At 51.2% G+C, this 113,054-nt stretch carries 120 protein-coding genes and 2 tRNA genes (1 of these 122 running past the window's edge); 60 read left to right on the top strand and 62 right to left on the bottom strand.

Annotated elements, in window-relative coordinates; all coding sequences use genetic code 11:
* From ydfG to ydfZ, 3 genes are all read left to right on the top strand, one after another.
* Positions 1–505: the 3' portion of a bifunctional NADP-dependent 3-hydroxy acid dehydrogenase/3-hydroxypropionate dehydrogenase YdfG gene (ydfG, locus tag ACLJRE_RS06415; RefSeq protein ID WP_000636564.1), read on the top strand. Its footprint begins 242 nt before the window's first position; 505 of the gene's 747 nt are visible here — the last part of the coding sequence; its start codon lies beyond the left edge, outside the window; the stop codon is at positions 503–505.
* Between the two features lie 129 nt (positions 506–634).
* Entirely contained in the window at positions 635–1,321 is a 687-nt protein-coding gene (locus ACLJRE_RS06410) for a GntR family transcriptional regulator (protein WP_000215562.1), read from the top strand.
* A gap of 180 nt (positions 1,322–1,501) precedes the next feature.
* On the top strand, positions 1,502–1,705 hold the full coding sequence (ydfZ, locus tag ACLJRE_RS06405) for a putative selenium delivery protein YdfZ (RefSeq protein WP_000989267.1): 204 nt from the start codon (positions 1,502–1,504) through the stop codon (positions 1,703–1,705).
* A 66-nt stretch (positions 1,706–1,771) separates the two neighbouring features.
* Here the strand turns inward: ydfZ and ACLJRE_RS06400 are convergent, their stop codons facing one another.
* The 5 genes from ACLJRE_RS06400 to ACLJRE_RS06380 all read right to left on the bottom strand — a co-directional run bounded on the left by ACLJRE_RS06400 (position 1,772) and on the right by ACLJRE_RS06380 (position 7,507).
* Positions 1,772–3,238, bottom strand: coding sequence for a mannitol dehydrogenase family protein (locus ACLJRE_RS06400; RefSeq protein WP_023212738.1), 1,467 nt, complete (start codon positions 3,236–3,238; stop codon positions 1,772–1,774).
* A 143-nt stretch (positions 3,239–3,381) separates the two neighbouring features.
* Positions 3,382–4,761, bottom strand: coding sequence for an MFS transporter (locus ACLJRE_RS06395; protein WP_000192118.1), 1,380 nt, complete (start codon positions 4,759–4,761; stop codon positions 3,382–3,384).
* 53 nt (positions 4,762–4,814) lie between these two features.
* Positions 4,815–5,834: a Zn-dependent oxidoreductase gene (locus ACLJRE_RS06390; protein ID WP_001628970.1), complete on the bottom strand. Its 1,020-nt coding sequence runs from the start codon at positions 5,832–5,834 to the stop codon at positions 4,815–4,817.
* Positions 5,835–5,844: 10 nt separating this feature from the next.
* A complete protein-coding gene (gene rspA / locus ACLJRE_RS06385) occupies positions 5,845–7,059 on the bottom strand; it encodes a starvation-sensing protein RspA (RefSeq protein WP_000706264.1) in 1,215 nt (404 codons plus the stop codon).
* A 121-nt stretch (positions 7,060–7,180) separates the two neighbouring features.
* A complete protein-coding gene (locus ACLJRE_RS06380; RefSeq protein WP_000921382.1) occupies positions 7,181–7,507 on the bottom strand; it encodes a YnfA family protein in 327 nt (108 codons plus the stop codon).
* Positions 7,508–7,659: 152 nt separating this feature from the next.
* Between ACLJRE_RS06380 and ACLJRE_RS06375 the strand changes: the two genes are divergently transcribed.
* Together ACLJRE_RS06375 and speG are read left to right on the top strand one after the other, a co-directional pair.
* A complete protein-coding gene (locus tag ACLJRE_RS06375) occupies positions 7,660–8,001 on the top strand; it encodes a DUF1283 family protein (protein WP_006623066.1) in 342 nt (113 codons plus the stop codon).
* 35 nt (positions 8,002–8,036) lie between these two features.
* Positions 8,037–8,597, top strand: coding sequence for a spermidine N1-acetyltransferase (gene speG, locus ACLJRE_RS06370; RefSeq protein WP_000199997.1), 561 nt, complete (start codon positions 8,037–8,039; stop codon positions 8,595–8,597).
* A 40-nt stretch (positions 8,598–8,637) separates the two neighbouring features.
* Here the strand turns inward: speG and ACLJRE_RS06365 are convergent, their stop codons facing one another.
* Positions 8,638–9,348, bottom strand: coding sequence for a YnfC family lipoprotein (locus tag ACLJRE_RS06365; protein ID WP_023212735.1), 711 nt, complete (start codon positions 9,346–9,348; stop codon positions 8,638–8,640).
* A gap of 103 nt (positions 9,349–9,451) precedes the next feature.
* On the opposite strand from ACLJRE_RS06365, the gene ACLJRE_RS06360 reads away from it, so the two are divergent.
* The 11 genes from ACLJRE_RS06360 (at position 9,452) to clcB (ending at position 22,209) form a co-directional block, all read left to right on the top strand.
* The gene (locus ACLJRE_RS06360; RefSeq protein ID WP_000975516.1) at positions 9,452–9,760 is read left to right on the top strand and encodes a DUF1161 domain-containing protein; all 309 of its coding nucleotides are present in this window, start codon (positions 9,452–9,454) and stop codon (positions 9,758–9,760) included.
* Between the two features lie 156 nt (positions 9,761–9,916).
* On the top strand, positions 9,917–12,355 hold the full coding sequence (ynfE, locus tag ACLJRE_RS06355) for a selenate/tellurate reductase subunit YnfE (RefSeq protein ID WP_023212734.1): 2,439 nt from the start codon (positions 9,917–9,919) through the stop codon (positions 12,353–12,355).
* 98 nt (positions 12,356–12,453) lie between these two features.
* On the top strand, positions 12,454–14,889 hold the full coding sequence (gene ynfF, locus ACLJRE_RS06350) for a selenate/tellurate reductase subunit YnfF (protein WP_001530143.1): 2,436 nt from the start codon (positions 12,454–12,456) through the stop codon (positions 14,887–14,889).
* Between the two features lie 10 nt (positions 14,890–14,899).
* Positions 14,900–15,517, top strand: coding sequence for a dimethylsulfoxide reductase iron-sulfur subunit DmsB (gene dmsB / locus ACLJRE_RS06345; RefSeq protein WP_000213072.1), 618 nt, complete (start codon positions 14,900–14,902; stop codon positions 15,515–15,517).
* A gap of 1 nt (position 15,518) precedes the next feature.
* Positions 15,519–16,376, top strand: a complete 858-nt coding sequence (locus tag ACLJRE_RS06340; RefSeq protein ID WP_000534706.1) for a dimethyl sulfoxide reductase anchor subunit family protein — start codon at positions 15,519–15,521, stop codon at positions 16,374–16,376.
* 42 nt (positions 16,377–16,418) lie between these two features.
* Positions 16,419–17,033 (top strand): Tat proofreading chaperone DmsD, encoded by a 615-nt coding sequence (gene dmsD / locus ACLJRE_RS06335; RefSeq protein WP_000206565.1) that lies wholly within the window; start codon positions 16,419–16,421, stop codon positions 17,031–17,033.
* A gap of 304 nt (positions 17,034–17,337) precedes the next feature.
* A complete protein-coding gene (gene osmY / locus ACLJRE_RS06330) occupies positions 17,338–18,048 on the top strand; it encodes an osmoprotectant ABC transporter permease OsmY (RefSeq protein ID WP_000557304.1) in 711 nt (236 codons plus the stop codon).
* 28 nt (positions 18,049–18,076) lie between these two features.
* Positions 18,077–18,979 carry an osmoprotectant ABC transporter substrate-binding protein OsmX gene (gene osmX, locus ACLJRE_RS06325; protein WP_001211193.1) on the top strand — a complete coding sequence of 301 codons (903 nt, stop codon included), beginning with the start codon at positions 18,077–18,079 and terminating at the stop codon, positions 18,977–18,979.
* Between the two features lie 9 nt (positions 18,980–18,988).
* Positions 18,989–19,636 (top strand): osmoprotectant ABC transporter permease OsmW, encoded by a 648-nt coding sequence (gene osmW / locus ACLJRE_RS06320; RefSeq protein WP_000379677.1) that lies wholly within the window; start codon positions 18,989–18,991, stop codon positions 19,634–19,636.
* Positions 19,636–20,784, top strand: a complete 1,149-nt coding sequence (gene osmV / locus ACLJRE_RS06315; RefSeq protein ID WP_000593093.1) for an osmoprotectant ABC transporter ATP-binding protein OsmV — start codon at positions 19,636–19,638, stop codon at positions 20,782–20,784. The genes osmW and osmV overlap by 1 nt, the downstream gene beginning before the upstream one ends.
* 135 nt (positions 20,785–20,919) lie before the next feature.
* Positions 20,920–22,209 carry a voltage-gated ClC-type chloride channel ClcB gene (gene clcB / locus ACLJRE_RS06310; protein WP_000554918.1) on the top strand — a complete coding sequence of 430 codons (1,290 nt, stop codon included), beginning with the start codon at positions 20,920–20,922 and terminating at the stop codon, positions 22,207–22,209.
* Here the strand turns inward: clcB and bioD are convergent.
* The 3 genes from bioD to ACLJRE_RS06295 all read right to left on the bottom strand — a co-directional run bounded on the left by bioD (position 22,165) and on the right by ACLJRE_RS06295 (position 25,233).
* Positions 22,165–22,860, bottom strand: a complete 696-nt coding sequence (gene bioD, locus ACLJRE_RS06305) for a dethiobiotin synthase (protein WP_000919206.1) — start codon at positions 22,858–22,860, stop codon at positions 22,165–22,167. The two genes, clcB and bioD, sit on opposite strands and share 45 nt — an antisense overlap.
* A gap of 125 nt (positions 22,861–22,985) precedes the next feature.
* Positions 22,986–24,206, bottom strand: a complete 1,221-nt coding sequence (gene mlc, locus ACLJRE_RS06300; protein ID WP_000225094.1) for a sugar metabolism global transcriptional regulator Mlc — start codon at positions 24,204–24,206, stop codon at positions 22,986–22,988.
* Positions 24,207–24,333: 127 nt separating this feature from the next.
* A complete protein-coding gene (locus tag ACLJRE_RS06295; RefSeq protein WP_023212211.1) occupies positions 24,334–25,233 on the bottom strand; it encodes a LysR family transcriptional regulator in 900 nt (299 codons plus the stop codon).
* Between the two features lie 119 nt (positions 25,234–25,352).
* On the opposite strand from ACLJRE_RS06295, the gene ACLJRE_RS06290 reads away from it, so the two are divergent.
* Entirely contained in the window at positions 25,353–26,606 is a 1,254-nt protein-coding gene (locus ACLJRE_RS06290; RefSeq protein WP_000091786.1) for an MFS transporter, read from the top strand.
* A gap of 66 nt (positions 26,607–26,672) precedes the next feature.
* On the opposite strand, the gene ACLJRE_RS06285 is transcribed toward ACLJRE_RS06290, so the two are convergent.
* On the bottom strand, positions 26,673–26,765 hold the full coding sequence (locus tag ACLJRE_RS06285; protein WP_001068154.1) for a KPN_01571 family protein: 93 nt from the start codon (positions 26,763–26,765) through the stop codon (positions 26,673–26,675).
* A gap of 235 nt (positions 26,766–27,000) precedes the next feature.
* On the opposite strand from ACLJRE_RS06285, the gene asr reads away from it, so the two are divergent.
* The gene (asr, locus tag ACLJRE_RS06280) at positions 27,001–27,249 is read left to right on the top strand and encodes an acid resistance repetitive basic protein Asr (RefSeq protein ID WP_023208193.1); all 249 of its coding nucleotides are present in this window, start codon (positions 27,001–27,003) and stop codon (positions 27,247–27,249) included.
* Between the two features lie 268 nt (positions 27,250–27,517).
* On the top strand, positions 27,518–28,339 hold the full coding sequence (locus tag ACLJRE_RS06275) for a trypsin-like serine peptidase (RefSeq protein WP_000549638.1): 822 nt from the start codon (positions 27,518–27,520) through the stop codon (positions 28,337–28,339).
* A gap of 39 nt (positions 28,340–28,378) precedes the next feature.
* Here the strand turns inward: ACLJRE_RS06275 and mdtI are convergent, their stop codons facing one another.
* Both mdtI and mdtJ read right to left on the bottom strand, forming a co-directional pair.
* On the bottom strand, positions 28,379–28,708 hold the full coding sequence (gene mdtI, locus ACLJRE_RS06270; protein WP_001183821.1) for a multidrug/spermidine efflux SMR transporter subunit MdtI: 330 nt from the start codon (positions 28,706–28,708) through the stop codon (positions 28,379–28,381).
* Entirely contained in the window at positions 28,695–29,057 is a 363-nt protein-coding gene (gene mdtJ / locus ACLJRE_RS06265; RefSeq protein WP_000500279.1) for a multidrug/spermidine efflux SMR transporter subunit MdtJ, read from the bottom strand. Before mdtJ ends, mdtI begins: the two co-directional genes overlap by 14 nt.
* Before the next feature lie 417 nt (positions 29,058–29,474).
* On the opposite strand from mdtJ, the gene ACLJRE_RS06260 reads away from it, so the two are divergent.
* Entirely contained in the window at positions 29,475–30,509 is a 1,035-nt protein-coding gene (locus tag ACLJRE_RS06260) for an AI-2E family transporter (protein ID WP_001118264.1), read from the top strand.
* A 174-nt stretch (positions 30,510–30,683) separates the two neighbouring features.
* Here the strand turns inward: ACLJRE_RS06260 and pntB are convergent, their stop codons facing one another.
* Positions 30,684–32,072 carry a Re/Si-specific NAD(P)(+) transhydrogenase subunit beta gene (gene pntB / locus ACLJRE_RS06255; RefSeq protein WP_000014056.1) on the bottom strand — a complete coding sequence of 463 codons (1,389 nt, stop codon included), beginning with the start codon at positions 32,070–32,072 and terminating at the stop codon, positions 30,684–30,686.
* Positions 32,073–32,082: 10 nt separating this feature from the next.
* Positions 32,083–33,612 carry a Re/Si-specific NAD(P)(+) transhydrogenase subunit alpha gene (gene pntA / locus ACLJRE_RS06250; protein WP_023212214.1) on the bottom strand — a complete coding sequence of 510 codons (1,530 nt, stop codon included), beginning with the start codon at positions 33,610–33,612 and terminating at the stop codon, positions 32,083–32,085.
* A 526-nt stretch (positions 33,613–34,138) separates the two neighbouring features.
* Between pntA and ydgH the strand changes: the two genes are divergently transcribed.
* Both ydgH and ACLJRE_RS06240 read left to right on the top strand, forming a co-directional pair.
* Entirely contained in the window at positions 34,139–35,083 is a 945-nt protein-coding gene (gene ydgH / locus ACLJRE_RS06245) for a DUF1471 family protein YdgH (protein ID WP_000769292.1), read from the top strand.
* 298 nt (positions 35,084–35,381) lie between these two features.
* Positions 35,382–36,764 (top strand): amino acid permease, encoded by a 1,383-nt coding sequence (locus ACLJRE_RS06240; protein ID WP_000412353.1) that lies wholly within the window; start codon positions 35,382–35,384, stop codon positions 36,762–36,764.
* Between the two features lie 61 nt (positions 36,765–36,825).
* Here ACLJRE_RS06240 and ACLJRE_RS06235 read toward each other — a convergent pair whose 3' ends face one another.
* Positions 36,826–37,161 (bottom strand): GlpM family protein, encoded by a 336-nt coding sequence (locus ACLJRE_RS06235; RefSeq protein WP_000524877.1) that lies wholly within the window; start codon positions 37,159–37,161, stop codon positions 36,826–36,828.
* Between the two features lie 126 nt (positions 37,162–37,287).
* Here ACLJRE_RS06235 and rstA point away from each other — a divergent pair, with 126 nt between their 5' ends.
* The 5 genes from rstA (at position 37,288) to tus (ending at position 43,926) form a co-directional block, all read left to right on the top strand.
* Positions 37,288–38,019 (top strand): two-component system response regulator RstA, encoded by a 732-nt coding sequence (gene rstA, locus ACLJRE_RS06230; protein ID WP_001080048.1) that lies wholly within the window; start codon positions 37,288–37,290, stop codon positions 38,017–38,019.
* Between the two features lie 478 nt (positions 38,020–38,497).
* Positions 38,498–39,649 (top strand): porin OmpC, encoded by a 1,152-nt coding sequence (ompC, locus tag ACLJRE_RS06225; RefSeq protein ID WP_000824316.1) that lies wholly within the window; start codon positions 38,498–38,500, stop codon positions 39,647–39,649.
* A gap of 152 nt (positions 39,650–39,801) precedes the next feature.
* Positions 39,802–41,508, top strand: coding sequence for an amidohydrolase (locus ACLJRE_RS06220; RefSeq protein ID WP_072196357.1), 1,707 nt, complete (start codon positions 39,802–39,804; stop codon positions 41,506–41,508).
* A gap of 111 nt (positions 41,509–41,619) precedes the next feature.
* Positions 41,620–42,921 (top strand): two-component system sensor histidine kinase RstB, encoded by a 1,302-nt coding sequence (rstB, locus tag ACLJRE_RS06215; protein WP_000732943.1) that lies wholly within the window; start codon positions 41,620–41,622, stop codon positions 42,919–42,921.
* A 75-nt stretch (positions 42,922–42,996) separates the two neighbouring features.
* On the top strand, positions 42,997–43,926 hold the full coding sequence (tus, locus tag ACLJRE_RS06210) for a DNA replication terminus site-binding protein (RefSeq protein ID WP_000092497.1): 930 nt from the start codon (positions 42,997–42,999) through the stop codon (positions 43,924–43,926).
* Here tus and fumC read toward each other — a convergent pair.
* Together fumC and fumB are read right to left on the bottom strand one after the other, a co-directional pair.
* Positions 43,923–45,326 (bottom strand): class II fumarate hydratase, encoded by a 1,404-nt coding sequence (fumC, locus tag ACLJRE_RS06205; RefSeq protein WP_000259117.1) that lies wholly within the window; start codon positions 45,324–45,326, stop codon positions 43,923–43,925. The genes tus and fumC overlap by 4 nt on opposite strands.
* A gap of 167 nt (positions 45,327–45,493) precedes the next feature.
* The gene (fumB, locus tag ACLJRE_RS06200) at positions 45,494–47,140 is read right to left on the bottom strand and encodes a class I fumarate hydratase (protein WP_000066609.1); all 1,647 of its coding nucleotides are present in this window, start codon (positions 47,138–47,140) and stop codon (positions 45,494–45,496) included.
* 199 nt (positions 47,141–47,339) lie between these two features.
* Between fumB and manA the strand changes: the two genes are divergently transcribed.
* Both manA and ACLJRE_RS06190 read left to right on the top strand, forming a co-directional pair.
* Positions 47,340–48,515: a mannose-6-phosphate isomerase gene (manA, locus tag ACLJRE_RS06195; protein WP_023212216.1), complete on the top strand. Its 1,176-nt coding sequence runs from the start codon at positions 47,340–47,342 to the stop codon at positions 48,513–48,515.
* Positions 48,516–48,617: 102 nt separating this feature from the next.
* Positions 48,618–50,126 carry a YdgA family protein gene (locus tag ACLJRE_RS06190; RefSeq protein WP_017441033.1) on the top strand — a complete coding sequence of 503 codons (1,509 nt, stop codon included), beginning with the start codon at positions 48,618–48,620 and terminating at the stop codon, positions 50,124–50,126.
* Between the two features lie 57 nt (positions 50,127–50,183).
* Here ACLJRE_RS06190 and ACLJRE_RS06185 read toward each other — a convergent pair whose 3' ends face one another.
* Positions 50,184–51,212 (bottom strand): Mal regulon transcriptional regulator MalI, encoded by a 1,029-nt coding sequence (locus tag ACLJRE_RS06185; protein ID WP_023212218.1) that lies wholly within the window; start codon positions 51,210–51,212, stop codon positions 50,184–50,186.
* A gap of 172 nt (positions 51,213–51,384) precedes the next feature.
* On the opposite strand from ACLJRE_RS06185, the gene malX reads away from it, so the two are divergent.
* From malX to add, 3 genes are all read left to right on the top strand, one after another.
* Positions 51,385–52,977 carry a maltose/glucose-specific PTS transporter subunit IIBC gene (gene malX / locus ACLJRE_RS06180; RefSeq protein ID WP_000208903.1) on the top strand — a complete coding sequence of 531 codons (1,593 nt, stop codon included), beginning with the start codon at positions 51,385–51,387 and terminating at the stop codon, positions 52,975–52,977.
* 9 nt (positions 52,978–52,986) lie between these two features.
* Entirely contained in the window at positions 52,987–54,159 is a 1,173-nt protein-coding gene (locus tag ACLJRE_RS06175) for a MalY/PatB family protein (RefSeq protein ID WP_023212219.1), read from the top strand.
* 213 nt (positions 54,160–54,372) lie between these two features.
* Positions 54,373–55,374, top strand: coding sequence for an adenosine deaminase (gene add / locus ACLJRE_RS06170; RefSeq protein WP_000565564.1), 1,002 nt, complete (start codon positions 54,373–54,375; stop codon positions 55,372–55,374).
* Positions 55,375–55,448: 74 nt separating this feature from the next.
* Here the strand turns inward: add and ACLJRE_RS06165 are convergent, their stop codons facing one another.
* Positions 55,449–56,489 carry an oxidoreductase gene (locus ACLJRE_RS06165; RefSeq protein WP_000998242.1) on the bottom strand — a complete coding sequence of 347 codons (1,041 nt, stop codon included), beginning with the start codon at positions 56,487–56,489 and terminating at the stop codon, positions 55,449–55,451.
* A 207-nt stretch (positions 56,490–56,696) separates the two neighbouring features.
* Between ACLJRE_RS06165 and blr the strand changes: the two genes are divergently transcribed.
* The 12 genes from blr (at position 56,697) to gstA (ending at position 67,130) form a co-directional block, all read left to right on the top strand.
* Positions 56,697–56,822, top strand: a complete 126-nt coding sequence (blr, locus tag ACLJRE_RS06160; protein ID WP_001708800.1) for a division septum protein Blr — start codon at positions 56,697–56,699, stop codon at positions 56,820–56,822.
* Between the two features lie 297 nt (positions 56,823–57,119).
* On the top strand, positions 57,120–57,335 hold the full coding sequence (gene ydgT / locus ACLJRE_RS06155) for a transcription modulator YdgT (protein WP_000217946.1): 216 nt from the start codon (positions 57,120–57,122) through the stop codon (positions 57,333–57,335).
* A gap of 88 nt (positions 57,336–57,423) precedes the next feature.
* Positions 57,424–57,864 (top strand): DUF2569 domain-containing protein, encoded by a 441-nt coding sequence (locus tag ACLJRE_RS06150; protein ID WP_000214061.1) that lies wholly within the window; start codon positions 57,424–57,426, stop codon positions 57,862–57,864.
* A gap of 76 nt (positions 57,865–57,940) precedes the next feature.
* A complete protein-coding gene (rsxA, locus tag ACLJRE_RS06145) occupies positions 57,941–58,522 on the top strand; it encodes an electron transport complex subunit RsxA (RefSeq protein ID WP_000133179.1) in 582 nt (193 codons plus the stop codon).
* A complete protein-coding gene (gene rsxB / locus ACLJRE_RS06140; RefSeq protein ID WP_001092600.1) occupies positions 58,522–59,100 on the top strand; it encodes an electron transport complex subunit RsxB in 579 nt (192 codons plus the stop codon). Before rsxA ends, rsxB begins: the two co-directional genes overlap by 1 nt.
* Complete coding sequence (gene rsxC / locus ACLJRE_RS06135; RefSeq protein WP_023212220.1) at positions 59,093–61,300, top strand: electron transport complex subunit RsxC; 2,208 nt, start codon at positions 59,093–59,095, stop codon at positions 61,298–61,300. Before rsxB ends, rsxC begins: the two co-directional genes overlap by 8 nt.
* A complete protein-coding gene (gene rsxD, locus ACLJRE_RS06130) occupies positions 61,301–62,359 on the top strand; it encodes an electron transport complex subunit RsxD (RefSeq protein WP_023212221.1) in 1,059 nt (352 codons plus the stop codon). It abuts the gene before it with no gap.
* A 3-nt stretch (positions 62,360–62,362) separates the two neighbouring features.
* Positions 62,363–62,983 (top strand): electron transport complex subunit RsxG, encoded by a 621-nt coding sequence (rsxG, locus tag ACLJRE_RS06125; RefSeq protein WP_000920817.1) that lies wholly within the window; start codon positions 62,363–62,365, stop codon positions 62,981–62,983.
* 2 nt (positions 62,984–62,985) lie between these two features.
* Positions 62,986–63,678, top strand: coding sequence for an electron transport complex subunit E (locus ACLJRE_RS06120; protein WP_001289628.1), 693 nt, complete (start codon positions 62,986–62,988; stop codon positions 63,676–63,678).
* Complete coding sequence (gene nth / locus ACLJRE_RS06115; RefSeq protein WP_001030318.1) at positions 63,678–64,313, top strand: endonuclease III; 636 nt, start codon at positions 63,678–63,680, stop codon at positions 64,311–64,313. The genes ACLJRE_RS06120 and nth overlap by 1 nt, the downstream gene beginning before the upstream one ends.
* A 601-nt stretch (positions 64,314–64,914) precedes the next feature.
* Positions 64,915–66,420, top strand: a complete 1,506-nt coding sequence (gene dtpA, locus ACLJRE_RS06110; protein ID WP_000100909.1) for a dipeptide/tripeptide permease DtpA — start codon at positions 64,915–64,917, stop codon at positions 66,418–66,420.
* Between the two features lie 104 nt (positions 66,421–66,524).
* Positions 66,525–67,130 carry a glutathione transferase GstA gene (gstA, locus tag ACLJRE_RS06105; RefSeq protein ID WP_000765727.1) on the top strand — a complete coding sequence of 202 codons (606 nt, stop codon included), beginning with the start codon at positions 66,525–66,527 and terminating at the stop codon, positions 67,128–67,130.
* A gap of 58 nt (positions 67,131–67,188) precedes the next feature.
* Here the strand turns inward: gstA and pdxY are convergent, their stop codons facing one another.
* The 5 genes from pdxY to anmK all read right to left on the bottom strand — a co-directional run bounded on the left by pdxY (position 67,189) and on the right by anmK (position 71,763).
* Positions 67,189–68,049, bottom strand: coding sequence for a pyridoxal kinase PdxY (gene pdxY / locus ACLJRE_RS06100; RefSeq protein WP_000789740.1), 861 nt, complete (start codon positions 68,047–68,049; stop codon positions 67,189–67,191).
* A 59-nt stretch (positions 68,050–68,108) separates the two neighbouring features.
* Positions 68,109–69,383: a tyrosine--tRNA ligase gene (gene tyrS, locus ACLJRE_RS06095; RefSeq protein WP_023212222.1), complete on the bottom strand. Its 1,275-nt coding sequence runs from the start codon at positions 69,381–69,383 to the stop codon at positions 68,109–68,111.
* Positions 69,384–69,509: 126 nt separating this feature from the next.
* The gene (gene pdxH, locus ACLJRE_RS06090; RefSeq protein ID WP_001282334.1) at positions 69,510–70,166 is read right to left on the bottom strand and encodes a pyridoxamine 5'-phosphate oxidase; all 657 of its coding nucleotides are present in this window, start codon (positions 70,164–70,166) and stop codon (positions 69,510–69,512) included.
* A gap of 58 nt (positions 70,167–70,224) precedes the next feature.
* Positions 70,225–70,554, bottom strand: coding sequence for a C-type lysozyme inhibitor (gene mliC, locus ACLJRE_RS06085; protein ID WP_001132086.1), 330 nt, complete (start codon positions 70,552–70,554; stop codon positions 70,225–70,227).
* A gap of 87 nt (positions 70,555–70,641) precedes the next feature.
* The gene (gene anmK, locus ACLJRE_RS06080) at positions 70,642–71,763 is read right to left on the bottom strand and encodes an anhydro-N-acetylmuramic acid kinase (protein WP_023212223.1); all 1,122 of its coding nucleotides are present in this window, start codon (positions 71,761–71,763) and stop codon (positions 70,642–70,644) included.
* 272 nt (positions 71,764–72,035) lie between these two features.
* On the opposite strand from anmK, the gene slyB reads away from it, so the two are divergent.
* Entirely contained in the window at positions 72,036–72,503 is a 468-nt protein-coding gene (gene slyB / locus ACLJRE_RS06075; protein ID WP_000597179.1) for an outer membrane lipoprotein SlyB, read from the top strand.
* A 47-nt stretch (positions 72,504–72,550) separates the two neighbouring features.
* On the opposite strand, the gene slyA is transcribed toward slyB, so the two are convergent.
* Positions 72,551–72,991, bottom strand: a complete 441-nt coding sequence (gene slyA / locus ACLJRE_RS06070; RefSeq protein WP_000764550.1) for a transcriptional regulator SlyA — start codon at positions 72,989–72,991, stop codon at positions 72,551–72,553.
* Positions 72,992–73,185: 194 nt separating this feature from the next.
* Here slyA and ACLJRE_RS06065 point away from each other — a divergent pair, with 194 nt between their 5' ends.
* The 3 genes from ACLJRE_RS06065 to ACLJRE_RS06055 are packed head-to-tail and all read left to right on the top strand — an operon-like array spanning position 73,186 to position 76,324.
* On the top strand, positions 73,186–73,422 hold the full coding sequence (locus ACLJRE_RS06065; protein ID WP_000649755.1) for a DUF1656 domain-containing protein: 237 nt from the start codon (positions 73,186–73,188) through the stop codon (positions 73,420–73,422).
* 2 nt (positions 73,423–73,424) lie between these two features.
* On the top strand, positions 73,425–74,285 hold the full coding sequence (locus ACLJRE_RS06060) for an HlyD family secretion protein (RefSeq protein WP_023212224.1): 861 nt from the start codon (positions 73,425–73,427) through the stop codon (positions 74,283–74,285).
* On the top strand, positions 74,285–76,324 hold the full coding sequence (locus tag ACLJRE_RS06055) for an FUSC family protein (protein WP_023212225.1): 2,040 nt from the start codon (positions 74,285–74,287) through the stop codon (positions 76,322–76,324). The genes ACLJRE_RS06060 and ACLJRE_RS06055 overlap by 1 nt, the downstream gene beginning before the upstream one ends.
* On the opposite strand, the gene sodC2 is transcribed toward ACLJRE_RS06055, so the two are convergent.
* The 3 genes from sodC2 to ACLJRE_RS06040 form a co-directional block, all read right to left on the bottom strand.
* Entirely contained in the window at positions 76,300–76,821 is a 522-nt protein-coding gene (gene sodC2, locus ACLJRE_RS06050; RefSeq protein ID WP_000826820.1) for a superoxide dismutase [Cu-Zn] SodC2, read from the bottom strand. The two genes, ACLJRE_RS06055 and sodC2, sit on opposite strands and share 25 nt — an antisense overlap.
* A gap of 79 nt (positions 76,822–76,900) precedes the next feature.
* Positions 76,901–77,797, bottom strand: a complete 897-nt coding sequence (locus tag ACLJRE_RS06045; RefSeq protein WP_000250715.1) for an aldo/keto reductase family oxidoreductase — start codon at positions 77,795–77,797, stop codon at positions 76,901–76,903.
* Between the two features lie 50 nt (positions 77,798–77,847).
* Positions 77,848–78,087: a DUF1289 domain-containing protein gene (locus tag ACLJRE_RS06040; RefSeq protein ID WP_001538148.1), complete on the bottom strand. Its 240-nt coding sequence runs from the start codon at positions 78,085–78,087 to the stop codon at positions 77,848–77,850.
* A gap of 102 nt (positions 78,088–78,189) precedes the next feature.
* On the opposite strand from ACLJRE_RS06040, the gene ACLJRE_RS06035 reads away from it, so the two are divergent.
* From ACLJRE_RS06035 to rnt, 4 genes are all read left to right on the top strand, one after another.
* Positions 78,190–78,789 (top strand): TetR/AcrR family transcriptional regulator, encoded by a 600-nt coding sequence (locus ACLJRE_RS06035; RefSeq protein WP_001041827.1) that lies wholly within the window; start codon positions 78,190–78,192, stop codon positions 78,787–78,789.
* Positions 78,790–78,847: 58 nt separating this feature from the next.
* A complete protein-coding gene (locus ACLJRE_RS06030) occupies positions 78,848–79,945 on the top strand; it encodes an alkene reductase (RefSeq protein WP_000092927.1) in 1,098 nt (365 codons plus the stop codon).
* Positions 79,946–80,013: 68 nt separating this feature from the next.
* Positions 80,014–80,421, top strand: a complete 408-nt coding sequence (gloA, locus tag ACLJRE_RS06025; RefSeq protein WP_001237787.1) for a lactoylglutathione lyase — start codon at positions 80,014–80,016, stop codon at positions 80,419–80,421.
* Positions 80,422–80,521: 100 nt separating this feature from the next.
* Complete coding sequence (gene rnt, locus ACLJRE_RS06020) at positions 80,522–81,169, top strand: ribonuclease T (RefSeq protein ID WP_001282272.1); 648 nt, start codon at positions 80,522–80,524, stop codon at positions 81,167–81,169.
* 77 nt (positions 81,170–81,246) lie between these two features.
* On the opposite strand, the gene grxD is transcribed toward rnt, so the two are convergent.
* Positions 81,247–81,594, bottom strand: coding sequence for a monothiol glutaredoxin 4 (gene grxD, locus ACLJRE_RS06015; protein WP_000108176.1), 348 nt, complete (start codon positions 81,592–81,594; stop codon positions 81,247–81,249).
* 335 nt (positions 81,595–81,929) lie between these two features.
* On the opposite strand from grxD, the gene ACLJRE_RS06010 reads away from it, so the two are divergent.
* On the top strand, positions 81,930–82,751 hold the full coding sequence (locus ACLJRE_RS06010; protein ID WP_023220693.1) for a C40 family peptidase: 822 nt from the start codon (positions 81,930–81,932) through the stop codon (positions 82,749–82,751).
* Between the two features lie 126 nt (positions 82,752–82,877).
* Positions 82,878–83,459, top strand: a complete 582-nt coding sequence (gene sodB / locus ACLJRE_RS06005; RefSeq protein ID WP_000007294.1) for a superoxide dismutase [Fe] — start codon at positions 82,878–82,880, stop codon at positions 83,457–83,459.
* An 82-nt stretch (positions 83,460–83,541) separates the two neighbouring features.
* On the opposite strand, the gene ACLJRE_RS06000 is transcribed toward sodB, so the two are convergent.
* On the bottom strand, positions 83,542–83,631 hold the full coding sequence (locus ACLJRE_RS06000) for a YnhF family membrane protein (protein WP_000102277.1): 90 nt from the start codon (positions 83,629–83,631) through the stop codon (positions 83,542–83,544).
* A gap of 295 nt (positions 83,632–83,926) precedes the next feature.
* Between ACLJRE_RS06000 and purR the strand changes: the two genes are divergently transcribed.
* Complete coding sequence (gene purR, locus ACLJRE_RS05995; protein ID WP_000190993.1) at positions 83,927–84,952, top strand: HTH-type transcriptional repressor PurR; 1,026 nt, start codon at positions 83,927–83,929, stop codon at positions 84,950–84,952.
* On the opposite strand, the gene punR is transcribed toward purR, so the two are convergent.
* The gene (gene punR / locus ACLJRE_RS05990; RefSeq protein ID WP_000269522.1) at positions 84,949–85,881 is read right to left on the bottom strand and encodes a DNA-binding transcriptional activator PunR; all 933 of its coding nucleotides are present in this window, start codon (positions 85,879–85,881) and stop codon (positions 84,949–84,951) included. The two genes, purR and punR, sit on opposite strands and share 4 nt — an antisense overlap.
* Positions 85,882–85,993: 112 nt before the next feature.
* Between punR and punC the strand changes: the two genes are divergently transcribed.
* Complete coding sequence (gene punC / locus ACLJRE_RS05985; RefSeq protein WP_023212226.1) at positions 85,994–87,199, top strand: purine nucleoside transporter PunC; 1,206 nt, start codon at positions 85,994–85,996, stop codon at positions 87,197–87,199.
* Positions 87,200–87,488: 289 nt separating this feature from the next.
* Positions 87,489–88,637 (top strand): cyclopropane fatty acyl phospholipid synthase, encoded by a 1,149-nt coding sequence (cfa, locus tag ACLJRE_RS05980; protein ID WP_000098879.1) that lies wholly within the window; start codon positions 87,489–87,491, stop codon positions 88,635–88,637.
* A 41-nt stretch (positions 88,638–88,678) separates the two neighbouring features.
* On the opposite strand, the gene ACLJRE_RS05975 is transcribed toward cfa, so the two are convergent.
* Positions 88,679–89,320 carry a riboflavin synthase gene (locus ACLJRE_RS05975; protein WP_000493971.1) on the bottom strand — a complete coding sequence of 214 codons (642 nt, stop codon included), beginning with the start codon at positions 89,318–89,320 and terminating at the stop codon, positions 88,679–88,681.
* Positions 89,321–89,536: 216 nt separating this feature from the next.
* Here ACLJRE_RS05975 and mdtK point away from each other — a divergent pair, with 216 nt between their 5' ends.
* The 3 genes from mdtK to ACLJRE_RS05960 all read left to right on the top strand — a co-directional run bounded on the left by mdtK (position 89,537) and on the right by ACLJRE_RS05960 (position 91,225).
* A complete protein-coding gene (gene mdtK, locus ACLJRE_RS05970; RefSeq protein ID WP_001175081.1) occupies positions 89,537–90,910 on the top strand; it encodes a multidrug efflux MATE transporter MdtK in 1,374 nt (457 codons plus the stop codon).
* Positions 90,911–91,061: 151 nt separating this feature from the next.
* Positions 91,062–91,138, top strand: a tRNA-Val gene (locus ACLJRE_RS05965).
* A 10-nt stretch (positions 91,139–91,148) separates the two neighbouring features.
* Positions 91,149–91,225: transfer RNA gene (locus ACLJRE_RS05960), tRNA-Val, on the top strand.
* A gap of 157 nt (positions 91,226–91,382) precedes the next feature.
* Here the strand turns inward: ACLJRE_RS05960 and ssaU are convergent.
* The 30 genes from ssaU to spiC all read right to left on the bottom strand — a co-directional run bounded on the left by ssaU (position 91,383) and on the right by spiC (position 112,873).
* Complete coding sequence (gene ssaU, locus ACLJRE_RS05955) at positions 91,383–92,441, bottom strand: SPI-2 type III secretion system apparatus protein SsaU (protein ID WP_001291707.1); 1,059 nt, start codon at positions 92,439–92,441, stop codon at positions 91,383–91,385.
* Complete coding sequence (gene ssaT, locus ACLJRE_RS05950) at positions 92,438–93,217, bottom strand: SPI-2 type III secretion system apparatus protein SsaT (protein ID WP_000193733.1); 780 nt, start codon at positions 93,215–93,217, stop codon at positions 92,438–92,440. The genes ssaU and ssaT overlap by 4 nt, the downstream gene beginning before the upstream one ends.
* Positions 93,218–93,484, bottom strand: a complete 267-nt coding sequence (gene ssas, locus ACLJRE_RS05945; protein ID WP_000999982.1) for an SPI-2 type III secretion system apparatus protein SsaS — start codon at positions 93,482–93,484, stop codon at positions 93,218–93,220.
* Positions 93,481–94,128 carry an SPI-2 type III secretion system export apparatus protein SsaR gene (gene ssaR / locus ACLJRE_RS05940; RefSeq protein ID WP_000056367.1) on the bottom strand — a complete coding sequence of 216 codons (648 nt, stop codon included), beginning with the start codon at positions 94,126–94,128 and terminating at the stop codon, positions 93,481–93,483. Before ssaR ends, ssas begins: the two co-directional genes overlap by 4 nt.
* Positions 94,129–94,195: 67 nt before the next feature.
* Entirely contained in the window at positions 94,196–95,164 is a 969-nt protein-coding gene (gene ssaQ, locus ACLJRE_RS05935; protein WP_000944198.1) for an SPI-2 type III secretion system cytoplasmic ring protein SsaQ, read from the bottom strand.
* Positions 95,145–95,519 (bottom strand): SPI-2 type III secretion system apparatus protein SsaP, encoded by a 375-nt coding sequence (gene ssaP, locus ACLJRE_RS05930; protein ID WP_001223304.1) that lies wholly within the window; start codon positions 95,517–95,519, stop codon positions 95,145–95,147. Before ssaP ends, ssaQ begins: the two co-directional genes overlap by 20 nt.
* Positions 95,500–95,877: an SPI-2 type III secretion system apparatus protein SsaO gene (gene ssaO / locus ACLJRE_RS05925; RefSeq protein ID WP_000449092.1), complete on the bottom strand. Its 378-nt coding sequence runs from the start codon at positions 95,875–95,877 to the stop codon at positions 95,500–95,502. The genes ssaP and ssaO overlap by 20 nt, the downstream gene beginning before the upstream one ends.
* 2 nt (positions 95,878–95,879) lie before the next feature.
* Positions 95,880–97,181, bottom strand: a complete 1,302-nt coding sequence (ssaN, locus tag ACLJRE_RS05920) for a SctN family type III secretion system ATPase SsaN (protein WP_001523896.1) — start codon at positions 97,179–97,181, stop codon at positions 95,880–95,882.
* On the bottom strand, positions 97,171–99,216 hold the full coding sequence (ssaV, locus tag ACLJRE_RS05915) for an SPI-2 type III secretion system apparatus protein SsaV (protein WP_023212227.1): 2,046 nt from the start codon (positions 99,214–99,216) through the stop codon (positions 97,171–97,173). The genes ssaN and ssaV overlap by 11 nt, the downstream gene beginning before the upstream one ends.
* Positions 99,201–99,569 (bottom strand): SPI-2 type III secretion system apparatus protein SsaM, encoded by a 369-nt coding sequence (gene ssaM, locus ACLJRE_RS05910; RefSeq protein ID WP_000383700.1) that lies wholly within the window; start codon positions 99,567–99,569, stop codon positions 99,201–99,203. Before ssaM ends, ssaV begins: the two co-directional genes overlap by 16 nt.
* A gap of 57 nt (positions 99,570–99,626) precedes the next feature.
* Entirely contained in the window at positions 99,627–100,643 is a 1,017-nt protein-coding gene (ssaL, locus tag ACLJRE_RS05905) for an SPI-2 type III secretion system apparatus protein SsaL (protein WP_000238886.1), read from the bottom strand.
* A complete protein-coding gene (gene ssaK, locus ACLJRE_RS05900; RefSeq protein ID WP_000011206.1) occupies positions 100,609–101,283 on the bottom strand; it encodes an SPI-2 type III secretion system apparatus protein SsaK in 675 nt (224 codons plus the stop codon). The genes ssaL and ssaK overlap by 35 nt, the downstream gene beginning before the upstream one ends.
* Positions 101,280–101,828, bottom strand: coding sequence for a type III secretion system domain-containing protein (locus ACLJRE_RS05895; RefSeq protein ID WP_023212228.1), 549 nt, complete (start codon positions 101,826–101,828; stop codon positions 101,280–101,282). Before ACLJRE_RS05895 ends, ssaK begins: the two co-directional genes overlap by 4 nt.
* A gap of 17 nt (positions 101,829–101,845) precedes the next feature.
* Positions 101,846–102,595 (bottom strand): SPI-2 type III secretion system apparatus lipoprotein SsaJ, encoded by a 750-nt coding sequence (ssaJ, locus tag ACLJRE_RS05890; protein WP_000862881.1) that lies wholly within the window; start codon positions 102,593–102,595, stop codon positions 101,846–101,848.
* Positions 102,592–102,840, bottom strand: coding sequence for a SctI family type III secretion system inner rod subunit SsaI (ssaI, locus tag ACLJRE_RS05885; RefSeq protein ID WP_001562742.1), 249 nt, complete (start codon positions 102,838–102,840; stop codon positions 102,592–102,594). Before ssaI ends, ssaJ begins: the two co-directional genes overlap by 4 nt.
* Positions 102,841–102,851: 11 nt before the next feature.
* On the bottom strand, positions 102,852–103,142 hold the full coding sequence (locus ACLJRE_RS05880; RefSeq protein ID WP_000444713.1) for an EscG/YscG/SsaH family type III secretion system needle protein co-chaperone: 291 nt from the start codon (positions 103,140–103,142) through the stop codon (positions 102,852–102,854).
* Positions 103,120–103,335: a type III secretion system needle filament protein SsaG gene (ssaG, locus tag ACLJRE_RS05875; protein WP_000350226.1), complete on the bottom strand. Its 216-nt coding sequence runs from the start codon at positions 103,333–103,335 to the stop codon at positions 103,120–103,122. The genes ACLJRE_RS05880 and ssaG overlap by 23 nt, the downstream gene beginning before the upstream one ends.
* A 93-nt stretch (positions 103,336–103,428) precedes the next feature.
* On the bottom strand, positions 103,429–104,118 hold the full coding sequence (sseG, locus tag ACLJRE_RS05870; protein WP_023212229.1) for a pathogenicity island 2 effector protein SseG: 690 nt from the start codon (positions 104,116–104,118) through the stop codon (positions 103,429–103,431).
* Entirely contained in the window at positions 104,115–104,897 is a 783-nt protein-coding gene (gene sseF, locus ACLJRE_RS05865; RefSeq protein WP_000690717.1) for a type III secretion systems effector SseF, read from the bottom strand. Before sseF ends, sseG begins: the two co-directional genes overlap by 4 nt.
* 15 nt (positions 104,898–104,912) lie before the next feature.
* Positions 104,913–105,347, bottom strand: coding sequence for a SycD/LcrH family type III secretion system chaperone SscB (sscB, locus tag ACLJRE_RS05860; RefSeq protein WP_000979963.1), 435 nt, complete (start codon positions 105,345–105,347; stop codon positions 104,913–104,915).
* Positions 105,348–105,398: 51 nt separating this feature from the next.
* Entirely contained in the window at positions 105,399–105,815 is a 417-nt protein-coding gene (gene sseE, locus ACLJRE_RS05855) for an LcrR family type III secretion system chaperone SseE (protein ID WP_000249606.1), read from the bottom strand.
* A gap of 2 nt (positions 105,816–105,817) precedes the next feature.
* Positions 105,818–106,405: an SPI-2 type III secretion system translocon protein SseD gene (gene sseD / locus ACLJRE_RS05850; protein ID WP_000388323.1), complete on the bottom strand. Its 588-nt coding sequence runs from the start codon at positions 106,403–106,405 to the stop codon at positions 105,818–105,820.
* A 15-nt stretch (positions 106,406–106,420) separates the two neighbouring features.
* Complete coding sequence (gene sseC, locus ACLJRE_RS05845) at positions 106,421–107,875, bottom strand: SPI-2 type III secretion system translocon protein SseC (protein WP_023212230.1); 1,455 nt, start codon at positions 107,873–107,875, stop codon at positions 106,421–106,423.
* A 2-nt stretch (positions 107,876–107,877) separates the two neighbouring features.
* Positions 107,878–108,351: a SycD/LcrH family type III secretion system chaperone SscA gene (gene sscA / locus ACLJRE_RS05840; RefSeq protein WP_000711024.1), complete on the bottom strand. Its 474-nt coding sequence runs from the start codon at positions 108,349–108,351 to the stop codon at positions 107,878–107,880.
* Positions 108,348–108,938: an SPI-2 type III secretion system translocon protein SseB gene (gene sseB / locus ACLJRE_RS05835; RefSeq protein WP_000094434.1), complete on the bottom strand. Its 591-nt coding sequence runs from the start codon at positions 108,936–108,938 to the stop codon at positions 108,348–108,350. The genes sscA and sseB overlap by 4 nt, the downstream gene beginning before the upstream one ends.
* Positions 108,939–108,944: 6 nt before the next feature.
* A complete protein-coding gene (gene sseA, locus ACLJRE_RS05830; protein ID WP_000972856.1) occupies positions 108,945–109,271 on the bottom strand; it encodes an SPI-2 type III secretion system chaperone SseA in 327 nt (108 codons plus the stop codon).
* Between the two features lie 263 nt (positions 109,272–109,534).
* Positions 109,535–109,777: a YscE family type III secretion system co-chaperone SsaE gene (gene ssaE / locus ACLJRE_RS05825; RefSeq protein WP_000210202.1), complete on the bottom strand. Its 243-nt coding sequence runs from the start codon at positions 109,775–109,777 to the stop codon at positions 109,535–109,537.
* A gap of 7 nt (positions 109,778–109,784) precedes the next feature.
* Positions 109,785–110,996: a SctD family type III secretion system inner membrane ring subunit SsaD gene (ssaD, locus tag ACLJRE_RS05820; RefSeq protein ID WP_000323795.1), complete on the bottom strand. Its 1,212-nt coding sequence runs from the start codon at positions 110,994–110,996 to the stop codon at positions 109,785–109,787.
* Positions 110,977–112,470, bottom strand: a complete 1,494-nt coding sequence (gene spiA / locus ACLJRE_RS05815; protein WP_000261286.1) for an SPI-2 type III secretion system protein SpiA — start codon at positions 112,468–112,470, stop codon at positions 110,977–110,979. Before spiA ends, ssaD begins: the two co-directional genes overlap by 20 nt.
* A gap of 1 nt (position 112,471) precedes the next feature.
* A complete protein-coding gene (gene spiC, locus ACLJRE_RS05810) occupies positions 112,472–112,873 on the bottom strand; it encodes an SPI-2 type III secretion system protein SpiC (protein ID WP_001562740.1) in 402 nt (133 codons plus the stop codon).
* Positions 112,874–113,054 lie beyond the last annotated feature (181 nt).

Raw genomic sequence — 113,054 nt, 5'->3', positions numbered from 1 at the left:
CGCCGGTCTGGCGCTGGGTCTTGAACCGGCGCATAAAGCCAGCGTAGAAGACTGGGAAACTATGATCGATACTAATAATAAAGGCTTAATTTATATGACCCGCGCCGTGCTGCCAGGAATGGTCGAACGTAATCGCGGTCATATCATTAACATCGGTTCAACCGCCGGCAGTTGGCCTTATGCTGGTGGCAACGTCTATGGCGCGACGAAAGCCTTTGTGCGCCAGTTTAGCCTGAATTTGCGCACGGATTTACACGGCACGGCGGTTCGCGTGACCGACATTGAACCGGGTCTGGTTGGCGGTACCGAGTTTTCCAGCGTCCGTTTCAAAGGCGACGATGAGAAAGCGGGTAAAACTTACGAAAATACCACCGCGCTCACGCCAGAAGACATTACCGAAGCGGTATGGTGGGTGGCCACACTCCCCGCGCATGTGAATATTAATACCGTTGAAATGATGCCTGTTACCCAATCCTTCGCAGGGCTCAGCGTCCACCGTAGCTAAGGGGTTATACCCGGTCTGCGGGCCGGGTAATCCCTGGCAAACGTATCTGCAACCAGAAACATGAAAGGTATAGACCACCACGGAAAAGTGGTAGAGTATCCGGGTCAACCGCCTAAAAAGTAAGAATGAATGACCGTCGAAACGCAGCTTAACCCTACACAGCCAGTCAACCAGCAAATTTACCGTATTCTTCGGCGTGATATCGTGCATTGTCTGATCCCGCCTGGCACGCCGCTATCAGAAAAAGAGGTCTCAACCCGTTTTAACGTTTCGCGTCAACCGGTGCGCGAGGCTTTTATAAAGCTGGCGGAAAATGGGTTGATTCAGATCCGCCCTCAGCGCGGTAGTTATGTGAATAAGATTTCGCTTTCTCAGGTACAGAATGGCTGCTTTGTTCGGCAGGCGATCGAATGCGCGGTGGTCCGCCGTGCGGCGGCGATGATCACCGACAACCAGTGCTATCAACTGGCGCAAAACCTGCACCTGCAACATATTGCCATCGAGCGCAAACAGATTGATGATTTTTTCCAGCTTGATGACGATTTCCACCAAAAGCTGGCGCAGATCGCCGATTGCCAGTTAGCGTGGGATACCATTGAAAATATCAAAGCGACAATCGACCGGGTTCGCTATATGAGTCTGGATCATGTTTCTCCGCCGGAGATGTTGTTGCGCCAGCACCATGATATTTTCTCCGCGCTGGAAAATCGTGACGGCAATGCGGTTGAGAGCGCAATGACCCAGCATTTGCAGGAAATTAGCGAATCCGTCCAGCTTATCCGTCAGGAAAACAGCGGCTGGTTTAGTGAAGACTAACCCCCTTTAACGTCGGGGTGAGACGCCTTCTCCGCTTTCTCACCCTGCACATTCCCGCCTAAAAAGCCGTGAGCTTGATCAAAAACAAAAAAAATTCGCAACGATAAGCGTATTTATATGTCGCCCGTCATGCGGGGAAACCTGCGGGCTTTGGCTGTAAGTTTGAAAGGAGAAAACACCATGATGACATACGATCGTAACCGTAACGCAATCACTACCGGTAGCCGGGTCATGATAAGCGGCACGGGTCATACCGGGATTATCAAAGCCATTGAGAGCGAAGGTCTGGATGCAGGTCAAATTCGCCGCGGCAAAACGGTGATTGTCGAAGGTTGTGAAGGTAAATTCGCGCCGGTCGAACTGATTCGTCTTGGCATGAACTGATACCACTGGCCGCTAAGAACCGCCCCGGCCTTCCCGGTAGCATAATGCTACCGGGTCTCTGTTGCGCTACTTCAACCGCTCGGCATATTTCGCCACGCTCGCTTTCGCGCCATATGTCAGTAAACTGTCATAGGCTTCTTGCACTTTTTGCGTAAACCGCGCCGCCTGCGGCAAATCGTTGCCGAAAATTTCAGCCATTCCCAGCAGCGCCTTAACACGACTTGCGCCTTCTTCACTATTTGCCACGGCGCGCTGAATAACCGGCAATAGCGGATCGCTAATGTCGATCGCCTTGCCCTGTTCATCCACGCCGCCGACGTAACGCATCCACCCCGCCACGCCCAGCGCCAGCAAATCAAAATCGCTATGATTAGCAAGATGCCAGCGAACGGAGTCCAGCATACGCTGCGGAAGTTTCTGGCTGCCATCCATTGCAATCTGCCAGGTACGATGACGCAACGCCGGATTACGGTAACGCGCAATCAACTGATCGGCATAACGCTGTAAATCTACCCCCTGGACTTTCAGCGTGGGCGCCTGCTCGCGTAACATTAACGCCTGCGCGGTCAGACGATAGTTGTCGTCATCCATACAGTCATTAATATGCTGATAGCCGGCAAGATACCCCAGATAAGCCAGGAATGAATGACTGCCGTTAAGCATTCGCAGTTTCATCTCTTCAAACGGAACCACGTCGGCGACCAACGTCGCGCCCGCGTTTTCCCACTGCGGACGACCCGCCACAAACGTATCTTCTATCACCCACTGGCGAAACGGTTCACAGGCAACGCCCGCCGGATCGCGCACGCCGGTCAGTTGTTCGATTTTATCCAGCGTCTCCGGCGTGACCGCAGGGACAATCCGATCAACCATGGTTGACGGAAATGTCACGTTTTGCTCGATCCATATCGCCAGTTCCGCATCCACCTCCCGGGCGTAAGCCGTCACAACCTGACGCGTCACATGCCCATTTTCCGGCATGTTGTCGCAGGACATCACGGTAAATGCCGGTAAGCCTGCGGCTTTACGACGCGCTAACGCTTCGACAATAATACCCGGTGCCGTTAGCGGTTGATGCGGATTTTGCAGGTCGGCGGCAATCATGGGATGTTCCAGCAGAAGTTGGCCCGTGGCTGGCGAATGACAATACCCTTTCTCGGTAATGGTCAGAGACACAATCGCTATTTGCGGTTCGCACATCGCCGCCAGCACACGTTCCAGACCATCAACCTGGACATGCAACGCCGCCTTGACGACGCCCACCACACGCGCCGTCCAGGCTTCCGCCGACATCTCCGCCACGGTATAGAGGTTATCCTGCTGCTTTAGATCGGCAATCTGCTGTTCGCCGCCAATAAGGTTAACCTCATAATAGCCCCAGTCGCTATGCTGCTCCGCAGCCAGAATATCTGTATAAACCCCCTGATGCGCGCGATGAAACGCGCCAAAACCGAGATGGACCATCCGCGCCGCCAGCGCCGCACGATCGTAATCAGGAAGCGTCGCCTTTGCCGATAAAAGCCTGTTTTGCATTTTATAACCTCTATATTCTGAAAGCGGAACAGTCGCAGAGTAACGCCTGCCCTGGTGCATTTGGATTTACGCTAATTAAACAAAAGTGACCGGACAGCATGGCCGAAACCGCATTAGCGTTCCGGCCATACCGTCGACACGATTTAACTCGTCTGGGTTGCGGAGTGGCGTAACTTCTCTGCCGCTGTCGCTTCCGCCGCATCCTCAGGCAAACTCAGGTCGCGATCTCTGACCTCCGGCATCAACAGCGCAGAAATCAGACCAATACACGAGTAGAGCACCAGCATAATTAAGATGGGCAGCCAGGAATCGGTCATGTTACAAAAGATTCCTGCGAGGACGGGGCCAAAACCGACCGCCACCAGCCCCCCTGCCTCTTTTGAAATCGCCATCCGGGTGAAGCGATTACGCGATCCGAAAATTTCCGCCATGGTAATGTTTTCCAGCGCAAATAATCCCAGCACGGCAAAGTTATGAATAACAATGAGCGCTGCCATAATAACGCCAGGGCTATACGTTTTATCTACCACAATAGACAGCATCGGCCAGGCGAGGATAATCGCGGAGATATTCAATATTATATACGGCAGCCGACGACCGTATTTATCGGACAACCACCCTAATAGTGGGATAGTGATAAAACCAATTACGGAACTTATCATTAACGCATCGGTTGGGATAGATTTGTTAAATAATAACGTCTGAACTAAATATCCGGCAAGGAAGGTTTGAATAAGCCCCGAATTCCCAGCTTGTCCAAAACGTAAACCGGTGGCCAGCCAGAAAGATTTGCTGGTAAACATCGCGCCCAATGTATTTTCTGACGCAGGCGTTAACGCTGGCGATTTTTCGCCTTCGCTTACTTTTTCGAATACCGGGCTTTCTTTCAGATTCATTCGCAGCCAGATCGCGAATATCATGACAACGACGCTCGCCAGGAAAGGAATACGCCATCCCCAGGCGATCAGTTGTTCGCGTTCAAGCGCAAAGAACATCACCGCCCAGATCGCCGTCGCGCTCAACGTACCGCAGTTGGTGCCCATCGCGACCAGCGAGGAAATGATGCCACGCTTTCCTTTCGGCGCATACTCGGCCAGCATGGTACCCGCGCCGGAAATTTCCGCCCCGGCGCCCAGCCCCTGTATAATTCGCAATGTCACCAGTAATACTGGCGCAAAAATACCGATTTGCGCATACGTCGGCAGTACGCCAATCAGCGTGGTGCAGATCCCCATCATGGTGATGGTAATAAACAATACTTTTTTTCGTCCGATGCGGTCGCCCATTTTACCAAAAACAAAGGCGCCGATAATTCTGGCTATATAACCTGCACCATAGGTGCCCATTGCCAGAATAAGCGCCATCGCGGCAGACTGTTCCGGGAAAAATATCTCATGGAAGACCAGAGCCGCGCCTAGTGAATATAACTGAAAATCCATAAATTCAAGCGCGGTGCCTAACCAGCCAGATACGGCAGCGCGCACTAAATCCTGAGTCGATCGTTCATGCTTTATTTGTGTCATATAGGCAATCTCTAAGAGGTAAGATGCGTACCACTTACTCGCAATTATTTATATTATTTCGCAAACGTGAGTAAGACTTTGCAGCATTGACGCTGGTCTTTCTCGAAAAGCTCAATCGCGTCGGTGACATGTTGATAATCAAATGTATGCGTTATCAGCTTATCCGGATCAATAAGCCCTTTATTCAGCCAGTCAATCACGACCGGGAATTTATTGGCATTAAGACGCGATGAATAAATAGCCAGCTCTTTTCCGGTAATACCCTGCTGTACAATCTCACACGGGTCGCTGGAAAATCCCATCAGGACAATGCGTGCCGCAGGCGATGCAAGGGTAATCGCCTCTTGCAGGATAGCGGGATGACAGGCGGCATCGACAATCAAGGTCGGTTTTAGCGCCTTCTGCTGTAGAAATTCCGCCAGTGAATGTTGACCATTATTGAGGGTCCAGTCAGCGCCGCTCTGCTTCGCCATCGCTAAACGCTCTTCAATGCGATCAACGACTATGACGGTTTTAACCTGATAAACCCCTTTCAGCGCCTGTACGGTCGTCAGTCCCATCGGGCCTGCGCCATAGATAAGCGCCACGTCCTGCTCGGTTGGATTCACCTGCCCCGTCACATTTGCCGCAATGGTAAACGGCTCAACCATGACGGCATGATGGTCTGCGATGTTGTCCGGTATGCGATAAGCATTACGGGCCGGCGCCACCGCATACTCGCTGAAACCGCCGTCACGATGCACGCCCAGCACCACCAGCGAGGTACACACATTGGGTTTACCAACTGAACAAGGGTAACAATGCCCGCAACTGATCACCGGATCGACGGATACCCGTTCTCCTATCCGGTCGTGATTGACGTTGTCGCCTACCGCGTCGATGACACCGAAAAATTCATGGCCTATGACACGGGGATATTTTGCAAAGGGATTATGTCCCCGATAAATATGACTGTCGGAACCGCAGATACCCGCCAGTTTCACTTTAATACGAACTTCACCCGGCGCAGGCTGCGGAAGCGCGCGCGTTTCGATGGTTAATGTATTCGGTTTTTCGATTACGATGCTTTTCATTTTTCGCTCCTTACCAGTTCCACAGTGTGCCGTCTTCCAGGCGGGCCACCGGCAAATAGGCTGGATCGTACGGATATTTCGCCGCCAGTTTTTCATCAAACTCAATGCCCAGTCCTGGCTTGTCGCCCGGATGCATATAGCCGCCCTCGAACGTCCAGTTATGCGGGAAAACCTCCAGCATTTGTTCGGAGTAGCCCATAAACTCCTGCACACCAAAGTTAGGCACCCACAGGTCGAAATGTAATGCCGCGGCCATACAAACCGGCGACAGATCGGACGGCCCATGCGAACCGGTACGCACCTGGTAGAGCGAGGCAAAATCGGCAATGCGGCGCATCCCGGTAATACCACCGGCATGGGTAAGCGTGGTGCGGATATAGTCAATCAATTGCTCTTCAATGAGCTGTTTGCAATCCCAGATACTGTTAAAGACTTCGCCTACCGCAATCGGCGTGACCGTATGCTGGCGGATGAGGCGGAAGCACGCCTGATTTTCAGCCGGCGTCGGGTCTTCCATCCAGAACAAACGATAGTCTTCAATACATTTGCCAAAGCGGGCAGCCTCAATAGGCGTCAACCGGTGATGCATATCGTGCAGAAGATGTTCATTAAAACCGAACGTATTACGCACGGCGTCAAACAGCTTTGGCGTAAAATCGAGATACTTTTCCGTTGACCACAATTGTTCTTCCGGCCACTGGCCTTTTGTCGCGGGCTCATAGGCCAGCCCCTTGCCTTTCGCCATGCCGTAGGTGGTTTTCATCCCCGGAACGCCGCACTGCACGCGGATTGCTTTGAACCCTTGCTCTTTATGACGCGCGTAGTCTTCCAGCACATCGTCAATGGTGTGGCCTGTGGTATGGCAATACACCATGACGCCTTCACGAGAAGCGCCGCCGAGTAACTGATACAACGGCATATTGGCGGCTTTGGCTTTAATATCCCATAGCGCCATATCAACCGCGGAAATGGCGGACATGGTGACAGGGCCACGGCGCCAGTACGCACCTTTGTAGAAGAACTGCCAGATATCTTCGATGCGGCGAGCATCCCGCCCGATGAGCTGTGGGCACAGGTGATCGGTAAGGTACGAGGCCACCGGGAGCTCGCGTCCGTTCAGGGTGGCATCCCCCAGACCGGTGATCCCGTCTTCCGTGGTTATCTTTAAGGTGACGAAGTTACGCCCTGGACACGTAACAAAAACTTCAGCCCCTACAATCTTCATGTTTATTCCTTACATCGCATTATGGGATGCAGGAAATTTACCCAACTGAGCTACTACCATACAAGTATATTGATGTAAAAAGCGCTGCCAGATCACAAAATGTTCTGGTCGCGCGGCAATGTTACGTACGTCCCCATCCGACGACGATAATCAGCATTCCACACAGCGCGATCAGCGCGCCGCACCAGTCATAAACCGTGAGCCGGACGCCATCGACAACACGTAACCACAGGAGCGCAGTACAGACATATACCCCACCGTAAGCCGCATAAACCCGCCCACTCGCCGCCGGATGCAAGGTCAAAAGCCAGACGAATAACGCAAGTGACGCGGCGGCGGGCAGAAGCCACCACACGCTGGCACCGCGCTTAATCCATAGCCAGGGAAGAAAACATCCAATGATTTCACAGAGGGCGGTGACAAAGAAAAGCAGAGTCGTCTTTAGCATGAGATTCATTTGGTTACGAAATGATAAGTGATAATACAACAGAATATCGTTACGGTTATCCGGCCATTCTTGTGTATATGCCAGGCATAAGGATTGGTGTAGAATTTACAGGTGGTTTACCGCTTTTTCCCCTCTAATGAAAGGATGTTGTGATGAACAATACGCTGAGCAAACGCCTGTGCCTGACGGCAATGCTTACGTTGGCGACCGTTGTATATACTACTTCCGCATTCGCTGAAACCAGTAAACTGGTGATTGAATCGGGAGATAGCGCACAAAGTCGTCAGGAAGCGGCGATGGAAAAGGAACAATGGAACGACACTCGCAGTCTGCGTCAGAAAGTGAATACCCGCGCAGAAAAAGAGTGGGACAAAGCCGATGCCGCCTTTGATAACCGCGATAAATGCGAGCAAAGCGCCAACATCAACGCCTATTGGGAGCCCAATACGCTGCGGTGTCTGGATCGTCGTACAGGTCGCGTTATTACGCCCTGATGCAGGATAACTAAAAGGAAGTGTAAGGATACAGTATGACAAGTGACTACAAGGTCAGACTGCGCCCGCTTGAGCGTGAAGATTTACGATTTGTCCACCAGCTTGATAATAATGCCAGCGTTATGCGTTACTGGTTTGAAGAGCCGTATGAGGCTTTTGTCGAACTGTCGGATCTCTACGACAAACACATCCACGACCAAAGCGAACGGCGCTTTGTCGTCGAATGTGACGGTGAAAACGCCGGGCTGGTAGAACTGGTGGAAATTAACCATGTGCATCGGCGGGCGGAATTTCAGATTATTATTTCGCCGGAGTACCAGGGAAAAGGCCTGGCGTCACGCGCGGCCAAACTGGCGATGGATTACGGATTTACCGTACTCAATCTCTATAAATTGTATTTGATCGTCGATAAAGAGAATGAAAAAGCGATTCACATCTACCGTAAACTCGGGTTTAGAGTAGAAGGCGAGCTGATTCATGAGTTCTTCATTAACGGCGAATACCGTAACACCATCCGCATGTGTATCTTCCAGCAGCAGTATCTGGATGAACATAAAACGTCCGGTTCTACGCTCCTGAAACCCACCGCGCAGTAAACGCGGCGCGGCAGTCACGGAGAGTCGCACCGCGCCCGGTTTAGTAGTAATCGATACGATTTTTAATGGTGTAATGGTGGGACACTGCCGGCTTAACGCTCTCATCGACGATAACAAGCCGGCAGTCAACAGGGTTCGCGTACGCATCATATTCGCAGCTCTGTGTGACGTTGCCGACCTGTCGATCATCCACCCGGCTGACTGCCGTGTAATCCAGCTTTTTACGCGGGTCCGCGGAGGGTTTTGCCGTCACAGAGAGCGTATTCTGCGAGCTTATGGTTGTCTTACCTAGCGGATAACCTTCGCTATCATAGCGATACTCGACTTTCATCTCTTTGCCCGTCGCCGATACCACAAAACCGTTGTCGTCCGTTTCCCAGGTCACGCCCGCCGAAGGCAACGCCGCCAGCTGGCACTTCCCCTGTAACTGCACCTTTTTTTCCAGCGTCTGAGCATCCCGGTAATAATTGGCATCCAGCACGAGCGCCAGCCCCGTATTATTCTCCAGATCGTGTAACTCAAGCGTATCAAAACAGCCTTCCTGTGAAAGCGTACCGGTGACCTGCTTCGCCACTTCGCCATTCTCACTCATCAATGTCTGGCTGAAATCCTTTACCGGACCACGTAATGGATCAAAATCAAATTCGTTCGAAAAACTGGCCATTTCCGGCGTAAAAGACTCAAGGGATTTCGGGTTATCACAACCAGCCAGTATCATGCACAATAACGTCAGTAAAAGGGGTTTCTTCACACGTATCACCAGGATGAAAAGATATTTATCATCATATTAGCAAATACAGTTATTTACACGAAAAATGCTAAGCTTAGAACATCGTCATTAATCACAGGAGTTCATGATGAAAATCGCAACTGCAATAGCCGCTCTGGCGTTAGTCAGCGCCCCCTCGCTGGTGATGGCGGCACCGGGATCGTGCGAGAGAGTAAAAAGCGATATTGAACAACGTATCATCAATAACGGCGTGCCGGCAGATAATTTTACGCTCACTATCGTTCCTAACGACCAGGCCGATCAGCCGGACTCACAGGTGGTGGGCCATTGCGCGAACGACACGCATAAAATTCTTTATACCCGCACCAGCAGCGGCAATGCGCCAGCCAATACCTCTCCCGCTCAAGACGGTTCATCCGCCGAACCGCAATAATCTCCTCCTGCCCTCCGGGTCCGGAGGGTAACGCTCTTTGACATGGATTAATAATCCTTACTCCCAAAGGGGTAAACTCATTACATCATTAGCATGTTAATAATTTCGTTATAGTTATCAATATATAGCGAAATAATAACGACAATGGAGTGAGTGATGCCCGGAGAAAAGCAACAAACAGGCGTTAGCCGCAGGACGTTAGTGAAATCAGCGGCGCTTGGCTCACTGGCGCTGGCTGCCGGAGGCGTATCTTTACCGTTTGGGATGCGTACCGCGGCCGCGGCGGTGCAGCAGGCCATGCGCAACGAAGAAGATAAAATCGTCTGGGGCGCCTGTTCGGTCAACTGCGGCAGTCGCTGCGCCCTGCGTCTGCATGTAAAAGATAATGAAGTCTGGTGGGTTGAAACTGATAATACTGGCGACGATGTCTACGGCAATCATCAGGTTCGCGCCTGTCTGCGGGGCCGTTCAATCCGTCGGCGCATTAACCATCCGGATCGCCTTAACTATCCCATGAAACGCGTTGGCCGCCGCGGCGAAGGCAAATTTGAACGCATTAGCTGGCAGGAAGCGCTGGACACCATTAGCGCCAGCCTGAAAAAGACCGTAGAGACCTACGGCAATGAAGCCGTTTATATCCACTATTCATCCGGCATCGTAGGCGGCAACATAACCCGCTCGTCGCCTGCCGCCTCGCCGGTGAAGCGTTTGATGAACTGCTACGGCGGTTCGTTGAATCAATACGGCTCATACAGTACCGCGCAAATTTCTTGCGCCATGCCCTACACCTATGGCTCCAACGACGGCAACAGCACGTCTGATATCGAAAACAGTAAACTGGTGGTCATGTTCGGCAATAATCCGGCTGAAACACGCATGAGCGGCGGCGGCATTACCTGGTTTCTGGAGCAAGCGCGTGAACGCTCAAATGCGCGCATGATCGTGATAGATCCGCGCTATACCGATACCGCTGCCGGACGTGAAGACGAGTGGATACCGATTCGCCCCGGCACCGACGCCGCGCTGGTGGCGGGAATTGCCTGGGTATTGATTAACGAAAATCTCGTTGACCAGCCTTTTCTCGACAACTATTGCATCGGCTACGATGAAAAGATCCTTCCGGCTGACGCGCCCCCCAATGGCCATTATAAGGCTTATATTTTGGGCCAGGGCGAGGACGGTATCGCCAAAACGCCGCAGTGGGCGTCACACATTACCGGCATCCCCGCCGATCGGATTATCAAACTGGCGCGCGAGATAGGTAGCGTCAAGCCGGCCTACATCTGTCAGGGTTGGGGGCCGCAGCGTCAGGCGAACGGCGAACAAACCGCTCGCGCCATCGCCATGTTACCGATTCTGACCGGCAACGTCGGCATTCATGGCGGTAACAGCGGCGCACGCGAATCTACTTACACCATTACCATTGAACGTCTGCCGGTCCTGGAGAATCCCGTTAAAACCGCCATCTCCTGCTTTAGCTGGACGGACGCCATTGCGCGCGGTCCGGAAATGACCGCCCTGCGCGACGGCGTACGCGGCAAAGATAAACTGGATGTTCCGATCAAATTTCTATGGAACTACGCTGGCAACACCCTGATTAATCAGCATTCGGATATTAATAAAACCCATGAAATTCTTCAGGATGAAGCGAAATGCGAAATGATTGTGGTCATCGACAATTTTATGACCTCTTCCGCGAAGTACGCCGATATTTTACTGCCGGATCTCATGACCGTCGAACAGGAAGATATCATCCCCAATGATTACGCCGGCAATATGGGATATCTGATTTTTATCCAACCGGCGACGACGCCTAAGTTCGAGCGCAAGCCCATCTACTGGGTACTCAGCGAAATCGCCAGACGCCTCGGCGACGATGTGTATCAGCGGTTTACCGAAGGCCGAACACAGGCGCAATGGCTGCAATATCTGTACGCCAAAATGCAGGCAAGAGATCCGGCATTGCCCGCGTATGACGAGCTGAAAAAAATGGGCATCTATAAACGCAAAGATCCCAACGGCCATTTTGTCGCCTATAAAAAATTTCGTGAAGATCCGCAGGCCAATCCGTTAAAAACGCCGTCCGGCAAAATCGAAATCTACTCGAGCAAACTCGCTCACATCGCCAGTACCTGGGAGCTGGCGGAAGGCGACGTGATAAGCCCACTGCCGATTTATACCCCTACTTTTGAAGGATGGGACGATCCGAAACGGAACACCTTCCCGCTACAGCTGTTTGGCTTTCACTATAAATCCCGTACCCATTCAAGCTACGGCAATATTGATGTTCTGCAGGCCGCCTGTCGCCAAGAGGTGTGGATAAATCCGCTCGATGCGCAAAAACGCGGTATCGCGAATGGCGATAAGGTTCGCGTCTTTAACGATCGTGGAGAGGTGCGTCTACCCGCCAAAGTCACGCCGCGTATTCTGCCCGGCGTCAGCGCGATGGGTCAGGGCGCATGGCATAATGCGGATATGGCTGGCGATAAAATTGACCACGGCGCCTGCATCAATACGCTCACGACGCTGCGTCCTTCCCCCCTGGCAAAAGGGAATCCTCAACATACAAATCTGGTGGAAATCGAAAAAATCTAAGCCGCCTGCTCCGGGACGTTTTTACGCGCCCGGGGCTCCCCGTTTTGCGAACACAACAACATTTAAAACTCTTTTTTGGATGAGCATAGTGAGCTGTTATGAAAATCACCAACCCTGAGGCATTAATGGCGGCCAGTATCAGCCGACGAAGCCTGGTGAAAACCTCCGCTATCGGTAGCCTTGCGCTTGCCAGTAGCGCTTTCACCCTTCCGTTCTCCCGCATCGCCCACGCCGCAGCAGACCTCGCATCTGGCAATGTGGCAGAAAAAGCGGTCTGGAGTTCATGTACCGTTAACTGCGGCAGCCGCTGTCTGCTACGCCTGCACGTAAAAGATGACACCGTATATTGGGTTGAATCAGATACCACGGGCAACGATGAATATGGCAACCATCAGGTACGCGCCTGCCTGCGCGGTCGTTCCATTCGTCGCCGGATGAACCACCCCGATCGCCTGAAATATCCGATGAAACGCGTTGGTAAACGTGGAGAAGGCAAATTCGAACGTATCAGTTGGGATGAAGCGTTGGATACCATCGGCGATAACCTGAAACGTATCCTCAAGGACTACGGCAACGAAGCGGTACATGTGCTTTACGGTACCGGCGTGGACGGCGGCAATATCACCAATTCTAACGTACCGTATCGCCTGATGAACGCCTGCGGCGGCTATCTCAGCCGTTACGGTAGCTACAGCACCGCCCAAATCAGCGCGGCCATGAGCTATATGTTCGGCGGCAACGACGGCAACAGTCCGGATGATATCGCCAATACAAAACTGGTGGTGATGTTTGGCAATAACCCCGCGGAAACACGTATGAGCGGCGGCGGCGTGACATACTATGTCGAACAGGCGCGCGAACGCTCCAACGCCCGGATGATCGTCATTGACCCGCGTTATAACGACACTGCCGCCGGCCGCGAAGACGAGTGGCTGCCGATTCGCCCAGGTACCGATGGCGCGCTGGCGGCGGCAATCGGCTGGGTGCTGATTACCGAAGATCTTATTGATAAACCGTTTCTGGATAAATACTGCATCGGCTACGACGAAACCACTCTGCCCGCCTCGGCCCCGCGTAACGCGCACTATAAAGCCTATATTTTGGGTCAGGGCGAAGACGGTATTGCTAAAACGCCGCAATGGGCCGCGCAGATTACCAGTATTCCGGCGGAAAAAATCATTCAACTGGCGCGGGAAATCGGCTCGGCGAAACCGGCTTACATTTGCCAGGGCTGGGGACCGCAACGCCACTCTAACGGGGAGCAGACCGCACGCGCAATCGCCATGTTGTCTGTACTCACCGGTAACGTCGGCATAAATGGCGGTAATTCCGGCGTGCGCGAAGGCACCTGGGATCTGGGCGTCGAATGGTTTTCTATGCTGGAGAACCCGGTAAAAACCCAGATTTCGGTCTTTACCTGGACCGACGCTATCGATCATGGCGCGGAAATGACCGCCACACGCGACGGCGTGCGGGGAAAAGACAAGCTCGACGTGCCGATCAAATTTTTGTGGTGCTACGCCAGTAATACGCTGATCAATCAGCATGGCGATATCGCCCACACCCACGAGGTGCTTCAGGACGACAGTAAATGTGAAATGATCGTCGGCATCGAGCACTTTATGACCGCGTCGGCAAAATATTGCGACATTCTGCTGCCTGATTTAATGCCGACCGAGCAGGAAGATCTGATTTCCCACGAATCCGCAGGCAATATGGGCTATGTCATTCTTGGTCAGCCCGCCACCTCGCCGAAATTTGAAAGAAAGCCCATTTACTGGACGCTCAGTGAAGTGGCTAAACGGCTTGGTCCGGACGTATACCAGACCTTCACAGAAGGCCGCACGCAGCATGAGTGGGTCAAATACCTGCACGCAAAAACCAAAGCGCGTAACCCGGAAATGCCGGATTACGAAGAGATGAAACAGACAGGGATTTTCAAGAAAAAATGCCCGGAGGAGCACTACGTCGCTTTCCGCGCCTTCCGCGAAGACCCTGCCGCCAACCCACTGAAAACGCCGTCCGGTAAAATCGAAATCTATTCCGAGCGTCTGGCAACCCTCGCCAACACGTGGGAGCTGAAGAAAGATGAGATTATCCATCCTTTACCCGCCTATACGCCAGGCTTTGACGGTTGGGACGATCCGCTTCGTCAGCGCTACCCGCTACAGCTAACCGGCTTCCACTATAAAGCGCGTACCCACTCCAGCTACGGCAATATCGACGTCCTGCAACAGGCGTGTCCGCAGGAGATCTGGATCAACCCGATTGATGCGCAAGCGCGCGGCATTCAGCACGGCGACACCGTGCGGGTCTTTAACCAGAATGGAGAGATGCTCATTCCGGCAAAAGTCACGCCGCGCATATTGCCTGGCGTCACCGCTATCGGCCAGGGCGCCTGGTTAAATGCCGACATGTTTGGCGACAAAATCGATCGCGGCGGCTCCATTAACATTCTGACGTCGCACCGGCCTTCCCCACTGGCGAAAGGTAATCCGTCACACAGTAATCTTGTTCAGGTTGAAAAGGCGTAAGGAGTAACCGATGACAACCCAGTATGGATTTTTTATTGATTCCAGTCGTTGCACCGGTTGCAAAACCTGCGAACTGGCCTGCAAGGACTACAAAGATCTCACTCCCGACGTTAGTTTCCGGCGGATATATGAATACGCAGGCGGCGACTGGCAGGAAGATAACGGCGTCTGGCACCAGAACGTCTTTGCCTACTATCTCTCCATCTCCTGTAACCACTGCGAAGACCCGGCCTGTACGAAAGTCTGCCCGAGCGGCGCGATGCACAAGCGCGATGACGGTTTTGTGGTGGTGAATGAAGAGGTCTGTATCGGCTGCCGCTACTGCCACATGGCCTGCCCGTACGGCGCGCCGCAGTACAACGCCGCCAAAGGTCATATGACCAAGTGCGACGGCTGTTATGACCGGGTGGCGAAAGGCAAGAAACCAATTTGCGTGGAATCCTGTCCGCTGCGGGCGCTGGACTTTGGTCCGATAGACGAACTGCGCAAAAAACACGGTGAGCTGGCTGCCGTCGCGCCGCTGCCGCGCGCGCATTTCACGAAGCCGAATATTGTGATTAAACCCAACGCCAACAGCCGCCCGACCGGGGACACTACCGGTTATCTGGCCAATCCGAAGGAGGTATAAGATGGGAAGTGGATGGCATGAATGGCCGTTGATGATCTTCACGGTCTTTGGTCAGTGCGTGGTCGGCGCGTTAATCGTTAGCGGACTGGGCTGGCTGACGGCAAAAGACGATACCATCGCCCGTCAGCGCATCGTGCGCAGCATGTTTTTTCTGTGGCTGGTGATGGGAGTGGGATTCCTCGCGTCGATTATGCATCTCGGCTCGCCGATGCGTGCGTTTAACTCGCTTAACCGCGTAGGCGCTTCCGCACTGAGTAATGAAATCGCCGCAGGATCGGTGTTCTTTGCCGTAGGCGGCATCTGGTGGCTGGTGGCGGTACTCGGTAAAATGCCCCCGGCGCTGGGTAAAGTGTGGCTGCTGGTCAGTATGGCGCTCGGCGTTGCATTCATCTGGGCAATGACGCTCGTTTATCAGATAGATACCGTGCCAACCTGGTATAATGGCTACACCACGCTGGCCTTTTTCCTCACGGCATTCCTGTGCGGCCCGGTGTTTGCGGCGCTACTGCTACGCATCGCGCGCGTCCCATTTTGCAGCGTGACGTTTGCCAGTATTAGCGGCCTGGCGTTGGTGGTGTGCGTGGCGGTCATCGTACTACAAGGGCTGTCTCTCTCAACCATTCACAGTTCCGTGCAACAGGCCAGCCATCTCGCACCGGATTACGGTATGCTACAGGTCTGGCGCATTGTCTTGCTTGCTGCCGGATTAGGCTGCTGGCTATGTCCGCTAATCCGTCGCCGCGAACCGCATACCGTTGGTTTGCTGCTCGGTGTCGTGCTGGTGCTGGCGGGCGAAATTATTGGCCGCGGACTTTTTTATGGCCTGCATATGACCGTAGGTATGGCCGTCGCAGGTTAATTTATGCGTGCGGGGCGACCCGCACCTTTCGGGATTGTTTGAATGACCACTTTTTTACAACGTGATGATTTTGCAGTAACGGCGCGTGTTCTCGGCGCGTTGTTTTATTATTCGCCGGAAAGCCACGAAACCGCTCCTCTGGTTCAGGCGCTATTAACCGACGACTGGCAGGCGCAGTGGCCGCTTGATGCCGAGGCGCTTGCGCCTGTGGCGGCTATGTTTAAGACCCACAGCGAAGAGTCGTTGCCACAGGCCTGGCAGCGTCTGTTTATCGGCCCTTACGCTCTGCCGTCTCCGCCGTGGGGTTCCGTCTGGCTGGATCGTGAGAGCGTATTATTTGGCGATTCTACATTGGCGCTACGTCAGTGGATGCGCGAAAACGGAATTCAGTTTGAAATGCAGCAAAACGAGCCAGAAGATCATTTTGGGTCGCTGTTGCTGCTGGCGGCCTGGCTTGCCGAGAATGACCGTCATCATGAATGCGAACAACTCCTGGCCTGGCATCTGTTTCCGTGGTCGTCCCGCTTTCTGGACGTATTTATCGATCATGCCGGGCATCCGTTTTATCAGGCGTTGGGGCAACTGGCGCGTCTGACTCTGGCGCAATGGCAAGCTCAACTCATTATTCCCGTCGCTGTAAAACCGTTATTCCGTTAATCCCCACAAAAGGCAGGATTTTACCTGCCTTTTCTCCCATTGCGGCCTATTTTTATCTACAAAAAGTGACAACGTCACACTACGTTTCTATTTTTAAGATAATTCTTTATCGTGAATGTTCACGCGAAGCCGCATAAGGGCAAAACATAATTGTTAATAGATGTTTAACAGTGTTAAACATCACGCTCCGCTGGAATCCTTCCCAACCTGTTGCTATAGCTCAAAGTACCCTGCCGGAACATGGCATAACAACACGCGACTCTTAACGTCGCCATAACACATGCAAACAGGGAGACACACCGCAATGCACACCCTCACCCTAAAACGCGTACTTGGGTTCACTATCGTCATTTTGCTGTTACTGGCGCTGTTTATCTGGGGAATCGGTCTGGAGACGCTGAAAGCGCGTCAGGTCGATCTGCTGTATCTCGGACAACGGCATTTGATGCTGGTCTTTACGTCCATGTTTTTTGCTTTACTGGTCGGTATCCCGAGTGGGATTTTACTCAGCCGACCTGCGGCAAAAGGATTTGCTGAATATGTCATGCAAATCTTTAATGTTGGTAATACCTTGCCGCCACTGGCCGTCCTGGCCTTAGCGATGGTGATTATCGGGATCGGCGATACGCCCGCCATTGTCGCGCTATTTCTGGCCTCCCTTCTGCCTATCGTCCGCAATACCTATGCGGGCCTCTGTTCCGTTCCCGCCTCACTGATTGAAGCGGCGAACGGGATTGGGATGACAAAATGGCAGCGGCTTCGCCAGGTAGAGCTACCTAATGCGTGGCCAGTGATGCTGTCCGGTATTCGCATCGCGACCGCCATCAATGTCGGCACCGCGCCGCTGGCCTTTCTGATCGGCGCCAGCAGCTACGGCGAGCTGATTTTCCCGGGAATTTATCTCAACGATTTTCCGACGTTGATCCTCGGCGCAACGGCCACGGCGTTATTCGCGCTGATTCTTGACACTCTGCTTGCCTGGTTTGGGCGACGCCTTAGCCCTCATACCGTTTGAACGCATAAATAACAATAAGGAGCGTTAAATGAGATTCAAAAAACACCTGTTAGGATGGCTTGCCGCAACGCTGTTGTTCAGTAGCCAGACGCAGGCCGCGCCGCTGGTTCTCGCCACCAAAAGCTTTACCGAGCAGCATATTCTTTCCGCTATGACCGTTCAGTATTTGCAGAAGAAAGGCTTTCAGGTTCAGCCGCAAACCAATATCGCCGCGGTGATTTCACGTAATGCGATGGTGAATAAACAAATTGATATTACCTGGGAATACACCGGTACATCGCTGATTATTTTCAACCGTATCGATAAGCGCATGAGTCCACAGGAAACCTACGACACGGTAAAACGCCTGGATGCGAAGCTGGGCCTGGTATGGCTCAAACCGGCTGACATGAACAATACTTACGCGTTCGCGATGCAGCGCAAACGCGCCGAGTCGGAAAATATCACCACCATCTCGCAAATGGTGGCAAAAATCGAACAGGTCCGGCAGAACGATCCTGACCACAACTGGATGCTCGGCCTCGATCTGGAATTTGCCGGGCGCAGCGACGGAATGAAGCCCCTTCAGCAAGCCTACCAGATGCAGCTTGATCGCCCGCAAATACGACAGATGGACCCAGGGCTGGTCTATAACGCCGTTCGGGATGGGCTGGTTGACGCCGGGCTGGTCTATACCACCGACGGACGGGTGAAAGGGTTTGATCTGAAAGTGCTGGAAGATGATAAAGGCTTCTTCCCAAGTTACGCTGTCACGCCCGTAGTGCGTAAAGAGGTGCTGGAAGCCAATCCTGGCCTTGATGACGCCTTAAACACCCTTTCCGGCCTGCTCAATAACGATGTGATATCGACCCTAAACGCCCAGGTCGATATCGAGCATCGCACGCCGCAACAGGTAGCCCATCAATTTTTGCAGGACAAAGGTCTGCTGTAAGGAGCGCCTATGGATACGATACATTATATGCTGGATAACGCAGGCTATCTCGCCAGCCTTACCTTTCAGCATCTCTGGCTGGTCGCGCTGGCCGTCGGTCTGGCGATTATCATCGGCGTACCGTTAGGCGTTTTGATTGTACGCCACAAATGGCTGGCAACGCCGGTATTGGGCGCCGCCACGCTACTTCTTACCATTCCGTCTATCGCGCTGTTTGGATTAATGATCCCGCTCTTTTCGCTGATCGGGCATGGTATTGGCGTTCTGCCCGCCGTGACGGCCGTTTTTCTCTACTCTTTACTGCCGATTGTCCGTAATACCCATACTGCGCTTGATAGTTTGCCGCCCGGTCTGCGTGAAGCGGGACGCGGCATCGGTATGACTTTCTGGCAACGGCTGCGCTGGGTCGAAATCCCAATGGCCCTACCGGTTATTTTCGGGGGTATCCGCACCGCGGTAGTGATGAATATCGGCGTGATGGCGATTGCCGCGGTGATCGGTGCCGGCGGTCTGGGGCTGCTACTGTTAAACGGCATTAGCGGCAGCGATATTCGCATGTTAATTGCCGGCGCGCTGATGATCTGTCTACTGGCAATTGTACTTGACTGGCTGTTGCATCGTCTGCAAGTCGTACTGACACCTAAGGGGATACGATAATGATAAAACTGGAAAATCTCACCAAACAATTTGTACAGAAAAAGGGTCAGCCGCTAAAAGCCGTCGACAACGTCAACCTGAACGTGCCGGAAGGCGAAATGTGCGTCTTACTCGGTCCCTCCGGCTGCGGCAAAACCACCACGTTAAAGATGATCAACCGGCTGATCGCGCCCAGCAGCGGTAATATTCTTATCAACGGCGAGAATACCAACGATATGGATACGGTAACGCTACGCCGCAATATTGGGTATGTTATCCAACAGATCGGCCTGTTTCCTAATATGACGATTGAAGAAAATATTACCGTTGTGCCGCGCATGTTGGGTTGGGACAAAGCACGCTGCAAGCAACGCGCCGAAGAGTTGATGGACATGGTGGCGCTGGATGCCAGAAAATTTCTGCATCGCTATCCAAAGGAGATGTCCGGGGGACAGCAGCAGCGTATTGGCGTGATCCGCGCTCTGGCCGCCGATCCGCCGGTACTGCTGATGGATGAGCCCTTCGGCGCGGTGGACCCAATTAACCGCGAAGTGATCCAGAACCAGTTTCTGGATATGCAGCGTAAGCTAAAAAAGACCGTGATGCTGGTCAGCCATGACATCGACGAAGCGCTAAAGCTCGGCGACCGTATCGCCGTGTTCCGTCAGGGGCGAATTGTACAGTGCGCCAGTCCTGATGAACTGCTGGCCAAACCGGCTAACGAGTTTGTCGGGTCGTTTGTCGGTCAGGACAGAACGTTAAAGCGTTTGCTACTGGTCTCCGCAGGCGATGTGACCGACCAACAGCCAACCATTACCGCGCGGCCTTCCACGCCGTTAAGCGAGGCGTTCGGCATTATGGATGATCACGATATTCGCGCCATTACCGTCATTGACAACGACGGTAAGCCACTGGGATTTGTGAAGCGCCGGGAAGCGCGGAACGCCAGCGGAATCTGCGCCGATATCACCCATCCTTTCCGTATTACGGGCAAAGCGGAAGATAATCTGCGTATTGTGCTGTCCAGATTGTACGAAAGTAATACCAGCTGGATGCCGATCGTTGATGAAGACGGACGCTATAACGGTGAAATCTCTCAGGATTACATCGCCGATTATCTCAGCTCAGGCCGCACGCGTCGGGCGCTAAATATTCACGAAAGCAGCTAACGTTGCCGCCGGATGGTCTCTCGCTATCCGGCAATATCATTATTGTACGCAATATTATATGGCACATAGTGCTTTTGCGTCTGACGCCATTTCCCCGCAGAATAGGCTATCCTGAAACTCCCTGTTTACCTGCTCATGCATCGTTTACACGCTTACCCGGATCTGCGCGCGATGTTTCGTCGCCTGCTGATCGCTACGCTCATTGGTATTCTCGCGGCGCTGGCTGTCGCCGCCTTCCGTCATGCGATGCAATTGCTGGAGTGGATTTTCCTGAGTAATGACACCGGCAGTCTGGTGAATGCGGCTGAGGGGCTTTCGCCCTGGCGACGGCTGATTACGCCGGCGCTTGGCGGCCTGGCCGCTGGTCTGTTGCTGTGGGGGTGGCAAAAAATGAACCAACAGCGCCCCCATGCGCCCACTGACTATATGGAAGCATTGCAAACCGACGGGCAATTTGACGTTGGCGCCAGTCTGGTGAAATCGCTGGCCTCGCTGCTGGTCGTGGTCAGCGGCAGCGCAATTGGTCGCGAAGGCGCAATGATCCTCCTCGCCTCGCTGGCGGCATCCAGCTTTGCCAGACGCTTCACGCCGCGTGAGGAATGGAAATTATGGATCGCCAGCGGTGCCGCTGCGGGCATGGCGGGCGCTTACCATGCGCCGCTGGCGGGCAGCCTGTTTATCGCGGAAATCCTGTTCGGTACCTTAATGCTGGCTTCCCTCGGCCCGGTTGTCGTTTCCGCCGTCGTCGCCCTGCTAACCACCCATGTATTAAACGGTAGCGATTCACTACTCTATACCGTACATCTGACCGTTGATCTCCACGCGCGGGAGTACGTCATGATAGTCAGTACCGGTCTGGTCGCCGGTCTGTGCGGCCCATTGCTGATGTGGCTGATGACGGCCAGCCATAATAGTTTCTTACGCTTAAAATTGTCGCCGCCCTGGCAACTGGCGTTGGGCGGGCTTATTGTCGGATTACTGTCGTTACTCACGCCCACGGTATGGGGAAACGGCTATAGCGTCGTACAATCATTTTTGCTCTCCCCGCCGCTATTCTCGCTGATTGGCGGAATTTTTGTGTGCAAAATCCTGGCGGTGCTCGCCAGCAGCGGGTCTGGCGCGCCGGGCGGCGTCTTTACGCCAACATTATTTGTCGGATTATCAATTGGAATGTTTCTGGGTCGGATATGGGGATTCTGGCTGCCAGGCTCGGATGAAATAGCGATTTTATTGGGGCTGGCGGGTATGGCGACGCTACTGGCGGCGACAACCCATGCGCCGATAATGTCCACCCTGATGATTTGTGAAATGACCGGCGAGTATCAGTTACTCCCCGGTCTGCTGATTGCCTGTGTAGTCGCGTCAGTGCTCTCGCGAACGTTACGCCATGATTCTATCTACCGCCAGCACGCTGCCGAGCATTGACAAACGAATATACTGCCCCAGCTCACGCTGCTCGGCGCGCGGCAGGTACGGCAACTCGCCAATCAGCGGCGCTGGCAGTTTTTTCCCAAGCACATCAATAATTTCAGCATAATGCGCCAGGCCAGGATTGATACGATTCGCCACCCAGCCAATTAATGGCAGTCCATCGTTAGCGACAGCTTGCGCAGTCAGTAGCGCATGATTAATGCACCCCTCCTGAATCCCTACCACCATCAATACCGGTAACTGTTCCTGTACCACCCATTCGGACAATGGACGTAAATCATTCATCAAACTACGCCAGCCGCCAGTACCCTCCACAACCACGTGGTCCACTTTATCGCTCAGGCTCGCCAGACCGTTGGACAGCAAGGTGTAATTTATAGGACAGCTATGCGCGACGCTGCTTTCTTCTTCGCTTAACGCGATCGGATTAATCGCCTCATACGGCAACTCCAGCGAAGAGACGCTTTGCAATACCAGCGCGTCTTTGTTGCGCATCCCTTCTGCAGTCTCTTTGCTCCCTTTAGCGACAGGTTTATACCCTGCAACGCTCTTACCACCCGACGCTAACGCTTGTAGTAATGCGCGGGAAACCACCGTCTTCCCAACAGAAGTGTCTGTACCTGTAATAAAGAAACGCTTCAGCATCACTAACTCCACCGTTATGCTTCGAAAATATAAGCCAGGAAAATAATACAGTGGAGAAAGTCTAAGATATGGCAAGGGCAATCAGCTTGAGTTAGCGCAAATTTTTGTACAACAGTTAAAAAATGTTAACCCTGTAATAGACGAATCAACAAAGAGCCGTTATACATCGCGTCTTTTACCAACGCCGCCCCGGCCATCGTGCCCTGGTTGGTAAACTGCGTGCTTTCCACAACCGTGTTCCTGCTGTAGGCAGGCAGCGCCTGCTGACGGATACTGTCAGCAATGGCCGGAAAAAGGATATCAGCCGCTTTACTTAGCGGCGAACCAATAAGAATTTTTTGCGGATTAAATAAATTCACCATGATAGCCAGAATGCGTCCGACATGCGCGCCAACGCCGCTAATAATATCTTTTGCTAATAGATCTCCCTGCATCGCCGCCTGACACAGTGAATCTACCGTTAACGGCTGGCCGTGCAACATTGAACTCATCGACTGATTAAGCCGAAGCTGCGTAAGTTCCAGCACGCTATCGACGCTGGCGATGGTCTCCAGACAGCCATGATTACCGCAATAACAGCGCTTACCATAAGGATCGACCTGGGTATGCCCAATCTCTACCAGACTGCTACTGCCCGCATGAAGCAAATGACCGTCGGTGATAACGCCCGCCCCCACATTATGATCAATCACCACCTGGATAACGTCGCGCGCGCCGCGTGAGGCGCCAAAAAGCGCCTCTGCCATCGTCCAGGCGCTAATATCATGCTGAATGTAAACCGGTACGCCGGTGTGCCGCTCCAGCGCATCTCCCAAAGGCATCTCTTTGACATCTTCGTAATACGGCATCCGGTGCACAACGCCGTTTTCGGTATCGATAATGCCCGGTAACGTAATGGCAATGGAGGTCAGACGCTCCAGTTTCTGCTGATGGCGGGTAAAAAACCGATCAACGTGCGTAATAATTCGCTCAAGCAACGGAGTGGCTTCGGTTAACGGCAGCGGCAGACACTCTTCTACCACCAGTTTGCTGCTAAGATCGCGTAGCGCAAGGAAAATTTCGCCACGGCTAATACGAATAGATAAATAGTGCCAGGCTTCCGTTTCCACCATCAGCCCGACGGCGGGACGTCCACGACTGCCCGCCTCTTTAATTTCAAGTTCCTGAACCAAATGCGCTTCCAGCATTTCGCGAACAATTTTCGTAATACTGGCAGGCGCCAACTGCGCCAGACGAGACAGGTCAATTCGCGATACCGGTCCGAGCTGATCAATCAGGCGATACACTGCGCCAGCATTGGTCTGCTTAATTTGATCGATATGCCCAGGCTGACTATCAGCAACCACCGCTCACTCCCTTTATTTTCGCGCTCCGAAATAATCTGTGTGCTATGGTGAAACACTTCAATACTCGCCGTCAACTTTTTGCTTAGCCGTGTGATTAACTGCACATTTTCACCCTTTTAAAGCGTAATTAATCCCGTCGGGCAGCCAGTAATAGCAGTTGGCAAAACCGCTGTACGGCATGACTCTGTTCATGATGCTTTGGCCATACCAGCCACATTTCAGATACGGCGTCCTCTTCTGCCAGGGGAACCCAGCGCATCTCGCTCATCTGTACACGCTTAAAGGATGCCGGCAGAATCGAGACACCCAGTCCCGCCGCCACCAGACCGATAATGGTCATTGCCTCGCCAACCTCCTGCGTGATGGTCGGCGACAGGTTATAGCGCCGCATCAGGCCGAGAATATCGTCGTAGAGGCCCGTCCCGACATGCGGATCGAAAAAGACGAAAGGTTCTTCCGCCAGTTCTGTCAGACTGACGACCGGCTTTTGCGCCAGCCGATGTTCGCGCGGGATCATGGCCATAAGCGGCTCATGCAAAATCACCTCGCGATTAAGTGTGTCGGGCAGCGGCGTATTCCGCAGCAAGCCAATATCCAGTACGCCTTCGTTGAGCGGCGCGATTTGCTCACGCGTATTCATTTCACGCGTTTGCATATGCACCCCCGGATAGGTCTGGCGGAACAGCGAAAAGGTATGCGATACCGCCCGAATAAAAGGCGCTGAAGACGTAAAGCCAATACGGATTTCTCCCGCTTCGCCCTGATGCAACCGCTCGGCGCGAGCGGCGGCGTCGTTTACCAGACTCAGGATGTGTCGGCTATCCACCAGAAACTGTCGCCCGGCGGCGGTTAACGCTACGCTGCGGTTGGTCCGCGCCAGTAATCGCGCGCCGACCTGCTGCTCCAGAATTTGTATCTGCTGACTCAGCGGCGGCTGCGAGATATTGAGGCGCGCGGCGGCGCGACCAAAATGCAGCTCTTCTGCTACCGCCACAAAGTAACGTAAATGACGTAATTCGATATTCATATTTTTAACGTCTTATTTGAGACAATTAATATATTAGACAGAATATTTTGCTTTTTCTATGCTTTACATGTCGGTTATACCCGTCTCCTGTTGACGGAGATGTAAAGCAAGGATTTAACGTGAGTCGTACAACTATTCTCGATGACGCCACGGCGAGCGATATCGATGAACAATGCCATTCTCAGCCGGTTCAATTTATTAAACGCGGTACAGCGCCTTTCATGCGCGTCACGCTGGCCCTTTTTTCCGCGGGCCTGGCGACTTTCGCGCTCCTTTATTGCGTTCAGCCTATACTACCGGTACTTTCCCAGGAGTTTGGCGTCTCCCCCGCCAGCAGCAGCGTTTCACTTTCTATTTCTACCGCCATGCTGGCTATCGGCTTACTTTTTACTGGCCCGCTTTCTGATGCGATAGGCCGTAAACCGGTGATGGTCACCGCCTTGTTATTAGCCTCCTGCTGCACATTGTTATCAACCATGATGACCAGCTGGCATGGTATTCTGATTATGCGTGCGCTGATCGGTCTATCGTTAAGCGGCGTCGCCGCGGTGGGAATGACCTACCTGAGCGAAGAAATCCATCCCAGCTTTGTCGCTTTCTCCATGGGGCTCTATATTAGCGGTAATTCCATCGGCGGGATGAGCGGGCGTTTATTAAGCGGCGTCATGACCGACTTTTTTAACTGGCGCATCGCGCTGGCGGCCATCGGATGCTTTGCGCTGGCGTCCGCGCTGATGTTCTGGAAGATTTTACCCGCCTCACAACATTTCCGTCCCACGTCGCTACGGCCTAAAACGCTATTTATTAATTTCCGTCTCCACTGGCGCGATCGGGGGTTACCTCTGCTGTTTGCGGAAGGCTTTTTACTGATGGGCGCGTTCGTCACCCTGTTTAACTACATTGGCTATCGCCTGATGCTCTCCCCCTGGGAATTAAGCCAGGCCGTGGTCGGACTGTTATCCGTAGCCTATCTCACCGGCACATGGAGCTCGCCGAAAGCTGGCGCAATGACCTCACGCTATGGCCGGGGGCCGGTGATGCTGTTCTCTATCGCAGTAATGCTGGGCGGGCTTTTACTGACACTTTTTACCTCGCTTTGGCTGATTTTTGCCGGAATGCTGCTTTTTTCCGCCGGCTTTTTCGCCGCGCACTCCGTGGCCAGTAGTTGGATTGGCCCGCGTGCGCGCCGGGCGAAGGGACAGGCCTCGTCACTTTATCTTTTCAGCTATTATCTGGGGTCCAGTATCGCCGGGACGCTAGGCGGCGTATTCTGGCATAGTTACGGCTGGAACGGCGTAGGCGGTTTTATCGCGCTAATGCTGGTGCTGGCCATCCTGGTCGGGACGCGGTTACATCATCGTCTTCACGCCTGAAAAGAAATAATCCGGCGATAGCAACGTGCGCTATCGCCGGGCTGGTTTCACGCCACGACTCACTGTTTACCACAGACCTGTCAAGCTTGATACTCCCATGACTTCTCTGATTGCATCCAGCGCCAGAAGCGTAAATACCACCCAGATTATCGGATTCATATACGGTGTACTTGTTATTCTGGAGAGCGAATATTACCGACTCTGCGACCAAAAATAACGGCCGGTAACGTAAAGCTACCTATTATGGTGGGGGCTGACATCGCGTTACCGGGGGATTGTACATAGCGTTACATGCCGAAACCAATCACTCACGGAAGCCTTTTGATAACAGCGATATAGTCATTTCACCGGCCCCGCAGTGGGGTTGAATGAAAACCAAATCGAGGGTATCAAAATGAAAAAAGTATTAGCTCTGGTTGTTGCCGCTGCAATGGGTCTCTCTTCCGCAGCATTCGCGGCTGAGACTGCAACGCCTGCGAAAACCGCAACGCCTGCCAAAACACCCCAGACCACCCAGCACCACAAAAAGCAGCATAAGAAAACCGTTGAGCAAAAAGCGCAGGCGGCTAAAAAGCACCAGAAAAAAGGTGGTAAAGCGCCAGCCAAAACCACGTCAAAACCAACTACTCAACCGGCTGCGTAAGTCGTAACATGCTGCGGCGCGCCCCCGCGCCCGTTTTTACGGCGCTAAATTGTTCTGGTTTAGCGCCGCCTTCCGGGAGGGCAAAAAAGTGTCTCGCTACCGCTTTGAGCTCATTCTTATCGTGCTTATTTTATGCGCCGTTATTGCCACGCATTTCTATCTTTCCTGAGTGTAGTTATCTGATTTTACTCCCACTTTCTTACCGTCACGTCTATAGTAGTACTGAGGGTTTGTTGTTAATAATCATAATTACCCACCAGAGTGTGATATGCATAAAACCATTGCTGTATTACTGGGCATAGTGTGTTTTTTACCGGTTATGGCGAAAGCCGGGGAGGCTGAAACAGACGCCACGGATGCCAGCGACGTTAAAACGCTTTTTTTTAACCATGACGATCGGGTGCCCGTCGCCGATCCTACCCAATCACCGTGGGATGCCATCGGGCAACTAGAGACCGCCAGCGGTAATTTGTGTACGGCAACGCTTATCTCCCCGCATATCGCCCTGACAGCAGGTCACTGCCTGCTAACGCCACCGAAAGGAAAACCAGACAAGGCGGTTGCGCTGCGTTTTGTGGCGCGAAAAGGAGTATGGCGCTATGAAATCCACGGCATTGAAGGCCGCGTTGAACCGTCGCTGGGCCGACGTCTGAAAGCGGATGGCGATGGCTGGATTGTGCCGCCTGCCGCGGCAAGCTGGGATTTTGGTCTGGTAATATTGCGCTACCCACCTTCCGGTATCACGCCAGTGCCTTTATTTACCGGCGATAAAGCGGCGCTCACTGCGGCGTTGAAAGCCGCAGACCGAAAAGTCACGCAGTCCGGTTATCCGGAAGATCATCTGAATGCGCTCTATTCCCATCAGGATTGCGTCGTGACCGGCTGGGCGCAGAATGCCGTACTCTCACACCAGTGCGACACCTTACCTGGCGACAGCGGCTCGCCGCTCTTATTGCACACGGATAGCGGATGGCAGCTCATTGGCGTACAAAGCTCCGCCCCTGCGGCTAAAGATCGCTGGCGCGCCGATAACCGCGCTATATCCGTCACCGGCTTTCGCGATAAGCTGAAAGCACTGGCGCAGGATTAATGCGGGAATCGCTGCCTGAACCGACAGGCAGCGATCGTCTCAGGCAAATTTGATCATGACCATTCCGGCGAGCAGCAATATCACGCCAACCCAGCCTTTGGGGTTTAAGCGCTGACCGAAGAGCACCCAGCCCGCCGCCAACGTGGCGGCAATACCAAAACCGCCCCATAATGCATACGCCACCGACAGGTCTATCCCTTTAACCGCCTGGGAAAGCGCGCTGAAGGCGGCCAGAACAGCGGCAAGCGATAAGATGCCATAGCATTTACGGCGAAAGCCGTCCGAAAATTTCAACAGTACGTTAGCCGCGATTTCCAGCATTATTGCCAGCCCAAGCCAGGCGCCGTGTATCCATTCAAATTGTTGCACGAGCCGCCCCCTTCACCGGTTTGCCGGGTTTACGCGTCCCTGATTTGATCAATACGATGCCGGCGACCAGCGTCAGCAAGCCGGCAATCTTCATGGTTGATAATGCTTCATCAAATAGCAGCACGCTAAAAATGGTAATAAATAAAATGCCGATCCCTTCCCATAAGGCATACGCCACACCCAGGGCAATCTTTTTTACCGCAAAGGAAAGAAATATATATGACAGCGTGATCATCACCAGCATTAAAATAAAACCCGCATTGCCATTACCCACGCTAGCCCATTTCATTGAGAGCGTGCCGGTAATTTCAGTCGCGATAGCCAGAGCTAATAAAATCCAGTAAAACATGACACTTCTCCTGCATGAGAATATACTCTTTCGAGTCTGCTGCACGCAGCAAACTAAAAAATAAAATCAGTTAGCACAGCGCGTTGCGCCAGCTCAGGCAGAAGTGAGAGACTAAAGTGCGTTACGCCAGTGCTGCTCGCCAATAAGCAGGAAAAAGGAGGTAGAGTGAAGATGCGTTTGCGTGGAGAAAAAAGTGCTGAACATATTGTCCATAATATTACAATTATCCGCAGTGTTGCTTCTCGTCATCGCGGATGATAATTGTCCTCGGTAGTTGAACACGCCTGATTTGTATCATAAGCCAGGAATTAACTCAAAATATTTTCACTTCTTTACCTGAAGTGTTTGATTTTAACCAGAACAGGTCGACCGACATCACATTATTATTCGAGTCGGCATCAGAAAACAGGGACTGATATGGCAAAACCGATCATCACGCTCAATGGTCTAAAAATCGTCATTATGCTGGGAATGCTGGTGGTTATTCTGAGCGGTATCCGCTTCGCCGCAGATATCATTGTTCCCTTTATTTTGGCGTTATTTATTGCAGTCGTTCTCAATCCCGTTGCGCAACGGATGACCCGATGCCGAATTCCGCGCGTTATCGCCGTATCATTGCTCATTGTGATTATTGTTATGTTAATGGTACTGCTACTGGCCTATTTGGGGACATCATTAAATGAACTGGCTCGTACCCTACCACAATATCGCTCCTCATTGGTGATACCGTTGCAACGTATTGAACCGTGGTTACAGCGAGCAGGCATTGGCGTGTCGGTTGATGAGCTGGCGAAATATATCGATCCAAACGCCGCCATGACTCTGGTAACGAACCTGCTCACCCAGCTGTCCAATGCCATGTCGTCCATCTTTTTATTGTTATTGACCGTGGTATTTATGCTGCTGGAGGTTCCACAATTGCCTGAAAAACTGCAGCAGATGATGAGCCGTCCGGTGGAAGGCATGGCGGCAATTCAACGCGCGCTTGATAGCGTTTCCCATTATCTGGTGTTAAAAACAGCGATCAGTATCGTGACGGGGCTGGTCGCATGGGGAATGCTGGCCGCGCTGGATGTCCGCTTCGCCTTTGTCTGGGGTCTACTGGCCTTCGCGCTGAACTATATTCCTAATATTGGATCGGTGCTCGCTGCCCTGCCGCCCATTATTCAGGTGCTGGTATTTAACGGGTTTTATGATGCGCTGCTGGTGCTGGCAGGCTATCTGCTGATTAATCTGGTCTTCGGCAATATCCTTGAGCCACGTATCATGGGACGTGGTTTAGGCCTTTCAACCTTAGTGGTATTTTTGTCGTTAATTTTCTGGGGCTGGCTATTAGGTCCGGTGGGCATGTTGCTCTCCGTTCCGTTAACCATCATTGTCAAAATCGCCCTCGAACAGACCACCGGCGGGCAGAGTATCGCCGTTCTGCTTAGCGATTTAAACAAAAGATAAAATGCAATACATACACAAAATCATTCAAGATGCATCGCGGCGGCAAGGGAAGAAATCCCCGGGAGCATAGATAACGATGTGACCGGGGTTTCTGAGCGCAGCCAACAAAGAGGCAGCTTAAAGGGTGAAGTTTATAAAAACGGCCTCCGAAGAGGCCGCCGCACGTTTAAAAGATTAAAGCGCTTTCAGAATTGCATCCACGCTGGCTTTGGCATCGCCAAACAGCATTTGCGTATTCTCTTTAAAGAACAGCGGGTTCTGCACACCAGCATAACCAGTATTCATTGAACGCTTAAAGACCACGACATTCTGTGCTTTCCACACTTCGAGAACCGGCATACCGGCGATCGGGCTGCGGGGATCGTCTTGCGCCGCCGGGTTCACCGTATCGTTCGCGCCAATTACCAGCACGGTATCGGTATCGGCGAAATCATCATTGATCTCGTCCATCTCCAGCACGATGTCATAAGGCACTTTCGCCTCCGCCAACAGCACGTTCATATGACCGGGCAAACGCCCTGCCACCGGATGAATGCCGAAACGCACGTTGATACCGCGCGCACGCAGTTTTTCGGTGATTTCCGCTACCGGATACTGCGCCTGCGCCACCGCCATCCCGTACCCCGGCGTAATAATGACGGAGTGGGAGTTTTTCAGCATCTCAGCGGTCTCTTCCGCCGTGATTTCGCGATGTTCGCCAGCTTCCTGATCGTCGCCCGTTGAGGAGCCGTCAGTACCGAACCCACCAGCAATAACGCTGATGAAAGAGCGGTTCATCGCTTTACACATAATGTAAGACAGGATCGCGCCTGACGAACCGACCAGCGCGCCGGTCACAATCAGCAAATCGTTGCTCAACATGAAGCCAGCCGCCGCGGCAGCCCAACCGGAATAGGAGTTCAGCATTGAAACAACCACCGGCATGTCCGCCCCGCCGATAGAGGCGACCAGATGCCAACCAAACGCCAGCGCGATAATGGTCATCAGCAGCAGCGCCAGAACCTGTAGACCCACGCTTTCGGTGCGGACAAAAACCAGCAGCAACAGGAAAGAAACAACCAGCGCCGCCAGGTTCATTTTGTGACGGTTAGGCAACATCAACGGCTTAGAAGAAATTTTGCCGCGCAGTTTACCAAACGCTACGATCGATCCAGTGAAAGTGACTGCGCCAATAAAGATACCGAGGAAGACTTCGGTCAGATGGATATTCACCAGCACCGGCGCCAGACTGGCGTCATGGTACAGATAGCTGTTAAAGCCAACCAGTACCGCCGCCAGGCCCACGAAACTGTGCAGAATCGCGACCAGCTCCGGCATCTCGGTCATCTCAACTTTTTTCGCCATGCGGATGCCAATCGCGCCGCCAATAATCATGGCGACCAGAATCCATGCCACGTTGCCGGTATCCGGCCCGAAAATGGTCGCCAGCAACGCGATCGCCATCCCGGCAATACCGAAGTTATTCCCCTGGCGGGACGTTTCATGCTTTGAAAGCCCGGCAAGACTGAAAATAAATAGGATCGCGGCAACAATGTATGCAGCTGTAACTAATCCTCCAGACATGTGTTACCCCTTAGTTTTTCCGGAACATTTTCAGCATACGCTGAGTCACGGTGAAGCCACCGAAAATATTAATGCTGGCGATAAGCACCGCGATAAAGCTCAGGAAGCTGACCCAGCCGCCCTGACCAATTTGCAATAATGCCCCGACAACAATAATCCCTGAAATTGCGTTGGTCACCGACATTAATGGCGTATGAAGCGCATGAGACACGTTCCACACCACGTAATAACCAACCACGCAGGCGAGCGCAAACACGGTAAAATGGCCGAGGAACTCTTTTGGCGCGACATCGGCCAGCCAGCCAAAAAGAATGATCGCCAGCGCCATTAACGCATACTTCCGCCAGGGTGAAGCGGGCTTTTCCGGCTCTTTTGGCGCAGGCGCTGCTTTAGGCGCGGACTGTGGCTGTGCGGAAACCTGGATTGGCGGCGCAGGCCAGGTAATGTCGCCGTCGCGAATCACCGTCACGCCACGGATCACGACATCGTCAAAATCCACGTCAATATTGCCGTCTTTCTCTTTGCACAGCAGCTTCAGCAGGTTAACCAGGTTGGTGCCATAAAGTTGGGATGACTGCGTCGGCAAACGCCCCGGTAAATCGGTGTAGCCAATCACTTTCACGCCATTGTCCGTCGTCACAACCTGATTGGCGACGGTATATTCGCAGTTACCGCCATTCTGCGCGGCCAGGTCGACAATCACGCTGCCGGCCTTCATAGAATCGACCATATCGCGGGTAATCAGCTTCGGCGCAGGTTTGCCCGGAATCAACGCGGTGGTAACAATGATGTCGACCTCTTTGGCCTGGGCGGCAAAGAGCGCCATTTCCGCTTTGATAAACGCCTCGGACATGACTTTGGCGTAACCATCGCCGCTACCGGCTTCCTCTTTAAAATCCAGTTCGAGGAACTCAGCCCCCATACTCTGAACCTGCTCTTTGACTTCAGGACGAGTGTCAAACGCGCGGACAATCGCCCCCAGGCTGTTTGCCGCGCCGATAGCCGCAAGACCAGCTACACCCGCGCCAATCACCATCACCTTCGCCGGCGGCACTTTCCCGGCGGCGGTGATTTGCCCGGTAAAGAAGCGCCCAAATTCATGCGCGGCCTCTACAATGGCGCGATAACCCGCGATATTCGCCATTGAGCTTAACGCGTCGAGCGACTGCGCGCGGGAAATACGCGGCACGGAGTCCATCGCCATCACCGTGACCTTACGTTCGGCAAGTTTCTCCATTAACCCAGGATTTTGCGCAGGCCATATAAAACTGACCAGCGTAGTCCCGGGGTTCAGTAAAGCGATTTCCTCTTCTTCAGGCGCATTAACCTTGAGAATAATTTCCGACTGCCAGATAGCATTGCCGTCTACAATATCCGCGCCAGCCTGCGCAAACGCTTTGTCGTCAAAACTTGCCAGTTGACCCGCCCCGCTTTCGATAGCGACGCTAAACCCCAGCTTCAGTAGCTGCTCTACCGTTTTCGGCGTCGCAGCGACACGGGTTTCATTGGGTAACCGCTCTTTTGGTATGCCAATTCGCATAAATGTTCCCTTCCATCGGTATTTTTGATGATGGTTTGTCAGTAAGCGCGAGAAGCGTACGCCTGCCCGCGTTTGAGGTAAATGTTACCCCTGCAGAATAAAACCGTTACAAACTCTCTATAACCTACTGAAAATAACGCCTGTGATCTAGCGCCAAAAAACAGAATTTTTTATCAAATTTGCAAAACATGAACGATTCAGCCACTAAGCAGCCATAATGCCTTGAAAATGGCCTGCGAGGGCTGATAATTCGCTCAAATTTGACAGTAAAACATCATTAAACCTCTGTCGATATCAAGAAATTAACATTAAATTAACTTATTAAATTCATGCGCTTCATTAGCTTAGCCGCCCGGACGCCGTTTTTTTCGACATATCGGCAAATGTTATCATCAAAGATAGGATACATGACACGATGCGTGAAAAATCCCGCAGACATCCATATGGTTTAAATGCAATAATCAGCCACGTTTCTAGTCAATAACAATACCAGTACCTGGTTTGCGCAAGGCGAAGGATTATTTTTATGAAGCTTAAGAACACTCTCCTGGCGTCGGCTCTGCTTTCTGCGGCTGCTTTTTCTGTCCATGCAGCAACAGAACTGACGCCGGAGCAAGCGGCTGCACTAAAACCTTATGACCGCATCGTTATTACCGGTCGTTTTAATGCTATTGGCGATGCGGTCTCCGCCGTGTCCCGCCGCGCAGATAAAGAAGGCGCAGCCTCCTTCTATGTTGTCGACACCTCGGAGTTCGGCAACAGTGGTAACTGGCGTGTTGTGGCGGACGTGTATAAAGCCGACGCGCCGAAAGCCGACGCGCCCAAAAATCGTGTCATTAATGGCATCGTGGAATTACCGAAAGACCAGGCCGTACAATTAGAACCGTATGACACCGTCACCGTTCAGGGCTTCTACCGTAGCCAGCCGGAAGTTAACGATGCCATTACGAAAGCGGCGAAACAGAAAGACGCATACGCTTTCTATATTGTTCGTCAGGTGGATGCGAATCAGGGCGGAAACCAGCGCATCACTGCATTTATCTATAAACAAGATGCAAAAAAACGCATCGTCCAGAGCCCGGACGCTATTCCGGCGGACTCTGAAGCTGGCCGCGCCGCGCTGGCTCAGGGCGGCGAAGCTGCGAAGAAAGTCGAAATTCCAGGCGTCGCTACGTCAGCCTCGCCGAGCGCCGAAGTAGGCCGTTTCTTCGAAACGCAATCCACCAAAGGTGGGCGTTACACTGTCACACTTCCGGATGGCACAAAAGTTGAGGAGCTGAATAAAGCGACGGCTGCGATGATGGTGCCTTTCGACAGCGTTAAGTTCACCGGCAACTACGGCAATATGACAGAAATCTCCTACCAGGTCGCCAAACGCGCGGCGAAGAAAGGCGCTAAGTATTATCATATTACGCGTCAGTGGCAGGAGCGCGGCAATAACATCACCATCAGCGCCGACCTCTATAAATAAGGCGCGCGTCGCCATCAGGCTTTCTCGCCGGATGGCGGCATACCTGCCTTATCAGGCCTATACGATCGTTCAACGGCAGGCCTGATAAGCCACCATCAGGCACTTTCTCGCGGGATGCCAGTTCCGTCAAATATCGCGATGAATCTCACTTTTCGCTTTTTTGGCGATAAATCTTATCCAGGCCGTTGCATGCGGTCCCTTCTCTCCGTAAAATCCCGCGCCTTAGTGGCTTTCACCATTTTTATGCGTTTTGCCATAATAATTATTCTTCCAATTTCATTTTTATAGCTGGATACCAATGGAAAAAAAACTGGGACTGAGCGCGCTGACCGCGCTGGTTTTAAGCTCAATGCTTGGCGCAGGTGTTTTCAGTCTGCCCCAGAATATGGCCGCCGTTGCCAGTCCGGCTGCGTTGTTAATTGGCTGGGCCATTACCGGCGTGGGGATACTCTTACTGGCATTCGCCATGTTAATCCTCACGCGCATTCGCTCCGAGCTTGACGGCGGTATCTTTACTTACGCCCGCGAAGGCTTCGGCGAACTGATTGGCTTTTGTTCTGCCTGGGGCTATTGGCTGTGCGCGGTCATCGCCAACGTATCCTATTTGGTTATCGTTTTTTCAGCGCTGAGTTTCTTTACCGATACGCCTGCGCTGCGTCTGTTTGGCGACGGTAATACCTGGCAGGCTATTGTCGGCGCTTCAGTCCTGCTCTGGATTGTCCATTTCCTCATCCTGCGCGGCGTACAAACGGCAGCCAGCATCAATCTGGTCGCGACTCTGGCGAAACTGTTACCGCTCGGCGCGTTTATTGTGCTGGCTATCATGATGTTCAAACTGGATACCTTCACACTGGACTTCACCGGTGTTGAGCTCGGTATTCCCGTATGGGAACAGGTCAAGAACACCATGCTTATTACGCTGTGGGTGTTTATTGGCGTTGAAGGCGCCGTCGTCGTCTCGGCCCGAGCGAAAAATAAACGCGATGTAGGCCGCGCCACGCTACTGGCGGTACTCGCAGCGCTGGGAATATATCTCCTGGTCACGCTGCTTTCTCTTGGCGTTCTTGCGCGTCCGGAACTGGCGGAGATGCGTAACCCGTCGATGGCCGGACTGATGGTAAAAATGATGGGGCCGTGGGGAGAAATTATTATTGCGGCGGGACTGATTGTGTCTGTCTGCGGGGCTTATCTAAGCTGGACTATCATGGCGGCGGAGGTGCCGTTTCTGGCGGCAGCCTATAAATCCTTCCCGGGCATCTTCGCGCGACAAAATGCGCAAGGCGCGCCTTCTGCGTCGTTATGGCTCACCAATATCTGTGTGCAAATCTGTCTGGTACTGATCTGGCTTACCGGTTCAGACTACAACACGCTATTGACGATTGCGTCAGAAATGATTCTGGTGCCCTACTTTCTGGTCGGCGCATTTCTGCTGAAGATTGCAACGCGTCCCCTCCATCGGGCGGTCGGTATCGGAGCCTGTATTTATGGCTTATGGTTATTATATGCGTCGGGTCCCATGCACCTGCTGCTGTCCGTCGTACTGTACGCGCCTGGATTACTGGTTTTCCTGTATGCGCGTCGAACGCACAAGCATGACAACGTATTAAATCGTCAGGAAGTCGTGCTGATTGGTTTATTGCTGGTCGCGGCGGTTCCGGCTACGTGGATGCTGGTGGGTTAACAACCTCCCCATCGTAATATCCGTATGTATTACGATGGGGAAACCACGGTCTGTGCCAATATTAATGCCATTTAATCCAGCAAAAAATCAGCAGCCACGCGCTTAGCCCCCAGCAGACCACCGCACCGCCAAGCGCGACGGGCAGGCGCATCACGCCACTGAAATACCATAGCGTTGCAAGATAAATGAAATAAGGAATGATCGACCACATGCTAAAGACGATGGTGGTACGCATCGCGTCGATGCCCCGCTCGCTGGCCACGATATAGTGCGCGATAAGCGCAAACGTTGGAAACAGAGGAATTAATCCGGCGATATAATAATTTTTCGTTTTTGACAGCAGACCAATCAATACGACGACCAGCGCCCCCAGGGCAGCTTTAATCACGAGTCCCATTACCTTGCCTTAACACGCTAATAACAACAGCGTGTAGCATAACGGAACCGCTCTCGTTTAGAAAAGATTTATGGAAGGGAAAACAGAGGCGGTGTATGTTGGCGTTTTCTATTCTCCATTTATAATATGAACCGCATTGTATTTGTTGAAGACGACGCTGAAGTGGGTTCTCTCATTGCCGCTTATCTGGCGAAACATGATATTGATGTCATTGTTGAGCCGCGTGGTGACCGGGCGGAGGATCTTATCCTCACCACTCAGCCCGATCTGGTTTTACTGGATATTATGCTTCCAGGTAAAGATGGCATGACGATATGCCGCGATTTACGCCACCGCTGGCAAGGCCCGATTGTCCTGCTCACCTCGCTGGACAGTGATATGAATCATATTCTGGCGCTGGAGATGGGCGCCTGCGACTACATCCTCAAAACCACGCCTCCGGCCGTTTTGCTGGCGCGTCTGCGCTTACACCTGCGGCAAAGCGAACAAACGCAACAGGCAAAAAGTCTTCAGGAGAGCGCGCTTACGCCGCATAAAGCGCTGCGTTTTGGCGCGTTAACCATCGATCCCCTTAACCGGGCGGTCCAGCTCAATGGCGATTTCATATCGCTCTCCACCGCCGATTTTGAATTGCTCTGGGAATTGGCGACACACGCCGGACAAATTATGGATCGCGACGCGTTGCTAAAAACGCTGCGCGGCGTCAATTATGATGGTCTGGATCGCAGCGTGGATGTGGCGATTTCCCGCCTGCGTAAGAAACTGCTGGATAGCGCTGCTGAGCCCTATCGTATAAAGACCATTCGCAATAAAGGCTATCTTTTTGCCCCTCATGCCTGGGACGAAACGACGGGATAAGTTAGCTGCAGATTTTACCTGCCTTTATCAAATCATAGTGGCGATGCTCATCACCGCCACTGTTCAAAAAACAGACATTGTATACATGAATGCTATTTTTATTAGTCGAAACGGCCCCTTTATTACCGTTTTCTCTGCGTTGCGGCTCATCATTACGTCTTTTTCGCTCAAGAAAATTAAATTAAAAAAACTCGAATCCAGTTCACAAAATTGATAACAAAATGTTTGCCCGGCGCTATATTACCGTCTTTTTTCGCAAATTGTGAAATCAAACAAATCATAATCATGAATATATAATAACAAATATATTCACCATAAATATATGCGTTTCCGACAGTAACTTTTGTATTAATTAATAACATATAAGAAAAGTTAGCATTTGCTGAAATAATATTATTCAGATTAGGATGCCTTTGATTCAACGAATCTGTAGAAGTTCAATCTTTTGCAAATAAGTTAAGTTTTTAAGGATAAAAAAATGAAAAGAAAAGTATTGGCACTTGTCATCCCGGCTCTGCTGGCTGCTGGCGCGGCACACGCCGCTGAAATTTATAACAAAGACGGCAACAAACTGGACCTTTACGGGAAAGTAGACGGCCTGCACTATTTCTCTGATGACTCTTCTAAAGATGGCGATCAGACCTATATGCGTGTCGGCTTTAAAGGCGAAACACAGATTAACGACCAACTGACCGGTTACGGCCAGTGGGAATATAACGTTCAGGCTAACACTACCGAAGGCGAAGGTGCTAATTCCTGGACTCGTCTGGCATTCGCCGGCCTGAAATTCGGCGACTACGGCTCATTCGACTATGGTCGTAACTACGGCGTCCTGTACGACGTGGAAGGCTGGACCGATATGCTGCCTGAGTTCGGCGGCGACTCCTATACTTACGCTGACAACTACATGACCGGTCGTGCTAACGGTGTGGCCACCTACCGTAACACTGATTTCTTCGGTCTGGTAGACGGTCTGAACTTCGCGTTGCAATATCAGGGTGCCAATGAAAACCAGGTTTCTCATGAGCAGGAAGGCACTAATAACGGCGGCGATCGTAACGTGAAGAACGCTAACGGTGACGGCTTCGGTATCTCATCAACTTATGATCTGGGTATGGGCGTAAGTTTCGGCGCGGCATATACCACTTCCGATCGTACTAATGAGCAGGTTAATTACTCTACCGCTGGCGGTGATAAAGCGGATGCATGGACTGTTGGTGCTAAATATGATGCCAATAATATCTATCTGGCCACAATGTATTCAGAAACCCGTAATATGACGCCTTACGGCAATGACGATTGCAGCTCATGCGTAGCGAATAAAACTCAGAACTATGAAGTAACTGCACAGTACCAATTTGATTTCGGTCTGCGTCCTGAAGTTTCTTTCCTGATGTCTAAAGGTAAGGATCTGAATATGCCTGGCACAGCAGCAAGCCCTGCTGGTACCAAAGGCGATAAAGACCTGGTTAAATATGTTTCTGTTGGGACTACCTACTATTTCAACAAAAACTTCTCCACCTATGTTGATTATAAAATCAACCTGCTGGATGATGACGACCAGTTCTATAAAGATGCCGGTATCAGCACTGATGATATCGTCGCGCTGGGTATGGTTTACCAGTTCTAATTATTCATTAACTCTTCTCAAGCCCGCCGTTTCGGCGGGCTTTTCTTTTTTTATCACCACCGTTCTAAAAACAGAACGCACTGTTCCCTGGGCACAGATTGAACAATTCTTGTTCGCTCTCTATGGTTTGCTTATCGCCCGACAAAAGGAACATGCTAATGATCAGTCTCGTCCCGTCTCTGATTTCCAGAACCGCGCTTCTCTTTCTGCTCACGGCCACAGGCGCAGCCACCGCCGCCCGCCCGGCAGCGGATATTATTTTGCATAACGGTAATATCATCACTCTGAATGATGCCCAGCCGCAGGCCAGCGCGCTGGCGATTTCCGGCTCGCGGATTGTGGCGATTGGCGGTGATACGGCGACAAATGAATGGCGCGGCGACCATACCCGTACCATCGATTTACAGGGTAAAACCGTGATACCCGGCCTGACCGATACCCACATTCACGCCATTCGCGGCGGACAAACTTGGACATTCGAAACCTACTGGTACAACAGCCCTTCGCTTAAAGACGCGCTGGATAAATTACGCGCCGACGCTAACCGTCGTCCCCGCGATCAATGGGTAGCCGTAGTGGGATCGTGGATACCGGCACAATTTGCAGAAAACCGGGCGCCGACGGTAGCCGAACTGAGCCACGCCCTTCCCGATCATCCGGCTTATATTCAGTATCTTTACGACTATGCGTTAGTGAATCAGCGCGGTATAGACGTACTTGGCCTTAACGACACCCCTCCTCCTGATTTAGCGGGAATCCGCGTAGAGCGCGACACAAAAGGTAGCGCCACGGGGAAATTATTTGGTGACATCGCCGCGTTTAACCAGCTTTTTGCCAGCATAAGTAGTAACGCCGATCGCGAGGGCGGTCTGCGACAATTTTTCGCTGATATGAACGCTCGCGGCGTGACCGGCATCATTGACCCCTCTGCCGGGCCTGCCGCCGCTTATGAGCCTTTATTTGCAATGCGAAACCAGGGGGATTTACCGCTGCGCGTGGGGTATCGCATTCCGGTACAGCCGGAAGCTAAAGGTCATGAAGCGCAGTGGTTCAGCAACCTGATGGCCTTTCGCCCGGCGCGTGCCGATGACGGGCAACTGGCTTTTCTTGGCCTGGGGGAAAGCCTGGTGGCCGGAATGAATGACGGCGTGCGGATGGCCCCAGGATTTTCTTCCTCAGAGCAGGATAAAACCGCGCTTCGCCAGGTCGCGACGTTTGCGGCAAAACGGGGAATACCGCTTGAGATCCACGCCTATACCGATGACAGCGCCGACGCGATATTGACGATTTTTGAGCAGGTAGCGCAGCAGTACGATCTGCGTCCTCTCCGCTGGTCTATTGCGCATCTGAATACCGGTTCGCCACAGACGCTTGAGCGAATGCGTAAGCTGGGCCTGGCATACACTGTGCAAATGGGGCCTTACTTTGAGGGGCTTGCCATCCGTGACGCCAATCCACCCGGCGCGACGGACAATTCGCCGCCGGTTCGACTAGCGCTGGATAAAGGGCTTGTCGTAGCTGGCGGTACCGATTCGACGCGTATTGGCATTGCCGGTGTCTGGCACGCTATCGAATATCATATCACCGGTATAGCGTCAGGCGGTTCCGTACGTAAACCCGCCAGCGAGCGGCTCACGCGTCTGGAAGCGCTAGCGTTATATACACGTCATGCCGCCTGGCTCGCCTTTGCCGAACAACACCGGGGCCAGCTTAGCGTCGGAAAACAGGCCGATCTGGCGGTACTAAATCAGCCATTTATGACGATGCCGGAAGACAGAATTGATACCACTCGTGCTGTTTTGACGCTTGTCGATGGACGCATTGTTCACGAAAGTCCGGACCTTAACGCCGGACAATGAGGTTGTCAGTTGACGCAAAGCCTGCTTTTATAACCCACCAGCGGCGCTGACGGGAAATCTTTTCCGCCAGCGCCGCGATAGAGTTAATGTATTGAGATCCGGTGGGCGTTGATGAAAAAGCTGTTTGTGCAGTTTTACCTTTTGCTGTTCGTCTGTTTTCTGGTCATGACCTTATTGGTCGGACTGGTGTACAAATTCACTGCCGAACGCGCGGGCAGGCAATCGCTCGACGATCTGATGAAAAGTTCGCTCTATCTGATGCGCAGCGAACTGCGGGAAATTCCGCCGCGTGAATGGGGGAAAACGTTAAAAGAGATGGACCTGAACCTCTCTTTCGATTTACGCGTTGAACCGTTAAATCACTATAAGCTTGATGCCGCCACCACGCAGCGACTGCGTGAAGGCGATATTGTCGCGCTTGACGATCAATACACCTTTATTCAGCGTATCCCGCGCAGCCATTACGTCCTGGCGGTTGGCCCGGTTCCCTACCTCTATTTCCTGCATCAAATGCGACTGCTGGATATCGCCTTAATGGCGCTCATTGCCTTTTCTCTCGCCTTTCCTGTGTTTATCTGGATGCGCCCGCACTGGCAAGAAATGCTCAGGCTCGAATCCGCCGCGCAGCGCTTTGGCGAGGGTCATTTGACTGAACGCCTGCATTTCGATAATGGTTCCAGTTTCGAACGTCTGGGCGTCGCGTTCAACCAGATGGCGGATAATATTAATGCTCTGATCGCCAGTAAAAAACAGCTGATTGACGGTATCGCCCATGAGCTTCGCACGCCGCTGGTACGTTTACGCTATCGGCTTGAAATGAGTGAAAACCTTACACCGCCGGAATCACAGGCGCTCAATCGCGATATTGGTCAACTGGAAGCGCTGATTGAAGAACTGCTCACCTATGCGCGCCTTGACCGACCACAAAATGAACTGATGTTGACCGAACCCGACCTCCCCGCCTGGTTGCTCGCGCATTTGCAGGATGTGCAGAGCGTGACCCCGGAACGCGCCGTAAACCTTCTCACATGTGTAATCGGCGATTATGGCGCGCTTGATATGCGGTTAATGTCGCGAGTGCTGGATAACCTGCTGAATAATGCGTTGCGCTACAGTCGTACCACCGTTCAGGTCAGTCTGTTACTCGACGGCAGTCAGGCAGCGTTGATAGTCGAAGATGACGGCCCCGGCATTGAAGCGGATGCCCGAGAGCGCGTATTTGAACCTTTTGTCAGACTCGACCCCAGTAGAGACCGGGCGACAGGCGGCTGCGGGCTTGGACTCGCCATCGTACACTCTATCGCCCTGGCGATGGGCGGTAGCGTCGTCTGTGACGAGAGCGAACTGGGCGGCGCAAAATTTAGCTTTCACTGGCCGGTCTGGCACGCGATGCCCGACATGACCGCTGCCTGACGTATTTTGCACGCTGGTTGAGCGGCGGGAACTGTGCTATACAGATAGTATGTTGTAACTAAAGTGAGTAATACCATGTCCCGCTACGATCTCGTTGAACGCCTGAATGGCACTTTCCGCCAGATAGAACAACACCTGGCGGCGCTGACGGATAATCTACAGCAGCATTCGCTACTTATCGCCCGTGTCTTTTCACTGCCGCAGGTGACCAAAGAGGCGGAACATGCGCCGCTGGACACTATCGAGGTCACGCAACATCTGGGGAAAGAGGCCGAAACGCTGGCGCTACGTCACTATCGCCATTTGTTTATTCAACAGCAGTCCGAAAACCGCAGCAGTAAAGCCGCCGTCCGCCTGCCTGGCGTCTTATGCTATCAAGTGGATAATGCGACACAGTTAGATCTGGAAAATCAGGTACAGCGCATTAACCAGTTGAAAACCACCTTCGAGCAGATGGTTACGGTAGAGTCCGGTCTTCCCTCAGCGGCACGTTTTGAGTGGGTGCATCGGCATCTACCCGGCTTAATTACGCTGAACGCTTACCGCACGCTGACGCTTATCAATAACCCCGCTACCATACGTTTCGGCTGGGCAAATAAACATATTATTAAAAATTTAAGCCGGGATGAGGTTCTGAGCCAGTTGAAAAAAAGCCTTGCGTCACCGCGCAGCGTCCCGCCGTGGACGCGCGAACAATGGCAATTCAAGCTGGAGCGGGAATATCAGGATATCGCTGCCTTACCGCAGCAGGCCCGACTCAAGATTAAGCGTCCGGTTAAAGTACAGCCGATCGCCCGCATCTGGTATAAAGGCCAGCAGAAACAGGTGCAACACGCCTGCCCCACGCCGATTATCGCATTAATCAACACGGACAACGGCGCTGGTGTGCCGGATATTGGCGGGCTGGAAAACTATGACGCCGATAATATTCAGCACCGTTTTAAACCACAGGCGCAGCCGCTGCGACTGATTATTCCGCGACTGCACCTGTATGTGGCGGATTAACGTCCCGGCGTCATACTGCCAACCATCAACTCCGGACGTACCCAGGCGTCGAACTCCTCGTCGCTAAGGTATCCTAATGCCACGGCTGAGGCTTTGAGCGTCAGCCCTTCTTTATGCGCCTTCTTCGCAATCTCCGCCGCTTTATCGTAACCGATGTGCGTATTGAGCGCAGTGACCAGCATCAGCGACTCATTCAGCAACTGCGTAATACGCTCGCGGTTTGGCTCGATTCCTGACGCACAGTGTTGATTGAAGCTCGCCATGCCATCGGCCAGCAGGCGCACCGTTTGCAGAAAATTATGGATAACCATCGGACGATAGACGTTGAGCTCAAAGTTGCCCGATGCGCCCCCCATATTGATGGCCACATCGTTACCCATCACCTGGCAACATAGCATCGTTACCGCTTCACACTGGGTCGGATTCACTTTACCAGGCATAATGGAACTGCCTGGCTCATTCTCCGGGATAGCAATCTCGCCAATGCCGCAGCGCGGGCCGGACGCCAGCCAGCGAACATCGTTGGCGATTTTCATCAGCGAGGCCGCCAGTCCTTTTAATGCACCATGCGCCTGTACCAACGCGTCACAGGTCGCCAGCGCTTCGAATTTATTCGGGGCGGTAACAAACGGCGCTGCGGTAATCGTCGCCAGTTCCTCGGCCACGCGCCGGGCATATTCCGGGTGAGTATTAAGCCCTGTCCCTACTGCGGTTCCGCCGAGCGCCAGTTCCGCGACGTGCGGTAAACTGTGCTCAATGTGTCTGAGGTTATGTTCCAGCATGGCTACCCAACCGGAAATCTCCTGGCCTAAGGTGAGCGGCGTCGCGTCCTGCAGGTGAGTACGGCCAATTTTGACAATATCGGCGAAAGCGTGGGATTTATCGCGAAGCGTATCCGTTAATGCGGATAATTGCGGGATGAGGTGTTCGCGTAACGCCAGTAACGCCGCCACGTGCATGGCGGTTGGGAACACATCGTTTGAGCTTTGACTCTTATTGACGTCATCATTGGGATGCACCTTGCGCTCCATACCGCGAACGCCGCCCAAAATTTCACTGGCGCGGTTCGCTAACACTTCATTCATATTCATGTTGCTTTGCGTACCGGACCCGGTCTGCCAAATCGCCAGCGGAAACTCATCAGCATGTTTTCCCGCCAGCACTTCATCAGCCGCCTGGATAATCGCGCTGGCTTTTTCCGCCGCCAACAACCCTAAGTCCTGGTTGACCTTCGCAGCGGCGCGCTTGGTCAACGCCAGAGCGTGAATGAGCGAGACGGGCATTTTCTCCGTGGAAATCCGAAAATGCTCCAGCGAACGTTGAGTCTGCGCCCCCCACAGTTTATCTGCCGGGACTTCAATCGCGCCCATTGAATCTTTCTCGCGGCGTACCGTTACCATTACCTGCTCCTTACTCAAGTTGATGAGATCATGTGTCGATATTGCTCACATGTTTGCGGTCTTATGAGTATTAACGATAACAACACAACGGTGTAGACCGGATAAGGCGCTTGCGCCGTTCTCCGGCAAAATAGCGAATCATGTTACCGCCCCGCAGGGCGGCGACATTACTTAACGCAGCGCGCGCACTGCGATGACTGAATCTGCTGGAAGAAATCGTTACCTTTATCATCCACCAGAATAAAGGCCGGAAAATCCTCCACTTCAATTTTCCAGATAGCCTCCATACCCAGTTCAGGATATTCCACGCACTCCAGGCGCTTGATACTACCCTGCGCCAGAACGGCTGCCGGGCCGCCGATACTGCCCAGGTAGAAGCCGCCATGTTTCTTACAGGCATCGGTCACCTGCTGGCTGCGGTTGCCTTTCGCCAGCATGATCATACTGCCGCCCTGCGACTGGAGCTGATCAACATAAGAGTCCATTCGTCCTGCGGTAGTCGGCCCAAGCGACCCGGAGGCGTACCCTTCCGGCGTTTTTGCCGGCCCCGCATAATAGATAGGATGATCTTTGATGTACTGCGGCAAACCTTCGCCTCTGTCCATCCGTTCTTTCAGTTTAGCGTGAGCGATATCGCGGCCCACAATAATCGTGCCGTTCAGCGACAGGCGCGTTGATACCGGATACTGCGACAGTTGTTGCAGTATCTCGCTCATGGGACGGTTAAGATCAACGCGCACCGCCTCGCCCTCTCCCGCCTGGCGCAGCGCCTCAGGAATATATTTACCGGGATTGCGCTCCAGCTTCTCGATCCAGATCCCTTCCCGGTTGATCTTCGCTTTAATGTTTCGATCCGCGGAGCAGGACACGCCCATACCTACCGGACACGATGCCCCGTGGCGCGGCAATCGGATGACACGAATATCGTGAGCGAAATATTTGCCGCCGAACTGCGCGCCTAAGCCAAGATTTTGCGCCTCAAGCAACAATTCTTTTTCCAGCTCAATATCGCGGAAAGCCTGCCCGTGTTCATTGCCTTCGGTCGGTAGCGCATCATAGTATTTTGCCGAGGCCAGCTTAACGGTCTTCAGGTTCGCTTCCGCCGAGGTGCCGCCAATGACAAACGCAATGTGATACGGCGGACAGGCGGCGGTGCCCAGCGTACGCATCTTATCGACGAGATAATTTTTAAGCTTACCCGGCGTCAGAAGCGCTTTTGTCTCCTGATAGAGGTAGGTTTTATTCGCCGATCCGCCGCCTTTAGCGATACAGAGGAATTTATATTCATCGCCATCGACGCTGTAGAGATCGATCTGCGCCGGCAGGTTAGTACCAGTATTGACCTCTTTGTACATATCCAGCGCCGCGTTTTGCGAATAGCGCAGGTTATCTTCGATATAGGTGTTATATACGCCGCGAGCCAGCGCCGCTTCATCACCTCCGCCAGTCCAGACGCGTTGGCCTTTTTTGCCGACAATAATGGCCGTACCGGTATCCTGGCAGGTGGGCAACACGCCCTTGGCCGCGATATCGGAGTTTCGCAGGAATTGCAGCGCGACATATTTGTCGTTTTCACTGGCCTGCGGATCGCGCAGAATATCCGCCACCTGCTGCTGATGCGCGGGACGTAACATAAAAGACGCATCGTGGAAGGCCTGACGCGCCAACAACGTTAGCGCTTCCGGCGCGACTTTCAGGATCTCTTGTCCTTCGAATTCGGCGACGGAAACATGTTCGCTGGTCAACAAGTAGTACTCGGTATCGTCCTTTTTGAGGGGAAAAGGGTCTTGATAAAAGAAGGGTTTGTTTGACATTGTGCTCTCACTTACCGCTCGGTATGGTTATTCTCTGGGCAGGTGTTCCATTGCCCGACTCAAAGCGAGTAACACTATCCTACACAATTTTTTAACAAAAACTGAGACAAGTACGACTTTTTACGCCCGGAGGTTACTTCATGCGGGTTTCTTGGTTTAATACCTCCCATTGATCTCCACATTGAAACAGGGCTTGATAATGCAAAAACTCATTAACTCAGTGCAAAACTATGCCTGGGGAAGTAAAACTGCGTTAACGGAACTTTATGGCATCGCCAATCCGCAGCAGCAGCCAATGGCTGAACTCTGGATGGGCGCGCATCCCAAAAGCAGCTCGCGAATCACCACCGCCAACGGCGAAACCGTCTCCCTGCGTGACGCCATCGAAAAGAATAAAACCGCCATGCTGGGCGAAGCGGTAGCCAACCGTTTCGGCGAACTGCCGTTTCTGTTTAAAGTACTGTGCGCCGCGCAGCCGCTCTCTATTCAGGTGCACCCGAATAAACGCAACTCCGAAATCGGTTTCGCGAAAGAAAATGCGGCGGGTATCCCCATGGATGCCGCAGAGCGGAACTATAAAGATCCTAACCATAAACCAGAGCTGGTTTTTGCCCTGACGCCTTTCCTGGCGATGAACGCGTTCCGCGAATTTTCTGACATTGTCTCTTTACTGCAACCTGTCGCTGGCGCGCATTCCGCTATCGCCCACTTTTTGCAGGCGCCAAACGCTGAACGTCTGAGCCAGCTTTTCGCCAGCCTGTTGAATATGCAAGGCGAAGAAAAATCCCGCGCGTTAGCCGTACTCAAAGCGGCGCTTAACAGCCAGCAAGGCGAACCGTGGCAAACGATCCGCGTGATTTCAGAGTATTATCCTGACGACAGCGGGCTTTTCTCTCCTTTGTTGCTGAATGTGGTCAAACTGAATCCCGGCGAAGCGATGTTCCTGTTTGCCGAAACGCCTCACGCTTATCTGCAGGGCGTTGCGCTGGAAGTCATGGCGAACTCCGATAACGTTCTGCGCGCTGGCCTTACGCCAAAATATATCGACATCCCTGAGCTGGTCGCGAACGTGAAGTTCGAACCTAAGCCTGCCAGCGAGTTGCTGACTGCCCCGGTAAAAAGCGTCGCGGAGCTGGACTTCCCAATTCCGGTTGACGATTTTGCTTTTTCACTGCACGACCTGGCGCTTCAGGAGACGAGCATCGGCCAACACAGCGCCGCGATTCTGTTCTGCGTTGAGGGTGAGGCGGTGTTACGTAAAGATGAACAGCGTCTGGTACTGAAGCCGGGTGAATCTGCCTTTATCGGCGCGGATGAGTCTCCGGTTAACGCCAGCGGCACAGGCCGTTTAGCGCGTGTTTATAACAAGCTGTAGCAACGTACTGAATTTTTTAACAACTCTTGCTAAGCTTATAACAGACGTAAAACTCCTCCAGGCGGTTTAATCCGCCTGGTTTCATTTTTATGGACAATTGATATGAAAAAAACACTGGTAGCTGCAGGTGTAGTAATTGCACTTGGCATCGTCTGGACAGGCGGCGCCTGGTATACGGGGAAAAAGCTGGAGAACCATCTTTCAGAAATGGTGACTCAGGCCAATGAACAGCTCAAGCGTACTGCGCCGGAGGCCGGTGTCGAATTAAGTTATCAAAACTACCAGCGTGGCGTGTTCAGTAGCCATCTGCAACTGGTTGTCAAACCGGTTGCCGGCGCAGACAATACCTGGTTGAAGCCTGGGCAAAGCATTGTGCTGGACGAGTCCGTTTCACATGGTCCCTTCCCGCTCGCCCAGCTCAAAACGCTCAATCTGATCCCTTCTATGGCGTCGGTAAAAACCACCCTGGTGAATAACGATGCGGCAAAACCCCTCTTTGATATCGCGAAAGGCGACACGCCCTTTGTTATCAATACCCGCATTGGTTATGGCGGCGATACCCGCTCCGATATCTCTCTCAAGCCGTTAAACTACGAGAATGCCGGTGAAAAGGTCGCCTTTAGCGGCGGCGAGTTCCAGCTTAACGCCGATAAAGACGGTAATGTGGTTTCGCTGTCGGGCGAAGCGCAGAGCGGCCTGGTCGATGCCGTTAACGAATATAATCAGAAGGTCCAACTCACCTTTAATAATTTGAAAACAGACGGTACCAGTAAGCTGGCAAGCTTTGGCGAGCGTGTAGGCGACCAAAAGTTAACGCTGGATAAACTGTCCATCGCCATTGAGGGTAAAGAGATGGCGGTGCTGGAAGGGATGGAAATTGCCGGCAAGTCCGATCTCGTCAACGACGGAAAAACCATTAACAGCCAGTTGGATTACTCGCTTAACAGCCTGAAAGTGCAGAATCAGGATTTGGGCAGCGGTAAATTAACGCTGAAAGTCGGTCAAATCGACGGCGAAGCCTGGCACCAGTTTAGTCAGCAATATCATGCGCAAACGCAGGCGCTGTTGAATCAGCCGGACGTGGCGCAGAATCCTGAGCTTTATCAGCAAAAAGTCACTGAAGCGTTCTTTAGCGCTCTCCCCGTGCTGTTAAAAGGCGATCCGGTACTGACCCTGGCGCCGCTTAGCTGGAAAAACGCCAAAGGGGAAACCACGCTGAATCTGTCGCTGTTCCTCAAAGATCCGGCAACCACAACGGCACAACCGCAAACGCTGGCGCAGGAAGTCGACCGCTCCGTGAAATCGCTGGATGCGAAACTGGCAATTCCAATGGACATGGCGGTCGAGTTTATGACGCAGATAGCAAAGCTGGAAGGCTATCAGCAGGATGATGCGGAAAAACTGGCAAAACAGCAGGTGCAGGGGCTGTCCGCAATGGGTCAGATGTTCCGACTGACAACGCTGAAGGATAATACTATCGCCTCCAGTTTGCAGTACGCCAATGGCCAGATCACGCTCAACGGACAAAAAATGCCGTTGGAAGACTTTGTCGGCCTGTTTGGGATGCCGGCGCTTTCCGTTCCGGACGTTCCGGCGCTGCCTCAACAATAATCGCCTTGCCGGGTGTCGCGACGCTGCACCCGGTCTGCGCCGAACGACGCGCAGCCTCTACTTTTGCGTTACCAGGCGAGCGGCTATCGTTTGACTCCGCACATGGTGCTCGTCGTGAGCAATACGCTGCAATATTCGTTCGGCCAGGGTATAGCCTATTTCTCGCGCCGGCGTACTGGCCCAGATAATCGGCAGGTCGTCGAGGGCGTTCTCCGCCACATCAGCAAACGCCGCCAGCGACACCTGCTGCTCGAAATAACGATCGACACCGCTCTCGCCACTCTGTCGTCCGGCTCTCAGTAGGCCAAACCACGCCCCCATCGCAATGGTTTCGTTGTAACAAACGACCGCGCTAATGGTCGGATTGTATCGCAACAGCGCAGTAATGCTTTCTGCTGCCTGTTTCTGACTGGAAGCGCATTCCACGACCCACTCGCTGTGAAACGGTAGACCGTATTTTAACAACGTCGCACAATAGCCGCCCACGCGCTCCGCACGGGTTAAAGATGCGCTTTGTCCTCCCAGCCAGGCGATGCGCTGATGGCCCTGACGAATAAGGTACTCCGTCAGGAGCTGCGCCGCCTGCATGTTGTCAGGCCGAACGGTATCCGCATCATCAAGATAGCTGGCGCGTGACGCAAACACCACCGGAATTCCTTGTGCGTCGGCCTGCGCTCTCAGCGCTTCGCTACTACCCGCCGCACCGGCGATCACCATGCCATCCACGCCCTGATTAAGCAGCATGGTAAAACGCTGATTTAGCTGTTCGCCATCTTTCCCCCCGTGCAGGAGAAAAACCATACGGCCTTGCGCTTCCAGCGCTTCCGTTAACCCGGCGGTCAATTCGGCATAAAAGGGTGCCGATAAATCACGCACGATCAAACCGATAACGCCGCTTTGCCCGCCACGCAGCGCGGACGCCTGGCGGTTACGCACAAAACCCAGTTGTTCAATTGCCGCGTTCACGCGCTCGCTGGTCGCGGCCGATATTCGCCCCTTGCCGCTCAGCACTAAGGAAACGGTGCTCACCGACACACCAGCCGCCAGCGCAACATCGTGGATAGTGATTTTTTTGGCGATAGCCATGTCAACAAATCGCTCCAGAATCTGGCAGATAAAACGTTTTACCTATCCGTTATCTTTATACGCGTTATTATCGGTCAGTAATGTGATTAATGCCGCACTAAAATTTGATAAAACGTTTTATCTTTTCGCCATCATAACCTGACACCGGCCTTTATTAACAAGGAGTCGTTAGATGACGACGAAAACCACGCCAAAAATAACGCTATGGGAATTTTTCCAGCAACTGGGCAAAACGTTTATGTTGCCCGTCGCCTTGCTCTCGTTCTGCGGCATTATGCTCGGTATCGGCAGCTCACTCAGTAGCCACGACGTTATCACCCTGCTCCCCGTGCTGGGTAATCCCTTGCTACAGGCTATCTTCACCTGGATGAGTAAAGTAGGTTCTTTTGCCTTTAGCTTCCTGCCGGTGATGTTTTGTATCGCGATTCCGCTCGGTCTGGCGCGGGAAAACAAAGGCGTCGCCGCATTTGCCGGGTTCGTCGGTTATGCGGTCATGAACCTTGCAGTCAACTTCTGGCTCACGGCAAAAGGCATTCTGCCGACCACCGATGCGGCGGTGCTGAAAGCCAATAACGTACAAAATATTCTGGGCATCCCCTCTATCGATACCGGCATCCTCGGCGCCGTTATCGCTGGTATTATTGTCTGGATGCTGCATGAACGGTTTCATACCATTCGTTTGCCGGATGCGCTGGCTTTTTTCGGCGGTACGCGTTTTGTACCTATCGTTTCCGCCGTTGTGATGGGGCTTGTCGGCCTGGTTATCCCGCTCGTCTGGCCGGTTTTTGCGATGGGAATTAGTGGACTGGGTCATATCATCAATAGCGCCGGCGACTTTGGACCGATGATTTTCGGCACCGGCGAGCGCCTGCTGTTGCCTTTTGGTCTGCACCATATTCTGGTAGCGCTGATTCGCTTCACCGAGGCGGGGGGTACGCAAGAGGTATGCGGGCATACCGTGAGCGGCGCATTGACTATTTTCCAGGCCCAACTCAGTTGCCCAACGACGCACGGCTTCTCTGAAAGCGCCACTCGCTTCTTATCGCAAGGCAAAATGCCAGCGTTTCTCGGTGGGTTGCCGGGCGCCGCGCTGGCAATGTACCACTGTGCCCGTCCAGAAAACCGCCCTAAAATTAAAGGATTATTGATTTCCGGTTTAATCGCCTGCGTTGTCGGCGGTACAACGGAGCCGCTGGAATTCCTGTTCCTGTTCGTAGCGCCGGTGCTGTACGTTATTCATGCTCTGCTGACCGGGCTGGGCTTTACCATCATGGCTATTCTCGGCGTCACTATCGGCAATACGGATGGCAATATTATTGACTTTGTGGTGTTTGGCATCCTGCATGGTCTGTCAACAAAATGGTATCTGGTACCGGTAGTGGCGGCGATTTGGTTTGCGGTTTACTACCTCATTTTCCGCTTCGCCATTACACGCTTTAACCTCAAAACACCGGGGCGCGAAGCGGAGATCGCCACCAGCATTGAAAAAGCGATCGCTGGCGCGCCAGGAAAATCCGGCTACAACGTGCCTGCTATCCTGGCGGCATTAGGCGGCACGGAAAACATCGTGAGTCTGGACAACTGCATCACCCGCCTACGTCTGTCCGTGAAAGATATGTCGCTTGTCGATGTCCAGGCATTGAAGGACAATCGTGCGATAGGCGTCGTACAGCTCAATCAGCATAATTTGCAGGTGGTTATCGGCCCGCAGGTTCAGTCGGTAAAAGATGAAATGGTTGGTCTGATGAATACCGTTCAGGCATAAGGAAGAGATATGTTCGATTTTTCACAGGAAGTTGACCGTCGCGGGACATGGTGTACGCAGTGGGATTATGTCGCCGATCGTTTTGGCGAAGCCGATCTGCTCCCCTTTACGATCTCGGATATGGATTTTGCCACCGCGCCGTGTATCCTGGAGGCGCTAAACCAGCGCCTTTCCCACGGTGTGCTGGGCTATAGCCGCTGGAAAAATGAGGCGTTTTTAGGGGCGATTACCCACTGGTTTGCGACACGCCATCAGACCACGATAGATGCCCACTCCCTCGTATACGGCCCCTCCGTTATCTATATGGCGTCCGAGCTTATCCGCCAGTGGTCCAACGAAGGCGATGGCGTGGTAGTTCATACCCCCGCTTACGATGCTTTTTATAAAGCGATTGAAGGCAACCATCGCATCGTCACTCCCGTCCCGCTGGAGAAAGAAGGCAACGCCTGGTATTGCGATATGGTCAAACTGGAGGCGGCGCTGGCGCGTCCGGAAAGCAAAATCCTGCTGTTGTGCAGTCCGCAAAATCCCACCGGTAAAGTGTGGACGCGTGACGAGCTGGAAACGATGTCAACGCTGTGCGAGCGCCATGGCGTACGGGTAATTTCCGATGAAATTCACATGGATATGGTGTGGGGAAACCAGCCGCATATTCCCTGGAGCAATGTCGCGCGCGGAGACTGGGCGCTGCTCTCCTCCGGCTCGAAAAGCTTCAACATTCCGGCATTAACCGGCGCTTATGGAATCATTGAAAATAGTGAAAGCCGTGAACGCTACCTGGCCGCCTTAAAAGGGCGCGACGGCCTCTCTTCGCCAGCGGTGCTCTCGCTCACGGCGCATATTGCCGCGTATCAGCACGGCGCGCCGTGGCTGGATGCGTTACGCGCCTCGCTGGCGGCTAATATGCGCTATATTGAGCAGGCGCTGAATGGCGCCTTTCCGACGTTGAACTGGCAAGCGCCGCCATCGACCTATCTGGCCTGGATTGATCTCCGTTCACTCGGCATTGACGATCAAAAATTACAGCACACGCTCATTCATCAGGAGAAAGTCGCCATTATGCCCGGCGATACCTATGGCGCAGAAGGCCGGGGATTTGTGCGTCTGAATGCCGGATGCCCTCGCCTGAAACTTGAAAAAGGCGTCAACGGATTGATTAACGCTATCCGCACCGTTCGCTGATACCGTCTACAAGCGGGGTGTTGACCCTTTATCCTAAGATGCGATAACAGAGCCCCCCGTGAGCTAACCGGGGCGCGTTAAAGAGAATGATACAAAATTTCTCCCGCGCTCTCGCGAAGTTGCAACGTAATGACTCCGTTTTTGCAAAATTTCCAGAGGATTATCAATCTGTAGTATAATGGTGCGCACTTTTATTAAAAATTGAGTGCGCCCATGATTGATATTACGCTTCCTTTGACTGACATCCACCGCCACCTTGATGGCAACATTCGCGCCCAAACAATTCTGGATCTTGGTCGGCAGTTCAACATCGCCCTTCCCGCCCAAACGCTGGAAACGTTGATTCCGCATGTCCAGGTCACCTCAACCGAACCCGATTTAGTGAGCTTTCTCACGAAGCTCGATTGGGGGGTAAAAGTCCTGGCATCGCTTGACGCCTGCCGCCGTGTGGCCTTTGAAAATATTGAAGATGCCGCACGTAACGGCCTGCATTACGTCGAGCTTCGCTTTTCGCCCGGCTATATGGCGATGGCGCATCAGTTACCGATCGCAGGCGTGGTTGAAGCCGTTATCGACGGAGTACGCGACGGCTGTAACACGTTTGGCGTCGAGGCGAGACTCATTGGCATTATGAGCCGTACCTTCGGCGAGGCGGCATGTTTACAGGAGCTTGATGCGCTGTTGGCGCACAGAGAGAAAATCACCGCGCTGGATTTAGCCGGTGATGAGCTGGGCTTTCCCGGCAGTCTGTTTTTGTCGCACTTTAATCGGGCGCGCGATGCGGGCTGGCATATTACCGTTCACGCTGGCGAAGCCGCAGGGCCGGAAAGTATCTGGCAGGCGATTCGCGAACTGGGGGCCGAACGTATCGGACATGGCGTAAAAGCTGTCGAAGATCGCGCGTTAATGGATTTTCTTGCACAGCAGCGTATCGGTATTGAATCCTGTCTGACCTCGAATATTCAGACCAGTACCGTCGCATCACTGGCAGACCATCCGCTCAAAACCTTCCTTGAGCATGGCGTTCTCGCCAGTCTTAATACGGACGATCCGGCTGTTCAGGGCGTAGATATTATCCATGAATATCACGTCGCCGCGCCAGCGGCAGGATTGAGCCGCGAACAGATTCGCCAGGCGCAGATTAACGGTCTGGAAATCGCCTTTCTGAGCGATGACGAAAAACGTGCGCTGCGCGAAAAAGTGGCCGCGGCGTAAGATTGCTTTATTGATGCTAACGCCCTCTCTCCGCCTGCGGTTTAATGCTATCCCAGGCGGAGAAATGCGACATCTCAGGCAAGACACAGCGTCGCGCGATGTTTTGCCGATTCCATGCCCAGTTCAATCAACTCCATAATTTGAATCGCCTGGCTTGCCGGCACGGGATTTTCACCGTTACCGTTTAACGCATCGCGGATGGCGGCATAATATGCCGGATAGTTACCCGGCAACGTAAGCCAGTTTTCTTCTTTGCGCGTCTCTCCCTCAACCAGGGTCAATACGCCGTCACGCATGTCATATCCCCAGTCTTCCTGCGGTAAACGCTCGCCGTTTTTTAACCGTTCTTCCTGGGGATCGAGGCCATATTTTACATAGCTACCGCGCGAACCATGAACGATGTATCGCGCGGATTCCGCCGCGGCCAGCATCGTACCGTGCAAAATCACGCGGCGCTGGGGGTAGGATAAAATCGCGTGGAAATAATCTGTAGATTGCGCACCCGGACGCAGCTGCGCTAAATCCACCGTCATGCTGACCGGCAGGCCAAAAAGTTGAATGGCCTGATCCAACAAGTGCGGCGCCAGATCGTACCAGATACCACTTCCCGGCCCGCCTTGCTCGCGCCAGCGGTCGCGCACCTGGGGACGGAAGCGATCAAAGTGGGATTCAAACAAGGACACCTCGCCGAGCACGCCATCCGCCAGCAAGGCCTTCAGCGTCAAAAAATCGCTGTCCCAGCGTCGGTTGTGGAAGACGGAAAGTACCCGACCAGTGCTCCGCGCAAGCGCATCCAATTCTCGCGCCTGTGACAGTGTCACGGTAAAGGGTTTATCAACCACCACATGCTTACCGGCTTCCAGCGCAGCTTTCGCCAGCGGGAAATGGGTATCGTTGGGCGTCGGGATCACGATCAGGTCGATATGCGGATCGTTAAATAAATGTCGGGGCTCAGAGACCACGGAAACCGCCGGCCAATCTGCTTTCACTTTTGTTTCATCGCTGCTGGATACCGCCGCAAGCTCTAGCCCTGGCGTTCCCATAATTAAGGGCGCATGAAAGGTTTTACTGGCGTAGCCATAACCGATTAACCCAACGCGGATTTTGTCATTCATCTCACTGCCTCCGGTTTTAGATATCGCTATTCCACACCATCGTGCGATTAGCCGCAATAGCGTCCTGACCATCAACGTAGCATCAAATGATTAACTTGTTACAGAACAGAGGCTGAAATCGTTTCCCTCCCTCTTGCCGACCGTTCGCCAGGAAAGTAACATTTACCCTCTGTGTTTATGGATAAATCAAAGCAAATGTCGTCAATAATGAATCGTCTTATTGAATTAACTGGGTGGATAGTTCTCGTTATCTCAGTCATTCTTTTAGGTATTGCCAACCATATTGACAATTACCAACCACCAGAGCCCACGGCTTCCGTTCAGAAGAAGTAAGCGTCAGATAATGTAAAGGCATTTTCGCGTGGTACGGTAAGCGGCGCCCCGGGGGGGTGCAAAGAAAGTCAAAAACCGGCAAAAAAAACGAAATATGTCCTATCTGGTCTGACGTTTATTGCCTGTTGTAGGAAAGCGCGTTAACCTTTCGCCCCAGGCGCCATGTGGCGCCTGACTCTTTACCGGTAAGAATATTCCCTTTTTACCTGCACCCCTGACCTCTCACTGGTGCGGTTTTGTTTATTTTTTATCAGTGACTACTCCGTTGGCATTATATTTAATATGGATCAACTTTATATGACTGTTCAGGATTATCTATTAAAATTCCGCAAAATTAGTTCGCTCGAAAGTCTGGAAAAACTGTTCGACCACCTTAACTATACCCTTACTGATGACATGGACATTGTTAATATGTATCGCGCTGCAGATCACCGCCGTGCCGAACTGGTTTCCGGAGGACGCCTGTTTGATGTAGGTCAGGTTCCGCAATCCGTCTGGCGCTATGTGCAATAAAGAAAGTAGCGTTTAACATCAAAAACCTTATAATATTTGCCCCAAAATGAGCGGCATGGCCGTTAATGCGCGTAACCCCGGAGAAGATATGACTACAACACCGCCACAACGAATTGGAGGCTGGCTTCTTGGCCCGTTAGCCTGGCTGTTAGTCGCGTTGTTGAGCGCCTCGCTGGCGTTATTACTCTACGTTATGGCGCTTGCCACACCGCAAACGTTCAAGACGCTTAGCGGACAGGAAACCGGTAATTTACTGCTATGGGGCATTTCATTTATTACCGCTATCGCCATGTGGTACTATACCCTGTGGTTGACGATCGCATTCTTCAAGCGCAGACGCTGCGTGCCGAAGCATTACATTATCTGGCTGCTGGTGTCGGTGTTACTGGCGGTTAAAGCATTTGCCTTTTCGCCCGTCTCAGATGCCTTTGCCGTGCGTCAGTTACTCTTCCCACTGTTGGCGACGGCGCTCATTGTGCCTTATCTCAAACGTTCAGCGCGCGTTAAAACAACGTTTGTTAATCCGTAATAACCCTACAGTTAACCTGTTGTCGCCTGTGGTAGTTTGACAGATAATAGGCGGCTTTTTTATTTCAGGCCGAAACATGACTGATTACCTGCTGCTCTTTGTCGGAACTGTACTGGTCAATAACTTTGTACTGGTCAAATTCCTGGGCCTTTGTCCCTTTATGGGCGTATCCAAAAAACTGGAAACCGCCATGGGGATGGGCCTCGCGACGACCTTTGTCATGACGCTGGCGTCGATATGCGCCTGGCTTATCGACACCTGGATACTTATTCCGCTGGATCTGATTTATCTGCGGACGCTGGCCTTTATCCTCGTCATTGCTGTGGTCGTGCAATTTACCGAAATGGTTGTACGGAAAACCAGCCCGGCGTTATACCGCTTGTTAGGCATCTTCTTACCACTGATTACCACTAACTGTGCGGTTCTGGGCGTAGCGTTACTGAATATTAATCTCGGTCATCACTTTCTTCAGTCGGCGCTGTACGGATTTTCCGCCGCCGTCGGTTTTTCATTAGTGATGGTTCTGTTTGCCGCCATCCGCGAACGCCTTGCCGTGGCGGATGTGCCCGCCCCTTTTCGTGGTAACGCGATAGCATTGATTACCGCAGGATTAATGTCTTTGGCCTTTATGGGCTTTAGTGGTTTGGTGAAGTTGTAATGAATACTATCTGGATTGCCGTTGGCGCCCTGACCCTTCTGGGCCTGGTGTTCGGCGCCATTCTGGGTTATGCCTCCCGCCGATTCGCGGTTGAAGATGATCCGGTTGTTGAAAAAATCGATGCGATTTTGCCGCAGAGCCAGTGTGGTCAGTGCGGCTATCCCGGCTGTCGCCCCTACGCCGAAGCCGTGGGTCTCCAGGGCGAGAAAATCAATCGTTGCGCGCCCGGCGGCGAAGCCGTCATGCTGAAAATGGCAGAGCTGCTAAACGTAGAGCCGCAACCATGCGATGGTGAAGAACAGCAGGCTGCGCCAGTACGTATGCTGGCAGTTATTGATGAAAATAACTGCATTGGCTGCACAAAATGCATTCAGGCCTGCCCGGTTGACGCCATCGTTGGCGCAACGCGCGCCATGCACACGGTCATGAGCGATCTCTGTACTGGCTGTAATCTGTGCGTCGATCCGTGTCCGACGCACTGCATCGAATTACGTCCGGTGAATGAGACGCCCGACAGTTGGAAATGGGATTTGAACACCATTCCCGTTCGCATCATTCCCGTGGAACAACATGCTTAAACTATTTTCCGCTTTCAGAAAAGATAAAATCTGGGATTTCGACGGTGGTATTCATCCGCCCGAAATGAAGACCCAGTCAAACGGCACGCCGCTGCGCCAGGTGCCTTTAGCGCCGCGCTTCGTTATCCCCTTAAAACAGCACATTGGCGCTGAGGGCGAGCTGTGCGTTAGTGTCGGCGATCGCGTGCTACGCGGCCAGGCGCTTACCCGTGGACGTGGGAGAATGCTGCCGGTACACGCGCCCACCTCCGGGACGGTTATCGCTATTGCCCCCCACTCGACGGCACATCCTTCGGCGCTGGCGGAGTTAAGCGTCATCATTGATGCCGACGGCGAGGACCGCTGGATTGAACGCGAGGGCTGGTCTGATTACCGCGCCCACAGCCGTGAAGCGCTCATTGAACGCATTCATCAGTATGGCGTTGCCGGGCTTGGCGGCGCGGGGTTTCCCACCGGCGTTAAATTGCAGGGCGGCGGCGATAAAATCACCACGCTTATTATCAATGCCGCAGAGTGCGAACCTTACATTACGGCGGACGATCGTTTGATGCAGGACTGCGCCGCGCAGATTGTGGAAGGTATTCGCATCCTGGCGCATATTCTGCAACCGCGTGAGGTATTAATCGGCATTGAAGATAACAAACCGCAGGCTATTTCCATGCTGCGCGCCGTACTGGCTGACGCCCACGATATTTCGTTACGTGTTATCCCAACCAAATACCCTTCCGGCGGCGCAAAACAGCTCACCCAAATACTGACGGGAAAACAGGTTCCCCACGGCGGGCGCTCCTCTGATATTGGCGTGCTGATGCAAAACGTCGGTACGGCTTATGCCGTTAAACGCGCCGTGGTTGACGGCGAACCGATCACAGAACGCGTTGTCACCTTAACGGGTGAAGCGGTAAGCCGTCCGGGTAACGTCTGGGCGCGGCTCGGCACTCCCGTTCGTCATTTGCTTAACGATGCCGGGTTCTGCCCTTCCGCTGACCAGATGGTCATCATGGGCGGCCCGTTGATGGGATTCACCCTTCCCTGGCTTGACGTACCGGTCGTAAAAATCACCAACTGCCTGCTGGCGCCATCCGTGACTGAAATGGGAACGCCTCAGGAAGAGAAAAGCTGTATTCGTTGCAGCGCATGCGCTGACGCCTGCCCTGCCGACCTTTTACCGCAGCAGCTTTATTGGTTCAGCAAAGGGCAGCAGCATGACAAGGCTACCGCACACCATATTGCTGATTGTATAGAATGCGGCGCCTGCGCCTGGGTCTGCCCGAGTAATATTCCGCTCGTCCAATATTTCCGTCAGGAAAAAGCGGAGATTAATGCGATCAGGCTTGAAGAAAAACGCGCCGCCGAAGCCAAAGCGCGTTTTGAGGCTCGTCAGGCAAGACTGGAGCGCGAAAAAGCCGCCCGCCTTGCACGTCATAAGAGCGCAGCGGTACAACCAGCGGCAAAAGATCAGGATGCCATTGCCGCTGCGCTGGCGCGGGTCAAAGAGAAACAGGCGCAGGCCACGCAACCGGTGGTTATTCAGGCGGGTAGTCTGCCAGACAATAGCGCCGTCATCGCGGCCCGTGAAGCGCGTAAAGCGCAAGCGCGCGCTAAACAAGCCACTCATCCGATGGCTGACAGCGCGATACCCGGCGACGACCCGCGTAAAGCTGCAGTGGAGGCAGCCATCGCCCGCGCCAAAGCCCGTAAGCAGGAGCAGCAGGCCGGAAGCGAACCTGCCGAACCGGTCGATCCGCGTAAAGCCGCGGTGGAGGCGGCTATCGCTCGCGCCAAAGCCCGTAAGCAGGAGCAGCAGGCCGGAAGCGAACCTGCCAAAGCGGTCGATCCGCGCAAAGCCGCGGTGGAGGCGGCTATCGCCCGCGCCAAAGCCCGCAAGCAGGAGCAGCAGGCCGGAAGCGAACCTGCCGAACCGGTCGATCCGCGTAAAGCCGCAGTGGAAGCGGCTATCGCCCGCGCCAAAGCCCGTAAGCAGGAGCAGCAGGCCGGAAGCGAACCTGCCGAACCGGTCGATCCGCGCAAAGCCGCAGTGGAAGCGGCCATCGCCCGCGCCAAAGCCAGCAAGCAGGAGCAGCAGGCCGGAAGCGAACCTGTCGAACCGGCCGACCCGCGTAAAGCCGCGGTTGCTGCGGCGATCGCCCGCGTTCAGGCAAAAAAAGCAGCACAGCAGCAGGTAGTTAACGAGGATTAAATGGTATTCAGAATCGCAAGCTCGCCTTATACCCATAACCAGCGCCAGACATCGCGAATCATGTTGCTGGTATTAATCGCCGCTCTGCCGGGGATTGCCGCGCAGACGTGGTTTTTTGGTTGGGGAACGCTTTTCCAGATCGTTCTGGCTGCCATCACGGCGCTCGTCGCGGAAGCCATTGTCCTTAGACTGCGCAAACAACCGGTCGCCAGTCACCTACAGGATTATTCCGCGTTATTGACGGGGCTTTTGCTGGCGGTCAGCATCCCTCCGCTCGCGCCCTGGTGGATGGTCGTGCTGGGAACCGGATTCGCCATTATTATCGCTAAACAGTTATATGGCGGGCTGGGACAAAACCCCTTTAATCCGGCAATGATCGGTTACGTGGTGCTCTTAATCTCCTTTCCGGTGCAAATGACAAGCTGGTTGCCGCCTTATGAAATAGCCGCAACAACGCCCGATATGCTGGACACGTTGCGGATGATTTTTACCGGGCATACCGCCAGCGGCGGCGATATGACACTGCTACGTATTGGTATTGACGGTATCAGCCAGGCGACGCCGCTGGATACGTTTAAAACGTCCTTGCGCGCCGGGCACTCCGTTGAGCAAATCATGCAGTACCCGATATACAGCGGCGCGCTGGCTGGCGTGGGCTGGCAGTGGATTAACCTCGCCTGGCTTGTCGGCGGCGTATTCCTGCTGTGGCAAAAAGCTATCCGCTGGCATATCCCGGTCAGTTTTCTACTGACGCTGGCGCTATGCGCCGCGTTAGGTTGGCTTTTCTCGCCCGCTACGCTGGCCTCGCCGCAGCTTCATCTGCTGTCAGGCGCCACCATGCTGGGCGCATTTTTTATCTTGACGGATCCGGTTACCGCCTCCACGACCAACCGTGGACGTTTAATTTTCGGCGCGCTGGCTGGGGTATTAGTGTGGCTGATTCGTAGCTTCGGCGGCTATCCGGACGGCGTTGCTTTTGCTGTCCTGTTGGCGAATATCACGGTTCCTCTGATCGACTACTACACGCGCCCCCGCGTCTATGGACATCGCAAAGGATAAACCATGCTGAAAACGATTCGTAAACACGGTATTACGCTGGCGCTTTTTGCCGCAGGTTCTACGGGATTGACTGCGGTGATTAATCAGATGACAAAATCAACCATCCACGAACAAGCGCTGCAACAACAGCATGCCCTGTTCGATCAGGTATTGCCGCCAGATCGTTACAATAATAATCTGCAAGATAGCTGTTATCTGGTCGATGCGCCCGCCCTCGGCAAAGGCACACATCGTGTTTTTATCGCTCGCAAGGATGATAAACCCGTAGCGGCCATCATTGAGGCCACCGCGCCAGATGGCTATTCCGGCGCTATCCAGCTCATTGTTGGCGCAGATTTCAACGGTACCGTCCTGGGGACGCGCGTGACGGAACATCATGAGACGCCAGGGTTAGGTGATAAAATTGAGCGCCGTTTGTCTGACTGGATTACCCACTTTAGCGGTAAAACCATCAGCGGTGAAAATGATACGCACTGGGCGGTGAAAAAGGATGGCGGTGATTTTGATCAATTTACCGGGGCGACAATAACGCCGCGCGCCGTGGTGAATGCGGTTAAACGCGCCGGGCTGTACGCCGAATCACTGCCCGCTCAGCTCCCCCATTTAACCGCCTGTGGAGAATAGCCATGAGCGAAATAAAAGACATTGTTGTTCAGGGGTTATGGAAAAATAACTCTGCTCTGGTGCAGCTACTTGGCCTGTGCCCTTTACTGGCGGTGACGTCTACGGCAACCAACGCTCTGGGGCTGGGTCTGGCCACAACGCTGGTATTAACGCTGACCAACCTTACGGTATCCGCACTACGTCGCTGGACGCCGGCAGAAATCCGTATCCCGATTTACGTTATGATCATTGCCTCGGTGGTAAGCGCAGTACAGATGCTGATCAATGCGTATGCGTTCGGTTTATATCAGTCTTTAGGGATTTTTATTCCGCTGATTGTAACGAACTGCATTGTTGTCGGTCGCGCCGAAGCGTTTGCCGCGAAAAAAGGACCGTGGCTTTCCGCGTTGGACGGTTTTTCCATCGGCATGGGCGCGACAGGCGCGATGTTCGTGCTGGGTTCGCTGCGCGAGATCCTCGGGAATGGTACGCTTTTCGATGGCGCGGATAGCCTGCTGGGAGGCTGGGCAAAAGTATTACGGGTCGAGATATTTCACACCGACTCGCCTTTCCTGCTGGCGATGCTACCGCCAGGCGCGTTTATCGGCCTGGGGCTCATGCTGGCGGTAAAATATCTTATTGATGAAAAAATGAAGAAACGCCGCGCCGAAACCGCGCCTTCCGCTGTTCCGGCAGGTGAAACAGGGAAAGTCTGATGAACAAAGCAAAAAGGCTGGAAATTCTGACGCGCCTGCGCGACAACAATCCGCACCCCACAACGGAACTCAATTTCACGTCGCCGTTTGAGTTGCTGATTGCCGTGTTGCTTTCCGCGCAGGCAACCGACGTCAGCGTGAACAAGGCTACCGCCAAACTTTACCCGGTCGCCAATACGCCAGCCGCGATGCTGGAACTGGGCGTAGAAGGCGTGAAATCCTATATCAAAACCATCGGTTTATTTAACAGTAAAGCGGAAAACGTGATTAAGACCTGCCGTATTTTACTGGACAAGCATAATGGCGAAGTGCCGGAGGATCGGGCGGCGCTGGAAGCGCTTCCCGGCGTGGGCCGTAAAACCGCTAACGTGGTGCTAAATACCGCCTTCGGCTGGCCGACCATCGCCGTTGATACGCATATATTTCGTGTATGCAACCGAACACAGTTCGCGCCGGGTAAAAATGTCGAGCAGGTAGAAGAGAAGTTACTGAAAGTAGTGCCGAATGAGTTCAAAGTGGACTGCCATCACTGGTTAATTTTGCATGGCCGCTATACCTGTATCGCCCGAAAACCCCGCTGCGGCTCCTGCCTCATTGAAGACCTTTGCGAATACAAAGAAAAAGTCGATATTTGATATGGTCGGAGTGCGTCCGTCACGCCAGCGCGCTCCCACCTTCGGCCTGGATCTATTTTAGCCATCAATCATTCCAGTCTCTGTCCTTTTTCTGATGTAATGTGCTTTCGTTTTCCCTCCACGTCAGGTTAATCATTTTTTTAATCGCAAAAATTTCTATCTATCCGTGATCAGGATCACTTTGATAACTTCATGTGAAATTTAATGACATCTAAGGTTACATTTACAACCGGATAGACTGACGCCCCGTTTTCACTACAAAATATTACTCTGCCATTTTTTCAGATAATGGCCTATATCACTGCTTTTCACCTTAAATAGCAGAAGATATCGCCTTTCACCCAAACCAATGGCCTTTTTGCAGTGTAAAAATCTGCCATTCTTCAAATGAAGAAATTTAACGCTGGATAACATTTCTGACATCGGACGATTCAACCAGAAGAGTTATATGTAACAGATTATTACAAAGCTCTTGTCTGGAGAGGAAAGATAGTGAACATTACCTGCCGTTTCCCCTCCAATATAACAATCGGACGGATGAGTCTGACTCATCACGCGCCAGACAATCCCTGTTAATACGGGGCGTAAAAAAGAGGTAAAAGTGTCTACTGCAAACAAAAAACCAACTGAAAGCGTCAGTTTGAACGCTTTCAAACAACCGAAGGCGTTCTATCTCATCTTCTCGATAGAGTTATGGGAGCGTTTTGGTTATTACGGCCTGCAAGGCATTATGGCCGTCTACCTGGTAAAACAACTGGGTATGTCAGAAGCGGATTCCATCACCCTTTTCTCTTCCTTCAGTGCGCTGGTGTACGGCCTGGTCGCCATTGGCGGTTGGTTAGGTGATAAAATTCTGGGCACTAAACGCGTTATTATGCTGGGTGCCGTGGTGCTGGCTATCGGTTATGCGCTGGTCGCATGGTCTGGTCATGACGCTGGCATCGTCTATATGGGCATGGCGGCTATCGCTGTGGGTAACGGTCTGTTTAAAGCTAACCCGTCTTCCCTGCTGTCTACCTGTTACGCGAAGGACGATCCGCGTCTCGACGGCGCATTTACGATGTATTATATGTCCGTCAACATCGGCTCCTTCTTCTCTATGCTGGCGACGCCGTGGCTGGCGGCGCGTTATGGCTGGAGCACCGCGTTTGCGCTTAGCGTCGTCGGTATGCTGATAACCGTCGTTAACTTTGCTTTCTGCCAGCGTTGGGTGAAAAGCTACGGTTCCAAACCCGACTTTGAACCGATCAACTTCCGTAATCTGCTGCTGACAATCGTGGGTATTGTCGTTCTGATTGCGGTCGCCACCTGGCTGCTGCACAACCAGGACATCGCGCGTATGGTGCTGGGCGTAATCGCTCTTGGCATCGTCATTATCTTCGGTAAAGAAGCGTTTTCCATGCACGGCGCGGCTCGCCGTAAAATGATCGTCGCCTTTATTTTGATGCTGCAGGCGATTATCTTCTTCGTACTGTACAGCCAGATGCCGACGTCGCTGAACTTCTTTGCCATTCGTAACGTCGAGCACTCTATTCTCGGTATCGCGTTCGAACCGGAACAGTATCAGGCGCTGAACCCATTCTGGATCATTATCGGCAGCCCGATTCTGGCCGCTATCTATAACAGGATGGGCGATACGCTGCCGATGCCGATGAAATTCGCCATTGGTATGGTGCTGTGTTCCGGCGCGTTCCTGATTCTGCCGCTGGGCGCCAAATTTGCGAACGATGCCGGCATCGTATCCGTAAACTGGCTGATCGCAAGCTACGGCCTGCAAAGTATCGGTGAGCTGATGATCTCCGGTCTGGGACTGGCAATGGTCGCACAGTTGGTTCCGCAGCGTCTGATGGGTTTCATCATGGGTAGCTGGTTCCTGACAACGGCAGGCGCTAACATCATCGGCGGTTATGTCGCCAACCTGATGGCTGTGCCGAGCGACGTGACTGACCCACTGATGTCCCTGGAAGTCTATGGTCGCGTATTTATGCAGATTGGCATAGCAACCGCCGTTATCGCCATCCTGATGCTGCTGACAGCGCCTAAGCTGAACCGTATGACCCAGGACGATGATAACGCTGAAAAAGGCTCTAAAGCCGCTACAGTTTAATTTTCCGGGAAACAACATTCAGGCCGCTAACTGTGCGTTAGCGGCTTTTTTTTTGCTCGTCCCCGCACTACCATACTTTAAACCTCAGCAAAAAGGAGTTACCGATGAAACTGTTCTACAAACCGGGTGCCTGCTCTCTTGCTTCCCATATTACCCTGCGCGAAATTGGCAAAGACTTTACGCTTGATGGCGTCGATCTCGCAAAAAAACGCCTGGAAAACGGTGATGATTACCTGGCAGTCAACCCTAAAGGACAGGTTCCGGCTCTGCTGCTGGATGACGGCACACTGTTGACTGAAGGCGTCGCCATTATGCAGTACCTCGCCGACAGCGTTCCCGACCGCCAGCTTCTGGCGCCGGTAAGTAGTCTTGCTCGCTATCATACGCTGGAATGGCTCAACTATATTGCAACGGAACTGCATAAAGGCTTTACCCCGCTGTTCCGCCCTGACACGCCGGAAACACTTAAACCCGCCGTTCGCGCCGGTCTGGAAAAGAAATTGCAGTATGTGGATGAGTCGCTTTCAGACGACCAGTGGATTTGCGGCCAGCGTTTTACCATTGCAGACGCTTATCTGTTTACCGTATTGCGTTGGGCCTATGGCGTAAAACTGAATATGGACGGGTTAACGCATATTGAAAGTTATATGCAGCGTGTCGCAAAAAGACCGACCGTTGCGGCAGCGCTTAAAGCGGAAGGACTGAATTAATGTCATGTTGCCGGATAGCTCGCTGTAGCGCCATCCGGCCTCTTTTTAGCAGCAATAATTACAGCCGCGTTGCGCTGAAGTAATGTTCAGGGTTAGCGATCCTGTCCTGGGCCGCCACGACCTGCAGTTCGTACTCCTGCATCGTTTTGGTGGCGATCATAATCTCATAGACTGCCGCCGTAACGTGCTCCAGCGCCTGCTGCAACGTCGCGCCCTGCAAAAGTTTGACCAGCAATAAACCACTGGTGACATCGCCAACGCCAACCGGCTGACGTGAGCCGAAATCCACCAGCGGACGGCTAATATGCCAGGCTTCCTGCGCTGTCACCAGCAGCATTTCAAAGCGTTCTGAACTGTAACCGGCGCGGGCGAGATGTTTTACCAGTACAATTTCTGGCCCCTGAGCAATCAGTTCGCGCGCCGCCTGCACGGCGTCATCCACACTATTCACGCTATGTTTGCTGAGAATTTCCAGTTCAATCAGGTTAGGCGCGATAATATCGCTGGCGGGTAGCGCATAACGCACATGGAACTCTGCGACGCCAGGCGCCACGATACAGCCCTTTTCCGGATGCCCCATCACGGGATCGCAGAAATATTTTGCCTGCGGATTTGCCGCTTTAACCTGGCGCACAATACCGAGAATGTGTTCTCCCTGCTCGGCAGATCCCAGGTAACCGCTAAGTACGGCGTCGCAGTGCGCTAACTGACCAATGTCCGCAATCCCCTGGACAATCTCAGTCAGATGGCTGGGCGGCATGACACAGCCGGTCCATTTACCATATTGCGTGTGGTTAGAAAACTGAACGGTATTCAGCGGCCAAACATTCGCGCCAAGACGGCGCATGGGAAATTCGGCGGCGCTGTTGCCCGCATGTCCGAAAACAACATGGGACTGGATAGCGAGGATATTCTTCATTTTTTTACCTGAACATCAAAAATAAGGGAGTGATTTCTCACTCCCTGTTACTTAATGCCTTATTTCCAGCAAATCAGACAATAGTTCTTTTTGCCGCGACGTAATAAGGTATAGCGGCCAAACAGACGGTCCTCATCGTTAAAGATGTATTCAGGATCGGATTGTTTTTCACCATTGATAGTGACAGCGTTGGAGGCGATAGTCTTACGCGCCTGACCACGTGACGGCTGGAGCTCGGCGTCTACCAGCGCCTGCATCAGGTCGGCGCCTTTTTCCATTTCAACCATCGGTACGCCGTCCTGCGCCAACTGCTCAAAGTCAGCTTCGCTCAGCGCGCTCAGTGAACCGCTGAACAGACATTCAGTGATCCGTTTCGCCGCGACCAGCCCTTCTTCACCATGAACCAGGCGCGTCACCTGCTCGGCCAGCACATACTGCGCGCGCGGCGCTTTCCCGCTGTTTTTATCTTCTTCTTCCAGGGCATTGATCTCTTCAATGTCCATAAAAGTGAAGAATTTCAGGAAGCGATAAACATCGGCATCTGCGGTGTTAATCCAGAACTGGTAGAATTTGTACGGACTGGTTTTCTTCGGATCCAGCCAGACAGCGCCGCCTTCGGTTTTACCGAATTTCGTGCCGTCAGCTTTGGTGATCAGTGGAACGGTCAAACCAAATACCTGATTCTGGTGCAGGCGACGGGTCAGGTCGATACCGGAAGTGATGTTCCCCCACTGGTCAGAACCGCCAATCTGTAAGGCAACGCCGTGCAGTTTATTCAGACAAGCGAAGTCGTACCCCTGTAGCAGGTTATAAGAGAACTCCGTGAAAGAGATACCCTGATCGTCACGGTTCAGGCGCTGCTTCACCGCTTCTTTGTTGATCATCTGATTAACGGAAAAATGTTTACCGATATCGCGCAGGAAAGTCAGCACATTCATGCTGCCGAACCAGTCATAGTTATTGGCCGCGATAGCGGAGTTTTCGCCGCAATCAAAGTCCAGGAATGGGGCAACCTGTTTACGAATTTTCGCCACCCACTCCTGAACGGTCTCTTCAGTGTTCAGTTTACGCTCGGCGGCTTTGAAGCTCGGGTCGCCAATCAGACCGGTCGCGCCGCCTACCAGCGCAACAGGTTTGTGCCCTGCCTGCTGGAAGCGTTTCAGGCATAACAATGGAACCAGATGCCCCAAATGCAAGCTGTCAGCGGTAGGATCGAAGCCGCAATAGAGCGCGATCGGGCCTTGCGCCAGTCGCTCTGCCAACGCGTCTTCGTCCGTCACCTGGGCTATCAGCCCCCGCTCTTGCAATTGTTTAATCAAGTTACTGCTTGCCATCAAAATCTCCATGTATAAAACGACTGCACCTTTGCCGGTACACGACTTTTCGCCAGACGCGAAAGAGACATAGCATAAAACGGCGGATTCATCCGCACCAGTGCTTAAAACAAGATTTTTGCATCTTTAGGGCGCAAGACGGTCGATTTTCCATGCGCCGTCGTCGCGTTGGTATAAAAAGCGATCGTGCAGACGATGTTCGCCGCCCTGCCAGAACTCCATCTGTTCGATACTCACGCGAAAACCGCCCCAGAAGCTGGGTAACGGCACTTCGCCCTGTTGAAACTTCTGCTTGAGCTCCAGGAATTTGCTTTCGAGGATACCGCGCGCGGAAATGCGGCTGGATTGTTTAGAGACCCATGCGCCAATCTGGCTGTCGCGCGGACGGCTGTGGAAATACCTCACCACCTCAAGTGTGGAGAGACGCTCGGCTTTGCCTGTCACCATCACCTGGCGTTCAAGCATATGCCAGGGAAATAACAGGCTGATACGCGGATTGTGCTCAATCTGATGCGCCTTGCGGCTTCCCAGGTTGGTATAAAAGACCAGGCCTTTTTCATCATAATGCTTGAGCAATACAATACGCTGGTACGGTTGCCCCTTGTCATCTACGGTCGCCACGACCATTGCCGTCGGATCGGCCAGTCTGGCGTCGCACGCTTGCCCAAGCCAGCGCTCGAATAAGGTTAACGGTTCAGCGGGTAAATCGCGGCGACGCAAGCCGCCTTTCGTGTATTCACGGCGCAGATGCGCGATCTGCTGCAATTGGTCGTTATCAGACATGGCGTTGATCAGAAATAAACAGTGGGTGGCGCTATTGTGCGCCCCCATACTGAAAATCTCAACGCTTCGGATTTTGTAACTGACAGTTATTAAGCACAATTCTGTCTCGTTTATAGACCGTGGCGCTCTCGCCTTGCGACCAGAAAACATAAATCCCGTCGGTATAACGCGCGCCCGAGGCCGAGATTCCTTGCTTCAGGGTCAGCAGCTTATTGTCATAAACAAAACTGACCTCTTCACGCGGGTTATTGACTTTAACGGTAAGCGGCTTCTCATCACACTGGTATTCCAGCGTATCCGTTTGCATACGTTCAACAAATTGTTGATAAACGCTACAGCCGGTCAGCAGCACAGGTAAACACATTATTGCGATCTTTTTCATAGGCATATCCCGAAAGCTCTCCTGCTTCTGGAAGGGCAAACGCCCCTTCCTGACCTTGCTAGTTTACCGATATAGGGTCCGGGAAAAATTCAGTTAACTCTGAGTTATTGGGTTAGCCGGGTAAATAGCGCCTAAAACACTGGCTTCTGTAGCCCCCGTCACGGAAGGTAAATTTCCCGGCAGGCCCGCGAGCGTTCGCCAGGCAAGCCATGCAAAGGCCAGCGCTTCCATATCATCGCCGCTAATCCCCGCCTTATCGGTGGTCGAAACCTCGATACCGGGCAACAACGCCGCCAGACGGGCCATCACTAACGGATTCCGGCTTCCGCCGCCACAGACCATCAGCCGCTCGCAGCCGCCATTGAGCAGCACCTGTTGGGCGATGGAGACCGCCGTCAGCTCAGCCAGCGTGGCCTGCACATCGCGCGCGTCTGCACCAGGGAAAGCCGTAAGATGACGTTCTAACCAGCCATAGTTGAAATATTCGCGTCCTGTACTTTTGGGCGCCGACGCAGCAAAGTACGGATCGCGCAACATCTTTTGCAGCAAGGGAAGAATAACCTGACCTTCTTTCGCCCATGCCGCATCTTTGTCGTAGGGCTGCGCGCATTGTCGCCAAATCCACGCATCCATCAACATATTACCCGGCCCCGTGTCGTACCCGCGCACCGCCTGTCCGGGGAAAAGCAGAGATAAATTGGCGATGCCGCCGATATTCAGGACCATACGTTTTTCCGTCGGATGTCCCAACAGCGCGTGATGGAAAGCGGGCACCAGCGGCGCGCCTTGTCCGCCCAGCGCAATATCCCGCCGCCGAAAATCGCCGACCACTGTAATCCCCGTATGGGCGACGATGTGATTATTATCGCCAATTTGCAACGTATGCGGGGCCTCGCCGGTCGGCTCATGCCAGACCGTTTGCCCATGACAACCAATGGCGACGATATCCCGCGGCTGCAAACGTTGTTGCGCTAACAGCGCATTAACCGCCTGTGCAAAAAGCCGGCCTAACTGGGTATCCAGCTGGCCGAGTTGCGAGAGCGTAAGCGGCTGTCCCTGGCAAATATTGAGAATGCCTTTTTTCAGATGAACGGGAATGGGCCAGGTGAGACTTGCCTGTTGCGCTACCATTGTTTCATCAATTGCCGCCAGTACAACATCCACGCCATCAAGGCTGGTCCCGGACATAACGCCAATAAAACGGCCCGATTTCATACCTCTTCCTTATTAAGCTGGGTTAAGCCTTAACACTCGGCATAACGTATTTTGCAATGCGATGCCCGCGTCACGTTTTTTGCCGTGCCGTCCACGGATATCAATGACCTATCTTTTCTTGCTTCCCACTTCGTTTAAGATTAGTTAATTAACTTCTGATTATGATTTTTACATTCTTTTGGCAGAAGATATGACCTTAACTGCATAAATGCCATATAATTTAGCTATAGGGATGCTGAAATAGCGTTTCGTGAAGAACAGGAGATGGGTAAATGATTAAACGTGTACTGGCCGTTTCACTGATGGGGTTATCCTTAGCGGGGTGTGTTAACAATGATAGCCTTTCGGGTGATGTTTATACCGCATCCGAGGCTAAACAAGTTCAGAATGTAACGTACGGTACTATCGTTAACGTTCGTCCGGTTCAAATTCAGGGCGGTGATGATTCTAACGTGATTGGCGCTATCGGCGGCGCGGTGTTGGGCGGATTCCTCGGCAACACTATCGGCGGTGGTACGGGTCGTTCACTGGCGACCGCGGCAGGTGCGGTGGCTGGCGGCGTAGCGGGCCAGGGCGTCCAGAGCGCAATGAATAAAACCCAGGGTGTGGAACTGGAAATTCGTAAAGACGATGGCAACACCATTATGGTTGTGCAGAAACAAGGAAATACGCGTTTCTCGGCAGGTCAGCGTGTCGTGCTGGCCAGCAATGGCAGCCAGGTTACTGTCTCTCCACGCTAAACCAGGCTTTACGTGTGGTCACATGGCCACACGTATGCCCCTGCACCTCAATCGTGAGAGTGCAATTCCATAATGTTGTGTTCAAGCTTGGCGATAAGTTTAATCAGAATCTCAATCTCCTCTGAAGAAATCCCAGCCAAAATTTCACCGCGCGTTTTATGAATGACCGCTTCCATCTCAGCGATCAGCGGCTCCGCTTTTTCGGTCAGTTTAATGCGCTTAGCGCGACGATCGCTGGCGCAGGTTTGCCGCGAAATTAGCCCCTTATCTTCAAGTTGATCCAACGTGCGTACCAGCGATGGCTGCTCAATGCCTATCGCTTTAGCCAATTGAATCTGCGACTGGTCAGGCGGCAATTGATGAATATTGTGCAACGTGACCCAATGTGTCTGCGTCAATTCCAGAGGCTTGAGGCGATGGTCAATCAGAGCACGCCAAATGCGCACCAACCGTGCCAGATCAGAACCTAGTGGCGATTCCAATTTCATCTCCTTATAATTAGCTTGCTAAGTTATTATGCTGATTTTAGAATAGTGTGCAGTATTTGTATTCTCAAAACAAATGTATTGCTAAATTTGCTTACCAATAGACATTTTTTCAGACATAGTGCGCACCTGGCACCTGTAGCTTCGGTTTTGGCTAAAACCAAAGCATCGATGTCTGACGCAAAGGAACATTGCTTGTGAAGTGTATACTCAACGCCACAGGATTGCCCTTACAAGATCTCATGTTGGGAGCATCTGTTTACTTTCCGCCATTCTTTAAAGCCTTTGCGCTTGGGTTCGTTATCTGGTTGTTTATTCACCGACTCCTGCGTGACCGGATATACTCTGATGAAATCTGGCATCCCCTGTTAATGGATCTCTCCCTCTTTACGCTTTGCGTATGTCTGGGCCTCGTTTTACTGATCGCGTGGTAAATATGTCCTTAAAAACAATAAAATATTTTTCTACTCTCATTGTCGCCGTCGTCGCCGTTCTGGCCGCGTGGTGGTTATGGAATTACTATATGCAGTCACCGTGGACGCGCGATGGTAAAATCCGCGCGGAACAGGTCAGCGTAACGCCACAGGTTTCTGGCAGCATTACCCAACTCAATATCAAAGATAATCAGTTCGTCAACGCCGGGGACGTTCTTTTTGTCATTGATAAAACGCCCTTCCATATTGCAGAACTTAACGCGCAGGCGCAGTTGGCCAAAGCGCAGTCCGATCTGGCAAAAGCGAATAATGAAGCCGACCGACGTCGACATTTATCGCGTAACTACATCTCTGCTGAAGATCTGGATAGCGCCAATCTGAATGTTAAAGCGATGCAGGCCAACGTAGATGTCGCACTGGCAACGTTAAAACAGGCGCAGTGGCAGCTTAGCCAGACGGAAGTAAAAGCGCCGGTATCCGGCTGGGTGACCAACCTTTCCACGCGTACCGGTGATTATGCCAGTACCGGTAAGCCGCTTTTCGCCCTGGTAGATAGCCATTCATTTTATGTAATGGGATATTTCGAAGAAACCAAACTACGCCATATCCGCGAAGGTGAGCCTGCATTAATAACACTGTATAGTGGCAATATTAAGTTACAGGGTCACGTTGGCAGTATCGGGCGCGCTATTTACGACCAAAGCGTGGAAAGTGACTCCGGTTTAGTGCCCGATATCAAACCCAACGTACCGTGGGTACGTCTGGCGCAACGCGTACCGGTACGTATCGAATTTGACGCTTTGCCGCAGGATATCACGCTCGTCTCCGGCACTACCTGCAGCGTAGCCATTGGACCGCGGTAATGAAACTCTCCCTGCCGGCCCTGCGAAATACGCCCTGGTTTAAAGCGACCTCCGGCCAGTGGCGTTACGCGTTGCGCAATACCATTGCTATGTGTCTCGCGCTGACATTCGCTTATTATCTCAATCTGGATGAGCCCTACTGGGCGATGACTTCGGCCGCAGTGGTGAGCTTTCCGACCGTAGGCGGCGTAATCAGTAAAAGTCTGGGACGTATTGCCGGGAGTTTACTCGGCGCGACCGCCGCGTTAATTATTGCCGGCCATACGCTGAATGAACCCTGGTTGTTCTTATTTAGCATGGCCGCCTGGATCGGTTTTTGTACCTGGGCCTGCGCGCATTTTACCAATAATGCCGCTTATGCTTTCCAGTTGTCCGGCTACACGGCGGCAATCATCGCGTTCCCGATGGTTAATATTGTAGAAATCACGCAGTTGTGGGATGTCGCCCAGGCACGTGTATGTGAAGTTATCGTCGGCATCCTCTGTGGCGGCATGATGATGATGATCCTGCCCAGCACATCGGATGGCACAGCCCTGCTCACCGCGTTGAAAAACATGCATGCGCGCTTGCTGGAACATGCCAGTCTACTTTGGCAGCCGGAGACTACCGACGCCATCCGCTCCGCGCATGAGGGGGTCATTGGGCAAATCCTGACCATGAACCTGCTGCGTATTCAGGCCTTCTGGAGTCACTACCGTTTTCGCCGCCAGAATGCATTGCTAAATGCATTGTTACACCAGCAATTACGGCTAACCAGCGTGATCTCCAGTCTGCGTAGAATGCTTTTAAACTGGCCGACGCCGCCGGAAAACAGCCGCGAAGTTATTGAACAACTCTTAGCTGCGCTGGCGAAACCGCGCGCGGACAGCTACACCGTGGCGCGGATTATTGCCCCGCTACGCCCGCAGGATGAACAGGATTATCGTCACCTCGCGTTCTGGCAGCGATTACGCTATTTTTGCCAGCTATATCTGCGCAGCAGCCGTCAGTTATATCTGATCGAAAGCGGCGCGCCGGTGGATCAAATCCATATCCGCCGCACTCCCGGCCTTGCGCGGCATACGGATAACGCAGAGGCCATCTGGAGCGGCGTGCGTACCTTTTGCACGCTCACGGTGATTGGCGCCTGGAGTATTGGCGCGCAATGGGAATCAGGACCCGGCGCATTAACCCTGGCGGCGATCAGTTGCGTCCTCTACTCCATCGTCGCCACGCCGTTTAAGTCGCTTTCCTTATTGATGCGTACTTTAGTGCTGCTGTCCTTATTCAGCTTCGTGGTGAAATTTGGCCTGATGGTGCAAATCACCGATCTGTGGCAATTCTTGCTTTTCCTTTTTCCGCTGTTCGTCACGATGCAACTGCTTAAACTGCAGATGCCTAAGCTGGCGGGACTGTGGGGGCAGCTTATCGTTTTTATGGGCTCATTCATCGCCGTGACCAATCCGCCGGTGTACGACTTCGCCGACTTCCTTAACGATAATACCGCCAAGATCGTCGGCGTCGCGATTTCCTGGCTGGCGTTTGCGATTTTGCGCCCCGGTTCCGATGCCGTAAAAAGTCGCCGCCATATCCGCGCGCTACGCCGGGATTTCGTCGATCAGCTTAGCCGTCATCCTTCCCATAGCGAAAGCGAGTTTGAATCGCTGACCTATCATCACGTCAGTCAGCTCAGCAATAGCCAGGATGCGCTGGCGCGCCGGTGGTTATTACGTTGGGGAGTGGTACTGCTGAACTGCTCGCATGTGGTGTGGCAGCTGCGCGCCTGGGAGTCGCGTTCCGATCCGCTTTCCCGGGTGCGGGATATTTGTATATCCCTGCTGCGTGATGTGATGAGCGAGCGCGGCGTGCAGCAACGCCCGCTTGCCGTCACGCTACAGGAATTACAGCGTATCTGCGACACGCTCGCACATCATCATCAACCCGCCGCGCATGAGCTGGCGGCGATTATCTGGCGTTTACACTGTTCGCTGTCGCAGCTGGAACAGGCTCCAGCGCAGGGAACACTGTCTCCGGGTTATTTAATGACGCCGCAGGCGTAACGCATTCCGCCGCCGCCGAGCGGTTTCGGCTGATCGGACATGTTATCGCCGCCCACATGGATCATGAGCGCTTTATCTTTCACTTCATCAAGAGACTTCAGACGCGGCGCAGTAACCGGTTCGGTGGCGATACCATCATTATTAACGACTAACACCGGGAGGTCGCCCAGATGCCCCTGGCCTTCCGGTCCTTCATGCTTGCCGGTATTTTGTGGGTCCAGATGACCACCAGCGGCCTCTGCGGCAACTGCTTTGCCGTCTTTAATCGCGGGCTGGCAGCTACCGTTGGCATGAATGTGAAAACCATGCTCGCCCGGCGGTAACGCTTTAAGGTGTGGGGTAAATTTTAAGCCGCCTTCGGTTTCATCGATGACGACGGTGCCGATAGACTGTCCTACGCCTTGCGCCGTCACCAGGTTCATCTCTACTTTCTCGCTGGCGGCCTGCGCACCCGCACAGGCCAGCAGCGTCACCATCGCTAAACTTAATCGCTTCATAAAACCTCCGTTACATGTGGTCGTCTGTTAAGTGTAAACCACTGGCGAAAACATGAACGGAAAGTCAACGAGTTGGCGATTACGGCACGTCATAACCCAGTGCCGCCTTGCGGATTCGGAACCACTGTTGACGCGACAATGACAGCGTTTCCGCTTCTAGTGCGGCGCGTACGCGTTCGATTTTACCCGAGCCAATAATCGGCAGCGGCTGCGACGGCAAACGTAAAATCCAGGCATAGACCACCTGTTCAATAGAACTGGCGTTGAGTTCTTGCGCGATAACGGAAAGTTCCTGGCGCAACGGCTGATAAGCCTCATCATTAAACAGCCGACCGCCGCCAAGACATGACCAGGCCATCGGACGAATACGCAGTTGCTGTAATTGATCTAATGTGCCGTCCAGCAACAAAGGCTGATGAACCGGCGAGATCTCCACCTGATTGGTCGCCAGGGTGAACGGCAGGCGCGATTGCAGCAACGTAAATTGCGCTGGCGTAAAATTAGAAACGCCAAAATGGCGTACTTTGCCGCTTTGGTGCAGATGTTGAAACGCCTCGGCGACGTCATCCGCATCCATTAACGGATCGGGACGGTGAATTAACAACATATCCAGATAATCTGTCGCCAGATTTTTTAATGACTGTTCGGCGCTCAGAATAATATGGCGGCGATCGGTAATATAATGACCGAGCCTATTTTCCGCTCTGGCGGTGGTCGCAATACCGCATTTGGTAACGATTTGCAGTTTTTCCCGCAAATGCGGCGCCAACGTTAGCGCCGCGCCAAACGCCGCTTCGCATTGATAACCGCCATAAATGTCCGCATGGTCAACGGTAGTGACGCCCAAATCCAGATGTTCTTCGATAAAACTCACTAACTGACGCGCGGACATATTCCAGTCCATCAAACGCCAGTAACCCATGACAAAACGCGAAAACTCCGGGCCTTGTGGAGCGATGGTGACACGCTGAACCATAACAGATTCCTCATAGAGAATAATGAGGTTGAGTATACGCAATTCCGCGTTTAAAAGAGTGAAGGTTGTTGAGGATCTTCCGATGGGAGAGGCTTATTTGCGCGTATTTTACGCAAGAAACGCTGGCGACAAAGCCGCAGTACATTTTGTTTCTCGGCATCGCTCATTTTTTGCCAGTTAAACCGTTCGTCGCGGCTGCGCATACATCCCCGACAAAAGCCACGCTCATCAGACTGGCAGATACCGCGACATGGGCTTGCTACAGGAAAAAACTCCAACTGCTCGGCCACATCCCCTCCTCAACGTTTGGCGCTTATGACTATTGAAGACGCTAACTGACATTATGGCAACTCTGCTTGCAGTAGACCGACTGGTCTACTATACTACCTGTCATGAATAAGCAAACCGAACACGATACCCGCGAACATCTGCTGGCCACCGGCGAGCAGCTTTGTATGCAACGGGGTTTTACCGGCATGGGGCTTAGCGAGTTGCTCAAAACCGCCCAGGTGCCTAAAGGGTCGTTTTATCACTACTTTCGCTCGAAAGAAGCCTTCGGCGTCGCCATGCTTGAACGACATTACGCCTGCTATCATCAGCGTCTTACGGCGCACTTCACCTCCGGTCCCGGTAATCATCGCGATCGTCTTCTCGCCTGGTATCAGGAAACGTTAAAGCAGTTTTGCCAGCAAGGCACCATCAGCGGTTGCCTGACGGTGAAACTGTCAGCGGAAGTCTGCGATCTGTCGGAGGATATGCGCTCTACGATGGATAAAGGGGCGCAGGAGATCATGGCACTGCTTGCACGCGCGCTGGAAGATGGCCGTAATAGCCACTGTTTACATTTCACCGGCCAGCCGTTGCCACAGGCGCAGGTACTTTATGCCCTGTGGCTGGGCGCCAATTTGCAGGCCAAAATATCCCGTAGCGCCGCGCCGCTGGAAAATGCGTTGGCGCATGTTAAGACCATCATTGCAACGCCTGAGCAGTAACAGGCGTTTTTATTTCCTTTATTACAAGACGACCGGTCTACTTATATCAGGAGCCACTATGTCATCAGCAAAATTGTTTACCCCCCTCAAGGTGGGTGCCATCACGGCGACAAATCGCGTATTTATGGCGCCTTTGACGCGTTTGCGGAGTATTGAACCGGGCGACATTCCTACGCCGTTAATGGCGGAATATTACCGTCAACGCGCCAGCGCCGGATTGATCATCAGCGAAGCCACACAAATCTCCGCACAGGCGAAAGGCTATGCCGGCGCACCGGGATTACACAGCGATGAGCAGATCGCCGCCTGGAAAAAAATCACTCAGGGAGTCCATGCCCAGGGCGGCCATATGGCGGTGCAACTGTGGCATACGGGCCGTATTTCACACGCCAGCCTGCAACCAGGCGGACAAGCGCCCGTCGCGCCATCCGCTATCAATGCGGGAACCCGCACCTCTTTGCGTGATGAAAACGGCCAGGCCATCCGCGTAGAGACTTCCACGCCGCGCGCGCTGGATACTCACGAGATTCCAGGGATCGTCAACGATTTCCGCCAGGCTATCGCCAATGCCCGAGAGGCAGGCTTCGATCTGGTGGAGCTGCACTCCGCGCACGGTTATCTGCTGCACCAGTTCCTCTCACCGTCTTCTAATCACCGTACCGATCAGTACGGCGGCAGCGTAGAGAATCGCGCCCGTCTGGTGCTGGAGGTGGTTGATGCCGGCATTAAGGAATGGGGCGCGGACCGTATCGGCATCCGCCTTTCTCCTGTCGGCACTTTCCAGAATGTCGATAACGGCCCGAATGAAGAAGCTGACGCCCTTTATCTGATTGAAGCGTTAGGCAAACGCGGCATTGCTTATCTGCATATGTCTGAACCAGACTGGGCGGGCGGCGAACCGTACAGCGACGCGTTCCGTGAAAAAGTGCGCGCACGTTTCCACGGTCCCATCATCGGCGCTGGCGCCTATACGCCAGAAAAAGCGGAAGATCTGATCGAAAAAGGGCTGATTGACGCCGTGGCGTTTGGTCGCGATTACATCGCTAACCCGGATCTGGTAGCGCGTCTGCAATGTAAAGCGAAACTCAATCCACAGCGTCCCGAAAGTTTTTATGGCGGCGGCGCGGAAGGCTACACTGACTACCCTACTCTGTAATTTCATTGATAGCGGCCTCACATCGCCGCTATACTTTGAATATCTTGACTATTTTAAGGACAACGAAAATGCGTTTATTGCATACTATGCTGCGCGTCGGCGATTTGCAGCGTTCCATCGCTTTTTACACTAACGTTCTGGGCATGAAATTGCTGCGTACCAGTGAGAATCCGGAATACAAATACTCGCTGGCCTTTGTGGGATATGGTCCGGAAACGGAAGAAGCGGTCATCGAACTAACCTATAACTGGGGCGTTGAGAGCTACGACATGGGCAATGCGTACGGGCATATCGCGCTGAGCGTTGACAATGCTGCTGAAGCCTGTGAACGCATTCGTCAAAACGGCGGCAACGTGACCCGTGAAGCGGGGCCGGTAAAAGGCGGTTCGACCATCATCGCCTTCGTTGAAGATCCGGATGGCTATAAAATCGAATTGATTGAAGCTAAAGACGCAGGCCGCGGTCTGGGTAACTGATCCCCCGCCGGGCGCAGGTCACTGCGCCCGTTGTTTTACTGCATCCCGGCGTAAAATTTGCCATAATACGCGCTGCATTTTTTCGTATTAAGAGACTCAGATGTCCGATAACGCTCAACTTTCCGGTCTGTGCGACCGTTTTCGTGGTTTTTATCCTGTCGTCATCGACGTTGAAACTGCAGGATTTAACGCTAAAACCGATGCGCTGCTCGAAATCGCCGCCATCACGCTGAAAATGGATGAACAAGGCTGGCTGATGCCGGACACGACGCTGCATTTCCATGTAGAGCCGTTCGCTGGAGCCAACTTACAGCCGGAAGCGCTCGCGTTTAACGGTATCGATCCCTCTAACCCGCTACGCGGCGCGGTGAGTGAATATGAGGCGCTACACGCTATTTTCAAAATGGTGCGTAAAGGTATCAAAGACAGCGGTTGTAGCCGCGCCATTATGGTCGCGCATAACGCCACTTTTGATCACAGTTTTATGATGGCCGCCGCAGAGCGCGCCTCGCTGAAACGTAACCCGTTTCATCCGTTCGTCACCTTTGATACTGCGGCATTGAGCGGACTGGCGCTGGGACAAACGGTGTTATCAAAAGCGTGCCTGGCGGCAGGTATGGAGTTTGACGGCGAAAAGGCCCATTCCGCTTTGTATGATACCGAGCGGACAGCGGTGCTGTTTTGTGAAATCGTCAATCGCTGGAAGCGCCTGGGCGGCTGGCCGTTACCTTTGCCGACGGACAAATAACGTGGCTAACGACGCCGCTCTTGCTTACTATGGCAGTAAAAAAGCGACCTTTACAGGTCGCTTTCCCCTTTCACAGATTACTCTGCGTCCGGCTCCTGAGTTTTATATTTTGCCGCAGTTTCTTTAATAAGCTGCTGCAACTCACCACGCTGATACATTTCAATCACAATATCACACCCGCCGACCAGCTCGCCGTCCACCCACAGTTGTGGGAATGTCGGCCAGTTGGCGTATTTCGGTAATTCAGCGCGAATATCCGGGTTTTGCAGGATATCAACATAGGCAAAACGTTCCCCGCAGGCTGAAAGCGCCTGAACGGCCTGCGCAGAGAAACCACAGCTTGGCAGTTTCGGTGAACCTTTCATATACAGGAGAATCGGGTTTTCAGCGATCTGGCGCTGAATTTTTTCGATAGTGGTGCTCATTGTCTCGCTTCCTTAAACTACTTTTACGACCGAAGCCTGTCATTGTAACGGGTCAGGCTGGCAACGGAAAATAACATTTTCATCATGCCTTATTATTTTACCGTCTGCGGGAATAAGTTGTATACAAAATATCTTTTAAGCGGGTTGCCGCGCAGTGATTCGTCGATAACGCGTTCGTGTTTAGCATTAATTGCTATTTTTTTTACATCTGTTAACGAAACACAGCTTCAGAAACCAAAAGCAATTACCAATCTGTGCTTTTGTAGATTAGAATTATCAGGTTTTGTAAATCATACGCAGGCATGAATCGCCTGCCTTTAACAGAGGATTGCTCAGTGGCGCGGATAAACAAAATCTCGATCACGCTCTGTGCTTTACTTTTTACTACTCTCCCCTTTACGCCAATGGCCCATGCTTCCAGGCAAGCCAAAGCGACGCCTGCTGTTTCTCATGTCACGAAAACGGCAGATAAAAAGAAAAGCACAACGAAAAAGATCAGTAAAACCAGCAAAAAAAACGTAAAAAAAACCTCAAAAAACAGCCGTTCTTCTTCCGCTTCTACGCCAAAACGTACCACCGCCTCCACGAAATCTCGTCATACGACGCATCGCCGGAACAGAACCGCGCCCACGTCAATCGCCGCCCTCGACGTAACGGAAAAATGCACAACGCGTAAAGGCCGTAAGCCGCACTGCGTGAAGGGGAAAGGAACATTGCCGGTCTCTATTGCCGATGCGCATCGTGCAAAAGTACAAAAAGCGACGAAAACCGCGATGTCCAAACTCATGAATCAGATTGGTAAACCGTATCACTGGGGAGGTGCGTCGCCGCGCACCGGTTTTGATTGCAGCGGTCTGGTGTATTATGCCTATAAAGATTTAGTGAAGATCCGTATCCCCCGAACGGCGAATGAGATGTATCACCTGCGTGACGCGGCGCCCATTGAGCGTAGCGAGTTGAAAAACGGCGATCTGGTGTTCTTCCGTACGCAGGGGCGCGGCACCGCCGATCACGTTGGCGTCTATGTCGGCAACGGTAAGTTTATCCAGTCTCCGCGCAGCGGTCAGGAAATTAAGATCACCTCACTGAACGAAGAGTACTGGCAGCGTCATTATGTCGGCGCCCGTCGGGTGATGACGCCTAAAACAATTCGCTAATATTTTATCCTGTCGTTTAACGACAGGATAACTTCTTCTTTTGCGCCACCTCTCAATTTGCTACCCTATCCTTACGCGCACCAGGGTTATTGTGCGTGCGCAATATTAATAATAAGGAGAGAAGCAATGTCGTTCGAATTACCTGCATTACCGTATGCCAAAGATGCTCTGGCACCGCATATTTCTGCTGAGACGCTGGAATATCACTATGGCAAACATCATCAGACTTACGTGACCAATCTTAACAATTTGATCAAAGGCACGGCGTTTGAAGGCAAATCGCTGGAAGAGATCGTGCGAGCCTCCGAAGGCGGTATCTTTAATAACGCCGCTCAGGTATGGAACCACACCTTCTACTGGAACTGCCTGGCGCCAAACGCTGGCGGCGAACCGACCGGGAAACTGGCTGATGCTATCGCGGCATCTTTTGGCAGCTTCGCGGAATTTAAAGCGCAGTTCACCGATGCCGCTATCAAAAACTTTGGTTCCGGATGGACATGGCTGGTAAAAAGCGCTGATGGCAAACTGGCTATCGTTTCTACCTCAAATGCCGGTACGCCGCTGACTACGGATGCAACGCCGTTGCTGACGGTTGATGTGTGGGAACACGCGTATTACATCGACTACCGCAACGCCCGTCCAAACTATCTGGAGCATTTCTGGGCGCTGGTTAACTGGGAATTTGTTGCGAAAAATCTCGCCGCATAAGTCTGAGTACGCAGAAGGTACGCCTTCTGCGTTTTAGAGAGGGATAGAATAGAGGAGACGCCCACCCTCAGAAGAGAGGAAATCAGTGCAGAGCGGCCGTTAATCCACCTGCGACAATCACGCCCAGAACAATCAGCGTAGTAATCAACGAAAATTTCAGGTCGGTACTCATCAAGTTTTCTCCTTTTTATTCCCACACAAAAAGTGATATAGCGCATTTTTGCACATTCCCGCACAAAAATCTCTCATGTTTTATATTGATAACTGTTTTTAACGCTTCCCCTTTTCCTCAAGATCAGACAAAATTCCAGGCTGACTGAATTAGCGTAACGGCCATTGACCCCTTCCTGACGTTCCGTGTCGTTTTTCCGGCGTGCCGCAACCCTGATGTTGCGATTAGGGTGTGTGTAGGCAAACGTTTACCTGGCGTTTCTCAGGAGCTTAGCGAGGGTCTGGAGTGAAATGTAATGGCAACAATTAAAGATGTAGCGAAACGAGCAAACGTTTCCACTACAACTGTATCACACGTAATCAACAAAACGCGTTTTGTCGCTGAAGAAACGCGTAACGCGGTCTGGGCGGCAATTAAAGAGCTACACTACTCTCCCAGCGCCGTCGCGCGTAGCCTGAAGGTTAACCATACCAAGTCGATAGGCTTACTGGCGACCAGCAGCGAAGCGGCCTATTTTGCCGAAATTATCGAGGCGGTTGAAAAAAACTGTTTCCAGAAAGGCTATACGCTGATTTTAGGCAACGCCTGGAATAACCTGGAAAAACAGCGCGCCTACCTGTCCATGATGGCGCAAAAGCGCGTGGATGGCCTGCTGGTGATGTGTTCTGAGTATCCAGAACCTCTGCTTTCCATGCTGGAAGAGTATCGCCATATTCCGATGGTGGTGATGGACTGGGGTGAGGCGAAGGCCGATTTTACCGACACGGTGATTGATAACGCCTTTGCAGGCGGCTATATGGCGGGTCGTTATCTGGTTGAGCGCGGCCACCGGGATATTGGCGTTATTCCCGGCCCGCTGGAGCGCAACACCGGCGCGGGCCGGCTGGCAGGCTTCATGAAAGCCATGGAGGAGGCGCTGATCAACGTGCCGGACAACTGGATTGTTCAGGGCGACTTCGAGCCGGAATCCGGTTACCACGCGATGCAGCAAATTTTATCGCAGTCACATCGCCCTACCGCCGTTTTCTGCGGCGGCGATATTATGGCGATGGGCGCGCTTTGCGCGGCTGACGAAATGGGGCTTCGCGTACCGCAGGATGTTTCGGTGATCGGTTATGACAATGTGCGTAACGCCCGTTACTTTACCCCGGCGCTGACGACGATTCACCAGCCCAAAGACTCTTTAGGCGAAACCGCATTTAATATGCTACTGGATCGCATCGTCAATAAGCGTGAAGAGTCACAGTCTATTGAAGTTCATCCACGCTTGGTTGAGCGTCGCTCGGTCGCTGACGGCCCGTTCCGCGACTATCGGCGTTAATCCCCGCAGTCGGGAGCCTCTTCTGGCTCCCGCAGCCACTCCCGATTCAACGTTTCGCTATCGCCCAAATAGTCCAGCAGCCATGCCAGCGCGGGCGAGGCCTCGTTTTGCTGCCACGTCACGCAACAGGCCGCATCGGGAAACGGATTCTCTAACGTCAGCGCCACCCATTTTCCGCTGTCTATCCACTGTCGGGCAAAATGCGTCGGCACCATTCCCACGCATAGTCCTGCCGACAGGCAGGTTGCCGATGACTCCCAGTCCGGTACGACGACCCTTTTTTGGTTATCCAGCAGCCAGGTAATCCGTTTCGGTAAGGTTCGCGAAGTGTCCTCCCTGACCAGCGACGGCCAGTTGCGCAGGGTATCATCGCTTAACGGCCCAGGCATCGACGCCAGCGGGTGATCGCTTGCCACTACGCAGCTCCAGCTCAGGGTCCCCATATCCCGAAAAGCGTAACGCCCCCCTACCGGAATCGCCTGCGTCGCCCCAATCGCCAGTTCGACACGCCCGTCGGAGAGCGCGTCCCAGACGCCGTTAAACACCTCCTGAAAAACCAGCAGTTCCACATCGTCAAAATGGCGATAGAAATCGACGATCATCTGCCGGGTACGTTCTGGTCTGACGATATTGTCCACCGCAATAGCTAACTGCCCGCGCCAGCCATTAGCAATTTGCTGACACTGTTGGCGAGTGATCTGCATTTTTTTGATAACAGAACGCCCTTCTTTTAAAAACCAGACGCCAGCAGGCGTCAGTTCAACATCACGGTGACGTCGTACAAAAAGCGGTACGGCCAGCCACTCCTCTAGCTGACGAACGGTGTAACTGACTGCTGAAGGCACACGGTGCAGTTCTTGCGCCGCCGCGCTAAAACTGCCATTGCGCGCCACGGCGTCAACCACTTCAAGCGAGTATTCCGACCACATAATTTGCCTACAAAAATTTTGAATTCACTGGACAAATATTAACGTTTCACAACCGTAATTTCACTCCCTACACTCTGCGACAATGTCTGTCTGATAAGAAAGAGAAACAAATATGCAACCTGGAAAAGGTTTTTTAGTCTGGTTAGCCGGTCTTAGCGTGCTGGGATTTCTGGCTACGGACATGTACCTGCCCGCGTTTGCCGCCATACAGGCGGATTTACAAACGCCTGCCGCCGCGGTCAGCGCCAGCCTCAGCCTTTTTTTAGCTGGCTTTGCCGTCGCGCAACTCCTCTGGGGACCGCTATCGGATCGTTATGGCCGTAAACCGATTTTACTGCTGGGGTTATCTATCTTTGCACTTGGAAGTCTGGGGATGCTGTGGGTAGAAAGCGCGGCAGCACTGCTGACGCTGCGCTTTGTGCAGGCCGTCGGCGTTTGCGCGGCAACGGTAATCTGGCAAGCGCTGGTGACCGATTATTATCCTTCGCAAAAAATTAACCGTATCTTCGCCACGATCATGCCACTGGTGGGATTATCCCCGGCGCTTGCGCCCTTACTGGGAAGCTGGATACTGACGCATTTCTCATGGCAGGCGATTTTCGCCACCCTGTTCGTGATTACGTTGTTGCTGATGTTGCCGGCGCTGCGCTTAAAACCATCGGTAAAAGCGCGTACCGAAGGACAGGATAAACTCACTTTCGCGACGTTGTTACGCTCTAAAACCTATCGCGGTAATGTGCTGATTTATGCCGCCTGTTCCGCCAGCTTTTTTGCGTGGCTAACAGGGTCGCCGTTTATTCTCAGCGCGATGGGTTACAGCCCGGCAGTGATTGGCCTGAGCTATGTTCCGCAAACCATCGCTTTTCTGATTGGCGGATATGGTTGCCGCGCGGCGCTACAAAAATGGCAGGGCTACCAATTGCTTCCGTGGCTGTTAGGGCTGTACGCGCTGAGCGTTATCGCCACCTGGGGAGCGGGCCTTCTGAATAATGCCTTACTGGTGGAGATCCTGATTCCTTTCTGCGTAATGGCGATTGCTAATGGCGCCATCTACCCTATCGTCGTCGCGCAAGCGTTACGCCCTTTCCCTCAAGCCACGGGGCGCGCTGCGGCGCTACAAAATACGCTGCAACTGGGGTTATGTTTCCTGGCAAGCCTGGTGGTTTCATGGCTCATCAGCACGCCGCTGTTGACCACCACCAGCGTAATGCTCTCTACCGTTGTTCTGGCGGCGTTAGGTTACAAAATGCAGTCTCATGCAGAGTGCGCTGAGGCCGAATTTCACCATGCCAATGTCGCCCACGACAAGTCTCACTAAAAGCTTGTTAACCGCTGGTAATTAGCACGCTAACAATTTTCGGTTGAATCATCAAAAATTGCGGCCTATACTGATTCACGGTTGTTTATATTACGATAATTATTAGGCATTAACGGGAACCGGAGCGTTCCCGATTCACCATGGATGGCCTTTTCGGCAAGGGTTCCTCCCTTCCTCTGTTCTACGTCGGATAACTGGCTCACGGAATTGCCCGTGGGATTTCTCACAAAGCCAAAAAAGCGTCTACGCTGTTTTAAGGTTCTGATCACCGTCCAGTGATGGAGAAACTATGAGTTCATCGTGTATAGAAGAAGTCAGCGTACCGGATGATAACTGGTACCGAATCGCCAACGAATTGTTAAGTCGCGCGGATATTACAATTAATGGTTCCGCCCCGTCTGACATTCGTGTTAAGAATCCCGATTTTTTTAAACGCGTCCTTCAGGAAGGATCGTTGGGGTTAGGTGAGAGTTACATGGATGGCTGGTGGGAATGCGAGCGTCTGGATATTTTCTTCAGCAAAGTCTTACGTGCCGGTCTTGAAAATCAACTCCCCCACCATGTTAAAGATACGCTCCGTATCCTCGGCGCGCGTCTGATTAATCTACAAAGTAAAAAACGCGCCTGGATTGTCGGCAAGGAACATTACGATCTTGGTAATGACCTTTTTTCCCGTATGCTCGATCCCTATATGCAATATTCTTGCGCCTACTGGAAAGATGCCGATACGCTGGAAGCGGCACAGCAAGCCAAGCTGAAATTAATTTGCGAAAAGCTACAGCTACAACCCGGGATGCGTGTGCTGGATATCGGCTGCGGCTGGGGCGGCCTGTCGCAATATATGGCGACCCATTATGGCGTTAGCGTGGTGGGCGTAACGATCTCCGCTGAACAACAAAAAATGGCGCAGACGCGTTGCGAAGGTCTGGATGTCTCCATTCTCCTGGAAGATTATCGCGATCTTAACGATCAGTTTGACCGAATCGTCTCCGTCGGTATGTTCGAACATGTCGGGCCAAAAAACTACAACACCTATTTTGAGGTTGTTGACAGGAATTTAAAACCGGATGGTCTTTTCCTGCTCCATACTATTGGTTCTAAAAAAACCGATCATAATGTCGATCCGTGGATCAATAAGTATATTTTCCCCAACGGTTGTTTGCCGTCTGTTCGTCAAATCGCCGAGGCCAGCGAATCACACTTTGTAATGGAAGACTGGCATAACTTTGGCGCCGACTATGACACGACTCTGATGGCGTGGCATGAGCGCTTTATCAATGCCTGGCCAGAGATTGCGGGCAATTATAACGAGCGCTTTAAACGTATGTTCAGCTATTATCTCAACGCCTGCGCGGGTGCGTTTCGCGCGCGTGATATCCAGCTTTGGCAGGTGGTATTTACGCGCGGCGTTGAAAACGGTCTGCGCGTTCCTCGCTAATCATCTCCCCCGTATTTCATGCGGGGGAATCTTATTTTCCGTTAGCCAATGTCGGCCTGATTTCTGACCGCATTTTCTCGTGCAGCCAGTACGCGTTCTACGGTATCAACAACCGCCTGCGTTTGCGGATCGATCTCGATATTCACACGCTCACCCAGTTTTTTTCTGCCAAGCGTAGTACGTTCCAGCGTTTCCGGAATGAGATGCACGCAGAAGCGCGTTGGCGTTACCTCGCCGACGGTCAAACTGATGCCGTCGACGCCGATAAAGCCTTTATACAGGATATACTTCATCAGGGACGCATCCTGCACTTTAAACCACACCTGATGGTTATTTTCGGAGGTCAGGATTTTCGCGATCTCCGCCGTCGTAATAATATGCCCCGACATCAGATGACCACCGATTTCATCGCTGAATTTGGCGGCGCGCTCTACGTTGACCTCATCACCTACCCTCAACGCGCCCAGATTGGTGATGCGCAACGTTTCTTTCATCAGATCGAAACTTATCTGGTTGCCGTTTATTTCAGTCACCGTCAAACAGCATCCGTTATGCGCTACCGACGCCCCCGTCTCCAGCCCCTCCAGCATGTAGTCCGGTAACGTCACCACATGGGTGCGAAAGTTGGGTTTTTCATCAATCGATACCAGTTTCGCGGTACCCTGTACGATCCCCGTAAACATATCTTCAACTCCTGAAATAAATAAAAGCAGAACTGTTCAGCACAATAGCAGGTGGAAAAACAGCTTGCCAGCAATGCGCCGTTAACAACTGTTTTTTCGCTGGAGAAATAGTAATACCCCGCTACAATAGACTGAAATTTCCCCTGCTATTTCTTTTGGCTGCCACTACGGCGGCTTTTTAGTCTTTCATATAACAACAAAATAAAAGGTGAATACGTGCAGAAGTATACCAGTGAAGCGCGTCAGTTATTAGCGTTAGCGATACCGGTGATCCTTGCGCAAGTGGCACAGACCGCAATGGGATTCGTCGATACCGTCATGGCAGGAGGCTATAGCGCTACGGACATGGCTGCCGTCGCTATCGGCACCTCTATCTGGCTTCCCGCCATTTTGTTTGGTCACGGCTTACTGCTGGCCTTGACGCCCGTGATTGCGCAACTCAATGGCTCCGGCCGTCGTGAGCGTATCGCGCATCAGGTTCGACAAGGGTTCTGGCTGGCGGGCTTTGTCTCCGTGCTGGTGATGATTGTCCTGTGGAATGCCGGATACATTATCCGCTCCATGCATAATATTGATCCGGCGCTAGCTGATAAAGCCGTGGGTTATCTTCGCGCGCTACTGTGGGGCGCGCCAGGATACCTTTTCTTCCAGGTAGCGCGAAACCAGTGCGAAGGTCTGGCCAAAACCAAACCGGGTATGGTGATGGGATTTTTGGGCCTGCTGGTGAATATTCCGGTGAACTATATTTTTATCTATGGCCATTTTGGTATGCCGGAACTCGGCGGTATCGGCTGCGGCGTTGCGACCGCGGCGGTCTATTGGGTGATGTTTATCGCCATGCTTTCTTACATTAAACACGCGCGTTCAATGCGTGATATTCGTAATGAAACAGGCTTTGGCAAACCCGATAGCGTCGTCATGAAGCGCCTGATTCAACTGGGGTTGCCGATTGCGCTGGCGCTGTTCTTTGAAGTGACGTTGTTTGCGGTCGTTGCGCTGCTGGTTTCGCCATTAGGTATTGTGGATGTCGCGGGTCATCAGATTGCGCTTAACTTTAGCTCGCTGATGTTCGTACTGCCGATGTCGCTGGCTGCGGCGGTAACGATTCGAGTGGGTTATCGTCTGGGCCAGGGCTCGACGCTGGATGCGCAAACCGCAGCGCGTACCGGTTTAGGCGTCGGCATTTGTATGGCTGTGGTTACCGCGATCTTTACCGTTACTCTGCGTAAGCATATTGCTTTGCTCTACAATGACAACCCCGAGGTCGTGGCGCTTGCCGCGCAATTAATGCTGCTCGCCGCGGTTTATCAGATTTCCGACTCTATACAGGTTATCGGCAGCGGTATTCTGCGCGGTTATAAAGATACGCGTTCCATCTTTTTTATCACCTTTACCGCCTACTGGGTGTTAGGTTTACCCAGCGGTTATATCCTGGCGTTAACGGATCTGGTGGTGGATCGTATGGGACCGGCGGGCTTCTGGATGGGGTTCATCATCGGCCTGACCTCGGCGGCGGTGTTAATGATGCTACGGATGCGCTATCTACAACGTCAGCCGTCCGCCATCATTTTGCAGCGCGCTGCGCGATAATACGACGATAGCCGTCGCATGGCGGCTATTTTCTCGACATGTTGCATATTTCCACCGCAATCAGGTGATTTCAGGAAGAAAATTGCGATTTCCCTCTTGCCTCATTGCAGTTGTGACGCTAATATTCGTCCCCGTTGTCACCTACAACGTTGCGTTCATAGCTCAGTTGGTTAGAGCACCACCTTGACATGGTGGGGGTCGTTGGTTCGAGTCCAATTGAACGCACCATCATTTTAATGCGTCTGTAGCTCAGTTGGTTAGAGCACCACCTTGACATGGTGGGGGTCGATGGTTCGAGTCCATTCAGACGCACCAATCCATTTCTTGTGTAATTTTAAAATACGCTATCTGGTGCTTGTGCCAGGCTAAAAGCGATTATTTTCAGTCTCTCACCTTTATCGTCAAGCGCTGCACTATACTGTATTACCCCTCTTAACCTTCGCAGTGGCCTGAAGAAGCATACCAAAAGCATTTATGGTGTTTCGGTAGAATGCGCATAATCTATCTTCATCACCATACGTAACAAGGCTGCAACGGGTTCAAATAACGTTTCAGGAATTTTATCTCCACGTTCCACTTCAAAAAATAATGAGCGGGCCAGCTCAACATTTTCAACAACGGGGATGCAGTTGCGTTCAGCGATGTTAACAATATAGTTAGCTTGAGCATCACTACCTTTTTCCAGAACGCGTGGTATTGGCATATCGGTGGGATGATAGCCAAGACAAACCGCAATATGCGTTGGATTACGCACTACCGCAACAGATTGTTTAACCGATTGAGCTAAACTCCCACTTTGTATTTCACTCTGCATTTCCCGACGCCGTGTCTTCATTTGAGGGTCTCCCTCCAGATCTTTATGCTCCTGTTTTACGTCATCTTTACTCATTTTTAGATCTTTTCTAATCTTATAATATTGAAAAGAATAGTCCAGTATGCCAACGACGATATAAAAAGCCATTACCCCTACCCATAACCATTTTATTAAAGAAGAAACTACAAGCAGGCCACAGGCTAACCCACAGTACGGTAGCGCCCGAAAAGTACTGGCATAATAATAAAAGAAAAAGGCAAAGATAAGAGATAGCATGATAACTTTTAGGCTGGATTTACATAATTCCACTACGCTATGTAAAGAGAATATCTGCTTAAAATTACTTACCGGATTTATATGCTCACTTTTAAAACCAATGGCCTTACTGGCAATAACCACCCCCACCTGAAGAAACACGCTACCCACAGTAGCAACTATTACCCCTGCGCCCAGAAACAGCAGTGCAGAAGTCAATGACTCTATCAAAGCATGAGTCAATTGCGTTAATGCATAAGAAAATGGTTTATTTACTAATTGTAATGTGAAAGTTATTGACGCAATCAGTATCAAAATCATCTTTTCAGTAAAGAAATGAAAATACAAATAAAGCGCAATCAGCTGAAATAATGATGTTATTTCAATACTTTTGACGACCTGCCCTTCCTTACGGCCATCACGTAATTTCTTTTCTGTAGGCTGTTCTGTTTTCTCGCTCATACAGATGGGAACCAGTCTTTCAGATAAATATAAAATTTATCGCTTTCAACCAAATAGTGATGAAGAGCATAAGGGAATGAGATCAGTAGCGTTAGTAAAACTAATATACTTTTGAGCGGCATTGAGAAGAAAAATACATTCAATTGTTGTGCCGACCGATTTAAAAGACCTAAAGCCAGATCGGCTAATACCATACATATTATGGCAGGAAGAGAGAAGCTGATGCATAATTGATAAAGCGTTCTCCACTCTGCCTGGATATATTTTAAAAATTGCCGGTCAAATAATAAAGTACGCCCTGGCGGTAAATATTGGTATGACTCATACAGAATGTTTAATATAAACTCCATGCCGCCGCTTATAAAGAAAATAACACACAAAAACTGGCTGAAAAGCAAGCCAAAAAGTGAGGTTTCAGCTTCCATTGTAGAATTGAATATCGTACCCATTGTCGCGCCACGTAAAGTATCAAGCAGAAACCCCGCCATATCAACGGCCCAAAAGGGAACCGCCGCACAAAACCCAATTAAAAAACCAATAATCACCTCTCCGGTGACTAACCCTAACCAACTGTAATCTTTACCAATATGCATAATAATCTTCTGCTGGTAAATGATTGGTAATATCGGAAAGGTAAGTGACATAAGCACGCCATTACGTAAAAGTGCGGCCCCTAAACTGCCACTTTTTAATAGGGGAAGTAATAAAGAAAGGCTCAATGGTCGAATAAAAGCCACAGCCAATGCAATAAGCCACTCATTTAACTGTTGTGTCATTCAACCATGCTCTCCAATTCGTAACATTATCTGCCGGGTATAATTCAACAGGATACCGCTAAGCCATGGGTAGCTGACCATTAAGGTTATTGCAATTGCCAATAATTTAATCATGAACTGTAGCGTTTGGTCCTGTATTTGAGTCAAGGCCTGAACAAGGCTTACGATGACACCAACTACCGATGCCACCAACACCACCGGCATAGACGTAAACAGGACGATCCATAAAAGTTGCGTTACAAATTGCGTCAATTCAGAATCATTCATGAAAAGCTCTGTACCAATTGCGCCAGTGTCAGATCCCAACCGCCTGCCAGTAAAAATATTAGCAGCTTAAACGGCAATGAAATGGTCATCGGCGACACCATCATCATCCCCATAGCCAGCAGTATATTTGAAATAAGCAGGTCAATAGCCAGAAAGGGAAGATAAATAAGTAATCCAATCCGAAACGCCTGCGTTAACTGACTCACCGTAAATGCCGGAATTAATATGAGCAAAGAATCAGGTTTTATCTTTCTTTTTATGTCTTCAGGCCAGGTTCGTTTTATCAAATTCCGAAAATAATTGGCTTCCTTTTCTTCAGAGTTTTTTTGCAAAAACTGTCGATAAGGCGCTAATGCTTTACTGTCCCACTCCGACGTCCAGAAAGGAGCGCCAGCGACCTGAACCGGATGCCAGCGCTCTTTTACAGCTAATAGCGTCGGCCCCATAATGAATAAGGAAAGTACAAGCGCAAGGCCATACAGTGCGATATTTGGGGGAACTTGTTGAATACCCAGAGCATTTCGTAAAATCGAAAATACCACCGCCAGTTTAAGGAAAGAGGTTCCCATGACGATAATGAGAGGCAGTATTGAAAGCAGAAACAATATACCAATCAGTTGCAAAGGCGAATCGGGTAAAGACATACTGTATCTCTCATGACACGACCTGGAACGCTATTATATTGTTCGCATATTATTTTTCTTATCAGGTTTACGCTGTATTTTTGGAAAGATACCAACGTGTAATACGCACCATAAATTCATTGCCACAGGCAATCAACTCACCTTGCCCAATAATACGGTCATTTACTCTTATCGTCACCTCTGGCGCAAAACATCCACCTACAGGCAAAACGTCCCCCGTTTTAAGTTGCCGTAATTGTCCAATTTCCAGACTCGCACGTCCGATCTCAAAGAGCACCTGCTGTGGTATCTGCTCAAGTTCGACTGAAGACGTTCCGTCACTCTTTGACATTGGGCTCCCTGACGCAAGTAGCGTTTCGATATCCTGGACTAATTCGTCAAATTTCATCGTGTTATCCTCTGTCAGCAATACCCTTGCGTAGATTCCCCCTGGTAGTTGAATAGCAAAAAAACCGAGTCTGATGTCGCCAAAGCAATGAATCCGAACGCCCATGCCGATTTCGATAGACTCAAGTTCAATTAATGTAAGCTGGCACCAGCCTAAATATACAGGGACTACAATAGGAGGAGCAGGATAAATCTGTTGACGCTCAGCAGAAAGCTCTCCGACTATATTGCGCAAAAAACCCGTTGGCCATGTAAAAATAATGCTATGGAACTCATGTTCTTCAACTATCCATTTAATATGCAACGCTAGCTGATGTGGTAGATTACTGCAGGATGTTGGCGGTTCGTTCTGACAGAGGGTGGCATCACTGGCTTGCAATAACGGCGCCAGCCCCCATTCAGCTATTCCATATAGCAATTCAGGATCGATAGCCGATCGATTAGCGGTGCCAATTAACCCTTCACACCAGCGCTGCCAGCATTGTTCTGCAATCCACACCCTACCCAGCTCATTATGATAATTTATGGTAAATAATGTCCCTTGCTGTACTGGATATTGTTGCATACTCAATGTCAGCTCACCAATGGTAGCGCCTTGCGTTGGAAGCATCTCCACCCACGGACGCTCTTCATTCGCTATTCTTAACATAGAATATCTCCAGGGAAATTATATACCCCATATGCAGCAACTGAGACTCCAGCCACTGCTTTAGCGCTTTCATCGAACGGTAAATTTCATGATGAGGGACATTGATTCTTAACTGGATTAGCCCCCCTGATTCACATACTTCACACTCTACACCGTCAAGATAACCGCCACTAACACGATAACGTTGCGTGAAAACCACGTTCTTATTCAATGCTGCAGGAGGATTATTCTCACCAATGGGTAATGCCTGGTGCATGAGTTGTTCAAAGTCCATACGTTCCGCCTCCGCCTCGTTATCATCCTGATAAGACTGGCATGGCAACCCTAGACTTCCTTCAACTTTGGTAATACGCATCGCTTAATACCATAGTAATTTTTTCTTTCTTTTTCATAAGCGCATTAAAATTCTTCTGTAATTCGCTTCGCCGGGAGACAAGCTGCTGATACTGATTTTCTAACTGCTGCCGTTGCGTCAAAAAGCTCTGCGCCTGAGTGAATAGCCCGGCCATTTGTTGTTTCTTATCCAACAATAAATGACAAGATAACGTACCTTGCCAGCCCATTAATTCTTTCAGTCTGGTAGTCACTGCTAAAGCACGCGTCTGGCAAATCTGCTGTTCCGTAATAATCGCCTGTTGCTGCTGATCAAGTACGGTAAGTTTGCCGCGTAATTGCTTTTCACGCCGCGCGATTATCTCCAGCAAAGTTTCCATGATCACTCGGTGAGTATTTGGTGTAATTTTTCTATGAGTAGCTCGGGGCCGCATACTTCATCCTTACTTTGTCGCAAAAATGTGCAAATATCCGGATAGGTATCAATGGCTTTGTCAGTATCTGTATCAACTCCTCGCTGGTATTCCCCAATGCGTATTAACAGTTCAACCTCCTGGTAAAGCGCCAGGCGCCGTCGCAATATAGCCGCCAGTTGACGATGCTCATGGCTGGTAACGACTGGAAAAACGCGGCTGAGCGTTGCCAACACGTCAATGGCAGGATAATGCCCCCTCTCTGCAAGCCGTCGGGATAGCACAATATGTCCATCAAGCAGTGAACGGACTTCATCCGCCAACGGCTCATTCATATCATCGCCTTCCACCAGTACCGTATAAAATGCGGTAATACTGCCTTTTTCCCCCATTCCTGTACGTTCTAAAAGTCGTGGCAATGCACTAAATACGCCTGGCGGATATTCCCCAGAAACCGCGGTCTCTCCGGCGGCCAGAGCGATTTCCCGTGCGGCCCTGGCATAACGCGTCAGTGAGTCGGCAAGCAAGACGACTCGCTTTCCATTATCGCGAAAAAATTCTGCTATCGTGGTGGCCACAAACAGCGCCCTCACGCGCTCTAAGGCGGGTCTGTCAGAGGTTGCGACAACAATGACACAACGTTTTCGGGTCTCTTCAGACAGTGTAAAATCGATGAATTCGCGGACTTCTCGTCCACGCTCACCAATTAACACCAGAACATTACTGTCTGCGTCTGGAGCATTACACAGCATCGCCAGAAGCGTGCTTTTCCCCACGCCAGGAGCAGAAAAAATACCCACTCGTTGCCCTTCGCCACAGGTCGCAACGCTATCAATAGCGCGAATCCCCGTCATTAATGGTTGAGTAATAGGCTGTCGAACCATTGCGGGAGGAGGCATTGCATCATAGTCTTTCCAGCAGACGTCGGGCAGTTCGCGGCCATCAAGGGGACGACCAAAGCCATCAATGACTCGCCCTAATAACGCTTCGTCCACGGGAACCTGATGGCGTCGCCTTAAGGCCATCACTTGCTGCCCGCAGTGAAGTCCGATAGTACTCGTAAAAGGAGATAGCAAAGCTTTGCTGCCATTAATCCCCACGACTTCAGCAAGTTCTTCTCCAGGCTTTATACAGCACAACTCTCCCATAAATACCCCAGGCAACCACGCATTTAACAACGTTGCGCTGACATCCTGAATTCGGCCCCATCGACAATAACCATCGGGGGGCGGATATTTCAGCCTCAGACGTTGCATCAATTCATTCTTCATCGTCCGCCAACTCCTCTTCGCTAAGGTCAATACTTTCTACTACTTGTATAAGGCTCTCCTCTCCTAATTCCTGCCATGACAAAATCGGTACGTCGAACAAGGTGGCTTCTGTAATTTTTCGCAAGAAACGTCGGGTGTCGACAGAAGTGACAATGAATAATTTGGTTGACTGCCTCAGCGCCTGCTCGATAAGTTGCAGGATCTGCGTCTTATGACGAGACGACAGCGCAGTATAGGTCCCCATTGCCGTCTGGCGAATGGATTCACGCACGAGGTTCTCAATACCTTCGCCGATCCGCAAAATCGGCAGCGGTTTTCCTTCCGGATTAAGACGACGCAGAATATGACGGCGAAGCGCGATACGGACATATTCTGTCAACATCAGGACATCTTTTTCACGTGGCGCCCAGTCAATTAAGGTGCCGAAAATAAGACGTAAATCTCTAATAGAAACCCGCTCTGATACAAGCCGCTGCAGAGTTTCAGCGATTTTATTAATGGGTAACTGGCGCTGAAGTTCTTTCACCAGCTCAGAGTAGTTTTTTTCCATCGCATTCATTAGATAACGCGTTTCCTGAACACCAATAAACTCTCCCATATGCCGAAGCAGGACACATTTTAATAAGGCAGAGATACGTTGGCTGCCCGCGAAAACGTCCAGTCCAAAACCTTGCGCCTTATGGGCCATATCTTTTGTAAGCCAACAGATCTGCCCCATCCCGTTCGGTAACGTCTGGCTGTCACCCACCACACTAGCGTCCGCGCCTATCAATAAATAATCCGCCTGGGCGGGAATAGATAAACTAAATACGGGTTCCTGATATAGCAGTACCGTCAATTTTTCGGTGGGTTCAGGCAAAACCTCAATATTCACCTCAGGGAGAGGGACGCCGGTGTCCTCAAATAAAAACCATCTCATGGCGTCAATATCACGAATCAGGTCGGCAGAATGTAACGTCGGGGTAAGACGTAAGATTAGAGGACATGCGCCGGGAACCATACTATCTTTTTCCGGTGCTTCGACGCCATTTGCGGAAACCACAGACTTTTTGCGACGAATGAGGATAATTGGCAATGCTAACAACGCTGAAAAGAAAGCGAGAGTGATAAAAGGAAAGCCAGGAATTAAGGCGAGGAGCATTAAAACCACAGCGGTTAATATTAGCGACTGAGGTTGTCTGGCAATTTGAGAACTCAACTCTGTCGCCAGGTTCTGGCGTTTCTCACCCGGAACACGGGTGACAATAATTCCCGCGCTAAGGGAAATCAGCAGCGATGGAATTTGTCCACATAAACCATCTCCGATTGACAGTACGCTATAAGTGTGAACAGCCTCACTCATCGACATATCATATTGTACGATAGCGATAATAATACCGCCGATAATGTTCACCAGAACAACAATAATACCGGCAATCGTATCGCCTTTAACAAATTTCATCGCACCGTCCATCGCACCGAGAAAGCGGCTTTCCTGCTGGACGTGCTGTCTTAATGTACGGGCATGGTCTGCATCGATAACTCCGGCACGCAAATCGCCATCGATACTCATTTGTTTGCCTGGCATCCCATCAAGCGAGAAACGTGCGCTAACTTCCGCCACCCTCTCGATACCTTTTGTAATGACAATAAACTGCACGATAGTAATGATGGTAAATACGACCAACCCAACGGTGAGATTTCCTCCTACGACAAACTTACCGAAAGCATCCACAATATTACCGGCATTATGTTGTAACAGTACCAGCCGTGATGTGCTGATTGTGAGTGACAAACGATATAATGTAGTAATAAGTAATAAAGACGGAAATACCGATAAATCGAGAGGGTCACTAAGATAAATAGCAATTAAGAGCAGGATCACTGAAAACATAAGGTTGATAGTAATCAGGATATCAACCATCCAGGTCGGCAAAGGTAACAGCATCATCACAATAGCGATTAATAACACCGTCGCCAGAACCATATCCTGCCGACCCGCGCATACACTGAGCCACTGTTGCGCCCTAGTTCCCTCACCTAACCATGAACGCATTGCGACTCCAGAAATTTTATTTGTCGATGATGTAATCGTAACCAGAGCTCGGCGGAGCTGGAAAGAGGAGGAGAACAGCTCATTGCAAGCCCGTCGCGCAACAAAAATAATCGCTGAGGAATACCCTGGAACGCTGCAGGTTTCCAGTGAGTTAAGGCTTTAAAAAGCAGATCTTCGTCTAAGAAGGTTTGCTTGAGTATCTGACATAAGTGAATACGACCGTTATGATAGTTTAGATAGGTTTCATATTGTCCTTGCCGCCAGAACATATTGGTTGCTAAAGGCCGTTCAGCCAATCCTGCTAATTGAATAAAAAGCTGAATATTACGTTCAGTAATGAGATCCCAATCCATCCTGCCGCCTCATGATGAGCCAGAACGCCAATTTACCTAAATATTGAAAGCCAGGTATCAGAATAAAACCTGATTTACCTTTACTTCACGAAGCGTTTCGAGAATTTGTTCACGTTGATCTTCGTCGTTAAAACAGTTATCGGGTATCAGCATAAACTGCGCATCAAGTTGTTGGAGTAGCCGATTGAACATCTTCGATGAAGAAACTATAGCGGTAAGTCTATCAAGCAACCAATCACTGAAAAGCCAGCGCTCACAAATAATATCGAGTAGTAGCGGCAGTAATGTATTAGGCGGCAACTGGCAAATCCACTCCTCACGCTGGCACTCTTTTTCAAGGCCAAGGAATAACAACAAACGACGCAAACGTACTAATGCTGCGGCCAAACGACTTTGCTCCGAGGGTTCGATGCATATGCTAAGTTCAAAGGCTATCGCTCTTAGCAAAATACGGACCCGTTCACAGCGATCCGGCCAGTCTGCCACGCGTCTGAACCACTGCGATAAGGGCATTTCATCGTTGTCTATCGCCTGTTGCATAAAACGCTTCAGCGAGGACAGCGTAGCGGTATCCACTTCGCCAAGTTCCAGTAAACTAAAAACGGCAAGTTCCCATCCCTCCTCCGCTGTAAGCGTATCCAGTTGCGATTGCAAATCGCGTTTTTTCTTTTTTGACAACCCGCCGGCAGTAAGCGCCATTGCAAGAGCGATAATTTGATACGCATTCTGTAAATCAGGATCACTATTCTCTTCGGTAAGCGGACGCAACGTTGCTCCATTATCCTCCTGTATTTGTTTTATCAAACGCAGCAAAGCCTGCTGTCTGCGCTCCAGTTTCTCAGCATCAGTGAATTTATAACTTTCGCGCAGTTTACCACTCAGCGCCATTCCTATTTCTTCCATCGTCTCATAGAGCGCTGCCCCCGTCGTTTCCTGTAACTCCTGGAGAGCTAACATTGAAGGCGAAATAACCTCTTGTTCCTCTATAACCTGGCCAGGGGTAAATGCTGTAGGGGGCGTCATTTTTATCTCATTAATTTTAATATTCATCGCTACCTCCTTTATCTTCACCATTACGTAACCATTTCAGTAACGCGTTGAAATGACGAGAAAGTGAAAATTCAACGGCATATCGTGTTGAGGAAAGTTCAGCCTGATCGGGAGAGAAACCAGACTCGATAATCAACGTAAACCGCTTGCCAAAAGTTTCACGCATCAATGCCTCTTTTTCAGGATGAATACGCAAATAAAGCGCTCCCTCTTCCGCCATAGCCGTAGCCTGGCGTGCCAGACGATGGCACATAACACTGTCTACCGACTGTTGGTCGAACCAGGCCAACAGAACCTGTTCTATACTATTTTTAATATGATGCTCTGCTTGATCGACCAATGAACGAAATTGATTTTCATCGTCTTGTAAATGTTTTACATGCTGTTCCAGCCATTCCACTTCCATTTTTTCCAGCGTATTTTTACGCAACCACGCTAGTTCTTGTTGCTGCTCAACTTTCTGTTCACGCTGATAACGATAGGCGTCTCGGATGATTTTTTCAGCCTTACGGTAAGCGGAGCTCACAATAGCATGTGAAACTCTCTTAGCTTGTTGCTCTTGTGCAAATAAAGTTAATTGTAATGTTATCCACTGTGACTCAATAATATTTCGAGCGGGTAGCTTATGGTTAATTTCCGTCAGTGGAAGTGAAGTGAAACTCATAGCAAATGCTCCATGAAGATAATCTCGGTAAGAGAAGTCTTCGGCCAAAGTATACGCTGCGGAGGGGGTAATAATACTAATAGCGCATGTAAAACCGCATCGTCATGCGCTTCCCGATTAAGAATGGCGGTACCGATCTGCAATGCAGTTTGTTGCATCACTTGCGGAGGAAGTAATTTGCCATCTCTTTGCCCCAACCAACCATATAGCTGCCAGATCTCATCCTCGCTAAACCACTGTAGAAGCAATTGCCGATACTCTGGTAGCATAAAATAGTCACTGCACCTGAGTTTGAATAATCCCAGCCCAAAGGCAAATGCCGATATACGCGGCGCAAGACGAACCTGCCGTTTTTGCCTGCCATTTAAACAGGCTGGAATAACAGAGCTTCCCCTTAGTCTATTTAACGCTCTGTCAAGAAGACGATCCAACTCGGGCCGATCGCCATAACGCCAGCAGTTTGAAGGATGAAAACCCAGCTTATCAAGCCATTCCGGTACAGCGTAACGAGCAGGTTGCCAGAAATAACGATAAAGTTGCAACACCTCGGGATCAGGTCGGCTCAAAAACGGCGTCTCAGGCAAAAATAGCCGATCAGGATGCCCACTCCTATTAACAGTCCTGTCAACGATAACATCAACTGATAAGGGTATTTCATCAACCACTTCTCCACCTTCCCTTTATTGGCGTTGATCACGTCCATAATCCAGAATGTTTGTTTCACGGGTACATCAGGTACCATTCTGAATTCAGCAGGCTGCATCAAGATACTAATCTTACTGTATTGCAACCCAGGAATTGACATTTCTATTAAATCTTTAATTTTTACCCGAAAGGCCTCCATATTGACCTGAGGTGAATATTTTATAAATACGGCAACTGAGCTCGGAGAAGCGTTACTCCCCTCATCATAAGTCGGTAGCGCAATTGTCACTTTTGCATTAATTACGCCCTCCATCTGACTCAGCATTCCTTCAATTCTTTGTTCTTTTAAAAAATTAATCTTCTGCTGTTCTTCCTGGGGTGATACCACTAACTGATTAGCCGGAAACATCTTATCCGCCGTTGTAAACTGACGATGCGGATAACCGTTAAGTCTAAGTAGTTCAACCGCGTTAATAAACTGCGACTGCTCGACACGTAAGGTAACACCGTCCTCTTCCTGTTTTTTTTCCGCATCGATATGATGCTGCATAAGTAATGCCAGCATTTGATTCGCCTCATCTTCTGGCAATGAGCGATAAAGATCCACATCACATGCCGTAAGAAAGAACGTAAGGACAGTAAGAAATACTATACGATGAACCTTCATGTCATGCTATCCAGCTTATTAAGCGCTTGCGATGCTGCGCCTGATATTCTGGCAAGATAATCGACGCCTACCGTTAACTGCATATAATCCATTTGTCTGGTCAACATAACCTGCGGTAATAAAGCACTGGCGTTACTGGTGGATGCATCATCTTTCAGCAATTGTTCAAAAAAATTAATTTGCTCCTGGCTCGGTTCTGCAGAGGACTTTACATAAGATTGAGTGCTTACAGGCACTACGCTCATATCAGAAATATTCAATTTTCAAACCCCTCATTTGGTGCAGGAAATAACAGACGCAGCGCCATAGCCTCTGGCAAATCAATATCCGATAAAATTTTCGCGGCTTTTAGCGGCTCATTTAAACCCGCCAACAATAATGCCAGACATACCAACTGTAATTTTTTATCCGGAACAATAACCGTTAGCGCTGGTAACATCGCATGTACCTGGGAAATCAGGCTATGGTTAACGCCCGCAAACATGATTTCCAGCAGCAACCGTCGAACATCGTCGCTAATAACTTCAGATTTTAGCAATGATTCCACTAAGCATATCCTTGATCATTTTGATCAGTGAACTTTCGTAATTAATAAATGTAGAATACTGCTGTAAGGCAAATTGCGCTTTAATCATCGATTCTGGGTTGAGCAAATCATTACCATTCATTTTGTCATTAATGGCCTGGCCTGCCTGGTGCGCCATGTGGGAGAGCATATCCACTAATTGTGCAATATCCATAATGCTTTTCCTTAAAATAAAAACATCGTAAGGATACTGGCAACATAGCAAAATTTAGAAAGCAATGAACATCCGGTATATACCTGAAAACGATTACTCCGGCGCACGTTGTTCTGGCGTTACCTGAGCCAGCAAACGATATAATGGGCTGCTGACCTGCATACCGGTCATTGCCATCCCATCCATACCGAAGCGAGTAAAACTCATTAGTCCATAGGTAATATCATTAAGACGCTCTAATAAATGAGGCTGTAGTCCCAAACTACCACTCCAGTATGAATGCGTCATTACCGTCGCGGTTAAGGCTAATCTACCTCCCAGGGAGACAGCTTTAGCAATCGCCATACTTTTGCGTTGATTGACAAAACAATTAGCAATACAAAAAACGGCATTGCCTATACTGTCGTGAGCCATAGGCAAATGATGTTTATGATGGTAGATAAGACAGGCGACATCCGCGATGGCAATAGCAAGGCCAATTCCCGCCAGGGCTAAGAGCGGTGCGCCTCCACCACTTAGCACTGTTAATGCTATTCCAGCGGAACAGCATAAAATCTGTCCGCCCAAAATGACCGTTTGCCAACTAAAAATTTCTTTTGGAAAACACTCTATCACTCGTTTCGCAAGTCCGGCCAATAACCGCTCATTTCCTTGTTGAGGACCTATTCTACCACTCTCCATATTGGTTTCCGGATGTGGCAATGAGGGACATGGAGGTGATTCCTCAGGCGCGTTAACAGGACGTTGCCCTCCTACCTGAGCATTTGGGCTAACAGGTTTCATGGTTCTCCCCGAGATGTATGACCAGAACTGTCCATTAATGCAGGTGCAGTAGCAGATTGACAGAGCGCTGCCATTTGTTCCGCCAATAACGCACTGGGATCGGCATGAAGTTCATCAACAGAATTTTCCTGATCGTCGCCAGAGGGGCGGGCAAGGCAATAATCCAGTACCGCACCTATCGCCGTCAGGCTAACGGAGGTAATTACACTCCCCATGTCCAAAGAGGCCGCAATATTTTCAGCCGCGGGCAGTGGAAACTGTAGGGGTAAAACCAACATAGAAATAGCGATTCCTGAACGTATTAATAAAGAAAGACAATTAGCAAGGGTGTTAGCGCAGTTAAGACTTGCCCCACATTTTAAGGCCAGCGCACTGACCACAAGAGCAACGCTATCACTGGCGGTTTGTAATGGCTCCTTTTGCTGACATATCGATTGATAATTATGATACGCACAGCAAGCATCCCCAATAGCAATCACGAGCGCCGCCCCCGCAAGAATAGCAATGGGTAATCCTGCCCCGCCAGAAATTACCGCTGCAGCAACCGATAACCCAAACACGACTGTCGCACCCAGCGCACGAATAGTGTATTGCATAAAATGTATAGCATAATCCCTCTGCTGCCTTATTTGTTCAGGCGTAAGCAGCACAGGGGCTGCGGGGGTGCCAGGCGCTGGAATTTCAGGGGGAGGAAACGATACCTCCTTCGCTTGTATATCGGAAGGAGGACTATTACCATCGACTATATTACTTGCCGCTGACGGAATATGAATTTTCATATTTCGTTCTGTTATTTAAGCAATAAGAGTATCAACCATTATTTGCGCATTCTGGCGAATCTCACTCCATGAGGCATCCGCATAACTCATCTTGATTGCGGTTTGAAAAGCCTCTCTCGCCAACCCGGGTTCCCCCATCATTTTGAGACAGACGCCCGTTTGGTAAACCGGTTCTGGATGGCTGGCATCCAGCATCAAGGCATGTCCATAGAAATTAATGGCCGTCGTGTATTCTTTAAGCATCATCCAGGTGCCAGCCAATGCAATATGGGCACGCCAACTCCATGGCTGGGCCATCACCAGCCAACTAAAATCGATTACGGCGCGCGAATAATCCCCCTCCTGCCATGAGGCGTAACCACTGGCATAAACGGTTTCCGGATCAACGGATAATAGCTGTTTCAGAATGTCTTCGGGTATTTTATTTTTCTGATCTTCTTTCATCATCATACCTATTGATTGTTATTTTCACGTGATAATGATTTACGTCAGGAAGGTCATTTAAAAACGTCGCTGGATAAGATGCTCGGCGGATAAAACTGTCCAGTTATCGCCATCAAGCTGTGTAAAGGTCGCTCCCATTACTGTCAGGATGCGCAATAATTTCCTGCGTAGCATGGCTTTTTTTTCATCCAGAACGTCGGTGATTATCAACATCTTTAAACATGTTAACTGCGGGTGATGCACAAATATCCCGCGTAAAAGTCCCAGTAAGTGAAACAATTGCTGTGGTCGAGGTTGCCCGGGCGTCAGGCGCCTGAACTCACAAATAATCATTTCTTTTGCCTCAATACGATAGATCACCAGGTAAGGCGATAATATAAACTGCTGCCCAAGTAATATGGCGGTCTCCCCTAAATATGCAGGCTCAGTAAACACCTGATGCCGACGCAACCATTGCTCTATTTCTTGCACCATGTTTACCTCGTTAATGCCCGGAGTATTTCAGCAAGAACCGTGACCAGTGACGACCCCACGCCGATGATTTGCTGCATAATTTCAGTTGCTTTCTCCATAATTTCCGTCAGGGATTTATTATAAGATTGGGCCCCATTTTGTTGCAGGTCGGCAATCGCTTTATCTTGATCACTTTGACGTTGCGCTACACCAGCCCCCAGGCCCATGACGCCCCCAGCTGTGTGGCCTACGGCTTGACCCGCTATAAGACCGGTTTCCCCGCCTACGGCCCCTAATCCTATCGTCAGTACACCCGACAACATTGCGCCACCCGCAGTAATCATTGATGCTCTAAACGCTTCATCAATTGTTTTCATTTGCGTCTGTAAAACATTGACTTGCAGTTCCCAGGCCAGCCGTTGTTTTTCTACGTTATAGCTGCGCATGATATCGCGCAGCTTTTTGGCAAGCTCCATTAGCTTCATCCAGATATCATCAAATAACAGAAGCATTGATTCAGTACCCATTCCCTCCCCGGAGGGAGATGGAGTGGAAGAAGGTGTTAACAAGGAAGGCGCTGGTAATACCAGTGCTACGTTACTCGCTTCCATATTTTTATCCTCAGATTAAGCGCGATAGCCAGCTATTCTCGCCTGAACGCTACTATAGTGATCAATGGTATCTAATACATCTCTAAGCGCGGCACCGCTCCCCTTATAAAGCTCCTCTAAGCGTTTTTGTTCTATCTTTTTCTGGTTTTCTGTTTGTTGCATTATGAAATCCAGAAACCGTTGCTGAGTTATTAATTGCTCTATTTTCTTTTCGATCTTCGCTTTTTCTGTGTTAACCATGCCAGTATTCATCTGACTGGCGCCCTCGGTTGCACATCTGATAGCCTGTAAGCCTTTAAATGAACAATCCCTCAGTAAGGCATACAGGATTTTTTTGAACATATTGAAGAGAACTTTATTACGGAATTTTTTTAACAGGAACTTTCCACCTTCTTGCACACATTTTTCCAGGGCTTCTTTTGCCGCTTCTTTTGCCATGGCTTTCACCCCCTCTTTCGTAAAGCTTTTTCCCGCGCTTCGCGTCATATTATTTTCTACGTTACGAGAAAACTCGGCAGCCTCCTCTGCCATCTCATTCGCCATAGCCATTTCACGTTCAAGCGGCTCAAATTGTTTGGAAAAACTTTCGCTCACTTCTTCGCCAAACTTTTCAGCCAACTCCTCTATTTCTGCTTCCCCTGCACCTACCATACGCTCAACCACTTCCTCGCCAAAACCGGAGTCAAGCACTTTTGCAGCTGCGCCAGATAAACCTCTCGTCGCCATAAAAGCACGGCCAATCTGGAAAACATCCAGTGCCAGCGCGACGGCTTCACAACCAAATTGAATCTTACTTGTCACGTCAATAATTGCCTGACAGGTATCGTGGTCAGCACCGCACATCATTGCCGTTTCGGCTCCGGCTTTAACCATTCCTGCACAACCTGCGGCTATATAAGCTACGCCGCTAGCCATTTCTGTGGGATTACCGGACAGAAAACCCTCCACAACTTTTAAGGCGCCAATCACAGTTTCAAATATGCCGGTAATCCAGTCAAAAATAGCGCCAAAAATGCCCGCTTTACGCGCTTTATCCTCCTGCTCTATCGCTTTCTGGATCTGCTCCTGATACTCCTTTACCTGCTTATCACGTAATGCATTTTGCACCTCAGTTGCCCGCTCAAGCTGTTGGCATAACGATTGAGCGTTATTACCAAAAACGCTGAGTATTAATGTCGTCATCAACATTGATAAAACCGCGGGATTGGTCTGCAAAAAGTCAGGCAATGATGGACGCTTATGATTTCCGGGTACGGCATCAAGCAGTTGCTTCAACGCATTGCTTGCCTCCTGAAGACTAATTTTCCCTGATAACAGGCACGCGGCGTTGCCATCGCCAAAAGTAGAATTCACACGATGCTGGCGCTTTCCCAGCGAACCCGAGGAAACGCAACTGACATTGCTTAAGTGATGATGTGTTAAGGCGGTTACTCCTGCGGCGCTGTCGCTATTACTGTGAATTCGATTCATTTTTAGCTCCTGTCAGAAAGTTGCTGTAATATCTTTTCTGCACGCTGTCGGAGAATTTGATGTTCACTGACCTCGCCGCAAATACGCACCACGGCCTTTAACGCTTTGATTGCATAACAGACGTTATCACACGCGAGATAGCATTCCGCTGCGGCCCATGGCGCCTGCGGCGCATCAATCTTAATTTGTGCCGCGCGTCCATAAGCGTATATCGCTTCCCCCCAATGTTTTTGAGCCTGGCAGCATTCCCCTAACCTAAACCAGTAGTCAAATGACCAGGCATCATATATCGTCAACAATTGAAAAAGTCGCGCTGCGCCGGCGAACTCTTTTACCTCCATAAGCTGCATGGCATAGCGATACAGAGTATTAAGCGGCTGTGTAACATCGTCATCCAACAACATACGCAGCGAGCCGCCACGCCGGAAAAACCGCATCGTGTCATGTGCCTGTTGTAGGGTCGGGTCTTTTTTCATGAGTACGTTTTCTGCGCTATCATACTGGAAATTTCCCCCCACTTACTGATAAGCCCTGTCAGTTGGGTAAGGACAGCGTTAAGCTCCTGAGACATTTTTTGAATTGTTATCTGCCCCTGACTCATAAGATCGGTATTCCGGTTGGCGTCATTATCCAAAGCCGCTTTGATCGCCTGTAGGCCACCTTTATCCAGCTTCCCATGATCGCCATATTTAGCCATATAATCATCAATGGTCATACCATCGATGAGAATACCATTATCACGCATGTATTTAATTACATCCTCAGGCACCTCCTCTTTGGTTTTAGCATCCCCTTTGGCTGCTTTAGCAATCACCTCATCCATCTCATTTGACTTTTCCTGGGTATTTCTGGCACGTTCAGCGTTCTTCTGGACTTCAATAAATTTATCGTTTGCGATAGCCTGAATAACCATAAGGAGAATAAGCAAAACACCATACCCTTCGGCAAACGGATTTTGCTGGGATAAGTCATCCTGACTTCCTGTATCAGTGTTACTGACGCCGAAGCTATTTTTAAACACAATAGGGTTTTGACTTCCCCATAAGATGTTTCCTGAAGACATTATGCTTTACCTTTTTGTTTTTCCTGACGGTATCTCCACCGGGGCTTGAGCATTAAGTTGTTTCAGTCGTACTTCAAGTTGTTTAAACAAACTTACTATTTTCTTTAAATCCTTCTCGGCCTCCTGGTTAACCCCGGCAACGCCTTGTGGAAATAGGTTATGAAGAATACTCTCTGTCTCTCTGCTCTTTTTGGGGCTCTCTGCACTTTCAGCAAGCTGTTGACTCACCTTAGCCCGGATTTGGTGAAATTTTTTAAGACAGTGATTTAGCTGCATGTAACTTTGCTCTAAATCACGATATTCACTAAATGCAGCCTTTTTCTTTATCATCATGCCCCTCCATATACACGATAGATAATTAACGTGCTAACTAAGAGCCTATCCCATTAGAGCTATTTTACTTGCCATTTTAGACCTGGGCAGTGCTCGCCAAAACGCGTTAGCGTTTTGAACGCCGCTAGCGGCGGCCCGAAGGGCGAGCGTAGCGAGTCAAACCTCACGTGCTACGTGTACGCTCCGGTTTTTGCGCGCTATCCGTGTCCAGGCTGGCTGCGCCAATTAACGCCTGGTGGGATAGGCTCTAAGATATTTTTACTTTACTCTTGCTCACTCACTACAAGTGCGCTGTTATGGTAACGATAATAAATAATGTTGATGATATTTTCGGCCTGCTCGATCGCTTCAAGCAATAAGGTGTTTTGCTGATATTGCTGCGGATCCTGTAACTTACCGTTGTTCTCTTCTAACTGTTTCCGGGCAGCCCTTAATTGTAAAATTATGCCTTTGGCCTCTTCACGCGAATGAAGCAGCAAATCTTCTAACCGGGTCAGAGTTGTCATTTTCCACTCACTTAAAATCTAATGGATAGTTAATCAAAGTATCATTATGTTTAATCGTTACCACATCGGCACTCAGATGGACAATTTCTCCCCCATTGGGTAACAATGCCCCTACACGTAAACGCTCTTTATTCGTCAGTAATAAGTAATTACCATGGCGACTCTGTACAAAGCCAGCCACTGGCGCAGGCAGATACTTGCTTTCATCATGAGAAGGCGCAATATCCTGATAAATTAAAGAAAGAGCGGGGTCCTTTTTCTTTAATGCTGCTAACGTTTCTTGCAAAATGCGTTGATGAGATTCATCCAGTACACCACTGATAACAAAAGAGCGCCGCATTGGCGTAACATTGACAAGCCCCACTAAACCGTTCTCTATTATCGCAGAAATAATATCATCCCCCTGAGACTGATGAGAATGACTAATCTGCCAGTGCAATAACCCGGGAATATCTGCAAGTAATGGTTGAACCTTACGCCATTGCTGATCCATTTGTATATCATCATGAATTAACACGCTTCCCGGCCCTTCGCTGGATACTTCAGCATGCGGGTAACCCATTTTTATCAAAACATCCTGCACTTCTCGTACCAATAAGTCATCACAGATTACACCATCCCGATACATGACCCCCCATGATTCGAGAGTCGCTCTCACCTTTTGCATCTGTTCGCTTGACGAGCAATAACCGGACAACTGCAGGCTGCCATCTTCTTTCCATTGCGCCCGCACATAATGAATATTGCTTTTGTCTAATAAAAACTTAACCCGCAAAGGTAAGTCATTTACCGTTTCAGGCTGACCGCCAATACTTAACAGGACCCCCATTCCACCGATGAAAATCAAGAATACGCCAGCCAACCACCAGTACCCTGATCTGGAAACGGGTATTTGATAATCAGCAAGTTCACAATCCTGTTTACCAAACGCGATAGCCACTCCCGCAACCTGCAAAACCCCACTGGATGGTAGCGGCTTATTTGGATTAAATCTGCGGCCGTTAACTTTAACTCTGGCTTTCCCGGCATCAACAAATAAACTATCTGCCTGTTCTCTCAGAATAATTTTTTCATTTATAGTAAGCGGAATACAAATATCGCATCCTTTCTCCCCCAGTGACAGGTTACCTTCATTCAGCCATACTTCCCGGCCTTGTAAAACGTGACCTAAAAAACGTATTTTCCATGAGCTCTTTGGATTAACCATGAGATATGCCATTATTTACTACTGAGGCTTTAATCAAAAAAAGCCTGATTACACTATGTACTTGAGTCGTATCATTGCGAAACAAATGACCTACGACAGGAATATCGCCCAATAAAGGAATTTTGTTTTGCGAGTGGATTTGTTTACCTTGTTTAAATCCTCCCAGCAATAGACTTTGTCCGGCCAATAATGTGGCCTGCGAAGCAATTTCAGAATTTTGCACTTCGGGCAGCGGGTCTGTTTCGCTTTGCGTATCACTTTGTTGTCCATCCTGAATATTAAGATTAAGCATTATTTTTTGCGTGCCATTGTCATTTAACAAGCGAGGTGTAACGCGCAACAAAGAACCCGTAGTGATGGATTCAAGTTTAGCCACTTTTTCTCCCTGCAGTTTGGTATAGAAAGTAATATTCTTATCCAGCACAGCCTGGATATTATTTAAAGTCACCACAGATGGCTGGGAAAGTACATAAGCCTGAGAGCTTTTTTCCAGGGCATTCAAACGCACCATAAAGTTTGAGGTATCGCTGATTACCGTTGAAAAACCGCTAGCTCCACCGTCATTCAAACCTGTATTGAACGCAATTTTCTTGCCACCCAGCGACACTGCCGTTCCCCAGTCGATGCCTAACTGGTTAATATCGCCAGCATTAACATCGATAATTTTCACCGAAATCTCTATCATCTGCTGGCGTTGATCTAATTCTGTGATGAGTTTCCGATACCCGGCCATATTGGCCGCATAATCACGAACGATCACTGCATTCTGGCGTGGGTCGGCAGCAAACATGGGCAATGCCTGTGTAGCGGGTGAACCATTGTTCGTCGATGACGCCGGGACGCTGGTTTTACTCATCTCACGCAATACACTCACGACCCCAGGAACCACGACGGACTGATCGCGATATTGGTATTGGGTATCCATCGCAGTGGCATACTTAAGCGTATATATACTTACACTCACCGCACTGTCTTTTCGTTTGATTAACGCATTATCCAGCACTGAAGCTAATTGACTAATACGGGTCAGGCAACTGGGAACACCGCTCACCTCCACAGCTCTGGTACCGGTAATTTCTTTAACCTCGCATCCCGGTGATGAAAGGATATTCTGGCTGCGTAAGTAATGAATGAACCGCCCAGTAGATAAAATATTGAAAGTGATAACCTGATGTTTTAATAACGATGCAGGATATACATATAACATGCTACCATCAAACCAGGTAAGCAAATCATATTGTGCTGCCAGGTTATTCAAAATATCGACCGGTGGTCCAGGCGGAATTTTTCCACTAAATGTAGCTGTTATCAACGGGCTAATAGTAATAGCCGTATCATAGTTCTCTGAGAGCAGATGTAAAACCTCTGCTAATGGCATTTGTCTGGCATAAAGGGTGAAGTCATTACCTTTCCATGATAACTCATCACTCTTTGCCGTATTGAGTATAAATAGTAAAATTAAAATTAAACGTTTATTTACTACCATTTTATACCCCACCCGAATAAAGTTTATGGTGATTGCGTATTACATTTTTTAAAATGCAAGTTAAAGCCAGGTGTTTTTCTATCTCAATAGCAATAAGCTCAGAGCTACTACTTGTGGTATAATAACCGTTTAACCATCCCCCATCCGCTGTGAGCTGTATAGCATAATCATGGACATCCGGGTGTGCTGCAAGCAGTAGTGTCACATAGGCAAGACAAGGCTTAGGTAAGCTTTCCAGGTCATTTAAGAACAAAGAAATAGAAAATGCTTCTGAGAAAATTTCTCCTCTGGCAGGATGCCCATCAATAGTCATTATCCAGGATCGGCTATTACCTTCGGCCTTGATATCCTGAATTAATGGAATGCCTTTTAAAACTGCCAGCATGAATCCCTCCTCAGACATAAATGAGAGTTTCTATCAAATTCGCTCACAACCACATCCGTAAAAAGCCTGATTCACATTTATTTCGACTATACTCTTCTTGTACAATATCAAGATGCTGTCTACATACACCTTGTGACAGGCGATTCTATCATTCGGATTTTCCGATAAATTCACAATTACACATTCAGTATTGACATAA

This window comes from Salmonella sp. SAL04157, from assembly GCF_046551635.1.
In the GTDB taxonomy this organism is placed as follows: domain Bacteria; phylum Pseudomonadota; class Gammaproteobacteria; order Enterobacterales; family Enterobacteriaceae; genus Salmonella; species Salmonella enterica.
The sequence above is the reverse complement of the archived record's forward strand: the minus strand, read 5'-3'. Positions and strand labels throughout refer to the sequence as shown.

Coding starts and splice junctions, on each gene's coding strand:
- ACLJRE_RS06410 (WP_000215562.1), top strand. CDS start 635: ATGACCGTCGAAACGCAGCTTAACCCTACACAGCCAGTCAACCAGCAA.
- ydfZ (WP_000989267.1), top strand. CDS start 1,502: ATGATGACATACGATCGTAACCGTAACGCAATCACTACCGGTAGCCGG.
- ACLJRE_RS06400 (WP_023212738.1), bottom strand. CDS start 3,238: ATGCAAAACAGGCTTTTATCGGCAAAGGCGACGCTTCCTGATTACGAT.
- ACLJRE_RS06395 (WP_000192118.1), bottom strand. CDS start 4,761: ATGACACAAATAAAGCATGAACGATCGACTCAGGATTTAGTGCGCGCT.
- ACLJRE_RS06390 (WP_001628970.1), bottom strand. CDS start 5,834: ATGAAAAGCATCGTAATCGAAAAACCGAATACATTAACCATCGAAACG.
- rspA (WP_000706264.1), bottom strand. CDS start 7,059: ATGAAGATTGTAGGGGCTGAAGTTTTTGTTACGTGTCCAGGGCGTAAC.
- ACLJRE_RS06380 (WP_000921382.1), bottom strand. CDS start 7,507: ATGCTAAAGACGACTCTGCTTTTCTTTGTCACCGCCCTCTGTGAAATC.
- ACLJRE_RS06375 (WP_006623066.1), top strand. CDS start 7,660: ATGAACAATACGCTGAGCAAACGCCTGTGCCTGACGGCAATGCTTACG.
- speG (WP_000199997.1), top strand. CDS start 8,037: ATGACAAGTGACTACAAGGTCAGACTGCGCCCGCTTGAGCGTGAAGAT.
- ACLJRE_RS06360 (WP_000975516.1), top strand. CDS start 9,452: ATGATGAAAATCGCAACTGCAATAGCCGCTCTGGCGTTAGTCAGCGCC.
- ynfE (WP_023212734.1), top strand. CDS start 9,917: ATGCCCGGAGAAAAGCAACAAACAGGCGTTAGCCGCAGGACGTTAGTG.
- ynfF (WP_001530143.1), top strand. CDS start 12,454: ATGAAAATCACCAACCCTGAGGCATTAATGGCGGCCAGTATCAGCCGA.
- dmsB (WP_000213072.1), top strand. CDS start 14,900: ATGACAACCCAGTATGGATTTTTTATTGATTCCAGTCGTTGCACCGGT.
- ACLJRE_RS06340 (WP_000534706.1), top strand. CDS start 15,519: ATGGGAAGTGGATGGCATGAATGGCCGTTGATGATCTTCACGGTCTTT.
- dmsD (WP_000206565.1), top strand. CDS start 16,419: ATGACCACTTTTTTACAACGTGATGATTTTGCAGTAACGGCGCGTGTT.
- osmY (WP_000557304.1), top strand. CDS start 17,338: ATGCACACCCTCACCCTAAAACGCGTACTTGGGTTCACTATCGTCATT.
- osmX (WP_001211193.1), top strand. CDS start 18,077: ATGAGATTCAAAAAACACCTGTTAGGATGGCTTGCCGCAACGCTGTTG.
- osmW (WP_000379677.1), top strand. CDS start 18,989: ATGGATACGATACATTATATGCTGGATAACGCAGGCTATCTCGCCAGC.
- osmV (WP_000593093.1), top strand. CDS start 19,636: ATGATAAAACTGGAAAATCTCACCAAACAATTTGTACAGAAAAAGGGT.
- clcB (WP_000554918.1), top strand. CDS start 20,920: ATGCATCGTTTACACGCTTACCCGGATCTGCGCGCGATGTTTCGTCGC.
- bioD (WP_000919206.1), bottom strand. CDS start 22,860: ATGCTGAAGCGTTTCTTTATTACAGGTACAGACACTTCTGTTGGGAAG.
- ACLJRE_RS06295 (WP_023212211.1), bottom strand. CDS start 25,233: ATGAATATCGAATTACGTCATTTACGTTACTTTGTGGCGGTAGCAGAA.
- ACLJRE_RS06285 (WP_001068154.1), bottom strand. CDS start 26,765: ATGAATCCGATAATCTGGGTGGTATTTACGCTTCTGGCGCTGGATGCA.
- asr (WP_023208193.1), top strand. CDS start 27,001: ATGAAAAAAGTATTAGCTCTGGTTGTTGCCGCTGCAATGGGTCTCTCT.
- ACLJRE_RS06275 (WP_000549638.1), top strand. CDS start 27,518: ATGCATAAAACCATTGCTGTATTACTGGGCATAGTGTGTTTTTTACCG.
- mdtJ (WP_000500279.1), bottom strand. CDS start 29,057: ATGTTTTACTGGATTTTATTAGCTCTGGCTATCGCGACTGAAATTACC.
- ACLJRE_RS06260 (WP_001118264.1), top strand. CDS start 29,475: ATGGCAAAACCGATCATCACGCTCAATGGTCTAAAAATCGTCATTATG.
- pntB (WP_000014056.1), bottom strand. CDS start 32,072: ATGTCTGGAGGATTAGTTACAGCTGCATACATTGTTGCCGCGATCCTA.
- pntA (WP_023212214.1), bottom strand. CDS start 33,612: ATGCGAATTGGCATACCAAAAGAGCGGTTACCCAATGAAACCCGTGTC.
- ydgH (WP_000769292.1), top strand. CDS start 34,139: ATGAAGCTTAAGAACACTCTCCTGGCGTCGGCTCTGCTTTCTGCGGCT.
- ACLJRE_RS06240 (WP_000412353.1), top strand. CDS start 35,382: ATGGAAAAAAAACTGGGACTGAGCGCGCTGACCGCGCTGGTTTTAAGC.
- ACLJRE_RS06235 (WP_000524877.1), bottom strand. CDS start 37,161: ATGGGACTCGTGATTAAAGCTGCCCTGGGGGCGCTGGTCGTCGTATTG.
- rstA (WP_001080048.1), top strand. CDS start 37,288: ATGAACCGCATTGTATTTGTTGAAGACGACGCTGAAGTGGGTTCTCTC.
- ompC (WP_000824316.1), top strand. CDS start 38,498: ATGAAAAGAAAAGTATTGGCACTTGTCATCCCGGCTCTGCTGGCTGCT.
- ACLJRE_RS06220 (WP_072196357.1), top strand. CDS start 39,802: ATGCTAATGATCAGTCTCGTCCCGTCTCTGATTTCCAGAACCGCGCTT.
- rstB (WP_000732943.1), top strand. CDS start 41,620: ATGAAAAAGCTGTTTGTGCAGTTTTACCTTTTGCTGTTCGTCTGTTTT.
- tus (WP_000092497.1), top strand. CDS start 42,997: ATGTCCCGCTACGATCTCGTTGAACGCCTGAATGGCACTTTCCGCCAG.
- fumC (WP_000259117.1), bottom strand. CDS start 45,326: ATGGTAACGGTACGCCGCGAGAAAGATTCAATGGGCGCGATTGAAGTC.
- fumB (WP_000066609.1), bottom strand. CDS start 47,140: ATGTCAAACAAACCCTTCTTTTATCAAGACCCTTTTCCCCTCAAAAAG.
- manA (WP_023212216.1), top strand. CDS start 47,340: ATGCAAAAACTCATTAACTCAGTGCAAAACTATGCCTGGGGAAGTAAA.
- ACLJRE_RS06190 (WP_017441033.1), top strand. CDS start 48,618: ATGAAAAAAACACTGGTAGCTGCAGGTGTAGTAATTGCACTTGGCATC.
- ACLJRE_RS06185 (WP_023212218.1), bottom strand. CDS start 51,212: ATGGCTATCGCCAAAAAAATCACTATCCACGATGTTGCGCTGGCGGCT.
- malX (WP_000208903.1), top strand. CDS start 51,385: ATGACGACGAAAACCACGCCAAAAATAACGCTATGGGAATTTTTCCAG.
- ACLJRE_RS06175 (WP_023212219.1), top strand. CDS start 52,987: ATGTTCGATTTTTCACAGGAAGTTGACCGTCGCGGGACATGGTGTACG.
- add (WP_000565564.1), top strand. CDS start 54,373: ATGATTGATATTACGCTTCCTTTGACTGACATCCACCGCCACCTTGAT.
- ACLJRE_RS06165 (WP_000998242.1), bottom strand. CDS start 56,489: ATGAATGACAAAATCCGCGTTGGGTTAATCGGTTATGGCTACGCCAGT.
- blr (WP_001708800.1), top strand. CDS start 56,697: ATGAATCGTCTTATTGAATTAACTGGGTGGATAGTTCTCGTTATCTCA.
- ydgT (WP_000217946.1), top strand. CDS start 57,120: ATGACTGTTCAGGATTATCTATTAAAATTCCGCAAAATTAGTTCGCTC.
- ACLJRE_RS06150 (WP_000214061.1), top strand. CDS start 57,424: ATGACTACAACACCGCCACAACGAATTGGAGGCTGGCTTCTTGGCCCG.
- rsxA (WP_000133179.1), top strand. CDS start 57,941: ATGACTGATTACCTGCTGCTCTTTGTCGGAACTGTACTGGTCAATAAC.
- rsxB (WP_001092600.1), top strand. CDS start 58,522: ATGAATACTATCTGGATTGCCGTTGGCGCCCTGACCCTTCTGGGCCTG.
- rsxC (WP_023212220.1), top strand. CDS start 59,093: ATGCTTAAACTATTTTCCGCTTTCAGAAAAGATAAAATCTGGGATTTC.
- rsxD (WP_023212221.1), top strand. CDS start 61,301: ATGGTATTCAGAATCGCAAGCTCGCCTTATACCCATAACCAGCGCCAG.
- rsxG (WP_000920817.1), top strand. CDS start 62,363: ATGCTGAAAACGATTCGTAAACACGGTATTACGCTGGCGCTTTTTGCC.
- ACLJRE_RS06120 (WP_001289628.1), top strand. CDS start 62,986: ATGAGCGAAATAAAAGACATTGTTGTTCAGGGGTTATGGAAAAATAAC.
- nth (WP_001030318.1), top strand. CDS start 63,678: ATGAACAAAGCAAAAAGGCTGGAAATTCTGACGCGCCTGCGCGACAAC.
- gstA (WP_000765727.1), top strand. CDS start 66,525: ATGAAACTGTTCTACAAACCGGGTGCCTGCTCTCTTGCTTCCCATATT.
- pdxY (WP_000789740.1), bottom strand. CDS start 68,049: ATGAAGAATATCCTCGCTATCCAGTCCCATGTTGTTTTCGGACATGCG.
- tyrS (WP_023212222.1), bottom strand. CDS start 69,383: ATGGCAAGCAGTAACTTGATTAAACAATTGCAAGAGCGGGGGCTGATA.
- pdxH (WP_001282334.1), bottom strand. CDS start 70,166: ATGTCTGATAACGACCAATTGCAGCAGATCGCGCATCTGCGCCGTGAA.
- mliC (WP_001132086.1), bottom strand. CDS start 70,554: ATGCCTATGAAAAAGATCGCAATAATGTGTTTACCTGTGCTGCTGACC.
- anmK (WP_023212223.1), bottom strand. CDS start 71,763: ATGAAATCGGGCCGTTTTATTGGCGTTATGTCCGGGACCAGCCTTGAT.
- slyB (WP_000597179.1), top strand. CDS start 72,036: ATGATTAAACGTGTACTGGCCGTTTCACTGATGGGGTTATCCTTAGCG.
- slyA (WP_000764550.1), bottom strand. CDS start 72,991: ATGAAATTGGAATCGCCACTAGGTTCTGATCTGGCACGGTTGGTGCGC.
- ACLJRE_RS06060 (WP_023212224.1), top strand. CDS start 73,425: ATGTCCTTAAAAACAATAAAATATTTTTCTACTCTCATTGTCGCCGTC.
- ACLJRE_RS06055 (WP_023212225.1), top strand. CDS start 74,285: ATGAAACTCTCCCTGCCGGCCCTGCGAAATACGCCCTGGTTTAAAGCG.
- sodC2 (WP_000826820.1), bottom strand. CDS start 76,821: ATGAAGCGATTAAGTTTAGCGATGGTGACGCTGCTGGCCTGTGCGGGT.
- ACLJRE_RS06045 (WP_000250715.1), bottom strand. CDS start 77,797: ATGGTTCAGCGTGTCACCATCGCTCCACAAGGCCCGGAGTTTTCGCGT.
- ACLJRE_RS06035 (WP_001041827.1), top strand. CDS start 78,190: ATGAATAAGCAAACCGAACACGATACCCGCGAACATCTGCTGGCCACC.
- ACLJRE_RS06030 (WP_000092927.1), top strand. CDS start 78,848: ATGTCATCAGCAAAATTGTTTACCCCCCTCAAGGTGGGTGCCATCACG.
- gloA (WP_001237787.1), top strand. CDS start 80,014: ATGCGTTTATTGCATACTATGCTGCGCGTCGGCGATTTGCAGCGTTCC.
- rnt (WP_001282272.1), top strand. CDS start 80,522: ATGTCCGATAACGCTCAACTTTCCGGTCTGTGCGACCGTTTTCGTGGT.
- grxD (WP_000108176.1), bottom strand. CDS start 81,594: ATGAGCACCACTATCGAAAAAATTCAGCGCCAGATCGCTGAAAACCCG.
- sodB (WP_000007294.1), top strand. CDS start 82,878: ATGTCGTTCGAATTACCTGCATTACCGTATGCCAAAGATGCTCTGGCA.
- ACLJRE_RS06000 (WP_000102277.1), bottom strand. CDS start 83,631: ATGAGTACCGACCTGAAATTTTCGTTGATTACTACGCTGATTGTTCTG.
- purR (WP_000190993.1), top strand. CDS start 83,927: ATGGCAACAATTAAAGATGTAGCGAAACGAGCAAACGTTTCCACTACA.
- punR (WP_000269522.1), bottom strand. CDS start 85,881: ATGTGGTCGGAATACTCGCTTGAAGTGGTTGACGCCGTGGCGCGCAAT.
- punC (WP_023212226.1), top strand. CDS start 85,994: ATGCAACCTGGAAAAGGTTTTTTAGTCTGGTTAGCCGGTCTTAGCGTG.
- cfa (WP_000098879.1), top strand. CDS start 87,489: ATGAGTTCATCGTGTATAGAAGAAGTCAGCGTACCGGATGATAACTGG.
- ACLJRE_RS05975 (WP_000493971.1), bottom strand. CDS start 89,320: ATGTTTACGGGGATCGTACAGGGTACCGCGAAACTGGTATCGATTGAT.
- ssaU (WP_001291707.1), bottom strand. CDS start 92,441: ATGAGCGAGAAAACAGAACAGCCTACAGAAAAGAAATTACGTGATGGC.
- ssaT (WP_000193733.1), bottom strand. CDS start 93,217: ATGACACAACAGTTAAATGAGTGGCTTATTGCATTGGCTGTGGCTTTT.
- ssas (WP_000999982.1), bottom strand. CDS start 93,484: ATGAATGATTCTGAATTGACGCAATTTGTAACGCAACTTTTATGGATC.
- ssaR (WP_000056367.1), bottom strand. CDS start 94,128: ATGTCTTTACCCGATTCGCCTTTGCAACTGATTGGTATATTGTTTCTG.
- ssaQ (WP_000944198.1), bottom strand. CDS start 95,164: ATGTTAAGAATAGCGAATGAAGAGCGTCCGTGGGTGGAGATGCTTCCA.
- ssaP (WP_001223304.1), bottom strand. CDS start 95,519: ATGCGTATTACCAAAGTTGAAGGAAGTCTAGGGTTGCCATGCCAGTCT.
- ssaO (WP_000449092.1), bottom strand. CDS start 95,877: ATGGAAACTTTGCTGGAGATAATCGCGCGGCGTGAAAAGCAATTACGC.
- ssaN (WP_001523896.1), bottom strand. CDS start 97,181: ATGAAGAATGAATTGATGCAACGTCTGAGGCTGAAATATCCGCCCCCC.
- ssaV (WP_023212227.1), bottom strand. CDS start 99,216: ATGCGTTCATGGTTAGGTGAGGGAACTAGGGCGCAACAGTGGCTCAGT.
- ssaM (WP_000383700.1), bottom strand. CDS start 99,569: ATGGATTGGGATCTCATTACTGAACGTAATATTCAGCTTTTTATTCAA.
- ssaL (WP_000238886.1), bottom strand. CDS start 100,643: ATGGTGAAGATAAAGGAGGTAGCGATGAATATTAAAATTAATGAGATA.
- ssaK (WP_000011206.1), bottom strand. CDS start 101,283: ATGAGTTTCACTTCACTTCCACTGACGGAAATTAACCATAAGCTACCC.
- ssaJ (WP_000862881.1), bottom strand. CDS start 102,595: ATGAAGGTTCATCGTATAGTATTTCTTACTGTCCTTACGTTCTTTCTT.
- ssaI (WP_001562742.1), bottom strand. CDS start 102,840: ATGAGCGTAGTGCCTGTAAGCACTCAATCTTATGTAAAGTCCTCTGCA.
- ssaG (WP_000350226.1), bottom strand. CDS start 103,335: ATGGATATTGCACAATTAGTGGATATGCTCTCCCACATGGCGCACCAG.
- sseG (WP_023212229.1), bottom strand. CDS start 104,118: ATGAAACCTGTTAGCCCAAATGCTCAGGTAGGAGGGCAACGTCCTGTT.
- sseF (WP_000690717.1), bottom strand. CDS start 104,897: ATGAAAATTCATATTCCGTCAGCGGCAAGTAATATAGTCGATGGTAAT.
- sscB (WP_000979963.1), bottom strand. CDS start 105,347: ATGATGATGAAAGAAGATCAGAAAAATAAAATACCCGAAGACATTCTG.
- sseE (WP_000249606.1), bottom strand. CDS start 105,815: ATGGTGCAAGAAATAGAGCAATGGTTGCGTCGGCATCAGGTGTTTACT.
- sseD (WP_000388323.1), bottom strand. CDS start 106,405: ATGGAAGCGAGTAACGTAGCACTGGTATTACCAGCGCCTTCCTTGTTA.
- sseC (WP_023212230.1), bottom strand. CDS start 107,875: ATGAATCGAATTCACAGTAATAGCGACAGCGCCGCAGGAGTAACCGCC.
- sscA (WP_000711024.1), bottom strand. CDS start 108,351: ATGAAAAAAGACCCGACCCTACAACAGGCACATGACACGATGCGGTTT.
- sseB (WP_000094434.1), bottom strand. CDS start 108,938: ATGTCTTCAGGAAACATCTTATGGGGAAGTCAAAACCCTATTGTGTTT.
- sseA (WP_000972856.1), bottom strand. CDS start 109,271: ATGATGATAAAGAAAAAGGCTGCATTTAGTGAATATCGTGATTTAGAG.
- ssaE (WP_000210202.1), bottom strand. CDS start 109,777: ATGACAACTCTGACCCGGTTAGAAGATTTGCTGCTTCATTCGCGTGAA.
- ssaD (WP_000323795.1), bottom strand. CDS start 110,996: ATGGCATATCTCATGGTTAATCCAAAGAGCTCATGGAAAATACGTTTT.
- spiA (WP_000261286.1), bottom strand. CDS start 112,470: ATGGTAGTAAATAAACGTTTAATTTTAATTTTACTATTTATACTCAAT.
- spiC (WP_001562740.1), bottom strand. CDS start 112,873: ATGTCTGAGGAGGGATTCATGCTGGCAGTTTTAAAAGGCATTCCATTA.